The sequence below is a fragment of the Arthrobacter sp. P4_H3 genome, assembly GCF_056400885.1.
In genome coordinates this window covers 1-114698 of record NZ_JBFUKK010000010.1, presented here as the reverse complement: position 1 = coordinate 114698, position 114698 = coordinate 1, and the positions used below count along the sequence as shown (strand labels likewise).

Annotated in this window: 102 protein-coding genes, 7 tRNA genes, 3 pseudogenes and 1 riboswitch (1 of these 113 running past the window's edge); of the genes and pseudogenes, 65 read left to right on the top strand and 47 right to left on the bottom strand. The window is 64.3% G+C overall.

Annotated features, from left to right (window positions below; genetic code table 11):
• A protein-coding gene (locus tag AC1DRE_RS14970; protein WP_476985333.1) for a DUF3159 domain-containing protein crosses the window boundary here: on the top strand, positions 1–143 show its final stretch. It extends 649 nt beyond the left edge of the window; 143 of the gene's 792 nt are visible here — the last part of the coding sequence; the start codon falls outside the window, past its left edge; it ends in the stop codon at positions 141–143.
• On the opposite strand, the gene AC1DRE_RS14965 is transcribed toward AC1DRE_RS14970, so the two are convergent.
• Positions 140–907: a potassium channel family protein gene (locus AC1DRE_RS14965; protein WP_476985332.1), complete on the bottom strand. Its 768-nt coding sequence runs from the start codon at positions 905–907 to the stop codon at positions 140–142. The genes AC1DRE_RS14970 and AC1DRE_RS14965 overlap by 4 nt on opposite strands.
• Entirely contained in the window at positions 908–1579 is a 672-nt protein-coding gene (locus AC1DRE_RS14960; protein WP_104174975.1) for a potassium channel family protein, read from the bottom strand. It lies immediately after the preceding gene.
• 156 nt (positions 1580–1735) lie between these two features.
• Here AC1DRE_RS14960 and AC1DRE_RS14955 point away from each other — a divergent pair, with 156 nt between their 5' ends.
• The 12 genes from AC1DRE_RS14955 to AC1DRE_RS14900 all read left to right on the top strand — a co-directional run bounded on the left by AC1DRE_RS14955 (position 1736) and on the right by AC1DRE_RS14900 (position 16969).
• Positions 1736–3712 (top strand): APC family permease, encoded by a 1977-nt coding sequence (locus tag AC1DRE_RS14955; RefSeq protein ID WP_476985331.1) that lies wholly within the window; start codon positions 1736–1738, stop codon positions 3710–3712.
• The gene (locus AC1DRE_RS14950) at positions 3709–5094 is read left to right on the top strand and encodes a class I SAM-dependent RNA methyltransferase (protein WP_476985330.1); all 1386 of its coding nucleotides are present in this window, start codon (positions 3709–3711) and stop codon (positions 5092–5094) included. Before AC1DRE_RS14955 ends, AC1DRE_RS14950 begins: the two co-directional genes overlap by 4 nt.
• Before the next feature lie 154 nt (positions 5095–5248).
• On the top strand, positions 5249–8059 hold the full coding sequence (gene acnA / locus AC1DRE_RS14945) for an aconitate hydratase AcnA (RefSeq protein WP_476985329.1): 2811 nt from the start codon (positions 5249–5251) through the stop codon (positions 8057–8059).
• Positions 8060–8208: 149 nt separating this feature from the next.
• Complete coding sequence (gene dxs, locus AC1DRE_RS14940; protein WP_476985328.1) at positions 8209–10182, top strand: 1-deoxy-D-xylulose-5-phosphate synthase; 1974 nt, start codon at positions 8209–8211, stop codon at positions 10180–10182.
• Positions 10179–10739 carry a DUF402 domain-containing protein gene (locus tag AC1DRE_RS14935; RefSeq protein WP_476985327.1) on the top strand — a complete coding sequence of 187 codons (561 nt, stop codon included), beginning with the start codon at positions 10179–10181 and terminating at the stop codon, positions 10737–10739. The genes dxs and AC1DRE_RS14935 overlap by 4 nt, the downstream gene beginning before the upstream one ends.
• Complete coding sequence (locus AC1DRE_RS14930) at positions 10736–11296, top strand: hypothetical protein (protein ID WP_476985326.1); 561 nt, start codon at positions 10736–10738, stop codon at positions 11294–11296. The genes AC1DRE_RS14935 and AC1DRE_RS14930 overlap by 4 nt, the downstream gene beginning before the upstream one ends.
• A 34-nt stretch (positions 11297–11330) precedes the next feature.
• The gene (locus AC1DRE_RS14925) at positions 11331–11549 is read left to right on the top strand and encodes a helix-hairpin-helix domain-containing protein (RefSeq protein ID WP_104174943.1); all 219 of its coding nucleotides are present in this window, start codon (positions 11331–11333) and stop codon (positions 11547–11549) included.
• A gap of 76 nt (positions 11550–11625) precedes the next feature.
• Positions 11626–12603 carry an aldo/keto reductase gene (locus AC1DRE_RS14920; protein ID WP_476985325.1) on the top strand — a complete coding sequence of 326 codons (978 nt, stop codon included), beginning with the start codon at positions 11626–11628 and terminating at the stop codon, positions 12601–12603.
• Positions 12603–13634 (top strand): nucleoside hydrolase, encoded by a 1032-nt coding sequence (locus AC1DRE_RS14915; RefSeq protein WP_476985324.1) that lies wholly within the window; start codon positions 12603–12605, stop codon positions 13632–13634. Before AC1DRE_RS14920 ends, AC1DRE_RS14915 begins: the two co-directional genes overlap by 1 nt.
• Before the next feature lie 143 nt (positions 13635–13777).
• A complete protein-coding gene (locus AC1DRE_RS14910; protein WP_476985323.1) occupies positions 13778–14599 on the top strand; it encodes an ECF transporter S component in 822 nt (273 codons plus the stop codon).
• Between the two features lie 4 nt (positions 14600–14603).
• Positions 14604–15407 (top strand): energy-coupling factor transporter transmembrane component T, encoded by an 804-nt coding sequence (locus AC1DRE_RS14905; RefSeq protein WP_476985322.1) that lies wholly within the window; start codon positions 14604–14606, stop codon positions 15405–15407.
• Positions 15404–16969, top strand: coding sequence for an ABC transporter ATP-binding protein (locus tag AC1DRE_RS14900; protein WP_476985321.1), 1566 nt, complete (start codon positions 15404–15406; stop codon positions 16967–16969). The genes AC1DRE_RS14905 and AC1DRE_RS14900 overlap by 4 nt, the downstream gene beginning before the upstream one ends.
• 95 nt (positions 16970–17064) lie before the next feature.
• Here AC1DRE_RS14900 and AC1DRE_RS14895 read toward each other — a convergent pair whose 3' ends face one another.
• From AC1DRE_RS14895 to AC1DRE_RS14855, 9 genes are all read right to left on the bottom strand, one after another.
• Positions 17065–19236: a 3-hydroxyacyl-CoA dehydrogenase NAD-binding domain-containing protein gene (locus tag AC1DRE_RS14895; protein WP_476985320.1), complete on the bottom strand. Its 2172-nt coding sequence runs from the start codon at positions 19234–19236 to the stop codon at positions 17065–17067.
• Positions 19233–20498, bottom strand: coding sequence for a thiolase family protein (locus tag AC1DRE_RS14890; RefSeq protein WP_476985370.1), 1266 nt, complete (start codon positions 20496–20498; stop codon positions 19233–19235). The genes AC1DRE_RS14895 and AC1DRE_RS14890 overlap by 4 nt, the downstream gene beginning before the upstream one ends.
• A gap of 271 nt (positions 20499–20769) precedes the next feature.
• The gene (locus AC1DRE_RS14885) at positions 20770–22101 is read right to left on the bottom strand and encodes an HRDC domain-containing protein (protein ID WP_476985319.1); all 1332 of its coding nucleotides are present in this window, start codon (positions 22099–22101) and stop codon (positions 20770–20772) included.
• Positions 22102–22158: 57 nt separating this feature from the next.
• Entirely contained in the window at positions 22159–22809 is a 651-nt protein-coding gene (locus AC1DRE_RS14880; RefSeq protein ID WP_476985318.1) for a DUF3000 domain-containing protein, read from the bottom strand.
• A 61-nt stretch (positions 22810–22870) separates the two neighbouring features.
• Positions 22871–23959: a threonine aldolase family protein gene (locus AC1DRE_RS14875; protein ID WP_476985369.1), complete on the bottom strand. Its 1089-nt coding sequence runs from the start codon at positions 23957–23959 to the stop codon at positions 22871–22873.
• A 37-nt stretch (positions 23960–23996) separates the two neighbouring features.
• Complete coding sequence (locus AC1DRE_RS14870) at positions 23997–24722, bottom strand: SDR family oxidoreductase (RefSeq protein WP_476985317.1); 726 nt, start codon at positions 24720–24722, stop codon at positions 23997–23999.
• The gene (locus AC1DRE_RS14865) at positions 24719–26134 is read right to left on the bottom strand and encodes a DUF6421 family protein (protein ID WP_476985316.1); all 1416 of its coding nucleotides are present in this window, start codon (positions 26132–26134) and stop codon (positions 24719–24721) included. The genes AC1DRE_RS14870 and AC1DRE_RS14865 overlap by 4 nt, the downstream gene beginning before the upstream one ends.
• A gap of 231 nt (positions 26135–26365) precedes the next feature.
• Positions 26366–26854, bottom strand: a complete 489-nt coding sequence (msrB, locus tag AC1DRE_RS14860) for a peptide-methionine (R)-S-oxide reductase MsrB (RefSeq protein ID WP_476985315.1) — start codon at positions 26852–26854, stop codon at positions 26366–26368.
• A 14-nt stretch (positions 26855–26868) separates the two neighbouring features.
• A complete protein-coding gene (locus AC1DRE_RS14855) occupies positions 26869–27360 on the bottom strand; it encodes a hypothetical protein (RefSeq protein WP_104174929.1) in 492 nt (163 codons plus the stop codon).
• A 163-nt stretch (positions 27361–27523) separates the two neighbouring features.
• On the opposite strand from AC1DRE_RS14855, the gene AC1DRE_RS14850 reads away from it, so the two are divergent.
• The gene (locus AC1DRE_RS14850) at positions 27524–28807 is read left to right on the top strand and encodes an alpha/beta hydrolase family protein (protein WP_476985368.1); all 1284 of its coding nucleotides are present in this window, start codon (positions 27524–27526) and stop codon (positions 28805–28807) included.
• Here AC1DRE_RS14850 and ybaK read toward each other — a convergent pair.
• Genes ybaK through AC1DRE_RS14835 form a run of 3 tightly spaced genes read right to left on the bottom strand, consistent with a single transcriptional unit; the run spans position 28791 to position 30706 of the window.
• Positions 28791–29303 carry a Cys-tRNA(Pro) deacylase gene (ybaK, locus tag AC1DRE_RS14845; RefSeq protein ID WP_476985314.1) on the bottom strand — a complete coding sequence of 171 codons (513 nt, stop codon included), beginning with the start codon at positions 29301–29303 and terminating at the stop codon, positions 28791–28793. The genes AC1DRE_RS14850 and ybaK overlap by 17 nt on opposite strands.
• A 19-nt stretch (positions 29304–29322) precedes the next feature.
• On the bottom strand, positions 29323–29784 hold the full coding sequence (locus AC1DRE_RS14840; protein WP_476985313.1) for a SufE family protein: 462 nt from the start codon (positions 29782–29784) through the stop codon (positions 29323–29325).
• 10 nt (positions 29785–29794) lie between these two features.
• Positions 29795–30706, bottom strand: a complete 912-nt coding sequence (locus tag AC1DRE_RS14835; RefSeq protein WP_476985312.1) for a sulfurtransferase — start codon at positions 30704–30706, stop codon at positions 29795–29797.
• 219 nt (positions 30707–30925) lie between these two features.
• Between AC1DRE_RS14835 and zapE the strand changes: the two genes are divergently transcribed.
• Positions 30926–31963 carry a cell division protein ZapE gene (gene zapE, locus AC1DRE_RS14830; RefSeq protein WP_476985311.1) on the top strand — a complete coding sequence of 346 codons (1038 nt, stop codon included), beginning with the start codon at positions 30926–30928 and terminating at the stop codon, positions 31961–31963.
• 117 nt (positions 31964–32080) lie between these two features.
• Here the strand turns inward: zapE and AC1DRE_RS14825 are convergent, their stop codons facing one another.
• The 6 genes from AC1DRE_RS14825 to AC1DRE_RS14800 all read right to left on the bottom strand — a co-directional run bounded on the left by AC1DRE_RS14825 (position 32081) and on the right by AC1DRE_RS14800 (position 33118).
• Positions 32081–32347 carry an antitoxin gene (locus AC1DRE_RS14825; RefSeq protein ID WP_104174924.1) on the bottom strand — a complete coding sequence of 89 codons (267 nt, stop codon included), beginning with the start codon at positions 32345–32347 and terminating at the stop codon, positions 32081–32083.
• A gap of 195 nt (positions 32348–32542) precedes the next feature.
• Positions 32543–32617, bottom strand: a tRNA-Val gene (locus AC1DRE_RS14820).
• Between the two features lie 65 nt (positions 32618–32682).
• Positions 32683–32755: transfer RNA gene (locus AC1DRE_RS14815), tRNA-Gly, on the bottom strand.
• Positions 32756–32812: 57 nt separating this feature from the next.
• Positions 32813–32887, bottom strand: a tRNA-Val gene (locus AC1DRE_RS14810).
• Positions 32888–32928: 41 nt separating this feature from the next.
• Positions 32929–32999: transfer RNA gene (locus tag AC1DRE_RS14805), tRNA-Cys, on the bottom strand.
• A 46-nt stretch (positions 33000–33045) separates the two neighbouring features.
• Positions 33046–33118: transfer RNA gene (locus AC1DRE_RS14800), tRNA-Gly, on the bottom strand.
• A gap of 284 nt (positions 33119–33402) precedes the next feature.
• On the opposite strand from AC1DRE_RS14800, the gene AC1DRE_RS14795 reads away from it, so the two are divergent.
• From AC1DRE_RS14795 to hisF, 14 genes are all read left to right on the top strand, one after another.
• Positions 33403–33477: transfer RNA gene (locus AC1DRE_RS14795), tRNA-Val, on the top strand.
• A 116-nt stretch (positions 33478–33593) separates the two neighbouring features.
• The gene (locus AC1DRE_RS14790) at positions 33594–34475 is read left to right on the top strand and encodes a PD-(D/E)XK nuclease family protein (RefSeq protein WP_476985310.1); all 882 of its coding nucleotides are present in this window, start codon (positions 33594–33596) and stop codon (positions 34473–34475) included.
• Between the two features lie 55 nt (positions 34476–34530).
• A complete protein-coding gene (gene def, locus AC1DRE_RS14785) occupies positions 34531–35118 on the top strand; it encodes a peptide deformylase (RefSeq protein WP_476985309.1) in 588 nt (195 codons plus the stop codon).
• Positions 35115–36035 carry a methionyl-tRNA formyltransferase gene (gene fmt, locus AC1DRE_RS14780; RefSeq protein ID WP_476985308.1) on the top strand — a complete coding sequence of 307 codons (921 nt, stop codon included), beginning with the start codon at positions 35115–35117 and terminating at the stop codon, positions 36033–36035. Before def ends, fmt begins: the two co-directional genes overlap by 4 nt.
• Positions 36032–37624, top strand: coding sequence for an RsmB/NOP family class I SAM-dependent RNA methyltransferase (locus tag AC1DRE_RS14775; protein WP_476985307.1), 1593 nt, complete (start codon positions 36032–36034; stop codon positions 37622–37624). The genes fmt and AC1DRE_RS14775 overlap by 4 nt, the downstream gene beginning before the upstream one ends.
• Positions 37625–37653: 29 nt before the next feature.
• Positions 37654–38346 carry a ribulose-phosphate 3-epimerase gene (gene rpe / locus AC1DRE_RS14770; protein ID WP_104174919.1) on the top strand — a complete coding sequence of 231 codons (693 nt, stop codon included), beginning with the start codon at positions 37654–37656 and terminating at the stop codon, positions 38344–38346.
• Between the two features lie 58 nt (positions 38347–38404).
• Positions 38405–38559: riboswitch (FMN riboswitch) on the top strand.
• A gap of 116 nt (positions 38560–38675) precedes the next feature.
• On the top strand, positions 38676–39824 hold the full coding sequence (ribD, locus tag AC1DRE_RS14765; RefSeq protein ID WP_476985367.1) for a bifunctional diaminohydroxyphosphoribosylaminopyrimidine deaminase/5-amino-6-(5-phosphoribosylamino)uracil reductase RibD: 1149 nt from the start codon (positions 38676–38678) through the stop codon (positions 39822–39824).
• On the top strand, positions 39824–40492 hold the full coding sequence (locus tag AC1DRE_RS14760) for a riboflavin synthase (protein WP_476985306.1): 669 nt from the start codon (positions 39824–39826) through the stop codon (positions 40490–40492). Before ribD ends, AC1DRE_RS14760 begins: the two co-directional genes overlap by 1 nt.
• On the top strand, positions 40489–41199 hold the full coding sequence (ribB, locus tag AC1DRE_RS14755) for a 3,4-dihydroxy-2-butanone-4-phosphate synthase (protein ID WP_476985305.1): 711 nt from the start codon (positions 40489–40491) through the stop codon (positions 41197–41199). The genes AC1DRE_RS14760 and ribB overlap by 4 nt, the downstream gene beginning before the upstream one ends.
• Complete coding sequence (gene ribA / locus AC1DRE_RS14750; protein WP_476985304.1) at positions 41196–41909, top strand: GTP cyclohydrolase II; 714 nt, start codon at positions 41196–41198, stop codon at positions 41907–41909. The genes ribB and ribA overlap by 4 nt, the downstream gene beginning before the upstream one ends.
• A 60-nt stretch (positions 41910–41969) precedes the next feature.
• Entirely contained in the window at positions 41970–42455 is a 486-nt protein-coding gene (gene ribH, locus AC1DRE_RS14745) for a 6,7-dimethyl-8-ribityllumazine synthase (RefSeq protein WP_476985303.1), read from the top strand.
• A gap of 114 nt (positions 42456–42569) precedes the next feature.
• The gene (locus AC1DRE_RS14740; protein ID WP_028270786.1) at positions 42570–42833 is read left to right on the top strand and encodes a phosphoribosyl-ATP diphosphatase; all 264 of its coding nucleotides are present in this window, start codon (positions 42570–42572) and stop codon (positions 42831–42833) included.
• 59 nt (positions 42834–42892) lie between these two features.
• Entirely contained in the window at positions 42893–43750 is an 858-nt protein-coding gene (gene hisG / locus AC1DRE_RS14735) for an ATP phosphoribosyltransferase (protein WP_476985302.1), read from the top strand.
• A 57-nt stretch (positions 43751–43807) separates the two neighbouring features.
• Positions 43808–44584: an imidazole glycerol phosphate synthase subunit HisF gene (gene hisF / locus AC1DRE_RS14730; protein WP_476985301.1), complete on the top strand. Its 777-nt coding sequence runs from the start codon at positions 43808–43810 to the stop codon at positions 44582–44584.
• 95 nt (positions 44585–44679) lie between these two features.
• Here hisF and AC1DRE_RS14725 read toward each other — a convergent pair whose 3' ends face one another.
• Positions 44680–45324 (bottom strand): TIGR03085 family metal-binding protein, encoded by a 645-nt coding sequence (locus AC1DRE_RS14725; protein WP_476985300.1) that lies wholly within the window; start codon positions 45322–45324, stop codon positions 44680–44682.
• Between the two features lie 100 nt (positions 45325–45424).
• On the opposite strand from AC1DRE_RS14725, the gene hisI reads away from it, so the two are divergent.
• The 11 genes from hisI to pyk all read left to right on the top strand — a co-directional run bounded on the left by hisI (position 45425) and on the right by pyk (position 60764).
• A complete protein-coding gene (gene hisI / locus AC1DRE_RS14720; protein WP_476985299.1) occupies positions 45425–45898 on the top strand; it encodes a phosphoribosyl-AMP cyclohydrolase in 474 nt (157 codons plus the stop codon).
• An 86-nt stretch (positions 45899–45984) separates the two neighbouring features.
• Positions 45985–47592, top strand: a complete 1608-nt coding sequence (locus AC1DRE_RS14715) for an anthranilate synthase component I (protein ID WP_476985298.1) — start codon at positions 45985–45987, stop codon at positions 47590–47592.
• Positions 47592–48251, top strand: a complete 660-nt coding sequence (locus tag AC1DRE_RS14710; RefSeq protein ID WP_476985297.1) for a Trp biosynthesis-associated membrane protein — start codon at positions 47592–47594, stop codon at positions 48249–48251. Before AC1DRE_RS14715 ends, AC1DRE_RS14710 begins: the two co-directional genes overlap by 1 nt.
• An 88-nt stretch (positions 48252–48339) precedes the next feature.
• Positions 48340–48627 (top strand): HGxxPAAW family protein, encoded by a 288-nt coding sequence (locus AC1DRE_RS14705; protein WP_104174908.1) that lies wholly within the window; start codon positions 48340–48342, stop codon positions 48625–48627.
• Between the two features lie 2 nt (positions 48628–48629).
• Positions 48630–49448: an indole-3-glycerol phosphate synthase TrpC gene (gene trpC, locus AC1DRE_RS14700; RefSeq protein ID WP_476985296.1), complete on the top strand. Its 819-nt coding sequence runs from the start codon at positions 48630–48632 to the stop codon at positions 49446–49448.
• 84 nt (positions 49449–49532) lie between these two features.
• Complete coding sequence (trpB, locus tag AC1DRE_RS14695; protein WP_476985295.1) at positions 49533–50864, top strand: tryptophan synthase subunit beta; 1332 nt, start codon at positions 49533–49535, stop codon at positions 50862–50864.
• Complete coding sequence (gene trpA, locus AC1DRE_RS14690) at positions 50861–51679, top strand: tryptophan synthase subunit alpha (RefSeq protein WP_181038921.1); 819 nt, start codon at positions 50861–50863, stop codon at positions 51677–51679. The genes trpB and trpA overlap by 4 nt, the downstream gene beginning before the upstream one ends.
• Positions 51680–51682: 3 nt before the next feature.
• Positions 51683–52870, top strand: a complete 1188-nt coding sequence (lgt, locus tag AC1DRE_RS14685; RefSeq protein WP_476985294.1) for a prolipoprotein diacylglyceryl transferase — start codon at positions 51683–51685, stop codon at positions 52868–52870.
• 263 nt (positions 52871–53133) lie between these two features.
• On the top strand, positions 53134–57750 hold the full coding sequence (gene gltB, locus AC1DRE_RS14680; protein WP_476985293.1) for a glutamate synthase large subunit: 4617 nt from the start codon (positions 53134–53136) through the stop codon (positions 57748–57750).
• Positions 57743–59200 (top strand): glutamate synthase subunit beta, encoded by a 1458-nt coding sequence (locus tag AC1DRE_RS14675; protein ID WP_476985292.1) that lies wholly within the window; start codon positions 57743–57745, stop codon positions 59198–59200. Before gltB ends, AC1DRE_RS14675 begins: the two co-directional genes overlap by 8 nt.
• Before the next feature lie 73 nt (positions 59201–59273).
• Positions 59274–60764, top strand: a complete 1491-nt coding sequence (pyk, locus tag AC1DRE_RS14670) for a pyruvate kinase (RefSeq protein WP_476985291.1) — start codon at positions 59274–59276, stop codon at positions 60762–60764.
• A 130-nt stretch (positions 60765–60894) separates the two neighbouring features.
• On the opposite strand, the gene AC1DRE_RS14665 is transcribed toward pyk, so the two are convergent.
• Positions 60895–61500 (bottom strand): ANTAR domain-containing response regulator, encoded by a 606-nt coding sequence (locus AC1DRE_RS14665; protein ID WP_104174901.1) that lies wholly within the window; start codon positions 61498–61500, stop codon positions 60895–60897.
• Between the two features lie 207 nt (positions 61501–61707).
• Between AC1DRE_RS14665 and AC1DRE_RS14660 the strand changes: the two genes are divergently transcribed.
• Both AC1DRE_RS14660 and AC1DRE_RS14655 read left to right on the top strand, forming a co-directional pair.
• Positions 61708–61789: transfer RNA gene (locus AC1DRE_RS14660), tRNA-Leu, on the top strand.
• An 88-nt stretch (positions 61790–61877) separates the two neighbouring features.
• A complete protein-coding gene (locus AC1DRE_RS14655; protein WP_230116644.1) occupies positions 61878–63008 on the top strand; it encodes a tyrosine-type recombinase/integrase in 1131 nt (376 codons plus the stop codon).
• 33 nt (positions 63009–63041) lie between these two features.
• On the opposite strand, the gene AC1DRE_RS14650 is transcribed toward AC1DRE_RS14655, so the two are convergent.
• Both AC1DRE_RS14650 and AC1DRE_RS14645 read right to left on the bottom strand, forming a co-directional pair.
• Positions 63042–63287, bottom strand: a complete 246-nt coding sequence (locus AC1DRE_RS14650) for a hypothetical protein (RefSeq protein WP_476985290.1) — start codon at positions 63285–63287, stop codon at positions 63042–63044.
• 56 nt (positions 63288–63343) lie between these two features.
• On the bottom strand, positions 63344–63619 hold the full coding sequence (locus tag AC1DRE_RS14645; RefSeq protein WP_476985289.1) for a winged helix-turn-helix domain-containing protein: 276 nt from the start codon (positions 63617–63619) through the stop codon (positions 63344–63346).
• Positions 63620–63847: 228 nt separating this feature from the next.
• Between AC1DRE_RS14645 and AC1DRE_RS14640 the strand changes: the two genes are divergently transcribed.
• The gene (locus AC1DRE_RS14640) at positions 63848–64351 is read left to right on the top strand and encodes a hypothetical protein (protein ID WP_476985288.1); all 504 of its coding nucleotides are present in this window, start codon (positions 63848–63850) and stop codon (positions 64349–64351) included.
• On the opposite strand, the gene AC1DRE_RS14635 is transcribed toward AC1DRE_RS14640, so the two are convergent.
• Complete coding sequence (locus tag AC1DRE_RS14635; protein ID WP_476985287.1) at positions 64305–64628, bottom strand: ArsR/SmtB family transcription factor; 324 nt, start codon at positions 64626–64628, stop codon at positions 64305–64307. The two genes, AC1DRE_RS14640 and AC1DRE_RS14635, sit on opposite strands and share 47 nt — an antisense overlap.
• A 311-nt stretch (positions 64629–64939) precedes the next feature.
• On the opposite strand from AC1DRE_RS14635, the gene AC1DRE_RS14630 reads away from it, so the two are divergent.
• Entirely contained in the window at positions 64940–65722 is a 783-nt protein-coding gene (locus AC1DRE_RS14630; protein WP_476985286.1) for an RNA polymerase sigma factor, read from the top strand.
• A 777-nt stretch (positions 65723–66499) separates the two neighbouring features.
• On the top strand, positions 66500–67615 hold the full coding sequence (locus tag AC1DRE_RS14625) for a C40 family peptidase (protein WP_476985285.1): 1116 nt from the start codon (positions 66500–66502) through the stop codon (positions 67613–67615).
• Between the two features lie 564 nt (positions 67616–68179).
• Here AC1DRE_RS14625 and AC1DRE_RS14620 read toward each other — a convergent pair.
• Entirely contained in the window at positions 68180–69640 is a 1461-nt protein-coding gene (locus AC1DRE_RS14620) for an ATP-dependent nuclease (RefSeq protein ID WP_476985284.1), read from the bottom strand.
• 540 nt (positions 69641–70180) lie between these two features.
• Here AC1DRE_RS14620 and AC1DRE_RS14615 point away from each other — a divergent pair.
• The 8 genes from AC1DRE_RS14615 (at position 70181) to AC1DRE_RS14580 (ending at position 78951) form a co-directional block, all read left to right on the top strand.
• The gene (locus AC1DRE_RS14615) at positions 70181–70468 is read left to right on the top strand and encodes a hypothetical protein (protein WP_476985283.1); all 288 of its coding nucleotides are present in this window, start codon (positions 70181–70183) and stop codon (positions 70466–70468) included.
• Positions 70469–70480: 12 nt separating this feature from the next.
• Positions 70481–71872 (top strand): type IV secretion system protein, encoded by a 1392-nt coding sequence (locus tag AC1DRE_RS14610; RefSeq protein WP_476985282.1) that lies wholly within the window; start codon positions 70481–70483, stop codon positions 71870–71872.
• Positions 71865–73355 (top strand): SCO6880 family protein, encoded by a 1491-nt coding sequence (locus tag AC1DRE_RS14605; RefSeq protein WP_476985281.1) that lies wholly within the window; start codon positions 71865–71867, stop codon positions 73353–73355. The genes AC1DRE_RS14610 and AC1DRE_RS14605 overlap by 8 nt, the downstream gene beginning before the upstream one ends.
• Entirely contained in the window at positions 73352–74812 is a 1461-nt protein-coding gene (locus AC1DRE_RS14600; protein WP_476985280.1) for an ATP-binding protein, read from the top strand. The genes AC1DRE_RS14605 and AC1DRE_RS14600 overlap by 4 nt, the downstream gene beginning before the upstream one ends.
• A gap of 9 nt (positions 74813–74821) precedes the next feature.
• The gene (locus AC1DRE_RS14595; protein WP_476985279.1) at positions 74822–76633 is read left to right on the top strand and encodes a type IV secretory system conjugative DNA transfer family protein; all 1812 of its coding nucleotides are present in this window, start codon (positions 74822–74824) and stop codon (positions 76631–76633) included.
• Positions 76620–77129, top strand: a complete 510-nt coding sequence (locus tag AC1DRE_RS14590) for a hypothetical protein (RefSeq protein ID WP_476985278.1) — start codon at positions 76620–76622, stop codon at positions 77127–77129. Before AC1DRE_RS14595 ends, AC1DRE_RS14590 begins: the two co-directional genes overlap by 14 nt.
• Before the next feature lie 27 nt (positions 77130–77156).
• Positions 77157–78377, top strand: a complete 1221-nt coding sequence (locus AC1DRE_RS14585; RefSeq protein ID WP_476985277.1) for an ArdC-like ssDNA-binding domain-containing protein — start codon at positions 77157–77159, stop codon at positions 78375–78377.
• A gap of 61 nt (positions 78378–78438) precedes the next feature.
• Entirely contained in the window at positions 78439–78951 is a 513-nt protein-coding gene (locus AC1DRE_RS14580; protein ID WP_476985276.1) for a single-stranded DNA-binding protein, read from the top strand.
• A gap of 126 nt (positions 78952–79077) precedes the next feature.
• On the opposite strand, the gene AC1DRE_RS14575 is transcribed toward AC1DRE_RS14580, so the two are convergent.
• Positions 79078–79248, bottom strand: coding sequence for a hypothetical protein (locus AC1DRE_RS14575; protein ID WP_476985275.1), 171 nt, complete (start codon positions 79246–79248; stop codon positions 79078–79080).
• A 297-nt stretch (positions 79249–79545) separates the two neighbouring features.
• Between AC1DRE_RS14575 and AC1DRE_RS14570 the strand changes: the two genes are divergently transcribed.
• From AC1DRE_RS14570 to AC1DRE_RS14560, 3 genes are all read left to right on the top strand, one after another.
• Complete coding sequence (locus AC1DRE_RS14570; protein WP_476985274.1) at positions 79546–80976, top strand: hypothetical protein; 1431 nt, start codon at positions 79546–79548, stop codon at positions 80974–80976.
• Between the two features lie 421 nt (positions 80977–81397).
• Positions 81398–83485, top strand: a complete 2088-nt coding sequence (locus AC1DRE_RS14565; RefSeq protein ID WP_476985273.1) for a GNAT family N-acetyltransferase — start codon at positions 81398–81400, stop codon at positions 83483–83485.
• Positions 83482–83940, top strand: coding sequence for an ASCH domain-containing protein (locus AC1DRE_RS14560; protein WP_476985272.1), 459 nt, complete (start codon positions 83482–83484; stop codon positions 83938–83940). The genes AC1DRE_RS14565 and AC1DRE_RS14560 overlap by 4 nt, the downstream gene beginning before the upstream one ends.
• Positions 83941–84007: 67 nt before the next feature.
• On the opposite strand, the gene AC1DRE_RS14555 is transcribed toward AC1DRE_RS14560, so the two are convergent.
• The 3 genes and pseudogenes from AC1DRE_RS14555 to AC1DRE_RS14545 all read right to left on the bottom strand — a co-directional run.
• Complete coding sequence (locus AC1DRE_RS14555) at positions 84008–84394, bottom strand: hypothetical protein (RefSeq protein WP_476985271.1); 387 nt, start codon at positions 84392–84394, stop codon at positions 84008–84010.
• Entirely contained in the window at positions 84394–84717 is a 324-nt protein-coding gene (locus AC1DRE_RS14550; RefSeq protein ID WP_476985270.1) for a hypothetical protein, read from the bottom strand. Before AC1DRE_RS14550 ends, AC1DRE_RS14555 begins: the two co-directional genes overlap by 1 nt.
• Positions 84714–84935, bottom strand: a pseudogene (locus tag AC1DRE_RS14545) (DUF4113 domain-containing protein); the annotation flags it as partial. The pseudogene AC1DRE_RS14545 and the gene AC1DRE_RS14550, both read right to left, overlap by 4 nt.
• A gap of 70 nt (positions 84936–85005) precedes the next feature.
• On the opposite strand from AC1DRE_RS14545, the pseudogene AC1DRE_RS14540 reads away from it, so the two are divergent.
• Positions 85006–85068 (top strand): annotated as a pseudogene (locus AC1DRE_RS14540) (three-helix bundle dimerization domain-containing protein); the annotation flags it as partial.
• Positions 85069–85353: 285 nt separating this feature from the next.
• Here AC1DRE_RS14540 and AC1DRE_RS14535 read toward each other — a convergent pair.
• From AC1DRE_RS14535 to mobF, 4 genes are all read right to left on the bottom strand, one after another.
• Positions 85354–86091 carry a hypothetical protein gene (locus AC1DRE_RS14535; protein ID WP_476985269.1) on the bottom strand — a complete coding sequence of 246 codons (738 nt, stop codon included), beginning with the start codon at positions 86089–86091 and terminating at the stop codon, positions 85354–85356.
• A gap of 970 nt (positions 86092–87061) precedes the next feature.
• A complete protein-coding gene (locus AC1DRE_RS14530) occupies positions 87062–88054 on the bottom strand; it encodes a hypothetical protein (RefSeq protein WP_476985268.1) in 993 nt (330 codons plus the stop codon).
• Positions 88055–88487: 433 nt separating this feature from the next.
• Positions 88488–89012, bottom strand: a complete 525-nt coding sequence (locus AC1DRE_RS14525) for a hypothetical protein (RefSeq protein ID WP_476985267.1) — start codon at positions 89010–89012, stop codon at positions 88488–88490.
• A gap of 19 nt (positions 89013–89031) precedes the next feature.
• On the bottom strand, positions 89032–92604 hold the full coding sequence (gene mobF / locus AC1DRE_RS14520; protein WP_476985266.1) for a MobF family relaxase: 3573 nt from the start codon (positions 92602–92604) through the stop codon (positions 89032–89034).
• Positions 92605–92675: 71 nt separating this feature from the next.
• Here mobF and AC1DRE_RS14515 point away from each other — a divergent pair, with 71 nt between their 5' ends.
• The 5 genes from AC1DRE_RS14515 to AC1DRE_RS14495 all read left to right on the top strand — a co-directional run bounded on the left by AC1DRE_RS14515 (position 92676) and on the right by AC1DRE_RS14495 (position 96562).
• Positions 92676–93011, top strand: a complete 336-nt coding sequence (locus AC1DRE_RS14515; protein WP_476985265.1) for a hypothetical protein — start codon at positions 92676–92678, stop codon at positions 93009–93011.
• 414 nt (positions 93012–93425) lie between these two features.
• Positions 93426–93914, top strand: coding sequence for a hypothetical protein (locus tag AC1DRE_RS14510; protein ID WP_476985264.1), 489 nt, complete (start codon positions 93426–93428; stop codon positions 93912–93914).
• On the top strand, positions 93911–94939 hold the full coding sequence (locus AC1DRE_RS14505; RefSeq protein ID WP_476985263.1) for a hypothetical protein: 1029 nt from the start codon (positions 93911–93913) through the stop codon (positions 94937–94939). Before AC1DRE_RS14510 ends, AC1DRE_RS14505 begins: the two co-directional genes overlap by 4 nt.
• Positions 94936–95385, top strand: coding sequence for a hypothetical protein (locus AC1DRE_RS14500; RefSeq protein ID WP_476985262.1), 450 nt, complete (start codon positions 94936–94938; stop codon positions 95383–95385). The genes AC1DRE_RS14505 and AC1DRE_RS14500 overlap by 4 nt, the downstream gene beginning before the upstream one ends.
• Positions 95378–96562, top strand: a complete 1185-nt coding sequence (locus AC1DRE_RS14495) for an alpha/beta hydrolase (protein ID WP_476985261.1) — start codon at positions 95378–95380, stop codon at positions 96560–96562. Before AC1DRE_RS14500 ends, AC1DRE_RS14495 begins: the two co-directional genes overlap by 8 nt.
• Positions 96563–96570: 8 nt before the next feature.
• On the opposite strand, the gene AC1DRE_RS14490 is transcribed toward AC1DRE_RS14495, so the two are convergent.
• The 9 genes from AC1DRE_RS14490 to AC1DRE_RS14450 all read right to left on the bottom strand — a co-directional run bounded on the left by AC1DRE_RS14490 (position 96571) and on the right by AC1DRE_RS14450 (position 105895).
• Positions 96571–97602, bottom strand: a complete 1032-nt coding sequence (locus tag AC1DRE_RS14490; RefSeq protein WP_476985260.1) for a DUF4192 domain-containing protein — start codon at positions 97600–97602, stop codon at positions 96571–96573.
• Between the two features lie 1151 nt (positions 97603–98753).
• Positions 98754–98975, bottom strand: a complete 222-nt coding sequence (locus tag AC1DRE_RS14485; RefSeq protein WP_476985259.1) for a hypothetical protein — start codon at positions 98973–98975, stop codon at positions 98754–98756.
• 71 nt (positions 98976–99046) lie between these two features.
• Positions 99047–99580 (bottom strand): zinc-binding dehydrogenase, encoded by a 534-nt coding sequence (locus AC1DRE_RS14480; protein WP_476985258.1) that lies wholly within the window; start codon positions 99578–99580, stop codon positions 99047–99049.
• Positions 99581–99929: 349 nt separating this feature from the next.
• A complete protein-coding gene (locus AC1DRE_RS14475; protein WP_476985257.1) occupies positions 99930–100784 on the bottom strand; it encodes a helix-turn-helix transcriptional regulator in 855 nt (284 codons plus the stop codon).
• A gap of 145 nt (positions 100785–100929) precedes the next feature.
• Positions 100930–101673 carry an SDR family oxidoreductase gene (locus tag AC1DRE_RS14470; protein WP_476985256.1) on the bottom strand — a complete coding sequence of 248 codons (744 nt, stop codon included), beginning with the start codon at positions 101671–101673 and terminating at the stop codon, positions 100930–100932.
• 224 nt (positions 101674–101897) lie between these two features.
• A complete protein-coding gene (locus AC1DRE_RS14465; RefSeq protein ID WP_476985366.1) occupies positions 101898–102275 on the bottom strand; it encodes an SDR family oxidoreductase in 378 nt (125 codons plus the stop codon).
• A 131-nt stretch (positions 102276–102406) separates the two neighbouring features.
• The gene (locus tag AC1DRE_RS14460) at positions 102407–102658 is read right to left on the bottom strand and encodes a recombinase family protein (protein WP_476985255.1); all 252 of its coding nucleotides are present in this window, start codon (positions 102656–102658) and stop codon (positions 102407–102409) included.
• A gap of 189 nt (positions 102659–102847) precedes the next feature.
• Positions 102848–103756: an SMP-30/gluconolactonase/LRE family protein gene (locus AC1DRE_RS14455; RefSeq protein ID WP_476985254.1), complete on the bottom strand. Its 909-nt coding sequence runs from the start codon at positions 103754–103756 to the stop codon at positions 102848–102850.
• A gap of 756 nt (positions 103757–104512) precedes the next feature.
• Positions 104513–105895, bottom strand: coding sequence for an MFS transporter (locus AC1DRE_RS14450; protein ID WP_476985253.1), 1383 nt, complete (start codon positions 105893–105895; stop codon positions 104513–104515).
• 100 nt (positions 105896–105995) lie between these two features.
• Here AC1DRE_RS14450 and AC1DRE_RS14445 point away from each other — a divergent pair, with 100 nt between their 5' ends.
• Positions 105996–106208: a hypothetical protein gene (locus AC1DRE_RS14445; RefSeq protein ID WP_476985252.1), complete on the top strand. Its 213-nt coding sequence runs from the start codon at positions 105996–105998 to the stop codon at positions 106206–106208.
• A gap of 264 nt (positions 106209–106472) precedes the next feature.
• Positions 106473–106598, top strand: a complete 126-nt coding sequence (locus tag AC1DRE_RS14440) for a helix-turn-helix domain-containing protein (protein ID WP_476985365.1) — start codon at positions 106473–106475, stop codon at positions 106596–106598.
• A gap of 298 nt (positions 106599–106896) precedes the next feature.
• Here the strand turns inward: AC1DRE_RS14440 and AC1DRE_RS14435 are convergent, their stop codons facing one another.
• Complete coding sequence (locus AC1DRE_RS14435) at positions 106897–108867, bottom strand: MFS transporter (protein WP_476985251.1); 1971 nt, start codon at positions 108865–108867, stop codon at positions 106897–106899.
• An 808-nt stretch (positions 108868–109675) separates the two neighbouring features.
• Here AC1DRE_RS14435 and AC1DRE_RS14430 point away from each other — a divergent pair.
• Positions 109676–110440, top strand: coding sequence for an SDR family NAD(P)-dependent oxidoreductase (locus AC1DRE_RS14430; protein ID WP_476985250.1), 765 nt, complete (start codon positions 109676–109678; stop codon positions 110438–110440).
• A gap of 841 nt (positions 110441–111281) precedes the next feature.
• On the opposite strand, the gene AC1DRE_RS14425 is transcribed toward AC1DRE_RS14430, so the two are convergent.
• From AC1DRE_RS14425 to AC1DRE_RS14415, 3 genes and pseudogenes are all read right to left on the bottom strand, one after another.
• The gene (locus tag AC1DRE_RS14425) at positions 111282–112520 is read right to left on the bottom strand and encodes an IS256 family transposase (RefSeq protein WP_476985364.1); all 1239 of its coding nucleotides are present in this window, start codon (positions 112518–112520) and stop codon (positions 111282–111284) included.
• Positions 112521–112663: 143 nt separating this feature from the next.
• Positions 112664–114310 (bottom strand): malate synthase A, encoded by a 1647-nt coding sequence (gene aceB, locus AC1DRE_RS14420; protein WP_476985249.1) that lies wholly within the window; start codon positions 114308–114310, stop codon positions 112664–112666.
• A gap of 85 nt (positions 114311–114395) precedes the next feature.
• Positions 114396–114698: pseudogene (locus tag AC1DRE_RS14415) on the bottom strand (isocitrate lyase); the annotation flags it as partial.

Below are 114698 nucleotides of genomic sequence, written 5' to 3'. Positions count from 1 at the left end.
CCACCACGCGGCTCATCATGGGTGCCCCGCTGTACATCCTGGGCATCTGGGTTGCATGGCTCATCACCAAGCCCGTGGCGCCGGCGCCGCCGTCAGCGCAGCCGGGTGATCCTTCGCAGCCGGGTTCGCCGCCACAGCACTAGCCGTCGAAGCCGTCCTCCTCCGGAGCCTGCTGCTCCGGCCGTTCGGCGGCATCCGGATGCCCGTCGTCTGATCCGTGCTGCCGGTCCGGTTCGTGGTCCTGCTGCTGGTCGGGGGACAGCAGCGCCCGGAGGCCGTCTTCGGCGGCGATGGTGGTGACGAAAAACAGTTCGTCGCCGCCGTCGATCACGTCGTCCCGGCTGGGCGTGATGGGCGCCTGGTCACGGAGGATCGCCACGAGCGTGGAGTCTTCGGGCCAGTCGATGCCTCCCACGGTGAGCCCGATGACATGCGAGTCGTGGGGCACCGTGAACTCCACCAGGGACGAAACCCCCGTCTGCAGGGTGAGCAGCCGGACGAGGTCCCCGATTTCCACCGCTTCCTCAACCAGGGCGGTCATGAGCTGCGGGGTGTTGACCGCGACGTCGACACCCCACGAATCGTTGAACATCCAGTCGTTCTTCGGGTTGTTGACGCGCCCGACAGTACGGCCGACGCCGAACTCGGTCTTCGCCAGCAGCGACACCACAAGGTTGACCTTGTCGTCTCCCGTAGCGGAAACCACCACTTCGGCGTCTTCGAGCTTGGCATCCTGGAGCGTGCTCAGCTCGCAGGCATCCCCGACCAGCCAGTGTGCGCCCCGGAGCCCGCTGCGCCCGATGACTTCCGGTTTCAGGTCGATCAGCAGGATCTCGTGCTTGTGGGCGAGGAGCTCACGGGCGATCGAGGAACCGACGCTGCCTGCCCCGACGATGACGACTTTCACTTACTGCTCCTTGGGGGGTTCTTTGGCAAGAATGTGGCCGACTTCGGCGCTTCGGTCCACGCGCAGCATGGCGTGGACCGTGTCGCCCTCCTGGTAGGACGTCCCGGCCCCGGGCAGCATGCCTTCGCCGAACCGGGTCAGGTAGGCAACCCGGATTCCGGCCACCTTTTCGATTTCGGCCACGGCGTGGCCAACCCAGGACGGGTCGAGGTCGATTTCGGCGAGGACCAGGCGACCGGAAGGCTCCCGGAAGTCTCCAGCGAGGTGCTGTTCGGGGAGTATCCGGCGCAGCACCTGGTCAGCGCTCCACCGCACCGCCGCCACCGTCGGAATGCCCAGCCGCTGGTAGATCTCGGCGCGGCCGGGGTCGTAGATCCGGGCCACGACGTGGGGGACATGGAAAGTTTCGCGGGCAACCCGGGTGGCCAGGATATTGGAGTTGTCACCGCTGGAGACTGCGGCGAAGGCATAAGCCTCGCTCACGCCCGCCTGCTTCAGGGTTTCCCGGTCGAACCCGACCCCGGTCACCTTCCGGCCGGAAAAACCCGTCCGGAGCCTGCGGAAGGCACGGTCGTCCTGGTCGATGATGGCCACCGAGTGGCCCGCATCCTCGAGGGTGTGCGCCAGTGTTGCTCCCACGCGCCCACAACCCATGATCACGAAGTGCGCCACCCGTGCCTCCTCAGTCATTTTTCCTGTTGCTCCGTAAGACTCTACCGGCCCGCCGGGTCGCGCTGCCCAGCGTCCGGCAGATCCCGCCCGGCCGCCGCGGAGGCACCGTGCGGAGGCCGTCATGACATCGCGTCCGAATCAGACTAGCTTTGTGGAGTGCTGACAATATTGAATGCCGTGAAGCGGGTTCTCGTGGGGCGGCCATTCCGGAACGACCGCCTGGCCCATACCTTGCTGCCAAAGCGGATCGCGCTTCCCATTTTCGCCTCTGATGCCCTGTCCTCGGTGGCCTACGCGCCCGACGAAATCCTCCTGACATTGGCCTTGGCAGGTGTCAGTGCGGTGGCGTTCTCGCCGTGGGTGGGGCTCGCGGTCATGGTCGTGCTGTTGACCGTCGTCGCGTCCTACCGGCAGAATGTCCACGCCTACCCCTCCGGCGGCGGCGATTACGAGATTGCCAATGAAAACCTGGGCAAGTTTGCCGGGCTCACGGTCGCGTCCGCGCTGCTGGTCGACTACGTCCTGACGGTTGCCGTGTCGATGTCCTCGGCCGCGGCCTACCTGACCACCGCCGTGCCATCGCTGCACGGCCAGCAGGCCCTCATTGCGACTATCGGCGTCGTGATCCTGGCCCTGGTGAACCTCCGCGGCATCCGGGAGGCCGGCAGCGTGTTCGCCGTCCCCACATACATCTTCATGGCCTCCATTCTCGGCATGACTGCCGTCGGGATCTTCCAGGCCCTCACCGGCCAGCTGGGCCGGGCACCGTCGGCGGACTTCACGATCGTTCCGGCCGCCGGCTTCGACGAAGGGCTGGTGGGTCTGGCCGGAGCGTTCCTGTTGCTGCGGGCGTTCTCCTCGGGGGCCGCGGCGCTGACGGGCGTCGAAGCCATCAGCAACGGCGTGCCGAACTTCCAGAAGCCCAAGAGCAAGAACGCCGCCACGACGCTGCTTCTGCTTGGCGTCATCGCCGCGTCCATGCTTGCCGGCATCATTTACCTGGCCAACGCCACCAAGGTGCACATCGTGCTGGATCCGGCCAAGGAGTTCCTGCTGAACGGGCAGCCGCTCCCCGAGGGCTATATCCAGAATCCGGCGATCAGCCAGATCGCCCAGACCATCTTTGGAGAAGGATCCGTCCTCTTCTACGTCGTGGTGGCCGCCACCGGCGTCATCCTGGTGTTCGCGTCCAACACGGCGTTCAACGGGTTCCCGGTCCTGGGCTCGATCCTGGCCCAGGACGGCTACCTGCCGCGCCAGCTGCGGACCCGCGGGGACCGGCTGGCCTTCAGCAACGGTGTCCTGGCCCTGGCCGCCGGCGCCCTGGTGCTCATCCTGTCGTTCGATGCCGACGTCACCAAACTCATCCAGCTGTACATTGTGGGCGTCTTCATCTCGTTCACGATGAGCCAGCTCGGCATGATCCGGCATTGGGGCCGGGAGCTGAAGCTCGCCCGGGATCCTGCCGTCAAGCTGCGCATGCTCAAGTCCCGCATCATCAACACGATCGGCTTCGGCATGACGGGGCTGGTGTTGGTGATTGTGCTGGTCACCAAATTCGAACAGGGGGCCTGGATCGCGCTGCTGGCGATGTTCGTGCTCTTCCTGATCATGTGGAGCATCCGCGCGCACTACGACAACGTAGCCAAGGAACTCGCCGTGGATGAGGATTCCTCGCCCCGCGCCCTGCCGTCCCGGGTGCATGCCGTGCTGCTGGTTTCCCACGTCCGCAAGCCTGTCCTGCGGGCGCTGGCCTACGCCCGCGCGTCGCGGCCGTCGAGGCTCGACGCCATCACGGTGGACATCAACTCCGAGGAAACCGCCCACACCCTTGCCGACTGGGAAAAACTGGAGATTCCGGTGCCGCTCACCATTCTCGCCAGCCCGTACCGGGAAACCGTGACGCCGATCATGGAGTATGTGAAGAACATGCGGCGGGATTCGCCCCGCGACCTCATCGTCGTCTACATCCCCGAATACGTCGTGGGTAAGTGGTGGGAACAACTGGTCCACAACCAGACCGCCCTGCGTATCAAGACCCGTCTCCATTTCGAGCCGGGAGTCATGGTGGCCAGTGTGCCCTGGCAGCTGAAATCCTCCGAAGAAGCAAAGAAAATGCAGGATATCCAATGAGCTCCGAGACCCAGACCCGCACACATGCCGAACTCGTGGTGGATATCGGGCCCATAGCCCATGGGGGGCACTGCGTTGCCCGCCACGAGGGCCGCGTGGTGTTCGTCCGCCACGCCATCCCGGGCGAAAAAGCACGGATCCGGCTGACCGATGCCGGCGAGGGATCCAAATTCTGGCGTGCCGACGTCGTGGAAGTGCTCGAGGCTTCGCCCGAGCGGGTACCGCATTTCTGGCACCTGGCGGACTCCTTGCGGTCGTGGGCCCACGGCCACGCGCCCGTGGGCGGTGCGGAGCTGGGCCACGTGTCCCTCGAGCACCAACGGGGCCTCAAGGCTGCCGTCCTGGCCGAACAGCTGAAGCGGCTGGCCGGCGTCGAACACCCCGAGGTGTGGGCGGACCCCGCCGGGCGCGGGAACATCGTTGAACCGGTGGGTGAAGCTGCGGCCGCCGGCACGGCGGATGCACCCGGCCTGGGCTGGCGTACCAGGGCAAGTTTTGCCGTGACGCCCGGCGGCAAGCTGGGCATGCACGCCCACCGTTCCGACCAGGTCATTCCCGTCCGCGAGATGCCGCTGGCTGTGGCCGGCATCAACGCCCTCCGGCTCTGGGACATCGACCTCCAGGGCATTGACCGCGTGGAAGTCGCTGCTCCCGCCAACGGATCGCGCCCGCTGGTGCTGCTGGCTCCGGCCGCAGGCACGCGCGCAAAGCGACTCAGCGCCATCCTGGCCCAGCTGCCCGCCGACGTTTCGGTGGCCAGCTTCGACCCTGCCAAGGGCGAGGCGCTCCAGCTGCGCGGGCGCACCTGGGTGCAGGAGTCGGCGGCGGGCCACGAGTACCGGGTCACAGGGGAGGGCTTCTGGCAGATCCACCGGGACGCACCGGACACGCTCGTCGGCGCGGTCAGGGACTTCCTTCACGACGGCGGCTACCTGGAACCGGGCGCGGTGGTGGCGGACCTGTACGCAGGCGCCGGGCTGTTCACGGCCGCGCTGGCCGACGCCGTGGGCGTCACCGGTTCCGTGCTGTCCGTCGAGGGCGCCCCCGGCACCAGCCGGGATGCCCGGAAGAACCTGCACGGCGCACCGCAGGTGGAGATTGTGCAGGGACGGGTGGAACGCGTGCTGCGCCAAACGCCCCGCAACTTCGACGCCCTGGTGCTCGACCCGCCAAGGGCGGGCGCGGGCAAGGCAGTGGTCAGCCAGCTGATGGCGGCAGGTCCCCGGGCCATCGCCTACGTGTCCTGCGACCCGGCGTCCTTTGCCCGGGACCTGGGGTACTTCCAGCAGGGCGGCTGGGCGCTTGCCGGGCTGCGGGCGTTCGACCTGTATCCGCACACCCATCACATGGAGACAGTGGCGTTGCTGACGCCCCGCCCCTGATGTGACTAGGATGGGCGTAGTAGTCCCACGTCGCGCGCCGGATTCCCGGCTGACCCCATGCTCTTTTGTATGACCTTGCACTAATTAGGATGGCCTAACTAGCAAGCGGTCAACCGCGCGACAAAGATGAAACTGTTGCGAGAGGAGTCCTGCGATGAGCATTGTGGACAGCTTCGGTTCAAAAGGCAAACTTAATGTAGCCGGTACCGAATACGAAATTTTCCGGTTGAACTCCGTTGAAGGTGCAGAAAACCTTCCGTTCAGCCTCAAGGTATTGCTTGAAAACCTGTTGAGGACCGAGGACGGCGCGAACATCACGGCCGATCACGTCCGAGCACTGGCCGGCTGGGATCCCAACGCCCAGCCCGACACTGAAATCCAGTTCACGCCGGCGCGCGTGATCATGCAGGACTTCACTGGCGTGCCCTGTGTTGTCGACCTCGCCACCATGCGTGAGGCCGTCAAGGAGCTCGGCGGTGACCCCAAGCGGGTGAACCCGCTGGCACCCGCCGAGATGGTGATCGACCACTCGGTGCAGATCGACGCATTCGGTAACTCCGGCGCACTGGAGCGCAACATGGAGATCGAATACCAGCGAAATGGTGAGCGCTACCAGTTCCTGCGCTGGGGCCAGACTGCGTTTGACGACTTCAAGGTCGTCCCGCCGGGAACCGGCATTGTGCACCAGGTCAACATCGAGTACCTGGCACGCACGGTCATGACCCGCGAAATTGGTGGCGTCCTGCGTGCCTACCCGGACACCTGCGTCGGCACCGACTCGCACACCACCATGGTCAACGGCCTGGGCGTGCTGGGCTGGGGCGTTGGCGGCATCGAGGCCGAGGCCGCAATGCTGGGCCAGCCCGTTTCCATGCTGATCCCGCGCGTCGTGGGCTTCAAGCTGACCGGTTCCATCCCGGCCGGCGCCACCGCCACCGACGTCGTCCTCACCATCACCGAGCAGCTGCGCAAGCACGGTGTTGTGGGCAAGTTCGTGGAGTTCTACGGCGAAGGTGTGGCGGCAGTGCCGCTGGCCAACCGCGCCACCATCGGCAACATGAGCCCGGAGTTCGGCTCCACGGCCGCCATGTTCCCGATCGACGACGTCACCATCGAGTACCTGCGCCTCACCGGCCGCTCCGAGCAGAACGTTGCACTCGTGGAGGCCTACGCGAAGGAACAGGGCCTCTGGCACGATCCTTCGCACGAGATCAAGTTCTCCGAGTACCTCGAGCTGGACCTCTCCACGGTTGTTCCCTCCATCTCCGGCCCGAAGCGTCCCCAGGACCGCATCGAGCTCACGGATGCCAAGGAGCAGTTCCGCAAGGACATCCACAACTACGTGAGCATCGAAGACGGCAGCGTCGACGAGTCCCTGGAAGAATCCTTCCCGGCCTCCGATCCGCCCTCGTTCACCCACGCTGATTCCCACACCACGGAAACCGCACGCGTGGTCTCCGCAGCGAACGGTGCCCATGGACGTCCGTCCACCCCGGTGCACGTTGTCACCGAAGACGGCCGCGAGTTCGAGCTGGACCACGGAGCGGTGTCCATCGCCTCGATCACGTCGTGCACCAACACGTCCAACCCGTCCGTGATGCTCGCCGCAGCACTGCTGGCGCGCAACGCCGTGGACAAGGGCCTGACCTCGAAGCCGTGGGTCAAGACCTCCGTGGCTCCCGGTTCCAAGGTAGTCACCGACTACTACGAGAAGTCCGGCCTCACCCCATACCTGGAGAAGCTCGGCTTCTACATCGTGGGCTATGGCTGCGCCACCTGCATCGGCAACTCGGGTCCGCTCGACGCCGAAATCTCCGAGGCCATCCAGGCCAACGACCTTTCCGTCACTGCCGTGCTGTCCGGTAACCGCAACTTCGAAGGCCGGATCAACCCGGACGTGAAGATGAACTACCTGGCCTCCCCGCCGCTGGTCATCGCCTACGCCCTGGCCGGTTCCATGGACTTCGACTTCGACACCGATTCACTCGGACAGGACGAAGCGGGCAACGAGGTCTTCCTGAAGGACATCTGGCCGAACCCGGTCGAGGTCCAGCAGGTCATCGATTCCTCTATTGACAAGGAAATGTTCGCCCGCGGCTACGAGGGCGTCTTCGACGGAGACGACCGCTGGAAGGCCCTCGACACCCCGGCCGGCGACACCTTCGCCTGGGACGAGAAGTCCACGTATGTCCGGAAACCCCCGTACTTCGAGGGCATGAAGGCCGAGCCGGAGCCCGTCACGGACATCTCCGGTGCCCGCGTGCTGCTCAAGCTCGGCGATTCCGTCACCACGGACCACATCTCCCCGGCGGGTTCCTTCAAGTCGGACACCCCGGCCGGCCAGTACCTTCTGGCCAACGGTGTGGAGCGCAAGGACTTCAACTCCTATGGTTCACGCCGTGGCAACCACGAAGTCATGATCCGCGGCACGTTCGCGAACATCCGCATCAAGAACCAGCTGCTGGACGGCGTCGAAGGCGGTTTCACCCGCGACTTCACGCAGGCAGACGGCCCCCAGGCCTATGTCTACGACGCCGCCCAGAACTACCAGGCAGCCGGCACCCCGCTGGTGGTCCTGGCAGGCAAGGAGTACGGCTCCGGTTCGTCCCGTGACTGGGCTGCCAAGGGCACCGCGCTCCTGGGCGTCAAGGCTGTCGTGGCCGAAAGCTACGAGCGCATCCACCGCTCCAACCTGATCGGCATGGGCGTCCTGCCGCTGCAGTTCCCGGCCGGCGAATCAGCTGCCACCCTGGGCCTGACCGGTACGGAAACCTTCGCAGTAGAGGGCGTCACCGCCCTGAACGAAGGCACCACGCCGAAGACGCTCAAGGTCACCGCCACGGCTGAAGACGGCTCCGCCAAGTCCTTCGATGCGGTCCTCCGCATCGATACCCCGGGCGAGGCCGACTACTACCGTAACGGCGGCATCCTGCAGTACGTGCTGCGCCAGATCTCCGCTAACTAGCGGCAGCGGGCAACACCGGCGCCATCAAAAGCCCCGGCCTGTCTCTGACAGGCCGGGGCTTTTTGCGTTGCGCCGCCCGGGTCCTGCGCCCGTCCAGCCTTCAAGGCGTTAGAGTTAAAAGGCATGTCTACCACCCGAAGGAGGCCCCGTTGGGAATTTTGGACACCATCCGGAATCCGCAGGACCTGAGCAAGTTGACCGAAGAACAGCTGTCCCAGCTGGCTACGGAGGTCAGGAGTTTCCTGATCGGCAACGTGTCGCAGACGGGTGGCCACCTCGGACCGAACCTCGGCGTCGTGGAACTGACCATCGCCGTACACCGTATTTTTGACTCCCCCCGCGACAGCATCGTCTTTGATACCGGACACCAGTCGTATGTCCACAAACTCCTGACCGGACGCCAGGACTTCAGCACCCTCCGCCAGGAAGGCGGAATGTCCGGTTACCCGGACCGGGCCGAGTCCGAGCACGACATCGTGGAAAGCTCCCACGCGTCCTCCTCGCTGTCCTGGGCCGACGGCATCTCCCGCGCCCGGCAGCTGACCGGCGACGGCGACCGCTATGTGATTGCCGTGGTGGGCGACGGCGCCCTGACCGGCGGCATGGCCTGGGAAGCGATCAACAACATCGCCGCGGACAAGCGCCGGCGCGTGGTCATCGTGGTCAATGACAACGGCCGGTCCTATGCACCCACCGTCGGCGGCTTTGCAGACTACCTCGCATCACTGCGTCCCACCATCGATTCCTTCCGCGCAGCCCCGGCCTACGAGGGAACCCTCGACTGGTGGAAGCGGAAGCTGCAAAACGGTGGACCGGTGGGCCAGTTCACCTACCGCAGCCTGCATGCCATGAAGAAGGGCATCAAGGACTGGTGGGCCCCTCAGGGCATGTTCGAGGACCTTGGCATGAAGTACATCGGCCCCGTCGACGGCCACAACCTCCAAGCCATGGAGCACGCGCTCTCCACTGCCAGGAATTACGCCGGTCCGGTCATCGTGCACGCGATGACCGAAAAGGGCCACGGTTACGCGCCCGCGCGCGCCCACGAGGCTGACCAGTTCCACGCCGTGGGCATCATCGATCCCGAAACCGGCGTGCCCACCGAAGCCGGCGGGGCCCAGTCCTGGACGTCGGTCTTCGCCGACGAGATCGCAGCCATCGCCGATGAGCGCAAGGACATCGTGGGCATCACCGGTGCCATGCTCATTCCGGTGGGCCTGCACAAATTTGCGGCACGGCACCCGGAACGCGTCTTCGACGTCGGCATTGCCGAGCAGCACGCGCTGACCTCCGCCGCCGGTATGGCCTTCGGCGGGCTCCACCCTGTGGTTGCCGTCTACGCCACCTTCCTGAACCGCGCCTTCGACCAATTGCTGATGGACGTTGCGCTGCACCGGGCCGGCGTCACCATCGTGTTGGACCGTGCCGGCGTCACAGGACCGGACGGCGCCAGCCACCACGGCATGTGGGACATGGCCATGGTGCAGATCGTTCCGGGCCTCCACCTGGCCGCGCCCCGCGACGCCACACGGCTCCGTGAAGAACTCCGCGAAGCCGTGGCCATCAGGGACGCCCCCAGCGTTGTCCGGTATTCCAAGGGAAACGTGGGCGCCGAAGTGGAAGCCCTCGAGCGCCTCAGCGACGGCGTGGATGTGTTGGCCCGGCGTCCTGCAGGCTCCAGCGAAAACGACGTGCTGATCGTGAGCGTGGGCGCCATGTCCGAACTCGCCCTGGACGTCTCCAACCGCCTCGGTGCCCAGGGGATCAGCTCCACCGTGGTGGACCCGCGCTGGCTGCTGCCGGTCCGGAAATCCATCATCGCGCTGGCTGCCCGCCACCGCTTGGTCATCTGCATCGAAGACGGCGTCCGTGCCGGCGGCGTGGGATCACGCATCCGCCAGGAAATGCGCGCCGCCGGTGTGGACACCGCCCTGAACGAAGTGGGGCTGCCGGTGGAGTTCCTGGACCACGGCACCCGGACCCAGGTGCTGGAACGCGTCGGTTTGACGGCACGCCAGATCACGCACGACGTCGTCGCCCAGGTCCTGGGGACCAAGGTGCCATTCGCGCGTCCCCTGCCGGGCCAGGAGCATCCGACTACGGGCAGCCTGCCGAAACTGTGATCCCGCACGAGGCCACACCTCCCGAGAGCCTCAAACCGGGAGACCTGGTGGTGGCGCGGAACCGCAAATGGAACGGCGGCGCCCACTGGGTGGTCCCGGGCAACTATCTCGGTCAAGACGAGCACGGCTGGTGGATCTTCCAGCCCAAGGGTTCGTTCATCTCACGGCCCGGTGCCGCCTTCCACGCCAGTTCCGATGCCGTGCTGCTCGTTCCCCGCACCGGCGACTATGTGGCCACGTTTTACGACGACACCTACCCCGGGGACTTCCGCGTGTACGTGGACCTCGCCGTCGGTCACGGCTGGAACGGCATCAGGCCCGGGACATTCGAGTTCCATGTGGTCGACATGGACCTCGACGTGATCCGGTCCGTAACCCGGGGCGTGTACATCGACGACGAAGACGAATTCGCCGAACACCAGGTGAGCATGGAGTATCCGCCGGACATCGTGGACCGCATGCTCCAGGAGACAGAACAGCTTTATCAGGCCGTCAAGGCACAGCACGCACCGTTCGACGGCACAGACGCCGAGTGGTTCAGGAGAGGACGGGCATGAGCGGAATTATCAGGGTCTACAAACGCGACGACGAAGGGGTTCTCCAGTTCCGGGAAGCCTGGTTCGATGAGGACTACAGCCAGTTCGTGATGAATCACGGCGTGGTGGGGCACCAGAGCAAGACGGACGAAACGGATGTTGCCGATGCCGCAGCGGCGGAAGGCCTCATGGACGCCTTCGCCGTGCAGTGCGCAGAGGACGGCTACGCCGAGATCGCCGAGGAAGACCAGTTCTGGGTGGTTGCCCAGTACGCGTTGAAAACCAAGGACGGCACGGACCGCGACCGCTACCTCGAGGAAAAGGCGAAGGACGCGCTCATCAGCCACCTCGCCTGGCGCGGCCTCGGCACCGTGGAGCGGTCAGAGTTTGGCGACGCCAAACTCAACATCTTCTGCCTGTGCCCGGACGTCAACAAAGCCGTCAACGCCATCAAGGTGTGCATCCGGGGCGAGGACCTGGACTTCACGAAGCTCAGCATCGGGGCGGCGCCGTTCGGCGATCCGGAGGCGTTTAAGCTCAAGCACTCGCCGAAACCGGCTTCGGGCTTTACCCTCTAAGAGGGGGCAACCGACTTTCTGGGAGGCATCCGTAATGACGCGTAAATCCGTTCAACCAGGCCATACCCCGATTCCCCACGGAATCGGCGCGCCTGCCCGCCGGGCCATGGCCCACGCCGGACTGGAAACCCTGGAACAGGTGGTCCAGTTCGGTAAGCGGGAACTTTCGAAGTTGCACGGAATGGGCGTCAAAACCATGGCCCAGCTTGAGGATGCCATGGACGAGCACGGACTCGAGTTCCCGGCCGCCTGACCGGGAGCCGTACCCCTCCCGCTGCCGGCAACCGGCAGCGTCCGGTCTGTCCGTGCGGCCGTTATAGGCTGATTTCATGACTGAACACCGCCGCCTTGGAAATTCCGGATTGACCGTCTCTGTTGTGGGCCTTGGCTGCAACAACCTTGGCCGGGCCAATACGGTGACGGAGTCGCAGGAGGGGACCGACGCCGTCGTCCATGCCGCCCTGGACGCGGGTATTACCCTCTTTGACGTCGCGGACACCTACGGCCGCGAGCCCGGACTGAGCGAAACAATGCTGGGCAGGGCCCTCGCCGGCAGGCGGGAGGACGCCGTCGTTGCCACGAAATTCGGCATGGACATGCGCGGAGCCAACGGCAACGACTTCGGTGCCCGCGGCTCCCGCCGCTACATCGTCAAAGCGGCAGAGGCGTCGCTGCGCCGGCTGGGGACGGACTGGATCGATCTCTACCAGTTCCACACCCCGGACCCGCTGACGCCCATCGACGAGACCCTGGCCGCCCTGGACGACCTCGTCACGAGCGGCAAGGTCCGCTACATCGGGCACTCCAACCGGGCCGGGTGGCAGATCGCCGAGGCCGAATTCGTGGCCCGCGCCCGCGGCGGTTCCCGCTTCATTTCGACGCAGAACCACTACAACCTGCTGGACCGGCGCGCCGAGCTGGAAATCACTCCGGCCGCGGAGGCCTACGGCCTGGGCGTGCTGCCCTACTTCCCGCTGGCCAACGGCCTGCTGACCGGCAAGTACGCGCCGGGCAAGGCACCGGAAGGCTCCCGGCTCAGCCATACCCGCACCAACCTTGTCCACGACGCCGACTGGGACCAGCTGGAGAAGTTCAGTGCGTTCGCCGCAGAGCGCAACCTCAGCGAGATCCAGGTGGCGTTTTCCTGGCTGGCGGCACAGCCGTCCGTGAGCAGCGTGATCGCCGGTGCCACGAGGCCGGAGCAGGTCCGCGAGAACGCCGCTGCTGTGGCCTGGGTGCCCACTGCCGACGAACGTGCCCAGTTGGATGAGATCTTCCCCCGCACGCCCAAGGTTGCGCTCTTCTGATGCAATCGGTCCTGATGGACGTCGACACCGGGATCGACGACGCACTGGCCCTGGTTTACCTGCTGTCCCGCCCCGACGTCCGGTTGCAGGCCATCACCTGCACCGCCGGAAATGTTGGCGCACGGCAGGTGGCACTGAACAACCTGGCCCTGCTTGAGCTGTGCGGCAAACCGGGGGTCGAGGTGGCCATCGGCGCAGAGGTGCCGCTGGAGATCCCGCTGGTCACCACGGAGGAAACCCACGGCCCGCAGGGGATCGGCTACGCGGAACTTCCGCCGCCGGCCGGCGCGATCTCAACGCGGCATGCCGTGGACGTGTGGGTTGACGAGGTGCGGAAGCACCCCGGCGAAATCACCGGCCTGATCACAGGCCCGCTGACCAACTTCGCCCTCGCCCTGCGCCGGGAACCGGACCTGCCGCGCCTGCTCAAGGGCCTCGTCATCATGGGCGGCAGCTTCTATTACCAGGGCAACACCACGCCGACGGCGGAATGGAACGTCTCCGTCGACCCGCATGCCGCGAAGGAGGTGTTTGCAGCCTACCGGGGCCTCCCCGAAGACAAACTGCCCGTGGTGTGCGCGCTGGAGACCACCGAGCTGATCGAGATGCGGCCCGAACACCTGCAGAGACTGGGGGAGGCCGCGGGCACCGACCAGCCGGAACTCGTCCTCCCCGACCAGCCGGAGGGCCTCCGCAGCCGGTCCGGCAACCCCCTGGTGGCCTGCCTGTCCGATGCCATCCGCTTCTACATGGAGTTCCACCGCCTCTATGACCAGGGCTTCGTGGCACACATGCACGACGCCTTCGCCGCCTGTGTGGCCGTGGGGCGGACGGCAACCACCACGGAGCTGGCGACGGTGGACGTCGAAACCCGGTCACCGCTCCTGATGGGCACCACCGTGGCCGACTACCGGGGATTGTGGGGGCTGCCGCCGAACGCCCGGATCGTGACGTCCAACAACCCGCAGCAGTGCTTTGACGAGCTCATCGGTTCGGTGGGCGCATTGGCCCGGCGGCTCGGCTCCGGATAGGCCCCGACGGGCCCGCGAAGCAGGAAGTGCCCGCGCACGGCGGCCGCTAAGATGGTAGCTGCGCCGAGGTGACATAGGCGCACGTTTGCCGATCCCGGTACCGGTGTACCCGCGGAGCGCAGCCCACAGCCAAAGGAACAACCATGTCACAGCAGTCCCTGATCCTGCCCGCGCCCGGACAGCGGGCGGTCCGCATCCGTCGCCTGCTTGAGGTGCTCGGCGCGGTGTCCATTGCGGCCACCTTCATCTTCCTTGTCCTGACGCAGCCCGCGGACATCACCAACGGGCTGGCCAGCGGGTCCACGCTGGTGGCCCTGGGCGGGTTCCTGCTGGGGGCAATCCTCCTGATCATCGGAGTGCTGCCAACCCTTCCCACGTCCACCCTGGTGCTGATTCCGGTGGCACTGGTCCTCAACATCGCCCTGGGACAAATCATGGGGTCCACCGGTCTGCCCTTCTACTTCGATGCGATCGGCACGGTGCTCATCGCCGTCCTGGCCGGCCCGGCCGCGGGCGCCGCAACGGGCGCCCTCAGCAGCATCGTCTGGTCCTTCATCAACCCCACCGTGCTGCCCTTCGCCGCCGGGGCGGCGCTCATCGGCTTCCTGGCGGGGCTGGCCGCCCGCCACGGACTTTTCCGCCGCTTCTATCTGGCCCCGGTGGCCGGTTTCGTGACGGGTATCGTGGCCGGCGTCGTCTCCGCGCCCATCGCGGCCTTCGTCTTCGGCGGCACGTCCGGCGCCGGGACCGGCGCGATTGTCGGTGCCTTTCGGGCCATGGGCGACACGCTCCTTGCAGCGATCACCAAGCAGGCGCTGATTTCCGATCCTATGGACAAGGCCATTGTGTTCACCGTCGTCGCGCTGCTGGTGTACGCGCTGCCGCGGAGGACCACGCTGCAGTTCGCCTTTGTGCGGCGGTTCAACGTCCTCGCAGGCAAGAAGCAGGAAACGCCGGGCGCCTGATTCCGTGCCGGCACGCCTGAACCCCCTCACCGCCTTGGCGGCGGCAGCAGCCACCGCGGCGATCACGACGGCGGCGTCCAGCTGGGCCGTGTCCGTCGCCGTGATCCTTGGGTGCGTGGTGCTGGCGCTGCGTGCCGGAGTGGGCGGCCGCCTGGCGCCGGCCGCGGCCGTGATCCTGGCACCGTTCTGGCTGTCCCTGTTGATCATGCACGGGCTGTTCTTTCCCGAAGGCCGGACGGTGCTGGCGGAATGGGGCGCGGCGCGCGTGACGACGGAAGGGCTTGGCTTCGCGCTGGACATGGGCACCCGGACGGCAGCGTACGTTGTGGTGTTCCTGCTCTTTTCGTTCACCGTCCGTGTACCCGATCTGGTGGCGGTGATGTCAGCACGCCGCCTGCCGCCGCAGTTCGGCTACGTGCTGGCATCCACCCTCACACTGGCGCCGGCCATCTCCGGGCGGCTGGCCCGCATCCGGCAGGCCCAGGAATCACGGGGACTGGTAGTCCGGGGCGGACCGCTGTCCAGGCTGGCGGCAGCCCGGCTGCAAATGGTGCCGCTGGTCCTTTCGCTCATCCAGGAGGCCGGCGACCGGGCCCAGGCCCTTGATTCCCGCGGCTTCAACGGCGCTGCGGCCCGGACCAGCTACCGGGACGTGCCGGACACCGCCGCCCAGCGGGCCTTCCGCGCCGTCGTCCTGCTGCTGGCCCTCGCCGCGGTGGCGCTGCGGATCTCCGGACAGTGGCCTGACATGCAGTGGCCCAGCCTGCAGTGGACCGGGATGCAGGGGACCGGGGGAGTGCCCGGATGAGGCCGCCATTGCTGCGGGCGCGGATTTCGGACTTCAGCTACCACGGGGAGGACGCGTCCGTCCTGCGGGACCTGGCGGTTGACGCAGTGCCGGGCACGCTTACTGCCGTGCTCGGCGGCTCCGGCAGCGGCAAGTCCACCCTCGGCAGGCTGCTGGCCGGCTGGCTGTCCGGCGGACACTCCGGCCGGTTCCGGGGCAGCCTCCAGCTGGGCACCACGGCAGGCTCTGTGGAAGGGGACAGCGCTCCTATCGTCTTTCACGGCGGCCCGGACGATCCACGCATTAATCCTTCCCTGTGGTCCGAACACGTGGGCTACGTTCCGCAGGATGCGGCCGCCCTGTTGTCCACGGTGGGGTCCACCGTCGCCGAGGAGCTGGCGTTCGGCCTCGAGAACCGCGGCATGGACCGGCGCCTGATGCACGAGGCCGTTATGCACGCCGCCGACGCAGCGGGACTGGCCGCCTTGCTGGAACGCGATCCCGCCACCCTCTCCGGCGGCGAACTGCGGCGCCTGGCGGTGGCGTGTGCCGCCATTACGCGCCCCGGTGTGCTGGTGCTGGATGAACCGCTCGGTTCGCTGGATGAAGCCGGCGCGGCGTCGGTCCGCTCACTGGTCCGCAGTTTGACCGGCTCCGGAACGGCCGTGATCGTCCTGGGCCAGTCCGTGGATGAGCTGGCCCTCGAAGCAACCCAATGGCTGGTGCTCGACGGCGGGACGGTCACCGCCCGCGGCATGCCCGGCGAGCTTGCGGGCAGCCCCTGGCTGCTGCAATCCGGCGTCGTGATGCCCGCCCGGACGGGCGGTGGATTCACCCCTGTCCGCCGGGCTGCTGACCCGCCCACGGCCGCCCACCGTCGTCGGACTGAACATGATCACTGTGCAGGGACCGCTACCCCTCCCGTTCTGGAGCTGGAGGGCATCGCTTTCGGTTTCCCCGGCGGACGGCGCGGAAAAGGTCCCGGTATCCTGGCCGACCTGAGCCTGGCCGTACGGGCGGGACAGATCGTGGCTGTGACGGGCCCGAACGGAGCCGGGAAGTCCACGCTGCTGCGGCATTTCAACGGCCTGCATCGTCCCGACCGGGGGTCCGTCCGGATCGGGGGCGCGGACATCGCCGGCATTCCCACCGGAAAAGTGGCGGACCGGGTGGGCCTGCTCTTCCAGCACCCGCGCGACCAGCTGTTCGAGCGGACGGTCCTGCGCGAAGTGCTCTTCGGCCTGGACCGGAGGTACGGGCCGGAAGCGCCCACCAAGGCGCTGGTGGCGCTGGCCGCCGTCGGACTCGGGGACCAGCTGGAGATCCATCCGCATGAACTTCCCGCGTCCCGGCAGCGGCTCCTGGCCCTCGCCACGGTCCTGGCCCGGGAACCGACGCTCCTCGCGCTGGACGAACCCACCGTGGGGCTCGACCGGCACGGCCTCGAACGCCTCGACCAGGTCATCGGCGCGGCCGCGCTGCGGGGCGCTGCCGTCGTCATCGTGACGCACGAGCTCGCCTACGCCCGGGCCACCGCCCACCGCATCCTGGAGCTGAGGGACGGGACGCTGCGGGAAGAATGATGCCGGTGCGGTGGCCCGCGGGACAGCACAACGGCGCCGCCGCCCGCACCGGAGACAGTGCGGGCGGCGGCGCCGGTTGGTTGGGTGGTGTCCTGCTAGGCCGCCACCGCCGCGGAGGCGACGCCCGGTGCCAGGAACCGCTTGCCGTTGACGCGTTCCGAGGCGCCCACGCGGTCCAGGTACGGGGTGATGCCGCCCAGGAACATCGGCCAGCCGGCGCCGAGGATCATGCACAGATCGATGTCCTCCGGCCCGGCCACCACGCCCTCGTCCAGCATGAGCCCGATCTCTTCGGCCAGCGCGTCCTGCGTGCGGCGAAGGACCTCCTCGCCCGTGGACGGGGACGTGCCGAAGGAGAGCAGCGCCAGTGTTTCGGCCGGAATGAACGGCTTGCCGTCCGGGCCCGTCTCCGGCGCCCACAGGGACTTGACGCCGTTGTCGATCAGCTTCTGCAGGTTCTGTGAGACCGTGAACCGGTCCCCGAACGCGGCGTGCAGGGATTCCTGGACGTGCTGCGCCACCGGCAGGCCCACCATCGCACCCAGCGTGAACGGCGTCATGGGCAGGCCCATGGGCCGCAGCGCGTTGTCCGCGACCTCGGCCGGAGTTCCCTCATCGAACGCGGCCGTCACTTCGCCCATGAGCCGTAGCAGGAGGCGGTTGACCACAAACGCGGCGGCGTCCTTGACCAAAACGGCGGACTTCTTGAGTCCTTTGGCGAGCTCAAACGCGGTGGCCAGTACGGCGTCGTCAGTCTTGGGCGCGCGGACGATCTCCAGCAGCGGCATCAGAGCCACCGGGTTGAAGAAGTGGAATCCGACCAGCCGTTCGGGGTGGACAAGGTCCGCCGCCATGGCCGTCACTGAAAGCGACGACGTGTTGGTGGCCAGGATGCACTCGGGCGAGACGATCGCCTCAACCTCGGCGAACACCTGCTTCTTGACGTTCAGCTCTTCAAACACCGCCTCGATGACGAAGTCGGCGTCGGCAAACGCCTCCTTGGAAACCGAACCGGTCACCAGGGCCCTGGTGCGGTTGGCGGCATCGGGGCTGATGCGCTTTTTTGCCAGCAGCTTGTCCACTTCCGCGTGGACGTAGCCCACACCCTTGTCCACGCGGGCCTGGTCGATGTCCGTCATGACCACCGGCACCTTGAGTTGCCGGGCGAACAGCAGGGCCAGCTGGCCCGCCATCAGGCCTGCACCGACCACCCCCACTTTGGTCACGGGGCGGGCCAGCTTGCGGTCCGGAGCGCCGGCTGGACGCTTGGTGCGCTTCTGCACAAGGTCCAGGAACGCGTAAACGGTGGAGCGGAACTCATCGGTCTGCATGAGGCCGGCCAGCGTTTCGCATTCCAGCGCCGCCGAGTCAGCCTGGCTCATGATCCTGTTGGCCGCTAGGATGTCCAGCACCTTGGCCGGAGCGGGGGAGGCATTGGACGTCTTGGACTCCACAAAGGCCCGCCCGGCGGCCACGGCGCCTGACCAGCGGCCGGCAACCGCCGCGTCGGAGGGGTCGACGGCGTTGGGCCGCTCCGGTACGACGTCGCCCGAGATGACCCCGGCGGCCCAGGCGAGGGACTGCTCCACGAAGTCGGCGGGTTCAAACATGGCGTCGGCCATTCCCAGGCCGAAGGCCTGCGGGCCGGTGAGCGTGCGGTTGTTGCTGAGCGGATTTTCGATCATCACCTTGACGGCGTTCTCCGGCCCGATCAGCCGGGGCAGGATGTAGACGCCGCCCCAGCCGGGCACCAGGCCGATGAAGGCTTCAGGAAGGGCCAGCGCGCCTGCGCCGGTCGACACCGTGCGGTAGGTGGACTGCAGGGCGATCTCGAGGCCGCCGCCGAGGGCGACGCCGTTGATGAATGCGAAGCTGGGAACACCGAGGTTGGCCAGGGTGGCGTAGACGTCGTGGCCGAGTTGCGCCATCCAGAGACCGTGGTCCCGGTTGTTGAGGGATTTCACGGCGGACAGATCCGCGCCGGCCACCAGGAAGTACGGCTTGCCGGTGACGCCGACGCCCACGATTTCGCCGCGGGCTGCACGGTCCTTGAGGCCTTCGAGGACGGTGCCCAGCTCCACGAGGGTGTTGGGACCGAGCGTGGTGGGCTTGGAGTGGTCCAGGCCGTTGTCCAGGGTGATCAGGGCGAAGGTTCCGGCGCTGGGCTTCCCGCCTGCGGCGGGCAGCTGGATGTCCTGGACGTAGGAATGGGTGACGGTCTCGTCGGGGAAGAGATCGGCAAGCTTGCGGAAATCTGCGGCGCTCATGCTGCGGCTCCTTCGGTTTCTGTGGTGGCAGGTTCTGTGGTGGCAGTTTCGGCGGTGGAATTGTCCGCCGGGAACACGGCCCCGCTGTAGCCTGTGTATTCCGAGTGACGCGGGTTTTCCCAGATGACGGTGGCGCCCATGCCCAGGCCGATGCACATGGTGGTCATGCCGTAACGGACCGAGGGGTCCTCTTCGAACTGGCGTGCCAGCTGGTTCATCAGCCGCACTCCGGACGAGGCCAGCGGATGCCCCACAGCGATCGCCCCGCCGTAGCGGTTGACGCGGGGATCGTCGTCGGAAATGCCGAAGTGGTCCAGGAAGCTCAGCACCTGGACGGCGAACGCCTCGTTGATTTCGAAGAGCCCGATGTCCCCGATGCCGAGGCCGGCGTTCCTGAGCGCCTTTTCCGTGGCGGGGACCGGCCCGATGCCCATGACTTCGGGCTCGACGCCGGCAAAGGCATAGCTGACCAGGCGCATCTTCACCGGCAGGCCAAGCTCGGCTGCAGCGTCGGCGGAGGCGAGCAGGGCCGCCGTCGCGCCGTCGTTCAGTCCGGCGGCGTTGCCGGCGGTGACCCGGCCGTGGGGCCGGAAGGGGGTACGCAGCGCGGCGAGGTCCTCGAGGGAGGTTCCCGGCCGGGGCGGTTCGTCCACGGTGTTGACCGTCCAGCCCTGGCCAGGTTTCATGGTGGCCACCGGCGCCAGGTCCGGCTGGATCTGGCCCTTTCCGTAGGCCGCTGCCAGCTTGTCCTGCGAGGCTGCGGCGTAGGCGTCGGTGCGGTCCTTGGTGATGGCCGGAAAGCGGTCGTGCAGGTTTTCGGCGGTATTGCCCATGTTGAGTGCTGCGGGATCCACCAAACGCTCGGACATGAACCGCGGGTTGGGATCTGCGCCCTCGCCCATCGGGTGGTTGCCCATGTGTTCCACTCCGCCGGCGATGACGACGTCGTAGGCCCCGAAGGCGATGCCGCTGGCGGTGGTTGTCACCGCGGTCATTGCGCCGGCGCACATCCGGTCCACGGCGAATCCCGGGACGGTACGGGGGAGCCCTGCCAGCAGCGCCGCCGTGCGGCCGATGGTGAGGCCCTGGTCGCCGGTCTGGGTGGTGGCGGCAATTGCCACTTCATCGACGCGGTCGGCGGGAAGGGAAGGATTGCGGCGCATCAGTTCGCGGATGCACTTGACCACCAGGTCATCGGCGCGGGTTCCGGCGTAGATGCCCTTCTCACCCGCACGGCCGAAGGGCGTGCGGACACCGTCCACGAAGACGACGTCGCGGACGGTGCGGGTGTTTCCGCTGCTCTGGGTTCCGCTGTTTGTTCCGCTGCTGTGGTTTCCGCTTCCGCGTGCTTGGCTCACGTGATACTCCTCATCGAGACATTGATGCCGGACGCACGCCAGTGGCAGCAGCGGTCCGGGCGACATTGATCCCAATGTTACTCGCGAGTAACTTAGCTGGCAAGGGCCCCTGCGGCCGTCCTGTCCCGCCCTTGACACTCATGCGATGAGGGCGAGCTGGCCTGACGCCCCGCGGCTAACTCCCGGCGGCGGGAGCGGCCTTGGGTTCCTTCGGAGGCAGGGGCTGCGGATTGAGGAACGCCGAGGTGATCAGGGGCGCCGTCAGGTCGATCTGCCACGGGCGGGCACCGAGTTCACTGAGCTCTTCGGCGATTGCTTCCTCGCTGAGCTCCACGGGCGGACGCCAGGCCACGCGCCGCAGGAAGTCGGGCGTGAGCAGGTTCTCGACGGGAAGGTTCAGCTCATCGGCCTTGTCCTGGAGCAGCGGCCTGGCAGTCGACAGCCGTTCGGCAGCTGCCGGGTCCCGGTCGGCCCAGACGCGCGGTGGTGGCGGCGCATTCGTGGGCAGATGCAGCGGCGGCAGTTCCTCCGTGGTCCGGGCGGTGGCAATGCACCGCAGCCACCGGGGTGCCTCCCGCTGCGCGGCCCGGCCGTGGAAACCCTTGGTCCCCAGCAGCTGCGGCACCGTGGCGGGCATGGCCTTGGCGGCGGCCACAAGCGAAGAGTCCGGGATGAGCCGGCCCGGGGCAACGTCGCGCTTGCGGGCCAGTGAATCGCGTTCCGTCCACAGTTCGCGGACCGCGGCGAGCTGGCGGCGGTCACGGATCTGGTGCAGCCCTGACGTCTTGCGCCAGGGATCCACCCGGGGAGGCGCAAGCCCGGCCGCGAGGATGGCCGCGAACTCCTGTTCGGCGTATTCAAGCTTTCCGTCGGCCTGGAGCAGCTCGATGAGCTCCTCACGCAGTTCCGTGAGGACTTCGACGTCCAGGGCCGCATACCGCAGCCAGGGCTCGGGCAGCGGGCGCGTGGACCAGTCGGCAGCGGAATGTTCCTTCGCGAGTCCGAAGCCGAGCAGCTGCTCGATGACGGCCGCGAGGCCTACCCGCGGCAGCCCGGCCAGCCGGGCAGCCAGCTCTGTATCGAACAGTTTGTGCGGCCACATGCCCAGCTCGGAAAGGCACGGAAGGTCCTGGCTCGCTGCGTGCAGGATCCATTCCACGCCGTCCAGGGCATCGTTGATGATCTGCAGGTCCCCGAAGGGTTCCGGATCGATGAGCCAGGTTCCCGAGCCTTCGCGCCGGATCTGGACCAGGAAGGCCCGCTGTCCGTAGCGGAAGCCGGAGGCACGTTCCGCGTCGACGCCGGCCGGACCTGTCCCGGCGGCGATGGCGGCTGCGCAGCGTTCCAGGCCGGCAGGGGTTTCAATTACGAGCGGCACTCCGTCGCGGGGGGCATCGAGGTCGATGACCTCGGGGACCAGGCTGTCGAAGCCTTCCACCGTGATGTGGGGAGTAATGTCAGCAGCCGGGACGCCGGCTGTGGTGTGTTCCGGATTTTGAGGGGTCATGATGCCTTCAGTTTACCGACATCGCGCTGAAGGGCGTCCCGCCGTGGCCAGCCATGGTCAGTTGCGCCTCCTGCGGGGCAGGGCGGTCACGCCCTCCGGCAGCGGGGGCAGTCCGGCGAAGGTGCAGACCATGTCCGACCACGCTTCCAGGTGGGACCGGATATCCGGTCCGGCGGGCGTCCAGGAAGCCCGCAATTCGATGTCGATCGAACCGGGCCGGTCCGAGAGGGTGCCGAAGCTCTCGGACAGGACCCTGGTGGCCGTCCCGCCCGCCGCCCGGTAGGGTGCCCGGTGGTTCTCCAGCGCTTCGACGAGCCAGGTCCACGCCACCGAGCCGAGCATCTCGTCGTTTCCCATTTCCGGCTCCAGCTGGGCGCGGATGTAGGTCACGATCCGGAACTCCCCGTCCCACACCGCTGATCCGTCAGGGTCGTAGAGCAGGATGAAGCGGCCGGTGGCGAGTTCTTCGTTGTCATCGTCAACGGTGCCGGCGGCGCGGACGAGCGCCGCGGACACCGGCCCGTGCACTGCTGCCGGTGCCGGGTGCGGGACAGGCCCGATGACCTCAGCGCCAAGGGCCACCGCAAAAGGTGCCAGCCTTGAGGGCGCGGGGATCTCGTCCAGGTGCAGCTCACTGCGGCATCGTGCTTTTCGAAGGGATCCCAGTGCGGTAAGGAACTCCGCGGGAACCTGGTCGAGTGCGTTCACATTCGCAGGTTACGCAAGATGTGGCGCCGATCCCGGCAGGCTCGCCGCCCCGGACGCCCGCTCAACCGGCCGCCAGCTCCCGTTTGATGGCGGCGACGAACGAATCCACGTCCTCTTCGCTCGTGTCGAACGAGCACATCCAGCGCACTTCCCGGGCGGCTTCGTTCCAGTCATAGAAGCGGAAGGATTCCCGCAACCGGTCCGCAACGCCCTCGGGCAGGATGGCGAACACTCCGTTGGATTCCGTCTTCTGGGTGGGCTCCACGCCGTCGATCGCGTCCACGGCAGCGCGCAGCCGGGCAGCCATCGCGTTGGCGTGCCTGGCTGACCGCAGCCACAGGTCGCCCTCGAGCAGCGCGATGAACTGGGCGGACATGAACCTCATTTTGGAGGCCAGCTGCATGTTCATCTTGCGCAGGTACACCAGGCCGTGGGCGGCCTCCGGGTTCAGTGCCACCACCACCTCGCCGAACAGCAGCCCGTTCTTGGTGCCGCCGAAGGAGAGGATGTCCACACCGGCGTCGCGCGTGAACGCCCGCAGCGGCACGTCGAGGTGGGCTGCTGCGTTCGCCAGCCGGGCGCCGTCCATGTGGAGCTTCATGCCCTTGGCATGGACGTGGTCGGCGATCGCGCGGACCTCTTCGGGTGTGTAGCAGGTGCCAAGCTCGGTGGTCTGGGTGATGGATACGGCCAGGGGCTGGGCGCGGTGTTCGTCGCCCCACCCCCAGGCTTCCCTGTCGATCAGCTCCGGAGTGAGCTTGCCGTCAGCGGTGGGGACCTGGAGCAGCTTGATGCCGCCGATCCGCTCGGGCGCTCCGTTCTCGTCCATGTTGATGTGCGCCGTCGATGCGCAGATCACCGCGCCCCAGCGGGGGAGCAGGGACTGGAGGGAGAGCACGTTGGCTCCGGTTCCGTTGAAGACCGGGAAGCATTCGATGCCTGCGCCGAAGTGCCCTTCCATCAGAACCTGCAGCCGGGCGGTGTAGTCGTCTTCGCCGTAGGAGACCTGGTGCCCCTCGTTTGCTGCTGCCAGTGCCGCCAGGACTTCGGGGTGGACGCCTGAGTAGTTGTCGGAGGCGAAGCCCCGGACGGCGGGGTCGTGGAGCCGTGCCGCGGTGGCGGCAGGGGCAGTTTCAACTGTGGTTGTCATCGCTTTGGTCACGCTTTCAGTCTAGGGATGTCCGCGGTCAACGGCTAAGGAGCAGCCGCTGGCCGTTCAGTTCCGCCGCGGGGGCGGTGAAGAGTCCGACGGCGGCGGCGGCCAGATCCGCAACGTCGGTATAGCCGGGGAAGCTGCGGCCGGGGGACTTGGCGCGCATCCCGGGGTCCACGAGGCCTCTGACGACAAAGATGACCGCGGCGCTGTGCTGTTCGCCGCTGCTGCTGCGCGTTTCCGTGCTGAAGCCCTCGGCCACCGCCAGGGTCCAGGCTTCGGCGGCGGCCTTGGCCGCAACGTAGCTGGCGCCGGCCGCCGTCGGGGTGGCTACTGCCGTGGAGGTAACCATGGCAAAACGGCCGGTGTCGGAGGCCGCGAGGTCGTCGTAGAACACCCGCGTCACATTCCTCAGGGTGGTGATGGCGCCGCGTTCCAGGAAGTCCCAGTCCTCGTCAGTCTGGTCCGTGATGCCGCTGGCGCCGCGCCAGCCGCCCACAAGGTGTATGACGCCGTCGACCCTTCCGGCACTGCCGGAAATCGTGGCGTGCAGTGCCCTGACATTCGCCAGGCTGGCGAGGTCGCAGGTCAGCGGAACGACGCCGTCACCTGCTTCCGCAGCGGCGGCCCCGATCCGGGGGCCGTCCGAACCGACAGTGAAGACCGTATGGCCGGCTCCGCGCAATGCGCGTGCCGTGGCGATCCCGGACGGTCCGCTGCCGCCGGTGACCACAACGTTCAATGGGCGTCCGGCACTCATCCGGCGTTCAGTGCCCGGGTGGAGCCGCCGTCGTTCGTCGCTGTTCCGGTGTCCGACGTCCCGGTGATGCCGGCCGTGGATTCGATGACCGGGCGCATCTTCTTTTCGAGTGCCTCGTAGAACATGGACAGCGGGAATTCGTCGTCGAGCACCTGGTCCGTGAGGCCGCGTGGTGGTCCGTCCAGCGGGAGGGCAGCGGGCCCCTTGGCCCAGACGGAGGCCGGGTGGGGTGTGACTGTACCGGAAATCAGCTCATAGGCCGCGAGCCAGTGGGCCGCCTTGGGACGGTCGATCGAGCGCCAGTACAGCTCCTCGATCCGGGCGCCGAGCTCAACCACCACGTCCGCAGCCTCATCCCAGTCGATGCTGAGCTTGCTGTCGGTCCAGTGCAGGACACGGTGCTGGTGCATCCAGGCGAACAGCAGCTGTCCGCCGAGGCCGTCATAGTTGCGGACCCGGCTGCCGGTGATGGCGAAGCGGAAGATCCGGTCGAAGATGACGGCGTACTGGACCAGCTTGGCGTGCCGGCGTGCTTCCGGATCGGCGTCTTCGTCCTTTTCGATCTTCACGGATTCGCGGAAGGCTGTCAGGTCGCAGCGGAGTTCCTCCAGGGAGTACAGGAAAAAGGGCATGCGCTGCTTGATCATGAAGGGATCGAACGGCAGGTCGCCGCGCATGTGCGTGCGGTCGTGGATGAGGTCCCACATCACGAAGGTTTCCTGGGTGAGCTTCTGGTTTTCGAGGAGTTCCGCGGCTTCGGCCGGCAGTTCCAGGCGGGTGATGTCGGCGGCCGCCCGGAGGACCCGGCGGAAGCGGGCCGCCTCCCGGTCCGCGAAGATGGCGCCCCAGGTGAAGGTGGGCGTTTCCCGGACCGCGACGGTTTCCGGGAACAGCACGGCCGAGTTGGTGTTGTAGCCCGGGGTGAAGTCCAGGAACCGGATCGGAACGAACAGCTTATTGGAGTAGTCGCCCTCCTCGAGGCCGGCTATGAACTCCGGCCAGATGACCTCGATGAGGACGGCCTCGACAAGGCGGCTGCTGCTGCCGTTCTGCGTGTACATGGGGAAAACCACCAGGTGCCGCAGCCCGTTGACCCGGTGCTGCTGCGGCTGGAAGGCGAGCAGCGAATCCAGGAAATCCGGCACGCCGAAGCCGCGGGCGGCCCACCGGCCGAAGTCGCGGACGAGGAGTTCAAGGTAGCGGGCGTCGTGCGGGAACTCGGGGGCAAGCGCCTCCACCGCTGCGGTGATGGTGCCGACGTGTCCGGCGGCGGCCGCATGGTCAGCGGCGTCGGGCACCGAACCGTCCTGGGTCTGGAGAGCCTGCAGGGCGGTGGCGGCGGCCTTGAGCCGTACCCACTCCGGGTGGTTTTCGGTGAGCAGGCCGGGTGCGGTGAGAGCGGTCGTAGTCATGGTCGGCGATCGCCTTTCTGGTTGCTTGGAGCTTCTACGGCGAGCGTAGCAAGCAAACAGTTCTTCTAATGCAAAATATGCCTGAGCATAAGTAAGTCTTGGGCAAGTGGCTCAGCAAGCCTGCCCCAGCTATAGCGGTGGGCGTGGCTGCCTGTCCCGGCGCTCGCTTGATGGGAGCCCGGCGGTGGCCCGCTGCGTAACTGGCCACCGCGGGCGCCGGGGCGGAACGGACTACTTGGCGGAGTCGTCCGCCGTAACCAGCTTCAGCGAGACGGAGTTGATGCAGAAGCGCTGGTCTGTGGGGGTGCCGTAACCCTCGCCCTCGAACACGTGGCCCAGATGGGAATCGCAGTTGGCGCAGCGGACCTCCACCCGGTCCATGCCCATGGTGCGGTCATGGATGTAGCGGACGGTGCCGTCTGCAAGCGGGGCCCAGAATGACGGCCAGCCACAGTGGGAATCGAACTTTTCATTGCTGGTGAACAGTTCCGCACCGCAGGCGCGGCAGTTGTAGACACCCGCCGTGTGGGTATCCCAGTACTCGCCCGTGTAGGGACGCTCGGTCCCGGCCTGGCGGAGCACCCGGTACTCCTCCGGAGTCAGCTCCCGGCGCCATTCCTCGTCAGATTTTTCAACCGGCGGAGTGGTGTTTTCGGTTCCGGGTGCGGCGCCGGGGGACGGGATGGGCGCGACTTTTGGCCTGTTGCTAAAGATGCTCATAGCTTCAATAACGCTCAGGAGTCCCCGATAAATCCCGAACCTGCGTACAGGTGCAGCACGGGCAGTCCCAGCTGGTCCTGGGCCTTGTTGGCCCAGTCGGTGTGGAACGTGTCCGCGATGGCGTGCGGGCGGGTAATAACGACAGCCTGGCCTGCCCCGAGTTCCTTGACCTTGGCCACCAGGCCCTGGACGGCGCCACCGTCCACTACTTCGCCGGTAACTCCGCTGCCGATCCCGGCCAGCGCGTTGAGCGACACCGCCAGGGTCTCGGCGGCGGCGGCCCGTTCCGACGCAGGGTCCGGGGAATGCGAGGTCAGCTCCCGGAAGGCCTTCGCGACGTCCAACAGGGACAGGTTTTCGAGGAAGTCGACCAGGAGGTGCCGTTCGGTGTTGGCCGGCACCAGCACGACCAGGGGCGCGTCACCCCCGTCCACCAGTCGTTCGATGTTCACGCGGTCGTCCGCACCCAGCGGCTCTTCTGTCAGAATGACGATTGGATCGCTCATGTCCTCAGCCTAGTCCCGGCCTGACCATCCCGCACGGATTTCGTCCGGGAGGGCCCGCAGCAGTAAGAATGGATCCATGGCATCCATTCCGGGGCTGCGCCCGGCCACCATAGCGAATCCGCCCCTGGCAACGGGCAAGGTCCCCTCCACCCCTGAAGCCGGCATGTCCTCGAGCGCCAAGTGGGCCCTGGGTGGCGTCATCGCAGGAGGTGCCGCCGCTGGCCTGCTGGGCGCCGGATCCTCGGCGCTCGCACTCTACTTTGCCCGGCGGGTCATCACTCCGGTGCGGGTCCGGGACGAGAACCAGGAAGTACTGGCTGTCATCCGTGCCGCGGGAGGCCTCCAGGTCATCCTTGCCGCGACAGACGACGCCACCGTGCAGGGCGTCTACGGGCTGTTCTTCGACGGCGGCCGCGGCCACGCACGGATCGGCAGGATCATTTCGTATTCACCTGCGGAACGCACGGTCCTGCGCGAAGTCGAAGCGGTGTATGCCGGCGACCTCACCACCGCCCGCCGCGGCTACTGGAGCGGCGCCGCCTACCCGGATGCGGCTTCCATCGGACTGTCGGCCGAGGATGTACAGATCGACGTTGAAGGCGGGATCGCCCCGGCCTGGCTGGTGCGAGGGGCTCCGTCATCGGACATCTGGGCCATCATGGTCCACGGCCGCGGCGCCAGCCGGCAGGAATGCCTGCGCGCCCTGCGGCCGGCTCAGGAGCTCGGCATGACAAGCCTGGTGATCTCCTACCGCAACGACGGCCTGGCGCCGTCGGCCCCTGACGGGCGCTACGGCCTGGGCTCCACCGAATGGCGCGACGTCGAGGCAGCGATCAGCTTCGCCGTCGCCAACGGCGCAAAGGAAGTAGTGCTGTTTGGGTGGTCCATGGGAGGCGCGATCTGTTTGCAGACGGCCGACCTCTCCCGGCACCACCAGCGGATCCGGGCCATGGTGCTGGACGCACCGGTGGTGGACTGGGTCAATGTCCTGGCGCACCATGCGCAGCTGAACCGAATCCCGTCCGCGGTGGGACGCTACGGGCAGCTGATGATGAGCCACCCGCTGGGCCGCCGCCTGACCGGGCTGGCGGCGCCGGTGGACCTGAAGTCGATGGACTGGATCTCCCGGGCCGTGGAACTCAGGACCCCCACGCTGATCCTGCACAGCGTCGACGACGAATACGTCCCCTACGGACCGTCAGCAACCATTGCGGAGAAAAACCCGGAGATGGTCACCTTCGAGACCTTCCGGGACGCCCGGCACACCAAGGAATGGAACGTCGATCCGGAGCGCTGGGAAGGCCTGGTCACCGCGTGGCTGCGGCGGCAGCTGGCCCCGCGGGCCAATCCGGGTTCCCGCTCCCGGGAGCGCGATGACGCCGGACCGCGCCACGCACCGGACGCCCCGGGGACAACCGCCGGCCCTGCCGCTAACGGTCCGGAGTAACTTTCGGCCCGGTCCCGATGCGGGCCGTAACTGCACCGGTGAGCCGCACGAGGTGGTCCGGACCCAGTTCGATGTCCAGGCCGCGCCGGCCGCCGGAGACCAGGATGCTGTCCTGGCCCAGGGCGCTCTCATCCAGGACTGTGGGGGAAGGCTGGCGCTGGCCCAGCGGGGAAATTCCGCCCAGCACATAGCCGGTCCTGCGCTGGGCCGTGGCCGGATCCGCCATGGCGGCCTTCTTGCCGCCGAGCGCAGCGGCAATGGCTTTCAGGTCAAGGTTTCCATTGACCGGGACGATCCCCACCGCGAGCCTGCCGTCGACCTCCACCATGAGCGTCTTGAAGACCTTGGCCGGATCCACGCCCAGGACCTCGGCGGCCTCCATGCCGTAGCTGGTGGCCGAGGGGTCGTGGGCGTACGGATGCAGTACAAAAGGAACGCCGGCTGCAGCGAGTGCTGCTGTAGCCGGCGTTCCTTGGGAAACCTGTTTGCGCGCCATGGGGTGCCTGGGCCGCGGCTCAGGCTTTCAGCGCGGCGGAGGCAGCGACCTTGCGCTTGATCCGGCCCAGCATGGCCGTCATTCCCCGCATGCGCAGGGGAGTGATGGCACGCGTGAGCCCCAGTAGTTCGGGCATGTCGTCCGGCACCGCCAGGATCTCGGAGGCCGTCAGGCCGTCGAGTCCCTCATGCAGGACACCGGCGAAGCCGCGGGTGGTGGGGGCTTCCGGCGGCGCCTTGAAGAACAGCCGAAAGTTTTCCGGAGAACCAGCATCCGGCCGTTCCGTCTCAATGGTCAGGAACAGGGGCGACTGGCACTCCACGACCTGCTCCAGCAGTTCCGGATGGTCCTTCAACCGGTCCGGAAGCTCAGGGAGCCCCTGCGAGAACTCCAGCAGCAATTGCAGCCGCTCGGGTTCGGTAAGGGCCTGGAAGTCGTCAACTATTTCCGCCAGTGCGGCGGGAAGGGCTTGGTTACTCATCGAGTCCAGTTTACGCCGGTACCGTGCCGCGCTCGGTGCCCTTGGCGATCGGCACGCGGACGGCGTTGCCCCACTCGGTCCACGAGCCGTCATAGTTACGCACGGTGTCGAAGCCCAGCAGGTACTTCAGGGCGAACCAGGTGTGGCTGGAACGCTCGCCGATGCGGCAGTACGCCACAACGTCGTCGCCCGCCGTGAGGCCGGCTTCGCCGAGGTAGAGGGCTTCGAGTTCGCCCCGGTTACGGTACGTTCCGTCGCCGGCCGCCGCGCGGGCCCAGGGAATCGAGGCCGCCGTGGGGATGTGGCCGCCGCGCAGGGCGCCTTCCTCGGGGTAGGCAGGCATGTGGGTGCGCTGGCCGGTGTACTCCTCGGGGGAGCGGACGTCGATCAGCGGCTTGCCGAAGTGCGCCAGCACGTCTTCCTTGAAAGCGCGGATCGGGGCATCGTTACGCTCCACCTCGGGGTATTCGGCGGGGGAGGGAACAGTGACGTCCGTGGTCAGCTTGTGGCCTTCGGCGATCCACTTGTCCCGGCCGCCGTCGAGCAGGCGGACGTCCTCGTGGCCGAAGAGGGTGAAAACCCACAGGGCGTAGGCGGCCCACCAGTTGGACTTGTCGCCGTAGATGACCACGGTGGAGTCACGGGAGATGCCCTTGGCAGCCGCGAGGGCCGCAAACGCCTTGCCGTCAACATAGTCGCGGGTGACCTCGTCGTTCAGGTCGGTGTGCCAATCGATCTTGACGGCGCCCGGGATATGGCCGGTTTCGTAGAGCAGAACATCTTCATCGGACTCAACCACCACGAGTTTGCCGTCGGCGACGGCGCCGTTTTCAATGGCCTCTGCGAGCCATTCGGTGGACACAAGGCGTTCCGGGTTCGCGTACTCGGCGAACTTTTCATTCTGTTCAACGGGGTAGGACATAGGGATGGCCTTTCACTGAAACGGTCAGGGGACCCATGCCGCCGGGAGGCGTCGCTGCGGCCGGGCCAGTTCCAACACTAGCCACGGGCCGGAAGTATTGCGCCCCTGCGTTCACAGAGGGAAATATGGCATTCGTCACGTGGGCTGTCCGCCCTATGAAGCCGGCGCCGCATTGCCGGTATCCTTTCTGGGGACACGAGACCAGCAGAACGGACCACCTTGGTACAGATCGAACAGCTCTCCGCGCGGACACCGGCGGTTTCCGTGGATGAACTCCTCAAGGGTTTCTATCCCTCGCCGCGCTTCGGGGAGGTTTCCTTCGGCAGCTACCGGCCGGACCCCTCACAGCCCAGCCAGGCCGGAGCAGTGACCGCGCTGTCGTCCTTCGCGGAGGGCGTCGGAGCCAACGGCAGCTCCGGTCTGTTCAAGAAGCTGTTTGCGAAGAAGGACAATTCCCGCGCGGGCATCTACCTCGACGGCGGTTTTGGCGTGGGCAAGACCCACCTCCTGGCGTCCCTGTGGCACGCGTCCCCGGGTCCCAAGGCTTTCGGCACGTTCGTTGAATACACCAACCTCGTCGGCGCGCTCTCGTTCCGCAAGACGGTGGAAGCCCTCAGCCACTACAAGCTGGTGTGCATCGATGAGTTCGAGCTCGACGATCCTGGCGACACGGTCCTGATGTCCCGGCTGATGCGGGAACTGGCCGACGCCGGCGTCAAGCTCGCCGCGACCTCGAACACGCTTCCCGGGTCGCTCGGCGACGGACGGTTCGCCGCCGTCGACTTCCAGCGCGAGATCCAGGTGCTGGCGGACCAGTTCGACGTCGTCAGGATCGACGGCGAGGATTTCCGCCACCGCGGACTCCCGGCAGCGCCGGCTCCCCTGAAGAACGAAGACCTGACGCACCACATGCAGGCGGAGTTCCATGGAAAGACGGTGGCCCGGGACGACTTCAAGACCCTGATCAACCATCTTGCGGGTGTCCACCCCAGCCGGTACCGGCAGCTCCTGGCCGGAATCGAAGGCGTGGTGTGGCGTGACGTCGAAACCATTACCGAGCAGGCTGTTGCCCTGCGCTTTGTGGTGTTGGCGGACCGGCTCTACGACAAGGATGTCCCCATCCTTGCGAGCGGCGTCCCCTTTGACCAGCTCTTCACCGACGAGATGATGACCGGCGGCTACACCAAGAAGTACTACCGGGCGGTTTCCCGGCTGACGGCGCTGGCCCGCGAGGGGCAGAACCACGAACCGTCCTAGCTTTTGAACACGGCCGTTGAACACGGCGCTTGAACGCCGTGCCCAGGCACCGCTTTAAACGCCAAAGGTGCCGGCGCCGCCTCACGGCGGGACCGGCACCTCGCTGACGTTCCTGGGTTAGAGGCCCTGCTGCCGGGGTTCCCCGGCTACAGGTGGCTCTCCGGCGACGGGAGGTTCTTCGACAGGAGCCGTGTCCGGCTTCGGGTCGACCTTGTCCACGAGGCCGGTCGCGCCCTTCTGGACGGTATCGATCTTATCGGCGTACTTTCCGCCGGTCTTTGAGTCGATGAAATCACCGGCTTTGCCGATGCCGTCCTTGATGGCCTGTTCATTGCCACCAACCAGTCGCTGAGCCTTGCCCTTCAGATCGTCAAGAATACCCACGGGCACCTCCCTTCTGTCGCGGAGCCAGATCGCTCCTCCGCCTTCGATCCTAGCCCCGTACCCTGGACGTGCCAAGGGCAGGGCCAACGGCACGGCCAGCGGCAGGATTAGGGTCTGTCCAGGGTCTTGAGGCCCTATCAAGGGCCGGGTCGGCGGATTCGGGCAACAAAAAAGCAGCTCCGGGGAGCTGCTTTGTGGTGGGCGATACTGGGATCGAACCAGTGACCTCTTCCGTGTCAGGGAAGCGCGCTACCGCTGCGCCAATCGCCCGCGCCCGGAAGAATCCGGCGGGAACATCCGGCGTAGCCGGGGTGTTGCGACATTAAAGAAAAGAGAGCGGACGACGAGATTCGAACTCGCGACATCCACCTTGGCAAGGTGGTGCTCTACCAGCTGAGCTACGTCCGCACATGAAGCACGTACCGGTGCTACCGGCCGTTCAACAACAAGCAAGTTCCCTTGCTCTGGTGGGCGATACTGGGATCGAACCAGTGACCTCTTCCGTGTCAGGGAAGCGCGCTACCGCTGCGCCAATCGCCCAAATGTTCTCCGGGGTTAACCGGAAACCAAGGTTTTCACCGAGGTGGGTACGGGATTCGAACCCGTGTATACGGCTTTGCAGGCCGCTGCCTCGCCTCTCGGCCAACCCACCGTGTAAGCCAGATTCCTGGGAATCTTTGCCTTGACAGTGTCCTGCGAGCGGACGACGAGATTCGAACTCGCGACATCCACCTTGGCAAGGTGGTGCTCTACCAGCTGAGCTACGTCCGCATTATTGTCAGCATTTCCGTGCCGCATTCGGCATTTCCTCGCGTTCCAACGAGTAAGAACTCTATAGGAGGTTCAGGGAACTTACAAATCGGGAGCGCGCCGACGACGTGTGATGGCTCCGCTTCCTTGAAATCTAGCGGATTTTGCTAATTACAGGGGTGTCATTAGGCGGGGGCGCCCCACTGGTGCCACTCATGCTTAGGCGACGCAATCGGACGCTGCGCGGGCGTCGAACGGCCCGATTTCCAAATGCCGCCGGGGTGGGCTAGCATTCAATGGCATTGGGGCGATTGGCGCAGTGGTAGCGCGCTTCGTTCACACCGAAGAGGTCACTGGTTCGAACCCAGTATCGCCCACCAATGAATGGCCCGTTCCGCTGAATCAGCGGAACGGGCCATTTCGCTTTTTGGGTTGCCCGGTCCCTTCAGCACTTCACGCACGTATTCCTGTCAGCCCTTCATGAAAGAGTATTTGCATGACTGATCCACTCCTTGCCCACGCCACGGAATACGGCCGGATGTATGCACGCTCAACATCCGACGCATTCTCCGTTCCGTCCATTACGACGGTCATCGGCCAGCAGCCGCACGGCCTTGACGGCTGGTTCGGGTACATGGGGGCGAACAGCCTTGCCAACGATCCGGCGCTCCCCGCCATCCTGGGAAGTCCGGCCAAAGTCCGCCAGGCGGTCAGCCGGGCGGCCAAAGCCGCAGAAACCTACCGCGACGACGCCGCGAAGCGCGGGGACCGGGTTCACAACTACTGCGAACAGGTTGCGCTCAGGGCCCTCGGCCGGCCCCATCAAATGAAGGAAATGCGGGAGGCGCTGGCGGCCAACGGCGAGGAAGCCTTTGCTGCCCGCTTCGATGAGTGGTGGGAACTCTTCGGCGTGGAGCCCATCGCACCGGAAGTCACGGTCTGGAACAAAACGGTGGGCTACGCAGGCACCCTTGACCTTGTGGCAAAGATCAACGGCAGGACCTGCATCATCGACTACAAGACCAAAGGCACCACCCGGGACGGCGCCGTCAAGCCGCTGGACGACAAAGTGGTGATGCAGCTGGTGGCAGGGATGAAAGCCGAGGAAAGTCTGGTTGATCCCGTTGCGGGGGAGTGGGAGCCGTGGAAGCACGGTGATTCCCCGTTGCTGCTGGCGGTCGCCGTGGGCGAAACTGAGGTCCGGCCGATGCGGGCCAACCCGGATGTGCTCAAGCACCACTGGTGGAAGTTCTGCTCCCTCCGCCGGGTCTGGGAGATGTCTGCTGACACGGTCAGCGCCGGGACGGCACTGCTTCCGGTGGCGCCGCCGGCGCTGCCGGTAGCAGCGCCCGCGCTGCAGGCTGTGCCCGGAAGGTAGCGGGCCAACTAAACTGGACTGGATCCCGTAGCGCCCACCAAAGGACAGATTGCACATGGCCATTTTGAGTATCCGCATCATCGGCGACCCCGTGCTGCGCACAGTGGCCGATCCCGTGACGGAATTCGGGCCGGAACTCGCAAAACTGGTTGCCGACATGACGGAAACCATGGAGGACGTCGACGGCGCGGGCCTGGCCGCGCCGCAGGTCGGGGTGAGCAAGCGGGTTTTCACCTACCGCATCGGCGGCATGGAGGGCCACATCATCAACCCCGTGCTGGAGAACAGCGACGACTTCCAGCCCGATGAGGTGGAAGGCTGCCTGTCCATCCCGGGCCTTGGCTTTCCCGTCCGCCGCCGCCGGGCCACCCGCGTGACCGGCGTCGACCTGCACGGCAACCCCGTCTCCGTGGATGGCGAGGGCATGCTTGCCCGCTGCTTCCAGCATGAAACGGACCACCTCGACGGCATTCTCTTCACCGACAGGCTCGAAGGCGAAGACCGCAAGGCCGCGCTGCGCTCCATCCGCAATGCCAACTACGACGCCATCACCGAAAAGACGACGTCGAAGCGGGCGAAGACCGTGGGCTCCAGCTTCGGTGGCGGAAGCTTTGGCAGCGGCAGTTTCGGCGCCGGCGAGTGAGGGTACTCTTTGCCGGCACCCCGGCTGTCGCCGTACCGTCCCTCAACGCATTGCTACAGGCCGGCTTTGACGTCGTTGCCGTGCTGACCCGGCCGGATGCGCCGATTGGGCGCAAACGCGTGCTGACGCCGTCGCCCGTTGCCGCGCGCGCCGCCGAACTGGGTATTGAAGTGATCCACGCCGCCAAAGTGGATGCGGATGTCACGGCAAGGATCGCCGGAGTCGCGCCGGATGTCGCGGCGATCGTCGCGTACGGCGGCCTGATTCCGCGCGCGGCCCTGGACGTTCCACGGCACGGCTGGATCAACCTGCACTTCTCGCTGCTGCCCGCCTGGCGCGGTGCTGCGCCGGTGCAGCGCGCCGTCATGGCCGGCGATGACATCACCGGCGCTGTCACGTTCCTCCTCGAGGAAGGGCTGGACACCGGCCCCGTGTTCGGCACCCTCACCGAGGCGGTCCGCCCGGAGGACACCGCCGGTGATCTCCTGGAGCGCCTCTCGCATAGCGGCGCGGTCCTGCTGGCCCAGACTCTTTCTGCAATTGAGTCCGGGCGGGCTGCAGCCGTCCCCCAGACGGGGGACGTGTCCCTGGCGCCCAAACTGGGCATCGACGACGGCCGGATTGACTGGCACGAGCCTGCCCTCGCGATTGGGCGCAGGGCCCGCGGTGTCACGCCCGAACCCGGCGCATGGACCACGCTTGAAGGGCAGCGCGTCAAACTCGAACCGGTGGTGCTCCGCGCCGAGGGCCCGGAACTGAAGCCGGGGCAGGTGCTGCTGGACGGAAAGAGCGTGCTGGTAGGGACGGGGTCCCACCCTGTTGAGCTGACGCGGATACAGCCCTCGGGCAAGAAGATGATGGCCGCCGCTGATTGGGCGCGCGGACAAGCTGCACTGGAAGGCGTGGTATTCGAATGAGTGAGTCCGGAACGGGCGGCAGCAGCCGCGGCAGGGATCCCCGGCACGGGAAAACAGCCGGCGGAGGGCAGTCCGGCGGCAGCCGCCATGGCAGCCAGCGGGACGCCCAGGGCCGGGAGCGCAACCGCGGCCCGAAGCGGAACTTCACCGAGAACGCCCCCTCCCAGCGCACCCGCCGGGCTGATCCGGCCCGCCTGGTGGCTTTTGAAGTGCTGCGCGCCGTCGCCTCGGACGATGCCTACGCCAACCTCGTGTTGCCGGCCCGGATCCGCCACCACGGGCTGGACAAGCGGGACGCCGGGTTCGCCACGGAGCTGAGCTACGGGGCCCTGCGCGGCCAGGGAACGTATGACGCCGTCCTGGCCCGCTGCGTCGACCGCCCGCTGGACCAACTGGACCCCGCCATCCTGGACGCCCTGCGGATCGGCGCCCACCAGCTGCTGGCCATGCGCGTCCCCGCCCACGCTGCCCTGGACCAGACCGTGGGGCTGGCCCGCGCCGTCATTGGCGCCGGGCCCTCTGCGCTCATCAACGCGGTACTCCGCAAAGTCTCCGCCCACACCCTCGAGGAGTGGCTGGAGCTGCTCCTCAGCGACGAGACGGACGAGACCCGGATCGCCTCCATCCGCTACGCCCACCCGGAGTGGATTGTCCGCGCGTTGAGGCAGTCCCTCGTGGCACACGGCCGCTCCGTCACCGAAATCAACGAACTCCTCGAGGCGGACAACGCAGCCCCGGTGGTGAACCTCGTGGCGTTGCCCGGGCTGGGCAGCCTGGACGAGGCGCTGGAAGGCGGAGCAACCGCAGGCGAGCTCGTGGAAGGATCGGCGCTCTCCAGCGGCGGAGACCTGGGCCGGCTGGCGTCGGTGCGCGAAGGCAGCACCAGGGTCCAGGATGTGGGCTCGCAGCTGGTGGCCCGCGCCATGGCCGCCGTGGACCTGGCGGCCGTCGATGGGGAGCGTGCGCACCTGGCGGCCACTGGCCAGGCCGGCGAAAAATGGCTGGACCTCTGCGCTGGACCGGGCGGCAAGGCGGCGCTGCTGGGTGCCCTCGCCCGGGAGCAAGGCGCCACCCTGCTGGCCAATGAACCCGCACCACACCGTGCCAAGCTGGTGCGGCAGGCACTTTCCGCGGTTCCGCACGAGGTCTGGCATGTCCGGACCGGGGACGGCCGCGACGTAGGAACGGAAATGGCGGAGACTTTCGACCGCGTGCTGGTGGACGTCCCCTGTAGCGGGCTCGGTGCCCTGCGGCGTCGGCCCGAGTCGAGGTGGCGGCGGACCCCCAAGGACCTCGCGGACCTTGGCCCGCTCCAGCGCGAGCTGCTCAAGTCGGCGCTGGATGCCGTCCGGCCCGGCGGCGTGGTGGCCTACGTGACCTGCTCACCGCACCCCGCCGAGACAACCGCCGTCGTCACCGATGCGCTGCGCAAGCGCGATGACCTCGAACTGCTCGACGCCGGCGCCGCCCTGGACAAGGTGAGCCTGCCCGGCCACCTTGAAGCCGGGCATGAACTGACGGCCCAGCTGTGGCCCCACGTGCACCGGACCGACGCCATGTTCCTGGCCCTCATCCACAAGAAACCCTGATCCCTCCGCCCTTTGTGAAAGGAGCCGACATGGCTCAGTGCTGCATCAACCCCAGCATCCTCTCCGCCGACTTCGTCAACCTCGAGGCGGAGCTGCGCAGAATCAGCAACGCCGATGCCGTCCATGTCGACGTCATGGACAACCACTTTGTGCCGAACCTGACCCTCGGCCTGCCTGTGGTCCAGCGCATCCAGGCCGTCAGCCCGGTGCCGCTGGATGCGCACCTGATGATCGCCGACGCGGACCGCTGGGCACCGGCTTACGCCGATGCCGGCGTCGCCTCCGTGACGTTCCACGTCGAAGCCTCGATCGCGCCCATCAAACTGGCGCGTGAACTCCGGGCCCGCGGCGCGAAGGCCGGAATGGCACTGCGCCCCGGCACCCCGGTGGAGCCGTACCTGGACATGCTGTCCGAACTGGACCTGCTCCTGATCATGACCGTGGAACCGGGTTTCGGCGGCCAGTCATTCCTTGACCTCACTCTCCCCAAGATCAGGCGGGCCCGGGCAGCCATCGATGGGTCCGGCACCGGCGTGGCGCTGCAGGTGGACGGCGGCATCACCGAGGAGACGATCGTCCGGGCAGCCGAGGCGGGCGCCAACGTCTTCGTCGCCGGGTCCGCCGTGTACGGCGCGGACGACCCCGCAACGGCGATTGACCGACTCAGGGCCGCCGGCTCGCGCCCGGTTTCGGCCGGGGCGCATGCCGTCCCGGAATCATGACGGAGTCTGACGGGAATAGCAGGACCAGTCATTCAGTTGTGACAGAATAACAACACACATACGTGCTCCGGGGTCGGTGTAAGTCCGAACCGGCGGTGACAGTCCGCGACCCGCGAGCCGGCACAGCTCCTATCCAGGAGCTGTTCCGGCGGACGGTTGAACCGGTGAAATTCCGGTACCGACAGTTAAAGTCTGGATGAGAGAAGCACGTACAGCTGTTACTGCAGCGCCCTTCCGGCGGTGCGGTACTGCGCTGTCGTATACCCCCGGAGCCGACGCGGTTCTTGAGGGAAGGAACGACGAACGCTTTGACGCCGCAGACAACAGCCATGTTCAGCGCTGCCGAGATCGATGCCATGGAGGCCGCCCTCGACGCGGCCCTCCAGGGTCCCCGCGGGGCAAACCCGCTGGTGGGCGCCGTCGTCGTCGGATCCAACGGCCAGCGGCTGGTGACCGGATACCACCGCGGCGCCGGGACCGCCCACGCGGAGGCAGACGCCATTGCCCAAGCAGGCATGAAAGGCATCGACCTCGCGGGGTCCACCATGGTGGTCAGCCTGGAACCCTGCAACCATTGCGGGCGGACGGGGCCGTGTGCCCAGGCCATCATCGACGCCGGCATCGCGTCCGTGGTGTACGCCGTGGACGACCCCCACGATCCTGCCGCGGGCGGAGCCGCAACGTTGCGGGCCGCCGGCGTCGACGTCCGTTCCGGGCTGTCCGCCCGGGCCGCCTTCGAGCTGAACCGCCGGTGGTTTGAGGCCGTCATCGCCAAGCGCCCCTTCGTCACCCTCCACATCGCCCAGACGCTGGACAGCCGCATCGCGGCAGCGGACGGCACCAGCCAGTGGATCTCCAGCCCGGAATCCCTCGCTGACAACCACGGACTCCGCAGCCGGGTTGATGCCATCCTGGTGGGCACCCAAACACTCCTGGTGGACAATCCCCGGCTCACCGCCCGGGACGCCTCGGGCGAGACGGCCGGGAGCCAGCCGCTGCGGGCGGTCATGGGGCTCCGCGGAATTCCCGACGACGCCGCCATCCACGGGGACGACGGCCGCGTGCTGCACCTGCCCACCCGCGACCCGAACGAGGCCCTGGAGCAGCTCTTCTCCGCCGGCGTCCGGCACGTCATGGTGGAAGGCGGTTCCCGGATCCTGAGCGCCTTCCTCGCCGCAGGACTCGTGGACGAACTGATCGTCTACCTGGCACCCACCTTGCTCGGATCCGGTACGGCAGCGCTCGGTGACCTCGGCATCACCACCCTGGCGGAGGCCCAGTGCTGGGAATGGGATGCGGCGTCCGGGGGAGCCGTGCAGACCCTCGGCCGGGACCTGAGGCTGCACCTTTTCCCGGGGCATCCCGAACCTGCCGGGCTGGCAGTCGATGCCGGCACCGAACTTTTCCCATCCGAAATCCACCCACCCGAACCCTTACCGCACCGCACCGGCGCGGGCACCGCCACAGGAGGCCACTGATGTTTACCGGAATTATTGCCGAACAGGGCAAGGTCCTGTCCGTTCAACGCAACGGCGACGTCAGCGCCACTGTGCGCCTGCATGCGCCCGGCAGCACCGAGGGACTGGCACTTGGCGGCTCCGTGGCCGTCAACGGAGTGTGCCTGACCGCCACCGCCATTGACGGCAAGGACTTCAGCGTCGACGTCATGGGCGAGACCCTGGTGCGGAGCACCATCGGAGAGCTCGACGCCGGCGACACCGTCAACCTGGAACGCTGCGTTCCTGCCGGCGGACGCCTGGACGGACACGTTGTCCAGGGACACGTGGACGGGGTCGGCGAACTCCTCGAACGCGAGGGCCTGGGCAATTGGGACCGGCTGCGGTTCGGCGTGCCTGTACGGCTGGCACGCTACATCGCCGAAAAGGGCTCCATCGCCGTCGACGGCGTCTCCCTCACCGTCACGGCCGTCAGCGACGCCTCGGAACCGGCCCCGTGGTTCGAGGTGGGCCTCATCCCCACCACCCTCGCCGAAACCGGGCTGGGGGCGAAGAGCCTCGGCGGCAGGGTCAACCTTGAAGTTGATGTGCTCGCCAAGTACACCGAGCGCCTGCTCGCCTTCGCCGGCGGCGCTGCCACCGGCGCTGGAACAGGCAACGTGGCTGCAGGATCGGGGGATTCAAAATGAGCCAGGTCAAGCACACCCCCGAACTGCGCACCGGAGAACTGGGCGCGAGGACCGGGCTGGACCCGATCGAAGTCGCCGTGCGTGCGATGGCTGCGGGCCGTCCGGTCCTGGTAGTGGACAACGAGGACCGTGAAAACGAAGGCGACATCATTTTTGCCGCACAGCATGCCACCCCCGCCCTGATGGGCTGGACCGTCCGGTACAGCTCCGGGGTGATCTGCGTACCGCTCGACGGCGCCCGCGCCGACGCCCTGCTGCTGCCGCCCATGGTCGAGGTCAATGAGGACTCCAAGGGCACTGCCTACACGGTGTCCTGCGATGCCGCCGTCGGCGTCAGCACGGGAATCTCCGCAACGGACCGGGCGCTCACGGCACGGGTGCTGGCGGACCCCGGGAGCAGTCCGGGATCAATCACCCGTCCCGGGCATGTTTTTCCGCTGCGCGCCGTTAACGGTGGAGTGCGTGAACGTCCTGGCCATACCGAGGCGGCCGTGGATCTGTGCCGGCTTGCCGGACTGGAACCGGTGGGCGTGATCGCGGAGGTTGTGTACGACGATGGAGAAATGATGCGCCTGGACGGACTTCGCGGCTTCGCAGCAGAACATGGTTGCCCCCTGATCTCGATCGAGGATCTGGTGGCATACCTGGAAGCAGCGCAGACCACCGGACAGGCAGCGGTCCCGGCAGGGAGTGAGGAGATACGATGACGACTTCAGAGGCACGAAACGAGGTCAGGGCCGAGCGCGGGACCCACCCGGTGAGCGGGGGGCCCATCGTCCAGCTGCCCAGCGAGTTCGGGGAATTCGTGGCACAGGCCTGGACAGACCTGGTGACCGGCGCGGAGCACCTCGCGATCAGCTCCCCCCTCCCGCCCGTCGACGGAAAGGCGCCGCTTGTGCGGCTGCACTCGGAGTGCCTGACCGGAGACGTCTTCGGCTCCTACCGCTGCGACTGCGGTGAACAGCTGGCGTACGCGCTCGAAAAGATCAATGAAGAGGGCGGGACCCTGCTGTACCTGCGGGGCCAGGAAGGCCGCGGCATTGGCCTGGCCAACAAGATCAAGGCCTACGCGCTGCAGGAGGCCGGCTTCGACACCGTGGAAGCCAACGAGCACCTGGGCCTGCCTGTTGACGCGCGGCGATACAACGCCGCCGCGCAGATCCTGGCTGAGATGGGCCTCCACGATGTGCGGTTGCTGAGCAACAACCCGGACAAGCAGAACCGCCTGGCGGATGCCGGCGTCAACGTGGTGGAAATGGTCCCCACGGAGGTTCCGTCGCGCGAGCAGAACATCCGTTACCTGCAGACCAAGAAGGACCGGATGGACCATCGGCTGGTCCTCGACACCCAGACGGCGGAGCCGGTGACGGCGCTGCCGGCGGCCGGCCAGGGCCCGTTCCAGCACGAGCAAGACTGACCCGAACACGACTGACCCCAACACGTCTGACCAGATACAGAAACGAACCAGGAGACTTTAATGAGTGGACACGGCGCACCGGAGATTGACCTCACCGCCCTCGACCCGGCGGAGACGTCGCAGCTGAAGCTGGCCATCGTGGCCGCCAGCTGGCACACCCAGATCATGGACGGACTACTGGACGGCGCGCTCCGCGCCGCGAAGGACGCCGGCATCAATGAACCCACTGTCCTGCGGGTGCCGGGCAGCTTCGAGCTCCCCGTGGCCGCCGCCCGGCTTGCCAAGCACTTCGACGCCGTCGTGGCGCTCGGCGTCGTGATCCGCGGCGGCACGCCGCACTTCGAATACGTCTGCGAGGCAGCCACGATGGGCCTGACCGACGTCAGCGTCAACACCGGCGTACCCGTTGGCTTCGGCGTGCTCACATGCGATACCGAACAGCAGGGCCTGGACCGTGCGGGCCTTCCCGGCTCCTCCGAGGACAAGGGCCACGAAGCCGTCACCGCTGCGCTGGCCACCGCCGTTACCCTCAAGCAGTACCGGTAGGCGTTCCGCCTTGCTTGCTCCGGTGCCGCGTTTGTTGTGCATTGCCTCACATCGGCGCCGTCATGGAACGGCCCGACAGGCGGGGTCTGGCCCGGAGCAAGTAGGCTGGAGGGCGTGAAGAATTTCGAGACGCTGTTCGCAGAACTGAGTGAGAAGGCAGCCACCCGTCCGGCAGGCTCCCGCACCGTCGCAGAATTGGAGTCCGGAGTCCACGGCATCGGCAAGAAGGTCGTGGAGGAAGCCGCCGAAGTCTGGATGGCAGCCGAGTACGAATCCGACGAGGCCGCAGCCGAGGAAATCTCCCAGCTCCTGTACCACCTGCAGGTTCTGATGCTCGCCAAAGGCCTGACCTTGGAAGACGTCTACAAGCATCTGTAGCCATGCTGAGCGTGGCCGATTGCCTGTAACCAAGACTTCCTAACCCAGAAAGACCCCTCATGCTGCGAGTTGCCGTCCCCAACAAGGGATCCCTGTCCGAAGCGGCTTCGGCCATGCTGTCCGAAGCCGGATACCGCCAGCGCCGCGATACCCGCGAACTGGTCATGGTGGACCCGGACAACGACATTGAATTCTTCTTCCTCCGCCCGCGGGACATTGCTGTCTACGTCGGCCGGGGCACCCTCGACGTCGGCATCACCGGCCGCGACCTGCTGCTCGACGCCGAGGTGGAAGCCGAAGAGCTGCTGCCGCTGGGCTTTGCCGCCTCAACGTTCCGCTTCGCCGGCCCGGTGGGCGATTTCAGCGCAGCTGACCAGCTGGAAGGCAAACGCCTGGCCACCAGCTACGACGGCCTCCTGCGCGGCTACCTCGCCGAGCGCGGCATCAACGCCAAAGTGGTCCGCCTGGACGGCGCCGTTGAATCATCGGTGCGCCTCGGCGTCGCCGACGCGATTGCCGACGTCGTCGAAACCGGCAACACGCTCAAGGCTGCCGGGATGGAGATCTTCGGCGAACCGATCCTCAAATCGGAAGCAGTGCTGATCCGCCGCACCGGCCAAGGCACGGCGAACGGCACGGCCAAGGAGATCGAGGTGCTGATCCGGCGCCTGCAGGGCGTGCTGGTGGCCCGGCAGTATGTCCTGATGGACTACGACATCCGCAAGGAACTCGTGGAGCAGGCCGCGGCACTGACGCCCGGCCTGGAATCGCCCACTGTCTCGCCGCTGCGCGATTCGGAATGGGTTGCCGTCCGGTCCATGGTTCCCAAGAAGGAAACCAACCGGATCATGGATGAGCTCTATGACCTGGGCGCCCGCGCCATCCTGGTCAGCAGCATCCACGCCTGCCGGATCTGATCCGGGCCCGTCCAACGGCCCTCACCGAATCCCTCCAGCGAATCCTCAGGAGTAATCATGGCTGTAGCAGTGCGCGTCATTCCGTGCCTGGACGTTGACGCCGGCCGCGTGGTCAAGGGCATCAATTTCGAGGGCCTCCGGGACGCCGGGGACCCCGTTGAGCTGGCGCACCGCTACGACAACGGCGGAGCCGACGAACTGACGTTCCTGGACGTGACCGCGTCATCGGGCAACCGCGAGACCACCTTCGACGTGGTCCGCCGCACCGCCGAGGAAGTCTTCATTCCGCTGACTGTTGGCGGCGGTGTCCGCGGCGTCGCCGAAGTGGACAAGCTCCTGCGCTTCGGGGCGGACAAGGCCTCCATCAACACGGCTGCCGTCGCCCGGCCTGACGTCATTGACGAAATAACCAGGCACTTCGGCTCGCAGGTGCTGGTGCTCTCGGTGGACGCCCGGCGCACCCGCCCCGGATCCGAGCCGACGGCGTCGGGTTTTGAAGTGACCACGCACGGCGGCCGGCAGGGGACCGGCATTGACGCCATCGCGTGGGCACGTGAGGCCGCGGAGCGCGGCGTCGGCGAAATCCTGCTCAACTCCATCGATGCGGACGGCACCAAGGACGGCTTCGACATCGAACTCATCCGCCTGGTCCGCGGTGCAGTCAGGGTGCCCATCATCGCATCCGGCGGCGCGGGCAAGCCCGAACACTTTCCGCCTGCTGTCGCGGCCGGGGCGGACGCCGTCCTGGCGGCGTCGATTTTCCACTTCGGACCCGACGACATGATTTCGCAGGTCAAGACCGCCATCCGTGCGGCGGGCTTCGAAGTCCGTTAGCCAACAGCCTTAACAACAACGCGGGGCCACGTGCGCCGTCATCCTTTGACCGGATGGCGCAACGTGGCCCCGCGTTTCCCGTTAAGCGGGGTTGGTCAGAGGCCGACTTCGGCCGACTGCAGCAGCGCGACGGCGTCCGGCTGGCCCTCGAAGGTGACCAGCGCGTGGCGGGTGCGCCCGTGGGCGTGCATCAGCAGTTCGCCGGGTTCGCCGACAATGGCCACCGACACGGGGGCGCGCTTGGCGACGTGGCGCGGACCGGACGGACGCACCAGCACGATGCCCAGGTCCACTCCGCGGTACAGGATGGCGGCGCGCTTGACGAGTTCGTCCCACAGCGCGTCTGAGTATTCCTCGTCCAGCGCCCGCGGTGCCCAGCGGTCCACGGCACGGCGGACGTCCTCGGTGTGTACGAAGTACTCAATGAGGTTGGAGCTTTCGGCCAGGGCTTTGATCCGCAACGGCGACAGCGCCGGAGGGCCGCCGCGGAAGGTGTTGACCAGGCGGGCGTAGTCCTCGGAGGTCTTGACCTTGGCGGCCAGCTTCGCGGTGGCCTCGTCGGAGGCCTTGGCCAGGCTCTTGATGATTAGGCCAAGCCCGACGCCGGCCTTGCGTTCGCGCAGGTAAAGGTGCGCGGCGAGGTCACGCGTAAGCCAGCCCCGGCAGAGCGTGGGCGAGTCAGGACCGGCCGCTAACAGGGTTTCGGCCAGGACTTCTCGGGACGGATCGACGAAATGCATCACTTGTGAAACTAGCACGAGAGGCGGCGAGTTGCGCAGTGGGAGCGTTGCGAATTTCGAGCTGATCGTCACACTGCAGTGAGGCACTAGACTTGATCTGATGTCTGAGCAGCCCGCCCCCGCCCCAGTACCTTCTGCAGTGCCCGTTTCGGCACCCGAAACTGCACGCGCTGCTGCGCCGGCTGCTGCACACAACGGCAGCGTTCTCCCTGCCGACGTGGCTGCCGCCCTGAAGCGCGACGGTGCCGGCCTGGTGGCCGCCATCGTCCAGCAGTTCGACACCAACGAGGTCCTTATGCTGGGCTGGATGGACGACGAGGCGCTGCGGCGCACCATGACCACCGGGCGCGTGACGTTCTACTCCCGCTCCCGCCAGGAGTACTGGCGCAAGGGCGATACGTCCGGCCACGTGCAATGGGTCAAGTCGGTGGCATTGGACTGCGACGGCGACGCCCTGCTGGTCCGCGTCGACCAGGTTGGCGCAGCCTGCCACACGGGCACGCGGACCTGCTTCGACGGCCGTGGGCTGTCCGTTGTTGCCGGCGAAGCCAGCGTCACCGGAAACGCCAGCTAGGACTTTCCAGGCCGGGAGCGGCGCAGTCGCGGGCTCCCACCCACAAGATTCAGGCACCACTTACGAAGAGGCGGACAACCATAGCCATGCAGGACCTTGGAATCATCAGCCCGGGCCTCGAAGAATTCCGGGAACTCGCCAGCCACAGCCGCGTCATCCCCGTCCGGCTCAAGGTACTGGCCGACGCGGAGACGCCCATCGGGCTCTACCGGAAGCTGGCGAACGGCCAGCCCGGCACCTTCCTGATGGAATCCGCCGCCGTGGGCGGGGCCTGGTCCCGCTATTCCTTTATCGGCGCCAAATCCCGCGCCACCCTGACCACCAAGGACGGCCAGGCGCACTGGCTGGGCCAGCCGCCGGCCGGCGTACCCGTCGACGGCAACCCTGTGGATGCCATCAGGGACACTGTGGAGGCCCTGCGCACTGACCGCTTCGACGGGCTGCCGCCGTTCACCTCCGGCCTGGTCGGCTTCCTCGGCTGGGAAACCGTGCGGCACTGGGAAAAGCTCACCAGCCCGCCCGAAGACGACCTGCAGCTGCCGGAACTGGCCCTGAACCTGGTCACCGACATGGCAGTGCACGACAACATGGACGGCACGGTCCTGCTGATTGCCAATGCCATCAACTTCGACAACAGCTCCGAGCGCGTGGATGAGGCCTGGCATGACGCCGTGGCCCGGGTCAAGGCACTCCTGGCCAAGGTCAGCACGCCCGTGGAACAGCCGATTTCGGTCCTGGAACCCGCCGCCCTGGACTTTGCCTCCAGCGTGCAGGAGCGCTGGAACGAACCCGACTACCTCGCTGCGCTGGACCGCGGCAAGGAAGCGATCGTTGACGGCGAAGTGTTCCAGGTGGTCATCTCACGCCGCTTCGAGATGGAATGCGGGGCCGATCCGCTGGATGTTTACCGGGTCCTGCGGAACACCAACCCCAGCCCGTACATGTACATCTTCAGCCTGGAGGACGCCGCCGGCCGGGAGTACTCCATCGTGGGTTCTTCCCCGGAGGCCCTCGTGACGGTCACGGGCGAGGAAGTCATTACCCACCCCATCGCCGGTTCCCGTCCCCGGGGCAAGACCGTGGAGGCGGACAAGGTGTTCGCCGAGGAGCTCCTGGCCGATCAGAAGGAACGCGCCGAACACCTCATGCTGGTGGACCTGTCCCGCAACGACCTCTCCAAGGTGTGCGTTGCCGGCACGGTGGATGTCACGCAGTTCATGGAAGTGGAGCGGTTCAGCCACATCATGCACCTGGTCTCCACGGTGGTGGGCAAGCTCGCCCCCGCCGCCAAGGCCTACGACGTCCTGAAGGCCACGTTCCCCGCCGGCACGCTCTCCGGAGCCCCCAAGCCCCGCGCGCTCCGGCTCCTGGACGAGCTGGAACCGCACCGCCGCGGCATCTACGGCGGGGTGGTGGGCTACCTGGACTTCGCCGGCGACATGGACATGGCCATCGCCATCCGCTCAGCGCTGCTCCGTGAAGGCCGGGCCTACGTCCAGGCCGGCGGCGGCATCGTGGCCGACTCGGTCAACCCGACGGAAGCCCTGGAAACCGTCAACAAGGCTGCCGCGCCGCTGCGCGCCGTGCACACTGCCGGATCCCTGCACAACATCACCGCCGAGTCCGTTCCGGAGCCGGGACCGACAGCCGGCGGAGACGCCGGCGGCACACCAAGCCAAAGCGCGGACCGTTGATGGGTGTCCGGGAAGACGGTACCCAGGATGGCGCCGTGCAGGAAGACGGGGCCAGCCAACCGGCCGCCAAGCGAACCGGTGCCCCGGTGTGGGCGCGGAAGTCCTCGCTGGTGCTGATCATTGCGGCCATGGCCCTCGCGGCCTTCGGCAGCACTACCCAGACCTGGCTGACCGTCCACCTTGACCCGGCCCAGCTGGGCCAGGCGGTCAACAGCCAGGACGGCCTCCAGGTGCAGGGCAGTAAGGCCGCCACCACTGTCACCGCGCTGGCCCTGGTGGCGCTGGCGGGCGGCCTGGCCGCCTCGATCGCCGGCCGAATTGCCCGCTGGATCATCACCGCGATCATCGTCCTGGCCTCGGCCGGCATCGTCACCGCTGCCGTCACGGTAATGGTGGACCCGCTGGCTGCGGCCCAGGGCTCCATCGCGGCAGCCACCGGGATCACCGGGAGCAGCGTGCAGGTGAGCGTTTCCGCCTTTCCCGCACTCGCCGTCGTCACCGGAATCCTGCTGGGGCTGGGTGCCCTGCTGATCATCCCGGCGGGACGCTACTGGAAGACCCGGACCAAGTATGACGCCGCAGCGGCCGGCGCAGCCGAGGGGCCGGCGGACGAGATCGACAGCTGGGACAGGCTGTCCCGGGGCGACGATCCCACGTAGGCCGGGGCCGCCGATGTCCCCGGCCGATGTCCAAGGTAGCGCCAAAAAATGGCAGAATGTAAGCAGTATTCATCCTGAGGAGATTTCCATGAGCAAAGCCACTGTTTCCGCATCCAAATCCGCTGCTGCGGAAAACGTCAACACCGGCGTCGACCACAGCGCAGACCTCGGCCACGGCAACAGCCCGGCAGCCTGGACGTGCGTGATCGTTATGCTGATCGGCGCACTCATCGCGTCCATCGCCTTTGTCATCGCCAGCACGCCCATCTTCATTGCCGGCGCAGCCGTGATGGTCATCGGCCTGCTTGCCGGCTGGATCATGCGCAAGGCCGGCTATGGCGTGGACGGCAGCAAGCTGAAGAACTCCGGCCACTAGCAGTGACTGTCCTCGACGACATCAATGCCGGCGCCCGGGAAGACCTGGAGGCCCGCCGGCGCCTGGTGTCCCTCGCCGAGCTGAAGGAACGCGCCGCAGCGGCCGCCCCGGCGCGGGACGCATGGGCTGCCCTCGGCGGAGATTCCTCGCCACGGAACCGGCTGAAGGTCATCGCCGAAATCAAGCGGCGCAGCCCGTCCAAGGGCGACCTTGCGAGCATCGCCGATCCGGCCGACCTGGCTGTCCAGTACGCCGACGGCGGAGCTTCCGTCATCAGCGTGCTCACCGAACAGCGCCGCTTCAACGGGTCCCTCGCCGACTTCGACGCCGTCCGCAAGGCGGTGGATGTTCCGCTCCTGCGCAAGGACTTCACCGTTGACGAATACCAGATCTGGGAAGCCCGCGCCCACGGCGCCGACGTGATCCTGCTGATCGTGGCGTCACTGAGCGACGCGGAGCTGCGCGACTTCAGCCAGCTCACCCGTGAACTGGGCATGAACGCCCTGGTGGAGACGCACACGGCCGGGGAGATTGAGCGTGCCGTCGCTGCGGAGGCACGGATCATCGGCGTCAACGTGCGCAACCTCAAGACGCTCGACGTCGACCGTTCCGTTTTCGCCTCCCTCGCCGGCAGCATCCCCCCGGAAGCCGTCATCGTTGCCGAGTCCGGAGTCCGCGGCGCGGACGATGTCCGGCACTACGCCGCGAACGGCGCCAACGCCGTGCTGGTGGGTGAAGCGCTCGTGAGCGACGCGACACCGCGCGAGCGGATTGCCGAATTTACAGCTGCCGGGGCGGAAGCCATCGCAGCAAGGGTCTGACGACCGGGGCTCCCGCCCGCAGGAAGCTGCGGCCGGGCGCCACCCGATATTTCTTAAGAACAGTGGAACAGGATGGTGAGACCGATGGTCGACGCGCCAACAACCGGCTCTGACGAGGGCACCGCGGACGCATTTCTTCAAGGAGACCGGTCCCTGCGCCACGCGCCAGGTCCCTATTTCGGCTCCTACGGCGGGCGCTGGATGCCCGAATCCCTCATCGCGGCGCTGGACGAGCTGGAGGACACGTTCGAAAAGGCGAAGGCCGACCCGGACTTCGTCGCCCAGATCGCGGACCTGAACAAGAACTACTCCGGGCGCCCGTCCCTGCTCACCGAGGCCAAGCGCTTCGCCGAGCACGCCGGGGGAGTCCGCATCTTCCTCAAGCGCGAGGACCTCAACCACACGGGGTCGCACAAGATCAACAACGTCATCGGCCAGGCCCTGCTCGCCAAGCGCATGGGCAAAACCCGCGTGATTGCCGAGACCGGCGCCGGCCAGCACGGCGTGGCCAGTGCCACCGCCGCGGCCCTGCTGGGCCTCGAGTGCGTGGTGTACATGGGCGCAGAGGACTGCCGCCGCCAGGCGCTGAACGTGGCCCGCATGGAACTCCTGGGTGCCACTGTCATTCCCGTGACCAGCGGCTCGCAGACCCTCAAGGATGCCATCAACGAGGCACTCCGCGACTGGGTGGCAAACGTCGGCCACACCCACTACCTCCTCGGCACCGCTGCCGGAGCCCATCCGTTCCCGGCCATGGTGAGGTACTTCCACGAGGTCATCGGCGAGGAAGCCCGCGCCCAGATCCTGGAACAGACCGGCCGGCTGCCCGACGCCGTCTGTGCCTGCATCGGCGGCGGCTCCAACGCCATCGGCATCTTCCACGGCTTCCTGGACGATCCCTCCGTTAGGATCTACGGCTTCGAAGCCGGCGGCGACGGTGTGGACACCGGACGCCACGCCGCCACCATCACGCTGGGCAAGCCGGGTGTGCTCCACGGCGCACGCTCCTACCTGATGCAGGACGACGATGGCCAGACCATCGAGTCGCACTCCATCTCGGCCGGGCTGGACTACCCGGGCGTCGGCCCGGAACACTCCTACCTCGCGGACATCGGCCGCGTCAGCTATGAGCCCATCACGGATTCGGAGGCAATGGACGCCTTCCGGCTGCTTTGCCGCACCGAGGGCATCATCCCCGCCATCGAGTCCGCCCACGCACTTGCCGGCGCCATCAAGGTGGGCCAGCGCCTCGCGGCCGAGGCCGCCAGCGCGGGCGAAGCCGCCGCCGACAAGATCGTGATCGTGAACCTTTCCGGCCGCGGCGACAAGGACGTGGCCACGGCCGCTGAATGGTTCGACCTGCTGGACAAGGATTCTGTTGAGGCCGAGATCGGCAAAGAGGGGGAGCAGCTGTGACCGGCGTTCAGGACATCACCAGCACCAGCAAATCGGCAGCCGCCATCGACAAGGCACGCGCTGAAGGACGGGCAGCCCTCATCGGCTACCTGCCCGCCGGCTACCCCGACGTGGAGCAGACCATCGCCGCCGGCATCGCGCTGGCAGAGAACGGCGCCGACCTGATCGAGATCGGGATCCCGTACTCCGACCCCGTCATGGACGGGGTGGTCATCCAGGCCGCCACCACCGAGGCCCTCGCCAAGGGATTCCACGTCCGCCAGGTCTTCGACGTCGTCCGCGGCATCACCAGCAAGACCGACGCCGCAGTATTGGTGATGACCTACTGGAACCCCGTCATCCGGATGGGCGTGGATGAATTCTCCCGCCTCCTGGCCGAGGCCGGGGGAGCCGGACTCATCACCCCTGACCTGATTCCCGACGAAGCCGCCGAGTGGATGGCCGCCTCGGACAAGTACGGACTGGACCGCGTCTTCCTCGTGGCCCCGTCCTCCTCGCCGGAACGGATGAAGCGCACGGTGGATGCCAGCCGCGGTTTCGTCTACGCCGTGTCCATCATGGGCGTCACCGGTGCCCGCGAATCCGTCAGCAGCGCTGCCCAAGGCGTCGTGGCTGCCGCCCACGCGGCAGGAGCGGAACGCGTCTGTGTGGGGCTCGGCGTCTCCAACGCCGGCCAGGTCCGCGAAATCGCGGCCTACGCCGACGGCGTGATCGTGGGGACGGCGCTCGTCGCCGCCATCCGCGACGGCGGCGTGGAGGCTGTCGCAGCCCTCACCAAAGACCTCAGCGCCGGCCTGACCAGGGAAGAAGCCTAAACAATGCAGACTGTCCTCCACGCGGCGGCCATGCTCCCCGCCAGTATTCCGAGTCCGGACTGGTCCGGGTTCGACATTCCGCTGCCGTGGGGGTCACTGCGGATCCACGCGTACGCGCTGTGCATCCTGACCGGAATCGTCGTCGGCCTCTGGCTGGCGTCGGTCCGCTGGAACAAGCGCGGCACGCCGGAAGGCAGCCTGTGGGACATCGCCATCTGGGCGATCCCGTTCGGCATCGTCGGCGGCCGCCTCTACCACGTGTTCTCGTCACCGGACGCTTACTTCGGCCCCGGCTTCGACGGCACGGGTGACCTTTCGCTGATCCCGCAGATCCAGCGCGGGGGATTGGGAATCTGGGGTGCTGTCCTCCTCGGCGCCGTGGGCGCCTGGATCGGCTGCCGCCGTGCCGGGGTCAAGCTCACAGCGTTCCTGGACGCTGCCGCTCCGGGGCTGCTGCTGGCCCAGGCCGTCGGCCGCTGGGGAAACTACTTCAACCAGGAACTCTTCGGCGGACCCACCACTCTTCCCTGGGGCCTGCAGATCGACGCCGACAACGCGAACTTCCCGGCCGGAATGCCGGCCGACACGCTGTTCCACCCGACGTTCCTCTATGAATCCCTGTGGAACATCGCGGGCGTGGTGATCCTGCTGGCCCTGGACCGGAAGTTCAACTTCCGCCGCGGACGGCTGTTCTGGATCTACGCCATGTACTACACGCTGGGCCGGGTCTGGATCGAAGCCATGCGGATCGACGATGCAGAGCAGATCAACCTGTTCGGCATCACCACTCGACTGAACGTCTGGACCAGCATCGTGGTGTTCCTGGCGGCCCTGATCGTGTTCGTGGTGCTGGGCCTCCGCAAGCGCGATGAGCCGGATACGCCGTACCTAGCCGGTCACATTCCGGCGGAGAAGGACGGCGAAACTGAGTCCGGGAACCGTGAGGACGCCGAATTGGAAGCCGTTCCGGCGCACGGCAAAAGCATCCGGCATTCGGACAAGAGTGTCTCAGATAGTGAGTCCCGTGGTAATCTCCCAGATAACCAAAGCGGTCCGGGGCACACTTCCGCCCCAACTGAAGCGGTGACGGATTCATCTGTCGGCACCAAGCCCGTCAAGGGCTCGCCGGCAGCAGGAGACCCCGATCACCAGGACTCCGGATCCGCGCCGGGCACTGACGGCACCAAGTAGTCAGTTCCGGCAACCGGGCCGCAGAGCTACCGCTCGCAGCGCCCGTTCCCACAGCGTCGTGGCACCAGGGCCCCGTACCCGTCAGCACAGAGCTGCCGACGGGTCAAGCCCGGGTCAGGGGCCTGCGTAACTGTTAGTTGAGCAGGCCGGGCTGACCTACAATTTCCAGTAACTAACACTTTGTTGTGCCCGTCACACCGGCATCGCGAGTGGGGCCAACGTTGTCCCTTCCATACGCACGATCAGGAGGAAGGACGTCTCCCATGACCCAAACTCTTCACAGCCCCAGTTGGTCCGAGCCGAACCAGCCGGCTGCCGCCATGTCACCGTTCAAACGGTTCGCGGCGCTGCCGGAGGCCGCAGGACTGTACAACCCGGAGCAGGAGAAGGACGCCTGCGGCCTCGCCATCATCGCAACACTCCGTGGTGAGCCCGGCTATGACATCGTCGACGCCGCCCTGACCGCCCTGCGCAACCTGGAGCACCGCGGTGCTGTGGGCGCCGACGAAGGAACGGGCGACGGCGCCGGGCTGCTGATGCAGATCCCGGACGAGTTCTTCCGTGCCGTCACCGAATTCGAGCTTCCGGCGCCCGGACAGTACGTCGCCGGTACGGCCTTCCTTCCGGCCGAGCAGCGCGAAGCCGATGCCGCCAAAGCGGGCATCGAAGGCCTCGCAGCCGATGAGGGCCTGACCGTCCTCGGCTGGCGTGAAGTCCCGATCGTGGCCGACCTCGTCGGTGCCATGGCCCGGGCCTGCATGCCGTACTTCTCCCAGCCGTTCTTTGCCTCCAGCACCGGGGAAGTGCTGGAGCGCAACGAACTCGACTCACGGGCATGGCGCATCCGCAAGCGCGCCCAGAACAAGTTCGGCGTGTACTTCCCGTCGCTGTCCTCCCGGACCATCGTCTATAAGGGCATGCTGACCACCGCGCAGCTGGAGCCCTTCTACCCTGATCTCTCGGACAAGCGCTTCAAGACCAAGCTCGCGATTGTCCACTCGCGATTCTCCACCAACACCTTCCCGTCCTGGCCGCTCGCGCAGCCGTTCCGGACCATCGCCCACAACGGTGAAATCAACACCGTCAAGGGCAACCGGAACTGGATGCGTGCCCGCCAGTCACAGCTGGCCAACCCGCTGCTGGGGGATTCCCCCGAGGAGCTGTACCCCATCTGCACCCCGGGTGCCTCCGACTCTGCGTCGTTCGACGAAGTGGCCGAGCTGCTCTGGCTGTCCGGCCGGCCCATCACGCACTCGATCATGATGATGATCCCCGAGGCCTGGGAAAACCACGCCACGATGGATCCGGCCCGCAAGGCCTTCTACGAATACCACTCCCTGCTGATGGAACCGTGGGACGGCCCGGCCGCCGTGTCCTTCACCGACGGCAGCCTGGTGGGCGCAACCCTTGACCGCAACGGGCTGCGCCCGGGACGGTACTGGATCACCGAGGACGGGCTGGTGGTCTTCGCGTCCGAGGTGGGCGTCATCGACGTCGAACCCTCCAAGGTGGTCAAAAAGGGCCGCGTCTCCCCGGGCAAGATGTTCCTGGTGGACACCGAAGCCGGCCGGATCATCGACGACGAAGAGGTCAAGGCCGAAGTCGCCGCCGCCAACCCGTGGGCGGAGTGGGTCAAGGACAACCTGATCGACCTCGACGAGCTGCCGGAACGCGAGCACGTGGTGCACACCGCCGCGTCCGTGAACATCCGCCAGCGGACCTTCGGCTACACCACCGAGGAACTGAAGATCCTGCTGGGCCCGATGGCCCGCACCGGTGCCGAGCCCCTCGGCGCCATGGGGTCCGATACTCCGGTGGCCGTGCTGTCCAAGCGTCCCCGCCTGCTCTTCGACTACTTCGTGCAGTCCTTCGCGCAGGTCACCAACCCGCCGCTGGACGCCATCCGCGAAGAGCTGGTCACATCCCTGATGTGTGCCATCGGCCCGAACGGCAACCTGCTGGACACCAAGCAGGTCCGGCAGCCGCAGGTTTCGCTGCCGTTCCCGGTGATCAACAACGACCAGCTTGCCAAGATCGCCAACATCGAAAGTCCGGACGGCGACAGGATCGCCATGAAGGTCCGCGGCCTGTACCGCCCCGAAGGCGGCGAAAACGCGCTGCGTGCCCGCCTGACCGAAATCTGCGAGCAGGTTTCCGGTGCCATCAACCGCGGCGTGCAGTACGTGGTGCTCTCGGACCGCGACTCGAACGCCCAGTGGGCGCCCATCCCGTCGTTGCTGCTGGTCAGCGCCGTGCACCACCACCTGCTGCGCAGCGCCAACCGGACCAAGACCGCCCTCGTGGTCGAGGCCGGCGACGTCCGCGAGACGCACCACGTGGCCGTCCTGATCGGCTACGGCGCATCCGCCGTCAACCCGTACCTGGCCATGGAATCCGTGGAACAGCTCATCAGCAGCGGCGACGTTGTTGGCGTGACTGCCCAGGACGGCGTCTACAACCTGATCAAGGGCCTCGGCAAGGGCGTCCTGAAGATCATGTCCAAGATGGGCATCTCCACGGTTGCCTCCTACACCGGTGCACAGACGTTTGAAGCCCTTGGCCTCGGCCAGGAGCTGGTGGACGAATTCTTCGCCGGAACCCACTCCCAGCTCGGCGGCGTCGGACTCGACGTCATCGCCGCTGAAGTGTCCGCCCGGCACCAGATGGCCTACCCCGAAGGCGGCATCGAGCAGCCGCACCGCCCGCTGCTCGGCGGCGGCGAGTACCAGTGGCGCCGTGACGGCGAACCCCACCTGTTCAACCCGGAGACGGTCTTCCGGCTGCAGCACGCCACGCGTGAACGCCGCTACGACATCTTCAAGTCCTACACCCGGGGCGTGGACGACCAGTCCGAGAACCTCATGACCCTCCGCGGGCTGCTGAAGTTCAAGACCGATGCGCGTCCCGCGGTGCCGCTTGAGGAAGTGGAGCCCGTCTCCAGCATCGTGAAGCGCTTCTCCACCGGCGCCATGAGCTACGGATCCATCTCCAAGGAAGCCCACGAAACCCTGGCGATCGCCATGAACCGGCTGGGCGGCAAGTCCAATACCGGTGAAGGCGGCGAGGACGTGGACCGCCTGCTGGATCCCGAGCGCCGCTCGGCTGTCAAGCAGATCGCCTCGGGCCGCTTCGGCGTCACGAGCCTGTACCTGACCAACGCCGACGACATCCAGATCAAGATGGCGCAGGGCGCCAAGCCCGGCGAAGGCGGCCAGCTGATGGCGCAGAAGGTGTACCCCTGGGTTGCCCGGACGCGCCACTCGACCCCCGGCGTCGGACTCATCTCCCCGCCCCCGCACCACGACATCTACTCGATCGAAGACCTCGCCCAGCTCATTTATGACGCGAAGCGTGCCAATCCTTCGGCCCGGGTGCACGTCAAGCTCGTTTCCGAGGTGGGAATCGGCACGGTTGCCGCCGGTGTCACCAAGGCGAAGGCCGACGTCGTACTGGTTTCAGGTCACGACGGCGGTACCGGCGCCTCGCCGCTGAACTCGCTCAAGCACGCCGGTGTTCCGTGGGAGCTGGGTCTCGCAGAGACCCAGCAGACCCTGATGCTCAACGGCCTGCGCGACCGCGTGGTGGTGCAGGTGGACGGCCAGCTCAAGACCGGACGTGACGTGGTTATTGCCGCGCTGCTCGGCGGCGAGGAATTCGGCTTCGCCACGGCACCGCTGGTGGTGGAAGGCTGCATCATGATGCGCGTCTGCCACCTGGACACCTGCCCCGTGGGCGTCGCGACGCAGAACCCCGAACTGCGCGCCCGCTTCAGCGGCAAGCCGGAGTTCGTGGTCAACTTCTTCGAGTTCCTGGCCGAGGAAGTCCGCGAAATCCTGTCGGAGCTCGGTTTCCGCAGCATCGAAGAGGCCATCGGCCACGCCGAAATGCTGGACACCCGTGAGGCGATCAACCACTGGAAGGCCGAAGGGCTGGACCTGGACCCGATCCTGCACGGACTCGAGTTCGACGACGACGCCCCGCTGCGCAACCTGACCGGCCAGAACCACGAGCTGGACAAGCACTTCGACCAGCGGCTCATCACCATGGCCGCCGAGGCGCTGACCGACCGCAGCCCGGTGAAGATTGCCGTGGACGTCATCAACACGGACCGCTCCGTCGGCACCATGCTGGGCCACGTTGTCACCAAGACGTTCGGCACTGACGTGCTGGCCACGGACACGATCGACATCACGCTGACCGGCACCGCAGGCCAGTCGCTGGGCGCCTTCCTGCCCGCCGGCATCACCCTGCGCATGTACGGCGACTCCAACGACTACGTGGGCAAGGGCCTCTCCGGCGGCCGCATCATCGTCCGCCCGGACCGGACCAACGTGTTCCAGGCCGAGAGCAACGTGATCGCCGGCAACGTGATCGGTTACGGCGCCACCAGCGGCGAGATGTTCCTGCGCGGCCAGGTGGGCGAACGCTTCCTGGTCCGCAACTCCGGCGCCACGGCGGTTGTCGAAGGCATCGGCGACCATGGCTGTGAATACATGACCGGTGGCCAGACCCTGATCATCGGCCGCACGGGCCGCAACTTCGGCGCGGGCATGTCCGGCGGAACGGCCTATGTGCTGGACCTGCGGACCACCCGCGTGAACAAGCAGGCGCTGGAGTCCGGCGAACTGCAGCTCCGCGAACTGGATGCCGAAGACCGCGACATCGTGCACGGCCTGCTGGTCAAGCACGTCGAGGAAACCGAATCGCAGCTCGCGGCACGGCTGCTCGAGAACTTCGACGACACCGCTGCCCGCATTACCAAAGTCCTGCCGCGCGACTACGCGGCCGTATTGCAAACCCGTCTTGACGCCATCGAAGAGGGCCTGGACCCCGATGGCGAAGAAGTATGGTCTCGAATCCTGGAGGTGACCGGTGGCTGATCCACGCGGATTTCTGAAAGTACGTCAGCGTGAAACCCAGCCGCGCCGTCCCGTTCCCGTCCGCATCATGGACTGGAAGGAAGTGTACGAGGCCCAGGAAAAAGGTGTCCTGAAAAGTCAGGCCGGCCGCTGCATGGACTGCGGCGTGCCGTTCTGCCACCAGGGCTGCCCGCTGGGCAACCTGATTCCCGAGTGGAACGACCTCGTGTGGCGGGACAAGGGCGAGGAAGCGATTGAGCGGCTGCATGCCACCAACAACTTCCCGGAATTCACCGGCCGGCTGTGCCCGGCTCCGTGTGAGGCCTCCTGCGTGCTGGGGATCAACCAGCCCGCGGTGACCATCAAGCAGGTTGAGGTCTCCATCATCGATGAAGCCTTCGACAACGGCTGGGTCAACCCGCTGCCGCCGACCCGCCTGACCGGCAAGACCGTGGCAGTGGTGGGCTCGGGACCCGCGGGCCTGGCCGTTGCCCAGCAGCTGACCCGGGTGGGCCACACCGTCGCTGTTTACGAACGCGACGACAAGATCGGCGGGCTCCTGCGGTACGGCATCCCCGACTTCAAGATGGAAAAGGAGCAGGTGGACCGCCGTCTCGAGCAGATGAAGGCCGAAGGCACCCGCTTCCGGACCGGAGTCGCCGTCGGCACCGACGTGACCTGGGAGCAGCTGCGCCGCCGTTACGACGCCGTGGTTGTTGCCACCGGCTCAACCGTGCCGCGCGACCTGCCCATCCCGGGCCGCGGGCTTGAAGGCGTCCACTACGCCATGGATTACCTCGTTCCGGCAAACCGCGTAGTAGCGGGGGAGCAGGTGGAGAACCAGATCCACGCCAAGGGCAAGCACGTGGTGATCCTGGGCGGCGGCGACACCGGGGCCGACTGCCTCGGGACCGCCCACCGCCACGGCGCCGCCTCCGTGACCACTCTCGCGATCGGCAAGCAGCCGTCCGTGGAGCGCACTCCGAACCAGCCCTGGCCCACGTTCCCCACCCTCTTCGAGGTTGCGAGTGCGCACGAAGAAGGCGGCGAGCGTACGTACCTTGCCTCCACCGTGGAGTTCGTTGGCGAAAACGGCAGGCTCACCGGCGTGAAGGTTGCCGAGACTGAATTCGTGGACGGCAAGCGGCTCCCCAAGGCCGGCACCGAGCGGATCATTCCCGCAGACCTCGTCTTCCTGTCCCTGGGCTTCACCGGTGCGGAGCCTGCCGGGATCACCGAGCAGGTCCACGCCGAATTCGACGGCCGCGGCAACGTGGCGCGCGACGGCTACTACATGACCAACACCGAGGGTGTGTTCGTTGCCGGTGACGCCGGCCGCGGGCAGTCGCTCATTGTGTGGGCCATCGCCGAAGGCCGCGCCTGCGCGGCGGCTGTTGACAAGTTCCTGATGGGAACAACGATCCTGCCTGCCCCGGTTGCCCCAACCGACCGGGCGATCGCCGTTCTCTAGTCACAAACGGGGGACCACGGAAGTTCACCTGCGGTACAACTCCAAACCAGAAACACACCAATAGGGTAGGTATATGAGACGCGCTAAGATCGTGGCAACATTCGGACCGGCCATTTCCAGCTTCGAGAACACCCTCGCAGTTATTGAAGCCGGCGTCGATGTTGCCCGCATGAACATGAGCCACGGAGACTACTCCGTGCATGACGGCACTTACGAGAACGTCCGTAAGGCCTCGAAGCAGCTGGGCAAGCCCGTTGCCATCATGGCCGACCTCCAGGGCCCCAAGATCCGTCTTGGCCGCTTTGTCGACGGCCCGCACGAACTGTTCGTCGGCGACATCTTCACCATCACCACCGAAGATGTGCCGGGCACCAAGGAGATCTGCTCCACCACGCTCAAGAGCCTTACCGACGACGTCAATGTCGGCGATGCGCTGCTGATCGACGACGGCAAGGTGGCGTTGCGCGCCATCGAGGTCGACGACGTCAAGGTGGTCGCCCAGGTGACCGTCGGTGGCATGGTCTCCAACAACAAGGGCATCAACCTGCCCGGCGTTGCCGTCAACGTTCCCGCCCTGAGCGAAAAGGACGAGGACGATCTCCGTTGGGCCATGCGCCGCGGCGTGGACATGGTTGCCCTCTCCTTCGTCCGGGACGCCTCGGACATCAAGCGCGTCCACGAAATCATGGACGAAGAAGGCAGCCGCGTGCCGGTGATCGCCAAGATCGAAAAGCCGCAGGCCGTGGAGCAGCTGCACGAGATCATCGACGCCTTCGACGCCATCATGGTGGCCCGTGGCGACCTTGGTGTGGAGCTTCCCCTCGAAGAGGTTCCGATCGTCCAGAAGCGCGCCATCGAACTGGCCCGCCGCTGGGCCAAGCCGGTCATCGTCGCCACCCAGGTGCTCGAGTCCATGATCGACAACCCGCGCCCCACCCGCGCTGAGGCCTCCGACTGCGCCAACGCGGTGCTCGACGGCGCCGACGCAGTTATGCTGTCCGGCGAGACGAGCGTGGGCAAGTACCCGATCGAAACCGTCAAGGTCATGGCCCGGATCATCGAGTCCACCGAAGTCCACGGCCTTGAGCGCGTTCCTCCGCTGGGCACCAAGCCCAAGACCCGCGGCGGCGCCATCACCCGCGCCGCCGTCGAAATCGCCGACCAGCTGGACGCGAAGTACATCTGTGCGTTCACGCAGTCCGGTGACTCCGCGCGCCGGCTCTCGCGCCTGCGCCCGATCAAGCCGGTCTTCGCCTTCACCCCGGTGGAGCACGTCTGGAACCAGCTCGCGCTGACCTGGGGCATTCAGCCGGTCCTGGTCCCCATGGTGGACCACACGGATGAAATGACCGCACAGGTGGACCGCAGCCTGCTGGAACTGAACCTGGTGGAAGACGGTGACCTGGTGGTCATCGCCGCCGGTTCCCCTCCCGGAAGGGCCGGTTCGACGAACTCCCTGAAGGTCCACAAGGTTGGGGACCTGGCCGACACCACGTTCGTGGGCGAGGTGGCCAGCAACAAGGAAAAGCTCGGACCGTGGCCGGAAAAGAAGAAGAAGGCCTAGTCTTCTAGACAAAAGGAAGGATCCCCGCCAGTTGGCGGGGATCCTTCCTTTTTGTCTCTGCTACCGGCCGGCGGGCCGGACTGCCGACGCGGCAGGCCGCCGTCGTGCGGTGCCTGCCGGGCCGGTGTGGTTAGTTGACCTGGTTGATGATGGTTTCGGCGACCTCGCGCATGCTGAGGCGGCGGTCCATGGAGGTCTTCTGGATCCAGCGGAAGGCCTCGGGCTCGGTGAGGCCCATCTTGGTGGTCAGCAGGCTCTTGGCGCGCTCCACGAGCTTGCGCGTGGCGAACTGCTCCTGCAGGTCCGAGACCTCGTTTTCGAGGGCCTTGATTTCTTCGTGGCGCGAGAGTGCGATCTCCAGGGCGGGGATCAGGTCGGCGGGGGTGAAGGGCTTGACGACGTAGGCCATGGCGCCGGCGTCACGGGCACGCTCCACGAGTTCCTTCTGGCTGAACGCCGTCAGGAGCACGACGGGGGCGATGCGCGCCTTGACGATCTTTTCAGCGGCAGTGATGCCGTCCATGACGGGCATCTTGACGTCCATCAGGACGAGGTCGGGCTTGAGTTCCTCGGCGAGCTGGACGGCCTTCTCGCCGTTGTCCGCTTCGCCGATGACGTCATAGCCTTCGCCCCGCAGGATTTCGATGATGTCCAGGCGGATAAGGGTTTCGTCCTCGGCGACAATCACGCGGCGGGCCGGCTGGGTGTTGGGGTTTGACTCCGTCTGTTCTGACACGGGAACTCCTTGAAAGGTACGGCGGGAACTAGTCCATCTTAGTTGTGCCCGCTGTTGTACTTGGAACTGCTTGGGTTCGTTGCGGCGGCACTGGCGCGATTCTGGAATTCAGCCTATCTGCATGTAGAGTAATTTCGCGCACTGGAGACGATCGCGTTGCTCACAACGGAGCTGTGAGCTTAAGATTGTTACTTCGGTGTAATCCGCGCCCGAGTGGCGGAATTGGCAGACGCGCCGCACTCAAAATGCGGTATCGAAAGGTGTGTGGGTTCGAGTCCCACCTCGGGCACAGTGTTTCCGCAGGTCAGCGGGGTTTAGACCCCGAGAGTGTGCACAAAAGCTCGTTTTTTGTGCACACGAAGCCTAGAATTTTGGGCATGGCCAGCGTTTGGGAACGAAAAAAATCGGATGGATCGACGTCCTTTACGGTCCGCTGGCGGAATCCCGAGACGCGAAAACAAGAGGGGATCACCCTCGCTACGTCGGCTGAAGCCCAGACGCTGAAGCGCCTCCTCGACGCGAACAATCAGTCCTTCGAAATCGCCCAGCATGCGATGGTCAAGAACCAGACCAAATCACCGACTGTGGCTGCGGTGATCCAGGAGCACATCGACCTGTTGGTGCGCCCGTCCGTCGGGACGGTCCACACGTACCAAACGATGTTGAAGCTGCACATCGCGGACGTCATCGGCCACATTCCCGTGGACAAGCTGGACTACCGGCACCTGACCTACTGGATCAAGACCATGCAGAAGAAGGGCAGGTCTCCGAAGACCATCAAGAACAACCATGGCCTGATCTTCGCGGCCATGGAGACGGCCGTCATGCTGCGCTACCGGAAAGACAATCCTTGCCGGCACGTTCAGCTCCCATCGGGTGAAAAGGCTGAGGATGAGGCACGGTTCCTAACGCACGCTGAATTCGGCATGATCCTTGAGGGCATGGGGGAGCGGTACAGGGCTTTCACTGAGTTCCTGGTCATGACCGGAACCCGCTTTGGCGAGGCAACGGCCGTGACCGTGGCAGACGTGGACCTGATGTCCAAGCCTGCCACCATGAGGATCAATAAGGCGTGGAAACGTGGCGCTGACTCCGAGTACTACATCGGTGCGACCAAGACGGGTGCCGGCAAGAGGACGGTTTCCTTGAACCCGCATTTGGTGGAGGTGCTCATTCCGCTGGTGGCCAGCCGGCCTGGTTCGGATCTTTTGTTTACGACGCCTAAGGGTGAGCGGATCATTCACAAGCTGTATTGGCATCACTATTGGGTTCCGGCGGTCAAAGCGGCGCAGGCCCGTGGGCTGACCAAGTCGCCGCGGATTCACGATCTGCGCCACACCCACGCGTCCTGGTTGATCCAGGACGGCGTTTCTCTGTTCACTATCTCCAGGCGCCTGGGGCATGCGTCCACTCGGACAACGGAGCAGGTGTACGGCCACTTGATGCCACAAGCCCTTCAAGATGCCGCGGATGCCGTTGAGCGGTCTGCCGTTGTCTGGCGTGGCTAGCTCCGGCACTCGCCCAAACGGTGCTCGCCCAAACTATGAGTAATTCTGGCGTGCCTGCGCCCGGGTTCCGATCATTCGGACGGAGGTCGGCGATGTACTCGTTGACCGGACTTCGCGCAGCTGGGCAATCTCTTTCAAGTGGACAGACGTAAAGACGATCTTTCCTTTGCCCCAGACGGAATGCGGGAACTCTCCCTTTGCGGCCCCTTCGCGGAGCCATGCCTCTGAGCACTTGAGGACCGAGGCAGCCTCGGCCGGCTCGAAGAATTCGAGTTTCATGCTTCTTCGATCCTTTCGTGATTTCGCTGCGGCAGTGCTCCGTGCTGAGTCCTGCCCTAGTTCATCGGAGCTGGGCCATCCGGCTGCATGACCGCGTTGCCGAAAGTCGCTGCAAAGTCATCGGTCTGGCGCTGCACTCGCTCCGGAGAAGCCGTGAACTGGCTCGAGGCGCGCTGCACGAGGCCTGCGTTACCAAGGAAGTTGAGCTGCCGACGGATGGTCGACGGCGAGGCCTGCAGCCCGGCTCCGATTTCGCTGCACGTTGATGGACCGTTCTTGAGTAAGAAGCGGACAATTTGGCTTCGCGTTCGGTTCATCAGGATGTTCGACATGGAGACCGGAACCTAGGGAATGAAGGGAGCGTGTTGCTGTAGACGGGTCTACAGCAGCAGATTACCCCTGCTGAGGTCATGATGGAAGGGCTTGTTTTTGCCCATGAATCTTCTAAGACGCCGGGACCCTGATTGCCGACGCGCATGACTCGCGGAATACTGGGCGGTAGGGCGGGGACAGTACGTGACTGGACTGCCGGTGTTGAAGTGGCTGATCAAGGGGCGGTTATGCGGATTGACGAGACAGGGCACGGTGCGGGGCTGTCGCCTCAGGCCCAGCTCGCCCGTCGTTTGAATCTGCTGCTCGACGTTGTAGTTGCAGAGCGCGGGAACCCGGTGACGTTCAGGGAAGTGCAAGCAGACCTTGCCCGGAGGGGCATCAAATTGTCCCGCGCGCGCTGGTTCTACATGAAAGAAGGGACTGGCCGCCTGGTCAGCGATCCGGTTTTGCTGGCTGGCCTCTGTGACATCTTCAAGGTAGACCCGTCCTATCTGACTGGCGATGATGCAGCCTTGCCCCAACGCATTGATTCCCAGCTTGAGTTCGTCAAGTCCCTGCGTGCGGCCCGTGTGAAGACCTTCGCCGCCCGAACCCTTGGGGACGTATCACCGGAGACCTTGCAGGCCATATCTGAATATCTCAACAAGGATATTGGGCGCCACCCGGGCGGGGAGAAGGCGGCGGCTAGCCCTCCAGAAGATATTCATGATGAGCCGCCAGCAGTTCCTTGATCCTTGCCGGGTTGGCTGAATAGCGCGGCGATCGGCCGTGGCGACGGCCTGGTTCGACATCGACTACGATGGCGCCGGACTCCTCCAATGCCAGCAGGTGCTTGGCCACACTAGGTTCGCCGGCGCTGACTGATGCTGCAATGTCCCCACGGGAGGCCGGCCCGTGCGCCGAAAGGTAGCGAAGGATCTCATTCCGTGAACGGTTGCCAAAGGTCGCGACGGCGGCCTCGACTTCGGCTGACCAGGCGTCGTCGTGAGGCTGGGTAATCCTTGGCATGGAACCATTCTCATCTACAGGTCGAATAAAAGTAAGACCCGTCGTCTTGACGATACTTTAAGTATCCTTGAGAATAGTTTGCATAGCCTTATTGCATTCGTGGTCGGCCGTGGTTTAGCGGCCATTCTCGAGGTGTCGGACGTGCCGTCACCGGTCCTATTGGAAGCGTTTAGTCGAAGCGGTGAAGACCCGTGCGAGTCGAAGCCAAAGCAAATCAGGCCCAACATGACGAACCAAGTGCAGTTACCGTTGATGTTTCCTTGCGCAGGCCGCCAGCGCCGACAGTGCTGGCAGTCCCGGTGGATCAGATCATGGTCGCCGTTGACGGTGTGCGCCGATATGTCGTTTCGCATCTGTCCCGGATCGGCAGGGCCTGCGACGTGGACGACGTTATGCAAGACATCCGGGTAGCGGTGTGGGACGGAGTGAGTCGAGGACACTATCGCCAACTACCGGGAGTCCCTTTCGGGGCCTGGGTCCAGGGAGTGTGCGCCAACGTGTGCGCCGCACACATCCGCAGAGAGCTGAGCCATCAGACGTTGCCGTTGCTGATTGAAGCCGGGGATCCGGACGGATCGGCGTCGCTCGATGCTCTGGCGATGCTGGTTATCGGCGGCGTGGATCGAAGTGCTGAGAAAATCATCGATCAGGAATGGGCACGAAAAATCATCGAACTGACCCGGGCAAACGTGCCGGGCGGAGTATGGGTACTTGCCGTTGACAGTCTGACTGGGCCACGCCAGTACGGTCCGCCTTCGCCACAGGACCGCCGCCGATGGCATGCGGCGACGGTAGTGCGCCATACGGCGAGGACTGTTCAAAACGCACTGGAGGTTGACCCGAAAGAAATGCGCCATATCGGGGACGTTTGCCAGCGTGCGGCAGAATGCCTGCCCACGCCGGTGCTCCGTCAAACTGCGGCAACCATTGTTCGACCCGACTTGCGAGGGCCGGACCGCGCCAGGGCTTTGGCGGCGTTGGCCGCTGAGCTTGGAGTCACGGAGCGCTATGTGGCCGTGCAGATTGGATTCGCCCGGCGGCTGTATCAAACGTCATGGCGGATTCTCCAGGGTGGAAGGCGACCTGCCCGCTAAGTCATGTCCTCACCCGATCATTTTGCAATGAACCGGCGAGGAGGCTGGAATGTCGTTGACCCGGAGAATTGCATTGCCTGGCTCGAGCAGCCAACGGCGATGGTTGTTCCTAACGTTCGTGATCTTGGGTGTCGCGTTCGTGCTGTTCGCGCTGACACAGCCCACCCCGGTGCCCGCACCTGAGCCGGGCCCAGCGACGTCGACGGCGCCGACTCGCCAGAGTTCGACGGCTGTCCCCGCTGGGCCGCAGTCAGAAGCGCTGACGACGGCTCCCCCCGCTGTCGACGGACCCGACAGGTATGGCCCGCCTCGCACGACTGACTTCCGCAAGCTGGCTTCGGCGGCGGCGACAGCGATTTACACATGGGACACTCGGGATGCGTCGTACTCCGAGGTGTACTCCGGCCTCCGCAACTGGTGGCATGTGCTCCCTGACGGATCCAATCCGCTGGCCGTGTTTGTCCGGGAGTTCGAGTCGACTGGGATCAATGCCGGAACCTATCAGTATCTGGCTGGGCAACAGGCGTACCGTTCGGCAACTGCGGAATCCATGATGTGTGACAGCGAGCTTGCCAAGGTGCGAGAGCGACCGGCGCCTTGGGCAGGTCTCCACGTGTGCACGGTCTCTCTTCGCGTCTTGGATCAGTCAATGTCCACCCGCAACACGTATTCGGCCCCGGTCAGCGTCATGGTCAACTGTCCGCCGGCCGCCAGTGCCCCGGCGGATCATTGCATCTTGGTCGGCTTTTATGCAGCGCCGAACAGGATCGTCTACTGATGCCCACTCCGTTGAGGCTGGCTGTCCTGGTGAGGCGCCGGACCATTCTGCGGGCCTCGGTTGCGGCGGCCATGGCAGTGATCCTGGCGGGTGCCTTTGGGCTTTGCGCGACCGTTGCCGCGCTCGGTGCCAACGCGACGAGCACCGGCTCGATCTGCTCTTCGGAAGGGTTGAGTGGTCAGCGAGGCGCCGACGCGGGTGGTGCCTTGGACATCGGAAATAGCAACCAGGCGCCGGTCAACCTGACGGCCCGGCAATTGAGCCTCGCGGGGGACTACATTTCAGTCGGCAAGCAGTTGGGCGTGCCGCGAGATGGGCAGATCATCGCAATCATGATGGCTCTGCAGGAATCCAGCCTCAGAGTGCTGGCCAACGTGAACGTCCCCGGATCTCTCAACTATCCGCATGACGGTACCGGAAGCGATCACGATTCTCTTGGCACGGCCCAACAACGTCCAGCTGCTGGATGGGGGAGTGTCGGAGAGCTGATGGATCCCATCTATAACGTGCGGGCTTTCTATGGGGGAGCGTCTGGTCCCAACCAGGGGAGCCCTCGCGGGCTTCTGGACATCCCCGGATGGCAATCCATGAGCAAAGGCCAGGCTGCCCAGGCTGTTCAGGTGTCGGCCTTTCCCGAGCTGTACGCGCGATGGGAGCCGGAAGCATCGGCCATCGTTGATGCCCTCGACGGCGGGACGACGCCTTCTCCTTGCGTCGATACGCCGACCGGCTCAGCGCCGACAACAGCATCGGCGGATCTGAGCCAGATCCGCAAGGAAATCCTTCGCTTTACCCAAACCGGCGTCGGTGGGTCCTACGTGTGGGGCGGGACGGCCTTCAAAGCGTGGGACTGCTCCGGCTTCGTCCAGTGGATCTATCGGCAAGCCGGAATCAACCTCCCAAGGGTGGAGCAATGGAGGGTTGGGGTGCGGACGAACAACCCGCAGCCAGGGGACCTAGTCGTCCAGAACGCACAGGGACAAAATAACTGGGGTCATGTTGGCATCTACGCCGGCGACGGGATGATGTACAGCGCGCTCAACCCCTCTGTGGGGACGCTGCTGCATCCGATCGCCTGGAATTCAGATACGGCCTATTTCGATCTAGTGACCTGATAATTGGTCCGGAGCATCGTGTGCAGCACTCGGGCCCGCGTGAGCGGTCTCCAAGGACTACTACAGTCCGCTCTCACCCTTCCACTCTTCCGGTGTCACCCGCTTGATGCTCGATGAGTGTGCCCAGCCAAGGTGGTACTTTCCTGAAGAGTCCAGCCATTCAATCAAGCCGTAGGTGTGCGTCCATCCCACAGCTTTGCCGTAGATCCCTCTCACGTAGACCAGAGGGCGGCCGTACTTTGGGAATTCTCGGATTGGAGCTGGGTCATCAATCGGTCGGCTCTCTTCGGCTTGGATCCGGGCAAACATGCGCTCGGAGTCGTCGGGAGTACCACGCTTGATCACCGTAAAAGTATAGAACATATGTTCGAATACTTCCCATGCCCACAATCTGGGCGACAGAAACCACCTACGGGCTCACCCAATGAAAATCGCACTCCGCATGTGGATTGAGGCGAGTCTAGGCTTTGCTGTCATGACCGTTCAAGGCGTTCCAGGCACCTCAGGCACGAGAAGACAGGCATCCATCGTGCAGCCCATCTTGCTCTGCTCCGATCTCCGGAGTTATGACTCCCCGAGTAGCTTCTCGACAACGGCCCTGGCGCTATCTGAACTTCGATGCACCCCTTTTTCTAGAGCAGCGGTTACCCACGCTGATCCGTGCTCACCAATTGACCGGTCAAAACCTTCCATTTCGCCCGTTCGAACGACATGGACTCTCAGCCTATCGAGGCTCTCTAGGAGCCTCAGCCCGGCGCTGTACGTAGCCCCTGACGGTGCTCCGGCGATACCCTGGCGCTTCAACTCGCCCCATAGCGACTGAGACTGCACGGGCTGGACGAACGAGATGAAGTCTGCCTCTAGCCTGCTCGTCCAGACTCCTCCGAGGGACTCAACGATGCCTCGGATGGTCGCTTTCTCCCGTAGAGCATCGAAGTCTACGAAAGCGTGGGTTTCGACGTCGAGACGCTGAAGTGCTTTTCCCAATGCGGCTATGCGATGTTTACCTCCGCTCGGGACAAGCAGGGTGTCGTCGGCCTGCGCTCTGCGGTTGGTCGCTGAAGCGAGCTCGTCAAGGACCGCCCCGTAGAAGCGACAGTCCGCGTCGGATTCACATATGGCAACCCGCCGGTGAAAAAGCCCTTGAAGGAGATTGGAGTAGCGGAGTACGGGATCCTCCCAAGCGGATGAAACTTCACCCGGCGGCAGTTCGTGCAGTCTGTTGACCTCTCCATCTCGGACCACCCTCACAAACCTAGTGGAAGCCTTGCCCCCGGAGGCGAGACCAAGAACGAAGTCACGGTTGTGGGTTGAAACGATTAGCTGAATGTCACGGCGACCGGCTTGATCCGACAGCCAGCGGCCGAGGGCCCGAGCCTGCCCGGGGTGAAGAAAGGATTCTGGCTCATCAACGAGGATAATTTGCGACTTGCCCGCAACAACGGCCAACGCAAGCCCAAGGAAGCTCTTAACACCATCACCCTGGACCTCCAATGGAGGCAGGGCGGCCACTGCGTCCGCGTATTCTTGAGTGGGGTGGCTAATGGGGGGCACTGGGATCTCCACGCGCCCCATGCGCAGCCTTACATCAAGATTCGCCCGATCGAGAGTTAGATGTTGCTCGAATGTTTGGTAGGCCAGGTTTGAAATCTCTTCCTCTAAGTCCCCATCTCGATAAAGGCGTTGCATGGGTGAACCAACCGGTTGTCCTACGCCAAAGTGCCCCAATCCCGAGCTCGCAAAGTGAACCAATGACCCGGCTGTCCAGTGCTGAAGGAAGAAGGGGGAAGTACCACCGAGCCCTCGCTCATCTGCATGAAATATCGCCTGAAAGTCGGCCACTGTCATCTGGCCGCCCCCGCTGTGGAAGCCACCCTGAAGGGGCGAATACCGGACGTGAGCCCCGGACATCACTTGCTGCTGAGGTTCCGGTGCAGCGGTCGACTTCAAAAAACCCTCAACCTCCGCATGGGTTGCCCCTGCCGGTTTGTCCAGCTCCAGTTCGTTTATGACGACTGTGTTCATATGAGGCCCCTGCACTAGGGCAGCGATGTCCCGCAACGTCTGGGATTTACCTGCATTGTTTCCGCCGACCAAGCATGTCACTCCGGCCGTTGAGAGTTCGACATGGTCGCCTGCGTTGGACGTTATACCCGTGATGCGTGTTCGAAGATTCACCCGGCAAGCATAGGGGAGACTTCGCAGGTGATGCAGTTTGTCGGCCGCCGGGGGAGGTCCAGCGGAATATTCATGCGTAAAAAGGCTGGAATGGCCAGGGCCAGCGCCTCGGCTGTTTGGTAGACCCTTACCGGGCCGAAACTGGACTCGCAAACCCCGAAGCCTCTTCGGAAACCGCTCGAAAGCTGCGGGCTGGTCATTCCCCGCTCGGCCGAAACTGCGTCCCGATCGGCGGGGGCGTAGCCAGATCACGCAGCGAATCCGTGCACACGCTGCACAGGTCTGTATCAGGGCATGCAGAAGGTCATGTCGCCCCACTCCGCTACCTCCATGAAGTCGTGAGCCCAAACCCCTCATTCCCCTGGAAGACGACAGATGGAGCGCGCGATGTTTCTGGCAGCAGTGGATCCTGGCATCACCCCAAACACGAACTTCCCCTTTCTCGAATCGCTCAAGCAGATCGGCGGAGGCGTCCTGGTCGGAGCCTTCATTGTGATCGCGATAGTGGCGATCGTCGGAGCCGCGATGCTCCTGGCAGGCAAGCTCAGCCAGTCATCGAGGCTCGCCTCGGGCGGAGGCATGATCCTGCTGTGGACTGGACCGGTGGCCGCGATACTTGGAGGGATCAATGGCTACATCCTGTGGTCCCAGTCGGCGTTCAATCTCGGATTTTAGGTCCAGTCAGTCATGCCAGTTCAGTGCGACCTGGACGGATGGTGGCCGCCCGGTTGCGGTCTGGTCTCGCAAGCGAACGAAGGTGTCCAAGGTTCCATCACGTCGTTCTTCGCGAACATTCTCCAGAGCACCGCTTCCTGGATCTGGTCCTTCATCACTGGTGCGTTTAGTGTCTCTGACGTCGATGATTCTCAATGGACGGCCGTCGAAGGACTGACGAGTTGGTGGGTTGTCATTATGATGACGCCGCTGGTCGTCGCCATGATCCTCCAACTGCTGTCCGGCTTGATCAGCCAACAGCCCCGCCGGTTGGTGCGCGCCCTAGTTGGAGGTGCCGCAGCCATTCCCCTGGTGGCCGGTGCCGTTTACCTTGTCCGCCAGCTAACCAAAGTGGGCGATTCCGCAGCCACGGCACTGCTTGAATCCATGGGGACGGATCCCTACCTGGTGTTCATGCGGCTCTTTGGCTTCGAACGGGCCCCGGCGGACTCCGGCCGGGAATGGAACGTCGTGTCGTTGGCTCCGGGAACTACCGGCGGCGCGGCCGGGGCGGTCGTAGTCACGGTGATGGCCGTGATCGTCGTGTGGATCCTGGCGTTCATCCTGATGTGTTCAATGATCTTTCGGTCCTTCGCGCTCATCGTGCTCGCCGCCGTCGCTCCGGTCGCTCTCATGCTGATGCCATGGGAGAAGACGAAAACCTGGGCCCGTCGGTGGTGCGAGATCGTCGTTGCCTTGCTGCTCGCCAAACCGCTTGCCGCAACGGTGCTGGCCGTGGCTATTAGGCTCTTTGCCGAGTCGAAGTCATTCGCCGGGCTGGCCGCTGGTGTCGTGGGTATGGCTTTGGCCTGCGGTGCGCCTCTGATGGCATTGCGGCTCGTGAGTTTCGCCGGAGGCGAGCTGGCCGCGGCTGCGCAAACTGCCGGTGGTGGACACGTCCTGACTCGAACCTCCAGCTTCACCGCCCGGCAGATCAGCCGGCAGACCGGTGGCCGATTCACTCTGGCAGGGGTGGCTGGCCGTTCGTCGATGACCCGCCCGATCCAGTCGAGTCGTCACCAATTTCCCACCCGCACGCTGCCGACCGGTGCCCCTCTTCCGGGAAGGCCAACGGGTGCAACGCCGTCATCCACGCCAGCTGGCAACGCTGGTGCGTTGATGCTCGACGCCGGCACCTCGGCCGCCAGCCCGGCCTCGCCACCGGGAAGCAGTGCACAGCCGCACCCGGTCCCGGGCGCATCGGCATCGGGAAGCAGACGTCGGGGCCAGACCCCCAGCGAGCCCCCAAGGCCGTCGTCGTCGAGGCTACCGAAAGACCCGCCGCCGAGCACCCCGACGGCAAAGCCTCCCATCCACCAGCCACGAGTCATTCAGCCCCCAACGGACGGTGATTTCCATGTCTGAAACGTCACGCACCCTCGAGGCAGTCAAATTCCCCCGCTACGAGCGCCGCGGCTTGTTCATGGGACTGAAGTGGTACCAATTGCTGTTGCTGGCGACCGGTGTCGTCGTGGCGAGTCTGGCGTCGGCATCTCAGGGACCCATCGGCTTGTTCGCGTCGGGACCGTTGTGGCTGGTGCTATTGCTCCTCGGCTTGCTGCAGCATTCACGGATTCCGTACCCGGTCTGGGCCAGCCATGCCGCCCTGTTCTTCTACCGATCGATGGCCCGCCAAACGCGGTTCCTAACCAGGCCCGAACGAGCAGTCCTGGCCGGACGGTTGGCACTTCCGGGAGGACTGGGGAACCTGGAATTGCGTAGGACCTCGCGAGGGGAGTGTTTCATCGTGGACGCCCGCGGCCGGGAGGCGATAGCAGTACTTCGTTGCAGCACCCGGTCCTTCGCGCTGTTAGACAGCGACGACAAAGCATGGGCGGTGCAGGCCTGGTCCCGCGTACAGGCGGGCATGGCCCAGCGAACAGGTCTCGCGAGAATCGCCGTGCAGGACTTTACGGTTCCGTTTCCGTCCACCGCCCTGCGGGACTTCTACGAAATCGCGTCCCCACGGCCGGCAGGCGACGCAAGCGAACTCACTTGGGGTCAGCGCGCGTACGAGGATCTGATTTCGGCGGCCGGATCCACGATGAGCCACGATCTCCTGATCGCACTTGTGGTGGATACGGCCAAGGCCCGACGCCGGATCAGAGAGTCAGGCGGGGGACTGGCCGGACTCGAACAGGTCCTTCGTCTGGAGGTCGAGGCCATGACCACCGCGCTGGGGACCCACAGCGTCAAGGTGGAGGAATGGCTGCCGGAGGACGGGATCCTCGGCGTCGTTCGGGGCGCCTTCGATCCTGCCGCCGTGGCACGCGGGGCAGGGCAGCCGACCAACAAGAAATCGCAACCGCAAGACTCCGCGTCGCCAAACCCGCACGCGGGGCCCATGGCCGTGGAAGAGCACTGGACATACGTACGAACGGATTCAGGATTTCATCAAACGTTCTGGATCGCTGAGTGGCCACGCCAGAAGGTATTTCCGGGTTTCCTCCATCCGCTGATTTATGTGGGCGACTTCCGGCACACGGTGACGGAGGTGATTCGGGCAGTGCCCACAACCGAGGCGCTGCGGGACATCCGTTCCGCCCAGGAGGCCCATGAAACCAGGCGCCGCATCAATACCCGCTTCGACAGGCCGCTGACCCGCGAGCAACGGGCTGAGGAAGAAGAGGTCGCCCAGCGCGAGGAGGAGATCGTTGCCGGACACGGAGACGTAAGGCCCGCTGCCTACGTGACCGTTACTGCAGGGACCCTGGAGGACCTTGCCCGGCACCGGCAGGAACTGGAATCGGCCGCCGCGGGAGCCTTCGTCGAGTTGCGCGTACTTGCCGGGCAGCAATGGGCAGCATTCGTCGCCGGCGCACTCCCGTTCGGTAGGGGGCTGCGATGACGCGGACAAACCAGTCGGTTGAATACGTGCCGTCGGGCGGGAACCGCAAGGAGCGGAAGGAACGACGGGGGCGGGCGGCTGCCGCTGACAGCCAACCGTGGGCGGCCGCTCTAGACCGGGCTGGCGAGATGTTCGGCACCCGGCTGGAGACCGCCGAGCACGGCGGAGACTGGGGGAGCCGGGAGCCCGCCTCGCTACGTGGCCCGCACCGCCTGCGGCCGGCACCACACCGCGCGTCCACCCTGACCTTCGCCGCGGCGTATCCATTCATCACAGAATCGGGGCTCGGCCACGAAGGCACATATATCGGCACAGACGTCTTCGGCTCGGGAGCGTTCTCTTACGATCCGTGGATTCTCTATGACAAGGGCGTCATCAGCGGACCCTCGATCGTTGTCATCGGCACCGTGGGGACCGGGAAATCCATGTGCGGAAAGTCCCTGGTGGCCAGGTCCATAACGCTGGGGCGGAAGGCCGCCGTCGCCTCCGATCCCAAAGGTGAATGGGTCGCCGTCGCCAATGCCGTTGGCGGCAAGGTCATTTCCGTGGGCCCCGGCCGCGCTGCCCGCGTAAATCCACTCGACGCGGGGCCACGGTCCAGCGCCTTGAGTGAGGCGCAGTGGCAGGCCGTGGTGCGCCAGCGCCGTCGCTATCTGTTGGTGGCACTGGTTTCCCTTATGCGGCAGGGCATGCCCCTCCGTCCGGTGGAGCACACTGCCCTGGACATGGCCCTAATGGAGACGGTAGCCGAGAACTCGAATCCGACGCTGCCGATGGTTCTGGACCATTTGTTGAACCCGTCGAAGGAAACGATCGGGCTGGTGGGCAAGGAAGGGGGACTGGCGGTCAGCCACTCCCTGAGGCGGACGGTCTCCGGTGACCTGGAAGGCATGTTTGACGCCCCGTCCACGGTCGCTTTCGACGCCGATGCGCCGATGATGGTGATGGACACTTCTGCGCTGATCGGCGCCACGGAGCAAGCGTTGTCCCTTGCCGCCGCGTGCGGTGCCACTTGGCTGGAGGCAGCCGTCACCAATCCCGACGGCGGCAAACGGCTGGTGGTTTACGACGAAGGCTGGCGCATGCTGGCCGACCCGTACATGCTCGCCAAAATGAGCGAGCAGTGGCGGTTGGCCCGCACCTATGGCATCGCGAATCTGCTCATCATGCATAAAGTCGCCGACCTCAACGAAATCGGAGACAGCTCCAGCGGGCACCGGCAAAAGGCACTCGGCCTGCTGACCGAGGCTGACACAAGGATCATCTACCGGCAAAAGCACGACGCCATGCGACTGACTAAAGAAGCCCTGGGCCTGTCGGAGGCCGAATGCGAGCACGTAGAGAACCTCCCCAAAGGCGTTGGTCTCTGGAAAGTCGGGAACCGTTCCTTTATCGTGGCGAACCGGGTCACGACCGATGAGCTTGAAGTTTTCGGCACCGACGACCGGATGATCTGAATGCCACAGATGAGTTCGCGGCGAGGCACCGACAGCCCGTTGGTTTCGGCCGGGCTTATCGCCGTGGCCGGGTATGTCGGTCTGAGTTTCCTGGTCCAGGGGGCGGCTAACGTCGTGATGGTCTGGCGCTGCGGCGGCAGTCTGCCGTCGCCGTTCAACCCGGCCGCCGCCGTCGGACTTTTCATCGGCCGGATCGAATGGATCGTCCGCGTGCCGCAGGGATGCGACGTCGGGACCCGCAGTATCTGGTGGATCGTTGGCCCGGTCCTCTTTGTGGCAGCTGCGCTCGCCGTCGGGTCAGTTTTGGCCTGGCGAAGGTGGAAGCAATCGGGCGCCTGGCTGCGCCAGGACATCCTGAGCCGCGAGGGCATCGCGCGCCGTACCGAGATCCTCCAGGATTTCGGTGCAAGGGCGGTCCTGAGACGCGGCAAGTTCACGCGGCCGGGCCTCGCCAAACCGCGGATCCAGGACGTGGCCTGGACATTGGGTCGTTCCCGCGGAGTCACGATCCACGTATCCACGGAGGAATCGATGGTTATCCAGGGTGCTCCGCGATCCGGTAAGGGCCTCTACGTGGTCATCAATGCCATCCTCGACGCGCCGGGCGCTGTGGTCACGACGTCCACCCGCGCCGACAACTTGGTAGTGACCATGAATGCCCGCGCTACACGCGGCAGGCCGGTCACGGTGTTCGACCCACAAGGCATGTCCGGACTGCCCTCGACGCTTCGCTGGTCTCCCGTTCGTGGCTGCGAGGACCCGGATATCGCCACGCGCCGCGCTCTCGTTATCACTGCGGACACGGAGATGAAGGGAGAGAACGCTGCATGGCAAAAGCGCTCGCTGATCATCCTGCAGTGCCTCCTTCATGCTGCGGCTTTGTCCGGCGAGGGCGTGCGTGCGTTTCGGCGCTGGTCTTCGAGCCCGGTCTTGGCACGTGAGGCGTTGGAGGTCCTGAGCCAACCGGCGGCAGCGCTGGGATGGCAGGCCGATCTGATGGGCATACTCGAGGATGACCCTCGGAACACGTCCAACTCCTGGATTGGTGTCTCGGCTGCTGTCGCACCGCTGTCGTCACCGAAAGTGCTCGCCGCCCTGGACCCCCGGGATGAGTCTGAAGAATTTGACCCCAAGAGGTTCATCCGGGACTGCGGGACCCTGTATCTGATCGGCACCCGCGCGGGAGCTGCTGCGGCAGGGCCGTATCTTTCGGCTCTGATTGACGACATCGACAACGCCGCGCGCGAAATGGCGTTTGTCTCGCCGGGCGGAAGGCTGGATCCGCCGTTGTCCCTCGTCCTGGACGAGATTGCCAATCTGGCCCCATGGCCGGGCTTGCCCATCGCCCTCTCTGACGGAGGCGGCATCGGCATCTCCACTCTCGTGGTGCTGCAATCTCTGTCCCAGGCACGTACTGGTTGGTCCATCGATGAGGCAGCCACTATTTGGGACTCGGCCATCATCAAGGTGATCTTCGGCGGAGGCTCCGACGAACGTGACCTGCGCTCGCTGGCTGGGCTGCTGGGGGAGCGGAGCCTGACCCTGAACACCCGTTCCTGGTCTGCGCAGGGTCGGCAGGACGGCGAACAGATCCGGGAGAGCCCGGTCCTGCCGCTTCATGAGATCAGGCGCTTGCCCGCAGGCACAGCCCTCATGCTGGGACGTCGAACCCGGCCCATCCTTTTGGACCTGCGTGAATGGCACAAACGAAAAGACGCTGCCGAGCTCGGTCGGTCAAAGCTCGAGCTTGAACGGACCTTGGCTGATGGGCACCGTCTGAAACAGGCAGCCACTGAGGAGCCGGTTGATGGCCAGCCATGACGAGGTGGAGCGCTTTGAGATCCCTTCAGCCGGAGCGGACGATGACGAGCTGACGGCGGAGCTCTTCCGCTCTGCATTCCGGCCACCGGGGCGTGCATCCGGCGTGACCTACCGTTGGCGGGAAATGACAGCTGAGCAGGCCGGAAGCGTGTGGCGTTCTTTGGCAGCCTGGGTCCGATGGCTTGTTGCCACGTACCAACTGACGACGTCGGTGGTCCCGGACTGCTGGTGGCGTCATTCCGAGATCGTGGCCGAGCTCTATGCTCTGCAGCGGGCGGAGCTGGCCTCGTACGCGAGCGACGATCCCGGTTTCGGGCCGCTTGCATTTCACGAACGACTGCCACACGCCGTCGAGCGTCTCCGGATCCACACCCGGACGGCCGGGTGTGTCGGCCTGCAGGCACACAAGGAGTCCGCAGTGAGAACCCTCCGGCTCGACGCGCCTGGCTTCGTTGAGTGGCAGGCGGATTCACACCAGGGCGGGGACGATTTCTGACGTCATGCTGTTGGCCTCTCTGAGGACATGAACAAGTATCCGCAGGATGCTCCCGGCGGGATCCTAAGAAGCATGGAGGCGGCTGTCGTGGCCCCTGAACCTAAAGACGTATCGAGCGCCGTGCCGGCAGATGCAGCGACGGGCGGAAGTGCGGGCGATTCCCGCATGACGCCTGAGGAGCGTATCTCTGCCTTGACGGAGGGCCTCCACAGAATTCTGGAAAAGGCGGTTGAATCTCCGTCGCAGTGGCAAGTGCTGTTGGATGCGTCGGCAACGCTATGGCGTTACTCCGGCGGCAATGTTGCCCTACTCATGATGCAGATGGCCCAGCGAGGGACCGAACAGCCCACGCTGGTGGCAGGGTACAAGGAATGGGCCCGCCACGGCCGTACGGTGACGCGGGGTGAACACGCGCTCTGGGTGATCGCACCTCGCACAGCCCGAGTCCAGCAAGTCACGCTTCCTGACGGTACTCGGCAGCGCATCCCTGCGGGTGAGCATGTGCCCCATGGTGCCGTCGACGATGGAAAGAAGACGGTCATCACAGGCTGGCGCGGTCAGGCAGTCTTCGACGTCTCACAAACGCAGGGCACACCGCTGCTCGTTCCGCGCGGCGGTGCCGAGTCTGTGTTGGACGTAGCTGAGCTGTTGGGATCTCTGACCACGGTGGCGGGCAGCCATGGCTTCAATGTCGATGTGACAGACGCCCAGTATGGGCTGACGAGCGGCTTTACGGATTTCACCCACCGCCGGGTTCAGGTCGGCGCCTGGCTCAGCCCAGAAGATCGTGCAGCTGTCCTGGCACACGAACTTGGGCATGTGCTGCTTCATGGCCCCGACGATGCGGTCGGCAGGCTGTATGGCAGCAGCGCAGATCATCGCGGACTTGCTGAGGTGGAAGCCGAATCCGTGGCTTACACGGTGCTGAAGGCCCACGGGATCGACCGCGGACCTCAATCCGCGACCTATCTCGCCGGATGGGCTGACGCCGTCATTGACGCGGAGAAAGACGCGATGGCTCACGACGCCGGCAGTAGGCTCCCAGCGTCCCGTGCGGATATTGCGAAGTCAGTACTAGGACGGGTCACTGCTGCTAGCAAGGGAATTCTCGAAATCACACACCCGCCGGGATTCGGCGGCAAGATCAGCGCTGTCGACGCGGACCCACGGTTGAGGCCGGCAGCGTCCTACGCGGGACTGGAACAAGCTTTGCGGTCGGTTGACGGACCAGTAATGGCCGGGCCGTGAGCACGACTGGCAACAATTTGTCCGGCGGGAGACTCCCGCCGGCTTTGGAAAGGACAGAAGCATGGGCACTAAAATACCGATCAGCATCGTCGGCAACCTGGTTGCCGATCCCGAGCTCAGCGTCGGCGAAAGCGGAGTGGCTCACGCCAAGCTCCGCGTCGCCGTCAACCAGCGAATCCAGGGCGCGGACGGCACTTGGCAGGACGGAGAGCCCGTCTTCCACAATGTCTCTGCATTCCGTGCGCTGGCCGAGAACTCGGCGAGTTCACTGCGAAAGGGCGACCCGGTCACCGTGGCGGGCGAGCTGGAATTCCGCTCGTACGAGAAGGACGGCGAACGCCGTGAAGCCCGACGCATCGTCGCCGACACCATTGGACCGGATCTCCGTTTCGGGACCGCGGTGTACCAGCGCATGTCGCATGGGACAGTGGCAGCGCCGGATGCTGGAGTGCGTGCGGACCTTGACGCGCCCGTCGCGGCAGAGGCGGCTACGCCGGCGTACAACGTCAGTTCGAAAAGTCCGGTGGTGGTGCCCCCTTTCGGGGCGACGGCGGGGAATGAAATGAGTTTCTAAGTGCTGTAGGGGCCGTCCGCATTTCGGAGGTGAGGCGTTGCCGAAGCGGGTTGGTGAGCAAACCAACCCGCTTCTCCGCGTAACGAGCGCCGGAGCGCCTTGGCAGCTCGTTTGAGAAAGTACGCGCTAGAAGTAATTGGAAGCCCGGGCAGTACGTGCACTCACCGATGAGAAGACACTGACGAGCTGCCGCATCACCGGGCCAGTGTCTTCCACGAGTTCGGCTAGCCGGCGCCGGACCTGTTCCGTGGGCAGGGTGAACCCGGCCCTGATGGACTCCCAGACGTGGTCGGGCACGGGTCTGCCAATGATGGGGGAGGGCATCAGCTGCCGTCGTCGGTGGACTCAAGCAGCCACTGCGTGGAGAGGGGCTGACGGTGCAGTGTGAAGGTCCTCAGCGGGGAGTCGGAGCCGGGGATCGGGGTTCTCTGCCTCCCGCGGAAGTTTGACCTGGCCACTGGCGGACGCCATTGGGAGGCATATTGGGCATGTAGGAGGAGGTGGAAGCGACGTTGTCCCGATCAAAGGTTCCAAGGGACGCCCGATTGCGTGAGTAAATTGCAAAACCGCCGAGGCTCAAGAACGATGGGCGGTATGACGACGGAAAGTTCACAAGCGCCACTGGAGCCGCTGCCGGAATGGGTGTCTAAGGTTCGTGCAATCGGCATCGACACGAACGCCGTTGGCAAAGGCGGTTACAACGGCGCTCAGTTGAAGGAGCTCGCGCGGCAGGCGAAGCAGCACGGGGGTTTGGAACTCTGGATTGCAGAGCCCGTTATGTGGGAATGGGCCGAACACCTGCATGAAGTCCGAACAAAGTTCAACGCTCAGCGCAAGAGCCTGAAGGATGCGGGGATCGAAATCGGGCCCCAGCCTTCTGAGATCGAGGACGCGCTGGACTTTGTTGAAACGGCGATTGCAAGGCTCGGTGATCACGTCAAGGTGATTTCGATCCAGCCAGTCGCCCACAAAGCCTTGAAGGATCAGGTCCTTGTCCGAGCCCCGGGTGAACGTGTTTATAAGAATGGAACCACCGGAGCGACAGCCAACGGCAAACGATTGAAGACGGGAGCCGCGGATAGTGCGATCTATCGTGCTTACCACTACCAAGCCAATGGCGATGGTGACAGCTACGTAATCCTCTCTGCCGATAGCGATGTTCCCCGGGCCCACAAAGCCTGGGGCCTTCAGGTGCGGATTTTTAAGGAGCGTGATCGCCTGAACGACGAGATTTTCCGGATGATCCAGGCTCCCGGGGAACTTGTGGGAGAGTGCGTCGCTTTCTTGCGTAAGAACTTGGACCAGATCGACCTGACATCTTTCGAGGCCCGGACAAATCTCGGCGGATGGACCTCTGAAGAACGGATCGCGTCCTTTGCAGCAATCGGGAGCAAGTTACTCGCAGGCTTGTCTCGTCTAAAGCTGGACAAGAAATCGCAACTCGTTACGGCTGAAGCCTGTGTTGTCACCAACGTGCTGGCATCCGAATTTACCTACGACCTGTATGGGGAGGGGCTCCAGTTACCCGGCAACCAAAGTAGGAATTATCCGGATGCCGCCCTGTACGTGGACGTAACTTTCTCGGTGGAAAAGGGCTCGGCAACAAGTGTGAGCACGGGTGCCGTGCGATTTGCTTCGGTCAATGAGACGGAGGAAGAAACTGGTGATGACGACGGACCGTTGCCGATCCTGGAAAACATAACAAATGTCCCTGGACTGGCTGAATTCGAGTGGGCCGAAGGCTTCTGGGAAGACACGGAGGTCACAGTGGATGTCGATGGTGATGTGCTTCATCTCGACTTCACCGGGAGTGCCGCCGACGACTGGACACTCACAGCCACATATCGTGACGAGCAAGTTGAAATATCCGGTGCTCAGCAACACGACGGCCAAGACTTCGGAGACGGCATCAGCTTTCCAGGGACGGTTCGGTTGTATACGGATTCGACGATGGTGCCTTATCACCCAAGTCTGGCTATCAATGCCCTTTTATTAAACACGCCCAGGCCCAGCATCAGGACTTGAATAGAACACGGCTGATTGCACCGCAGTAGCTATGAGAGGCGGTCGTTCCCGCCCGGGCCAGCAGTGCGGTCATGGCAACGGCTTGGTGGAAGCACCTTACCAGTGCTGCTCGAAGGGTGGCGCAATGCCCCCGGGTGGAACTCAGCTTGCGGGCTCGCTCATACGTCACTGGAACGCTGGAATTTGTGAACGGTCGGAGGCAGGTTGCGATGTGCGCCGGGTTTCCTGGCTGGGCCGCGCCGAAGGTTAACAACGCATTATCGCAGCGGGCGACTCGTAATATGAACACTAACGGCATTAGGGTTCCTGACTCGGGAAATCCCATGGAGCCGAAAAATGCGTTACGCATCGCCATCAATTCGGGGCGTGCACTAAGCAAGAAAGTCACGCGAATGCATGGTTTCTACGTTGAAGTTCAGCAGTGAGCGGGTTCTCGCCGAGGATCCAGTCGCAGTATTCGGTCCGGGCCTGCACAGCCGGCGAATTTGAGGACGTTGTAGCACTTGGAGATAAGTACAAGGCTTCTTTGGGCCTCATGCGCTACGAGGCCTACCGGGAGTACCTTCAAGCCGGAACTGTTTTCGGGGCATATCTCAATGACGTGCTGTGCGCTTATGCCCTCTTTGCCTTGCCTCGGCGCGAAATCCGCTTGGCTCACCTCGTTGTCGACGAGGAACACAGAGGGAACGGCCTCGCAGCATTACTGGTGGCGGCCATCCGAAAGAAACACTCCGATCTGCAAGGGATCGTCGTCCGGTGTCGTCCGGACTGGGACGCGAACACTATGTGGTCACATTTGGGGTTCGTTCCAACCGCATCGGTTAAAGGGAGGGCGGCCAGCGGATCCGAGCTAACATCTTGGCGCTTGAATTTCGGCCATGATGACCTATTTTCGGCCCAAATCGAAGATTCGACTGCCCTGAAAGTCGTCCTCGACACGAACATCATCCTGGACCTTAGGCTTCAAAGGGCCGGCGGGGAAGAAAGCCAAGTTTTAGAGGCTCCCTGGCTCTCAGGCGAAGTGCTTTTCTGCACGACCAACGGAGTTCACAACGAAGCTAACCAGGTGCCGAACCAGGGTGATAGGAAACGGATCCTTTCCACCGTCGGCAACTATGCGAACCTGTCCCGGATCGACCATGAAGCTCTGGTGAGGGCGAAATACGACGAGTGGATCGCCGGAATTCCATCTTCCGACATGGCGCAGGACCCCAGTCTCAAAAAGGACTGCAGGCTCGTCGCGGAGGCTGCCATAGCCGGGGCTGATGTCTTTGTCACCAGGGACTTGAGGGCAGCACGCATCTTTGATCCGCTGGCTGCCTCCTTGGGCACTCGAGTGCTGTCTCCAACTGAGCTGGTTGTGCACGTGGACGAGCTGCAACGCTCGGTTTTCTACGCCCCTGTTCAAATCCAACAAACGTTCGTGAGTATATCCGAGGCTGGAGCCGGATCGGTAGATGCACTGGACGAGCTGCTCAACACCGCTGCAGGAGAAAAGCGTTCAGCGTTTCGGCGCCGAATATCCGAAAGCGTACGGACGGACGAGGACCCAACTCGACGGCGAAGAGTGATCTATGTTGGGGATTCCGGTCAGCCGGCTGCAGTCTTGGCCACCAGAAGTCATGAGTCATCGGGAACCCTGGAGGTGTCGATGTTCCGGGTCGCTCGAGGAACAATGACGCAAGCTTTGGCGCTTCAGCTCCTCTACCTCCTTCGCTCGGAGGCCCGAGAAATGAAGCTCCCTCACGTCCAGATCACCGACCCCGCCATCGGGCCGGATCCGCGAGTAGAAGAGTCGTTCAAGAGGGACGGTCTTTGGCGAACGCCCAATGGCTGGTCGATGCTTGCGATTGAATCTTGTGGGCCCTGGAACGAACTTCAGCGGACAGCGTTGGCTGCCGCAACCAGGGCACAGGTCGGCTCCGTCCCCTTTATCGAGATGCTTAAGACGGACGTGACAAGTAACCCCCAAGCCGCTGCTGAGGTGGAGCGACTGTTATGGCCGGCAAAGGTGGCAGACGGCGCTTTGCCTACTTACATAGTTCCGATCCGACCTCACGCGGCAAGCCAACTCCTTGGTCATGATCTGACGTTGTTTGACCGCCCCACTGACCTTGGCCTGAGTAGGCGCCACGTATACTACAAATCCAGAAACTACGTTCCGAAGGCTCCGGGCCGGATCCTTTGGTATGTGAGCTCGGACAAGCTCATCCTGGGCTCTTCCCGGTTGGTCAGCACACGTGTAGGGACGCCCTCCAACCTCTTTGCAAGGTACAAGCCCTACGGGGTGTGGAATATTCAAGACGTGCAAAGGTCCGCTGACGCCCAGGGCCTTGCAGCAGCATTGATATTTGCTGACACCGAAATCTTCGAAAGGCCGATCAGCTATCGTCGAGCGCTAGATATGGCGGCGAGGGCGGGGATCCCCCTAGGAACCCTTCCGGGCGCCCGGCCTGTGCCAGCTGCGCTATTTGATCAGATGTATAGAGAAGGAACCAACCCGATATGACGCAGCAGCAGTTGGCTAAGACGGCCTCCCATGGCGCCGTTCTGATCTCGATTCGATCCACGTTCGTTGAGGCCATATTTGCAGGGAAGAAGACGGTAGAACTTCGTAGGCATGCCCCCAAAGTAGCTGAAGGAACTCCTATTGTTGTCTACTCATCCGGCCGAGACATGGCCGTTCGAGGCCATGCGGTGATCGGAGAGATCTTGACCGCAGATCCCGACAGCTTATGGGAGCTCGTCGGTACAGAGACAGGCCTATCGAGGGCCGAATACGACCTCTACTTTGCGGGAGCTGAGTGGGCCTACGCAATCCCGCTGGAGTGCATCTCAGAGGGTGCCCGACAGGTTTCCCTGGCTGATCTGAGAGCCGAACATGGGCTGGAGCCGCCGCAGAGCTGGCGTTACCTCGGCTTGGATTCCTTTGAACGGCTTCGAAAGGCTGTATCCGCTGCATAGCTGGGTTGGTCTGACCCGAATGTAAACCATTGAGCCCCGCACCGTAGCCTGCTCAACGGGTGGACACCTATCCCCGGCTGAAGTTTTCAAGGGCACGAAGCAAAGTTGAGGGTCTGCTGTCCAGGAGGTCAACGGGGCGGCATCCATGAAGGGCGCCGAAGGGTGTGATCACCCAGACGGAGAAGTAGTTGTGCGGGATTTTCAGCGCCATGGCTCGCTGAAAAAGCTTCACCACCGTCGGATGGAGCTGGCCGCCCGGGAGGAACTGGAAGCCCGGGCAATAGGTGTCTTCGCGGACGAGGACCCGGACAAGCTGCCGCATCACCGGGTCAGGTTCTTCCATGAGTTCGGCGAGCCGCCGCCGGACCTGCTCCAGGGTGGGCAGGGTGAACTCGGCCCTGATGGACTCCCAGACCTGGTCGGACACGGGCCTGCCGATGATAACGGAGGGCATCAGCTGCCGTCGTCGATGGAATCCAGCAGCCACTGCGTGGCGAGGGGCTGGCGGCGCAGCGTAAACGTCCTCAGCGGTGAGTCGGCGCCGGGGACCCGAGCCTGAATGCGCCAGAATTCGACGCTCACCAGGTCGCCGCTGCCCTTGGCTGCAGTGCGCCGGGTATCCCACCAGGAGTCCCGTCCGAACCAGTGCTGGGAATCTGTGTCAGGGTCCACCAGCCAGATCCGTCCGTCGTGACGGATGGCCAAGGGGTTTCCTGAGAGGTCGAGCCGGACCTGGACGTCGTAGGTCTGTGTGGGGGCTTCGTGGGTGATGGTCATGAGTTCGTTCTTTCGTGCTGCTGACGTACCGGTGCGGTCGTGCTGGTGGGGTTAGGCGGCTTTGACGAGGGGAGTTCGTCCCAGTGGGTGGTGTAGCGGGGGGAGAGCATGTCCCGTTTCATGGTCCAGTCCGGTCCGCCGCGGATGCCTGCGTGGCCGAGGCCGATGGAGCCGCGCCCGTAGCGGCGGGTGACGTCTTCCATGAGGGTCCCGAGTCCCAGTGGCAGACACCGCTGAAGCCGGGGTTGTTCTTCGCCCACTTGTTGGCCAGCTTCGCCAACGACTTGACCGATTCGGAATTATGTGCCGGTCTTGGTTGAACGAGCCGCCAAGGACCGCCTTAGACGCTGATTGGCGCTTCCACGCGCCCGCTTCACCTGACTCCGTTTGTCCACAGCTTTCTAGGTGGATCAGTCCTGAGATAGGCGCGTTGTCTTGCGCTGAGTCGATTACTCACAAGGGATCAGGATGGTCGTTTACCGGGGGTCCGGAGCCGCTTGGCGAGGTAGTTCTGGGAAACTCCGGCCTTCGCGGCGAGCACTTTCCCTGACAGCCTTTGTCGGCCCATATGGGCTTTGATTGCCTCGCCCCAAGCCCTGGATTGCAGCCCGGCAGGTCCTTTGGATCCGGAGGGATTTACTTCGCCTCCAGCGTGGCCAGGCGCTCACCGACGCGACTGCCGGCGCGGTGGGCCTTCGGGCAGCGGGCCAGCCACCTCTTCAGCACCGCGATCTCTTCGTCCTTCTGGGAAAGCTTGCGGTGGATGATGGCCGCCTGCTCCGTGTACCCCGGCGCGGGCGCTCCACGTCCGGCGTCATCTTCGGCGCCTTCGATGGCTCTATAGCAGAGGACGAGGGCTTCTTCGAGCCGGCCTTCGCGTTTGAGCTGCTTGATCGGCTCAATGAGTTCAAGGTAGTGGACGCCATCGACCATGCCCCGCTTGAACTGGGCCGCACGCTGCCCGCCGCCCTGCAGCGCCTCCCGAACCATCGCTGATTTTTCCGTATGGGAGCTGTTGATCCGTTCCCCGGACGTCAGCGCCGGCGGGTTCTCCCGGGTGTGGGCCCACTCCGGATCCCCGTCACCCAGCCAGACGTACGCCTTGGCCAACAGCTTCGTTTCGCGAAGGACGTGCAGCTGGTAGCTGACCGATTCGCTGGCGCCCGCAGGCAGCGTGAGCTCCTTGGCGGCATATGACGGAAGGGAGCCGACCTTTTCACCGTCCACCAGGAGTGCCACGGCTTGCGGATCGACAGGATTCTCCGGCTCCCGCTGCAGCTGGGCCTGGCCCTCGTAGTAGCCGCGCTCACCGAGGCCTTTCCTGTCGGCCAGGGCGGCCACGGCATCCTTGGCAAAGGTCGTTGTGCCGGCCACTTCCAGGCAGGAGCTGAATTGCAGGGAGACCCGGATCGAGGGTGCCGGATGGTCGGGGGCTTGATCCTGTGGGGCATCAAGAACCGGCGCCGCGGCCGGACCCCCTTGCAGTGCCTGTCGCAGCCAGCTTCCGAACCCCACAGCGCCCCCTACGGTCTCGGGCGGTTCTGATCCGCCGAGGCTGACTCTACCAACCGGAGGACAAGTGCCGCGGACCCTCGCCTGTCTACCGACAGGGCGTGGGGTATCAAGGAACGCGGATCGAGGCGATCATCTCTTCCACGTCCCGGTGTTCCGCAGATCCCATCCAGGTCTTCGCCTCATCGACTGTCGCGAAGTAAGTTCGGCCCTGGAATATTCTTCTTGTTGACCAGCGCGTACTCGTCCCTGGCGACCCGCTGACTGTACTTGCTGGCTCGAAGGGTCTCTCCAAAGTGTTTCACCGGGACAGCCATCCTTGACATTGGTCGTCTCCTCGATGTTGGGTCCTGCCAGTAATCGTAGGGGGCGATTCGCACCTCGACGGTCACGAACGTAGTATGGCCGGCGAGGTTGCCTTCGGAGTGTTGTGCTGGACAGTGCAGTGCTGGAAAGAGGGGCAGCCTCTTCTGTTGGGGCAAGACAGCGAAACCGACGTGAGAACGAAGAGGATCATGATGACCGATGACGGCTTGAACGGGATCCTTCCTGCCGTGAAATACCGAGTGCCGGCCAGACACCCACGGCAACGTCGCCGTGTTCGTCCTGCCCGCGCAGTTCGTCAGCTACATGAAGCAGGCCAGTGTCCGCTCAAGCTCGGCACTCCGCGACGCCGACCTGAATGAGATCGGCAAGGTCACCCGCCTCGAAGTAATCCAGGACGTCACCACGATTCATTTTGAGCTCGCCCCGGGCCGCTCCGTCCCAGGCGTGCAGCTGCAGGCCAGCTTCAAGATCACAGCCTGCCCTTCGGCGCGTTCGAGTACCCCGCCTACTGAGCGGGTTCCGCCGCGGCCAGCTGACTTTCGGCTTCCGCTCTTGCCAGGCAGAGACTGTAGTAGGCCATGACGTCGCGAACCAGCCGCTTCGCCTCTTCGCACGCTGCCTCAGGGCTTGTGGCCAGAGCGTATGAGGTGGCAAGCGAAGCCTCGGGCCATAAGGGCCCCCGCTTCTTCCGTGCCTCGGATGCGCTCTCGGCGACCTGAGAGTACTCCACCAGCCGGTCCATGATTTTTTCTTCCAGTCCCTGGCGATGGGCAGTCGCGTTCTTCCGATTCAGGATGGTCCCGCCTCCGTCCAGGCCGGAGAGTTCGTCGGCGGCAGCCCAGATGATCTGGTTCCCGATCAGCCCGTAGAGGCCTTTCGGGGGGACACCAATCTCCGGCATGTTGGCTCTGAGCCAGGCCAGAAACACGTGCCCGACAAAATGCTCGTGTTCCTCGGCGAGGTCCTCAGGTGACATGCTGTGCCATTCGTCGACCCTGATGTATTTGTGCAGCAGTACCCGCGGATAGCGCGTCCACAGCCTGAGGAGATGGTTGAAGATCGAGTAGTCAGCCGGGCGGGTTTGAACACTGCCCATGGTTATCTCTTTGACATCGTCGGCGAACTCGTGGACCTGGAGTATCTGCTGGAGCATCTTGGGCGATGCATATCTGGGCGACTCCTTATCGATGAAGAAGAAGAATGTAGGGGTACCGACTTTGGACCCGGCGAGCCAGGCCCGGAGCGAGCCGACCTTTACCTGTGCAGCAGTTCCTGACTGCGAGTTCTTCACCTGGAGATGGGCAGTCAGGCCGGACATCTTCCACGAGCCAGGCAGCTTATCGGGGTCCAGGACGTCCGTCGTGGTGTGGACGTGCGCGTCCCATCCGTAGTCGGACTGCGAGAGGGAGTTGACCGCGTGCCCCATCCTCACGAAGTCCCTGATGACATCAAGCTCCCCCAGGTCGCCGCTGACATTTTGTTTGGCCCTGCTTGGCATGACGCTTCCCCTCTGTTGAGCAACAGGCCCCAGAATATCCAGAGACGGTCTCACTTTCCTTCTGACCGGTTTAGGTGTTACCCGGGCAACACCTCTCAGCATGGACTCGAAAGGCTTAATCTGGTTTCATTCGTAACCAGATCAGAGGGCGGCGTCTCCCAGCTGCGTTGGTGGGCGAACTGATACCGGGGCCAATCTCCAACATAGACGGCAAGTACAATCCGCGCTTGAAGTACACGTCATGATTGCACTATCCATGATGGCGACACCAAAGTCTGCACTCACCCGCTGCCGGCCGCTCTCACATATCCTGACCCATGAATCCAGTGCGTTTGGCTAGCCGGGACCCCCAGCCCTTAGCCTTAGCCGGAGCACGAGGAGAATCCAGACGGCTTAAGCCGTTGCCCGACCCGAGGGTGGAACTCGTCCGTGATCAAGCCTCGGGGCCGGGCGCCCAGGCCAGGGAATCTGAAGCCCGGATGTAATAAGTTGCCGGCCAGGGTGCCCCAGGCCTGACTTGTGCCGGATCCGGTGAGACAAGCAGAACCGATCCAGGCCAGATCGGTTCCGGCAGAGCTTCGATCCATGCGGGCTGAACGTGGTCGAAGCGGTTCCATTTGATGGTGATCCACGACCCTGTGGGCTCGAGGGCGTCAACGCTCAGTACTGTGAGATCTGCCGTCGTGCCACTGCTTCGCTTCATGTCGTTGAAGTGATTCCACTTTTCGTTTGCGCCAGCCATCCATGAACGTCGCCGGCGGGCTCGGGTCAACCAGACCGCCCCGGCGACTGCGGCCGCGAGGAGTGTAATGGCCGCGGTGAGTAGCAGGAACAAGTTATCCGGCCAATCGGCGGCCGCGGCTCCGACGAGATATGCGACGCACGCAGCGATTGCCACGCTGCTCAGAATCAAAGCAGGTGTCGCAAGCTTCGGCTTCAGGACTGGGTTCGCATCCATGGATTACCTTCCGACCAGTTTAGAGTTGCCAGCCGACATTGATAAGGCGGTCTACCCAAGTCGTCGGGTCATCAGTCCACCTCGGAGAGTCCACAAGGCTCGGGGAGGAGACGCCTGCTTCCTCAACGAGTCGATCGATAGTTACTCGCTGCTCCCTTTGCTCCCACTCGTAAGCCGCAGGTATTGGCCCCAGAGGAAGGGGCGAATCGTGTATGCCCCACCGGTCCCTATAAATGGCAATTCGGCGAAGCAAACTGGTGGCCTGTACTTGAGCGACCAAGGGCCCCAATGCCTCAAGGAGGTTCCGTTTCCAGTCGGCGTCACCCACCATCGCGGCCATGGTGACGTGGTCCATCCTCTGCCGCATCCGCTCCCGTACCTGAGTGATCATGTTGGCAAGGTCGGGACGAACGGTGCGGAGTTCCTCGGTCAAGGTATCAATGCCTGCGGCGGGCATCGTGGTCAGGAACTGCCGGAGCCGGGAATGCACCACTGCCGCCGCATCTCGAGCCAACGCGCTTGTATCCAGTGCGGTAGCAACAACACGCTGTGTGCTCGGTCGGCTGACTCCAACTGATCTGCGCCACGAAGCGACAGCGGCGCCCCACGAGGGAGATCGCTGAAGCTCGGAGACACTGCCCGGTGAATGCGCGTCCAGGAAGTCCCTCAAATCCTCAGCCGCTGCCAGTTGTGCGAGGTAGTCGTACTCAGCACCGAGGTGCTCCAAGCTGTCCGCTTTCGACTGCTCGGCATCGCGGACTTCGTGAGCCGTCCGTTCGGCGCCTTCGGCAGCAAGGACCTCGCCCAGGATCTGCCGCCACGAGGGCTGCATAGTGGGATCCATAGGCTCATCATCCAAGGGATCATTCTCGCTAACGTACGCGTGGTTGCCTGCGCGTCCCCGCGTCATGCTGACGTACAACAGCTCACGGGTCAGCCTGCCTTGTGTCACCACGGTGTGGCCCGTGTCCACGGTGATGCCCTGCGAGCGGTGGGCCGTCGTCGCATATCCCAGCTCAACTGAAGCCTCGACGTAGTCGCGGCTCAAGTTAATCGTTGCTCCGGTATCCCTGCGAATCGCGCTCAGCGAGCCGTCTCGCCGGCCCGTACGGACGACGTCGAGCATGGTTCCGTTGCGGATGAAGTCACCGCGGCTATCGGTAATGGCCCGGTCATTCTGGCGGGCAATGACAGTGTCGCCAGTACCCGCATGAAGTCCGTCGCTGAGCGGAACCGAGTTTTCCGCATCCACGGCGCCCTGGACCACACGATCGGCCTGGGCGCGCTGGTTGAGCATGCCAACCGTGTCATTGTCCGCGGCGATGAGAATGGATGACTTGCCAGAGAGTATGTCGGCCTGCCATCTGCGGTACGCCTGGTCGACCATGTCGAGGTGCACCCCGTGTTGAATGCGCCCGTGGCTGTGGTAGTCAGCAATGGCACCGAAGTCCCCGGCACGGAGCTTCAGCGAGGCGTCCTGCTCCCAGGCCTCCTTGAACCGCCAAATCGTGCTGAGCCGCACTGTTTTGCCTTGCCGGTCCAGCCAGCCGAGGACACCGCCGGCGTCGATGGCGTCCAATTGCCCTGGGTCTCCCACCAGGAGCACCTTGGCCCCGGCATCCCGGGCCTGCTGTACCAGTGCAGAGAGCTGCAGGGTGGACACCATGGAGGCCTCATCGATGACGACCAGCTGGTTGGGATGAAAACGCCACCTGTCCTGTTCGGCAGCAAGCCGGGTGGCTTTCTGGGCGAGGAGTGTCGCCTGCGGGCCTCTGTTAGCCACGTGATTCGCCAGCTGCTCCTCAGTGTCGAAGAACTGCGCAGCCCGGTTGCCGGCGCCCTGACCGACAGATTCGTAGAGCCACTTCGCGACATTCTCCGTGGTCAGGGCAAGCTCCCGCCCAAGGACCTCGGCGCTCGCAGCCGCGGGCGCCAAACCGACCACGGTACCGGCGCCAAAAGCAGCTTCCCAGGCTGCCTTGACCGCGCCGAGGGTGGTCGTCTTGCCGGTTCCGGCAGGACCGACGACGGCGTCGAGCCGGTTGCCGCTGAGCAGGACGTTGGCTGCTGCCGCCCGTTGGTCGGAGTGCAGATCGAGCTGGCCACGGTGTTTGTAGCTAGCCAGTGATTCCATGGCGACGGCCGCGCTCACCGCCGGGCCGCCGTCGTCGTTCCTTGCTCCCAGGACGACGTCCTCGTTGGCGAGGGTGGCGGCGTCCGTGTAGAGACGGGTGCCGTGGAAATCGAAGATGCTGTGGTCTGCGAAGCGGAGATCGGCCTGGGCGTTCGCAGGGAGGGTGTACCGGTACGCATTCAGTGGGACGGACTGGGCTTCGGCGGCGCTGGCTACGATGTCGATCAGAGTGTGACGGTCCGCCGGTGAGTGGCAGCGGATTTCGGCGCACACACGTTCGGCTTCCGCCAGGAGGTTCCATCGATTCCAGGTGGCGCGCTTCGTGGCGACGCGCTCGCGGGTCAGGGAGCCCACCGCGTCCACCCAGCCTGGCGTGAAGTCGCAGGTGCGGAAGGGCGCTGTCCGGGAGCGCCTAATGGTGTTGGCGAGAACGTCTCGGGGCTCGAAGCCCTTGGCGGCCGCCCGCGCGCACCACTGGGCGGAGAGCTGGCGCAGAGGGATGGCTGTTTCCGGCTTGGCGGTTCGGGTGGAAAGTGTTGCCTGCTGGCGGAGCTTGATGGTGGTTGTCGCGGTTGGGGGAGTGCCGTGACTGGCGGTCCATTCGGCGACGAGCCGGTCGGTTTCGAGATCGATCAGACGCGAGCGGTTGGAGAATTCGCGGATTAGCGCATCGTCGACGCCGGTCAGCTGCTGGCTGGGGTTGTGCGTGTTCGCAGCCGGCACGCGGACGTCAGTGTCGGTGCCGAGGTTCCGGTGGAGGGCGTCGAAGAGGAGACCGTTGTAGTGCTCGCTTGCAGCTACCGCAGCCTTGTACAAAGTCCGTGAGTCGAGCGTGACCCATGCGCCGTCAGTGATGCGCTGGATGCGGTTGGCTATGACCATGTGCGTATGGAGCTGTGGATCCCCGGCTCGCGACTCCCAGTGGTCGAAGGCGGCAGCGATAGCTCCACGTGTGCCGAGGTGGGCGACACCGTTGCGGCCGGCCCTCGTGTGGATGACGTAAGTTTCGAGCCACTCAAGGGTGGCGTTGACCGCCTGGTGGTGGGTCTCGAGGATTTGGTCTTGGAGTTTGCGGGGGCTCAGCGCCCAGAGGACGGAGACGGATTTGGGGACGCTGAAAGTCAGGTCAAAACCGACGACGGCGTGCCGCGTCTCTGTGCGGCCCTGACTGTTTTGCACGATGGTGGGTTGGCCGTGGGGGCGGCCCAGAGTTGCGCCGGAGTCCGGGTGGGTGGCGTGATCGAAGATTGCCTTGGCGTCCGATTCCGTGACGACGTCTCCGGCGGTCCGGTTGATGCCTAGCACGCCGGACCCGAGCCAGTGGCCCTGCGGTGTTCCGGCTTTCATGTAGTACGTGGTCGCGTCGGCGGGGGTGATTGTCAGATCGTCCATCATGGTGGTCTTAAAGAGGTACTTCAGGCCCGACTGGGCGGAGAGCCGGGCGATGGACATGGTCATTGGCTTTGGGCTTCTGGGTTCCGTTTGGTGGCCGTCCAGCCTCGGCGTCGGAAAAGCGCCTTGGTGCTGCTGTGGAGCTCGAAGCCGGTGGCCTGAGTCAGGGCAAGCAGCCTGCCGCCGAGGTGGACCAGGTCGTGGGAATCGGTCTGCTGGATATTTTGGAGTCGTGCCAGGTCGGCACGGAGATTCCTGATGACGTCACGCTGCTCGGTGTTCTCGGCTTCGAGTCGGTCGATGTCTACAGCTTGAGCCCGGAGTTGGTTGCGGAGGGGTTCTTGGTGTTGCACGCAGCCAGCGAGAGCGGCAGCCAGCTTGGTCCTCGACTTGCAGTGGGCGACGACCGGGCCGGACTCGGCAACGGTATCCCGGAGTTGAACGGTCGTGGCGGGATTCGGGCCCGACGCTGACGCTAGGAGTCGCCGTCGTCGATCGCGTTGTCTGTTGGCGCAGCGAGTAGAACAGAAGCGCTGCGACGTGCGCGACGGCGCGAAGCTCTCGCCACATTCCCCGCAAATGTTCCCGCTCACGTTGGTTCATCTTTGAGAGCTCTGCTAACGACATGACTTGCCGTGAGTCCGCGCTCACGGTGAATGCCTTGGATGCCAGAGGTGTGAGGTTCTTGGCCGCTAGCTGCCAACCGAGGCTTGAGTCGCCAGGGACAGCATGCCGGGAGTTGATGGGTTTTGATCGACTCTGGACATGTCCAGAGCATGGGCGTTCAATGGAACTGAGGCGATTCTTGACGGTCCTAGGAAGACGGGGCCGTTGGATCAAACGGCGACTGGGCGGCATATGCCGGCGGCCGCAGGATGGGGGTTCCGATGGACGGCACAGCTTCCGCCAAATATTCGCCGGCGCGATGCGCTGCAGAAGGCTTCCTCGCACTCAATCTTCCGAGCCGTCTTTCGTTGGAGCGGCTGATATCGATTGTGGCGAACCTCCGGCGTCGGCGGATTGAGGTCGATGTTTCCGAGTCCCTGAACGGAGGATCGGTCTGCGGGCTGTGGTTGTCCACGGACAGTACGGAGATAATCCTGCACGCGCCGACGCCGTCGGCACTACATAGGCAGCAGTTCATCCTCCACGAACTGGGTCACATGGTGCTCCGACACGATGAGCTGGTGGTGACCTCAAACTATGCGGAGACGTTGTTCCCCAACCTGTCCGGCGAGAAGGTGTCTCGGATCCTGGGACGAAGTGACTTCCTGGACCATATCGAGGCCGCTGCCGAAACCTTGGCGGATCTCTTTGCCGCTGCAATCCGGGACAGCAGCCTCGAGCCGCGGTCGTTTGAACGGATTTTCGGATGATTCAGGACATTTCAGCAGCCGTGATCTGGTGTCTGGCGTTGTGCCTCCTGCCCGATCTGAAGCGGCGCAAAGACCAGAGCATCCTGGTGGCGGCCGTAACCATCGCCACCGCACTCACGCTCAACGTTGACCGAATCTACCTCGCGGGGGACCAGCTACTCGGAAACCGCAATTTCCTGGACCTCATAGCCAATATCTTCATGGTTGTCGGTATCTACTTCCTGTCCCGTGCGATCCTGCGCGCCGCCGATGTCAGCGAGACGGTGGACATTCACAACAGAGCAGGGCTTTCGGTGCTCGGGCTCGTCGTCGTGGCCTTGGTTGTTAGCTTCAGCCTGGTTGACGCTCCGCGGACTTCCACTGCCTTCATGAGGGATTTTGGAAGCCAGTCGCCTGCGGCCGTGTACTCGAGTGTTCAGTTCCTCTACATCGGCGCGGTGGTGGCCATCACCGGCCTTACATGTTTCAGGTTCCGCGGCGAGATGGCAAAGCCGTACTTTCGCGTCGCCTTCATGTTCATCGGCCTCGGCTGCGCCCTGGCTGTGGTGTTGGTCCTTGCCGTGCTGGGGATGGACGTTCTTCATCTCATGGGGGAGCTCGAGGCAATGACTCGTCTCTCCTTCGTCTACGACGCGGCCGAAGTGGGAGCCATGGTCTTTCTCTGCATGGGTCTGGCCTTGCCGCCCGTCGCTCGTCGGCTAGAGCGTAAATCTGATGCCCGGGCAGCAGCTGTCCTTGTCGAGCGACTGGCTGGGCCTTGGGACCGAATCACGTCTGAGCGATCCGAGATCCGACTGGATTTGGCTCAAACTGCGATCGACCGCCATGATGCACCCAGGCGCCGGCTGCATCGGATGTTGGTGGAGATCCAGGACGCACTGTTCGTGGACCCGCACCTTGCCCAATTGCTGAGTCAAGATGATCTGGATGTACTCATAGAAGCGGAGCAGCATCTCGGAGCCCGGTTTGCAGGATCCGGACATCGACGACCAGGTTTGTCACGGAAAGGGGACGCGACTCCGTGACCGACAGCGACGACGGGATCCCCGAACAGCCGCAGGCGAAACTCGCGCGGAAACTGAATCTCCTCCTGGATCTTTTTGAGGCCCAGGGATCATCGCCCCTGACGTATCCACAGATAAGCAAGCACATGTCGGACCGCGGAACGCCCTTGTCTCGCTCCCGCTGGGCCTACATGCGTGCCGGCGACAGTTCCATGGCCACGGATCCGCAGCTTTTGAGGAACCTCGCCGAATTCTTCGGCGTTGACCCCAGGTACCTGTTGGACGACGACGGCGAGGTACCCGACTTGGTGGATGCACAGCTCGAACTATTGCGCACCCTGCGCGAAAACCGGGTGAGAAACTTCGCTGCAAGACAACTGCAGGGGATATCTCCGGAGACACTACTGCGCCTACGCAAGGCCATAGACGAACGCCTGACAGCTCCCGAGGACGACGCCGATGCGTAGGGCCGCTGCAGCTGTCGCCATCGGTTGTGGCATTGCCGGCGTCACCGCCTTCCTTGCAGCGGTCTACTTTGCCCGGCAGGTCGTGGTGCCCAAGACGATGCGGCGGGAAGATCTGCAAATCCGTCGTGTGTTCCGCGGCGCCGACGAAACGCTCATGGTCGAGTTGGCTGCATCGGCACGCACCACGGCGCTAGGCCGTTACAGCATCTGGTTTGCCAACGGCACAGGCCATGCCTGCATTGGAGAGATCGTGTCCGCTGACGATGCGGCGGGGACGGTAACCCGCCGCGTTGAACGGGTTGACTCCGGCGATCTCAGGACTGCCAAGGCCGGCATTTGGAGCGGATATGTCTATCCGACGCCGGGACCGTTGGGGCTCACGTACTCTGACGTTCAGATTCCGGTCGAGAACGGGTTGGCGCCCGCCTGGAAGTTCACACCGACGCAGGCGTCTGGGGATTCTTCCACTTGGGCCATCCATATCCATGGCCTGGGCGGATCGAAAGCCGGCGCACTCCGCGGCGTGCCTGTTGCGGATCGGCTGGGATACGCATCCCTGGTTGTTTCACTCCGGAACGACCGGGATGCGCCTGCATCGTCGGACGGCAGGTATCACCTGGGGCAGACCGAATGGCACGACGTTGAAGCAGCGGTGTCGTATGCCGTGGGGCAAGGTGCACGCCAGATAGTGCTTTTCGGCTGGTCCCTCGGTGCCTCGATCGCCCTTCAACTAGCGGCATCTTCGGAGTTTCGGGACCTCATCTCCCGGCTCGTTCTCAATGCCCCCGTCGTTGACTGGAGCAGCACGCTGGTGGCCAACGCCCGGTCCAGTGGGCTTCCTAGTTGGGTTGCCGGGCTTGGACTGCAGATGCTGGGTTCATCCAGAATGCGCTGGATCACGGGCTTGGACGCTCCCTTGAACTTTCCTACCCTGGACCTTTTGGCACGGGCGGATGAACTTAGTGTTCCCATCCTTGTTATCCACAATGAAGGGGACCGCTCGACACCCTTTGCCATTTCGCGCGAGTTCGTCAGCCGGCGCCCCGGGCTGGCAACGCTGCTCACTTTCCCTTCCGCGGAGCACACGCAGGAGTGGAATTCCGATCCGGACGGATGGGACGCGGCGGTGGAGAACTGGCTCCGGAACGTCCCGACGTCGTCGTCCGTATCCCTATAACTGTGGGCCTATGACGCTTCGAGGCCCCAGGGCCGGAAGGCCCGGTCCTTGTCCATGTTCCAGCCGGCCACCATTCCGGAGCCGATCATGAGGTCGCTGAGCCTGGCCAAACGGTAGGCGGGGTCTGCTTCGAGGGCGAGTTGGAGGAACTGGTGTGCTTTGCTGCCTCGACCTTCCCACCAGTTGACGAAAGCGATGGCGGTGAGGATGGGGGCCGAGTGTTTGGTGCTGCTGTGGGTGTACGCGTGGAGCAGCAGCTGTTGTGCCCATTCGACCCGGGACCACTGGGGCCCGCCGTGTGTTTGGGCCAGGAGAACCCGGTCCATCGGTTCGTCGATTCCCGGGATGTCGGCCATAAGCTGGTCGCGGATGGCGGGGACCTGGAAGTTGGCAATCAGATTGATGGTCTGGTGGTCGTTGGGGTAGGAGATCGCGTCCAGCATGCCGTCCCAGAGCGTTCTGGCTTGTTCGAGGGCCTCGCCCGCGTTCATCCTGTGGATTGCTTTCACGCGGTCGTCGACGGCGTCCGCGGTGCGGCCTTCTTTGGTCGAGGCCGGCAGGGTGATGTGGTTTGTCGGTGCGATGGTGCTGCCGCGGTAGACGAATTCGGCGTTGATCTGGCTGGACTGGGTCGCCTTCAGCGGCAGTGTCTGCCCGTCCTGGGGATCGCCGTCGTACGGGGATACAGTGTTGTCTCCGACGAGGAGCCCGTCACGGATGGACATTCCGCGTTCGGCCAGTGCGCAGGTCAGTGCTGCGATGGTTGCCGCGTGCGGCTTGGGCTGCCCGGGTTTTTGGGGCTCGGAGGTGTAGACGGCGAAGAGCACGCTCGCGGCGCTGGTGTCGTGGGCAAGGTAGTCGGCCACTGTGCGCGCGTAGCTGAGTCCGCCCTCGCGGGTGGGAAGGTCAACCCTGAGGGTTGCGCCGACGCGGTTGGCGTCCAAGGTGATGCACACGAGGCTCTCGTGCGGCCAGAACCCGAGGGTGTGCCCAACGAAACTGAGGACGTCGGCCGGGGTTTTGATGGTGAGCGGTTCCATGGTCCTTCTCCTTCAGCTACTGGCGGGCACCGGATGTGTCTGTCAGATTTTGTGCGTCGTTCTGATACACGGAGTCACCGCTGGGTGTGAGGGTCCGGAGTGCAACTTGGGGAACCGGGAGCGATGCAAAGTTTCGTGAGGAAATAAGCGACGGAGGAGCGCCGACCGAAACTTTGAATCGTGAGCGGCGCGGAGCGCCCTGGTTGCGTGGAGGACCCGCCCAGCGATGATTGGGATCAGAACGACAAACAGCGAAGTTGCTTCTGGTGGTTCATGGAGGTGGGGGAGTGGGGCGGCATGACGTCTTGGAAGCCGGTACTCAGTGAGCTCTGCCGTCATAGAGGTAGGTGCCTCGAGCGGGAGCTGAACCCGAACTTCTCCGATCCTGCGGGCGCTCCTCGAACCACATGAGCTCGGTTGCGGGACCAAGAGGAAGCGCGCGTGGGGTGGCTTCGCGATTGCAGTGGCGGAGTGACGCCATATGGGACTGTCCGCCTCAGGCTCGCTCAGGTGCTAACAACGGGGCCGAGCTGACAAGGCGCGAGCACATGCGCCTGCACAACTGGGGAAGGTGCGTCATGGCTGAAATCAATGCGGCGCTGGCCGGACTGACGGCGGAAGAACTCGAGGAGACGTCGCAACTGGGCGGAAGGGGCACCTGGGGCGGCAACTGATCGATGCGCTTGACCGCTCCGCGGGCGGTTCTGATGCCCGCAAAGACCTCAGCGACCGCATCTTCCAAACCCAGAGCCAAAAGGCTAAAGCAGGCTCCCAAAGGATAGGCCGCCGAAACGGCTGGCATGGACGCTTCTGCCACGGGTTTCCGGGGAATTTTGGAACGCCGATATTGAGCCATATGTCGCGCCGCCGTCTGGGGCACGTCAGGTTGCGATCTAAGAGTTTTCTCGACCCATCGTCAGAAAAGAAGAACCTAACCCTACTCTGACGGCCCTTGGCCACCTGCCTGACGTCAGGCTGGGGTGTGCTCCAGCCCAACTGTTGCTTGGTCCAGCTAATGCAGAGCTGTTCACCGTGAAAAGAGCTGGACGCTGATGCCGTGGTCGTCTCATGACCGGATCTTCAGATGCTGCCGGTTGGCGAATGACGGTTTCTCACGAACGTCGTAACACCAACCGGAACTGGTTGTAGGCCTACGGATAGATGACTAATTCGCTGATAGTCCCGTGGGGAACGTCGTGGGAGAGCTCCACAGTGAATGTTTTGTGGTCATGGCGTGTTACTAGGATGCCGTGGCCCGGGGTGGTTTGGGCTTCTCGGATCGCGTCTTCAACGGCTCGGTCGAGGTGCTTTTCGAGTTCGTTGCGGTGGCTGATCCTGACCTGCACCGCGGAGGGAATCCCTTGGTTGGTCATGGCGTTCTTTTCCTTGGCCTTGATATGACTCAGGGCAGGGTCCGGTATGTGTTGCTGTCATCGTTAGTTGGTTAGGGGGTCAGGACCAGTTTGCGGGGTGCGCCCTGCTGCTGAAGCTCCCACGCCCTTTGACAGTCGGCGAGCGGAAGGGTCATCATATCGACGGCCAAAGCTCCGGTCGCTGCCAGTCCCGTCAGCTGCAAGTAGGCCTCGCGCCGGACTTGTGCCGGCGGGTCCATGTGGGCGAATTCGAGGAGCTCCAGGCGGGCTACGCGGACGGTGCCGGCAGGCAGTTCAAGGGTTGCCCCTGCGGACTGGCCGATCTGGATGTGGCGGGCGCCACGGGCCGCTACGTGCATGGCAGCAAGGGCGGGTCCGCCCCAAACGGGATCATTAATGACGTCGAATCCGCTGTCACCGACTGTGCTGCGGAAGGCGGCCACAAGGTCGGTGTCCGGGCTGAATGTCACGGTGGCAGCGGCGCCGCATTCCCGGGACAGGGCGAGGCGGCCCGTGTCACGGTCGGCAGCTACCACCGTTGCCGCGCCGAGGGATTTGGCGAGTTGGACGGCGATGGAACCCAGTGCGCCGGTTGCACCGAGCACCAGCACATTCTGGCCCGGCTGCAGCCTGGACCGCCAGGTGAGGTCCAGCCAGGCGGCCAGTCCGGTGTCGACCGGACTTTGGACTGCTGGTGGCCAAGGTTTGGTAGGAGATACCTACTTCCTCGTTCAACACGTTTTTCCAAATTGTGCCTTCAGGTGTGGTGATCTCTTTGGATGTGCTGCATGGAATATGCATGATTTGTCCTTCTTGTATCGAGGTCGGTTCTTTGCATTGGCATCCCCTTTAGGTGTTTTCCGCGGCCGATGACGTTCAGCTCGGGGCTGCTACGACATTGGGGCTGACCGCCACTCCGTTGTGACGGAGTGGGGATCGATTGCCCGGCCTTGGTCAGTCTGTAGCGATGGGGAGTCCGAGGCCCTGGCGTCCGATGACTTTGAGGAGATCGAGTTTGCTGCGATTGTCTCCGCCTGCGCCCGGGTTGAGCAGGAGGAGGGTCTGGGATCGGTTTTCGGTGAAGAGCATCTGGGCATCGATGTCGATTCGTCCGAGCTCGGGGTGGATGAGGACTTTGCAGTCGTCATATCTGAGGGCAACTTCGTGAAAGTTCCATAGGCGGACGAACTCGGCGCTGAGGTTGGAGAGTTCGGCCGCGAGATGTTCGGCCCTTGCGGTGTCGCTGCCCGTGGTGGTGGCCATCCGTAGGCGGGCGACGAGGAACCTCCCGTGGATCTCGTGCGCCTCGGGAGGGTAGAGACGACGCTCGTTGGGGTCGGTGAACCAGCGGTAGAACCCGCTCCGGGCAAGACCGGTGAAGTTTGTCTCGTCTCCGATGAGCGCTACCGCGAGTGGGTTCATCGCCAGGGTGTCGTGGAGATCGTTCTGGACGAGGCACGGGATGTCGGCCAGGCCGTCGAGCACACTCATGAGCGCGGGGCTCACGTGTTCGGTGCGGTCAAAGCGGCCTGGCGCGTTGTGGCCGATGAGGGCGAATAAGTGGTCGCGCTCATCGAGGGTCAGACGGAGGGCCCGTGCCAGTGATGCTGCGATTTGCGTCGACGGTGTGGGAGCTCGCTGCTGCTCGAGTCGGGCGTAGTAGTCCGTTGACATGCTGGCCAGCTGAGCGACCTCCTCGCGGCGGAGCCCTGGGGCTCGTCTTCGCGGTCCTTCCGAGAGCCCTACGTCGCGTGGTCGCAGAAGTTCGCGACGGGATCGTAGAAACTCGGCGAGAAGGCGTTTATCCATGTATCCATCATGGGGCGGTCGCTGGAGCTTAGCCAGGGATCGGTTGTCCCCCGCTATTGATTGGGACCGCGTGTTCGAGAGCGATGTCGTCGAGCACGCGGGTCCCGTCTCATGCGGATCGGCCATGCAACGGCGGGCGGTTGGCTCAGAAGCTGCTGAACATGGTCAGGAGCTGCCCGTAGGAGCCGTCGGCGACGGCGCCCCGGATTCCTTTGGCGTTCTCTACGACCAGCTCCTGGGCGTCCGGGTTTTCTTGCCACAGAGAGAGGACCTGGTCGAGGAACTCGTCAAGCGGCATGGCATGTTCGGCGTCCTGCTGGCCCATCAGTTCGGTGCGGACTCCCGGCGGCACGATCTCGACGACCTGGATGCCGGTCTCGGCGAGTCGGATGCGCTGGCTTTCGGTGAAGGAGTGCAGGGCGGCCTTCGTCGCGCTGTAGGTGGGCGTTGTGGGGAAGGGCACGAAGGCGAGTGCCGAAGTGACGTTGACGATAGCCGCTCCCTCCTTGCCTGCGAGAAGGGGCGTGAAGGCGTAAGCCGTCCGGATTGGTCCGAGGAGGTTGGTCGAGATGTGCTGCTCTGCGAGACGGACATCGGATGGATCGAGGGGGTTCTCTTTGAGCTGGATCCCGGCGTTGTTCACGAGGATGTTCAGCTCAGGGTGAGTGTTCTCAAGGCTGGCCCGGGCCCGGGCGATGGAATCGGGGTCGGTGACGTCGAGTTCAATGGCAGCGATACCGGGGTGTTCTGCCGTGATCGTATCCAAAAGTCCCGTTCGACGTCCGGCGACGACTACGGTGTTGCCAGCCTCGTGCAAACGCAACGCAAGGCCCAGGCCGATGCCCGAGGTGCCGCCGGTAATGAGGATTGTGTTTCCGGTGATGTTCATGGGTGAAGCTCCTTCGTCGTAGCCGTCCCGTTTCGGACCGCTGATGCGACGGTAGCTGGATATTCACACCCGAGGGAGAGTCCAGTTATCCATGGATCAGCGATCCCCGGTCGGCGCTCGACGCGCCGGCAGGTAGTTTGCTCGAACAGATCCGCGGGTTCCAGCGACCGCGTTCTTTGTCAAGCTGGCACAGAGGCTCACCCCATGACGCGTGGGTCAATGCCTTATTTCTCCCGTCCCACAGTCGCCGGTGCTGAAGTTGATCGGAGAGGCTGGTGCGCGGCGTAACCGCCATCGATGATCAGCTCTTCCCCCTTGACAAACTTCGCTTCGTCCGAGGAGAGGTAAAGGATTCCGTAGGCAATATCGGAGGCATCTCCGATATGAGGAGGAAGTATCGAGTTGGCCGGGTCAGCGGCCTCTTCCTTCGTGGTGCCGTAGTTCTGGATCAGAGCCGTGTAGATAGGACCCGGTGGACCTACTTCACGCGAATACTGTCGCCCGCGAAGTAGTTCGCTGCGTGCTTCGTGAGCGCGCGGACGGCGCCTTTGGACGCCGCGGAGGCGGCCGCCGTCACCTCGTCTTCGGGAACTAAACGCCACGGAGCGGTCGCAGAACACCGCCACTGATCGATCAACTCCACAGGCAGAAGGACGGCGCCGGCAGGGCAGCGGTTCACTCCAGGTCGGTGTGTCGCAGGTACTGGCAAACCGTCTCCGTGCTGATCCCGTAATCACGAGTAAGAGCGGCTTTCCGAACACCGTTGCCGGCGCGCTGGACCAGCTCGGCCGCCCGCTCCGGCGTCAGGGTCTTCTTCCTGACCTTTGTAGGCGCCGCGCTGCTTAGCCAGGGCGATGCCTTGCCGCTGCCGGTTCCTGATGAGGGAGCGTTCGAACTCAGCGAAGGCGCCCATGACGGAGAGCATGAGAGTGACCGTGGGGGAGTCCTCGCCCGTGAAGACCAGACTTTCCTTATCGAAGTCCACACGCACCCCTTGCGAGCGAGCCAGTCCATGCTGTGCACCACCGCGGTGTCCCGATCGCTGTCCAGTCACCGGCGCCTCCAACCCTCATCCTGTCAGGTTGGGTTCTAACCCGTCCCAGAGGAGTCAAGACACATTGGGTCCCGTCAGTTTTGGGTGTGGTTCAGTATGACAGCGCCCCAGAAGGTCCCGTCAGTCCCGAATTCCTGCCACATCGACCTCGATGGCTTCGATGCGACCCGTAGCATCGAAGCCATTGACGAGTCGCTCTGGACTTGTATCCGAGATGAGCAGGTAAAGGGTCCGCATTTCCGGTCCACCGAGCACGGCATCAACAGCGAAAGCTCCGCCGTCGGGATATGCGACGGTGTCCGGCTCAATCCGGATGACGTCTGTGACCTCGCCGCCTTCACGGACACGCCGAAATTCTCCGATCCATGGAAAGGCAGCCCATACCGCGCCCTCACTGTCGATACCGATACCATCCACGGTCTCTGTGTCCGGTGAGCCGAACTCAGCGAACACACGCTGGTTCAGCAAAGTCCCGTCGTCCGCTACATCGAACGCGGTGAGTCGCGCACGTGGTGCCCGGAACGACTCTGCGACGACGAGGGTTCGCCCGTCACCGGAGATGGCGATGCCGTTGGGGAATATGAGATCCTGGCCGCCGGTGTCAATTCGCCCGTCGGGATGGCGGATGATCAAGCCCACACCGACGGGATCGCTTCCGAAGGGGTAGCCCTGCGGACCGATATATGCGCGACCCTCTCGGTCCACGGCCATGTCGTTGGGATGAAATGCGACCGGAGCGAGGTTGGCTAGTTCCTCCAACCCACCACTGTCCACACGCAGCAGCCGTCCATCCTCCATGGAAACTACCAAAGGTGCCCCGTCAGGGTCAAAGCCCAGACCTGACGGCCGTCCGGGCACATCAACGACATCCTCGGGCAGACCGCCAGGGGAAAGGCGACAGATCATACGCCGGCTCATGTCCGAAAACCACAGCGCTCCACGATGCCAGCGAGCAGCCTCGAGATATCCGAGATCACCCTGCGCCACGATACGGCGAGCGTCGGCGGGCAACACTCTTGGCGAATCCATATATTTCCTCCTTGATGAAACTGAACTGACGATGAAAATTGGAGTACAGGGCGCCGGCGGATTAAAACTATGTGAGCCAGGGGTGTCCAACGGTTGATGCTTTCTCGCCCCGCTCGCGGTAGCCACTCGCGATGAGCAAGCGCCGACGACTCAGCGAATCCTCTTCGAGCCCGTTGCTTCTAGTCCAGGCGATTCCAGGCGATGGAACAAACCGCGAGGACGGGTCGAAGTCTCGAACCGACAGGCGTGCTTGCCCGCCGCTCTGCGTGGCACGCAAGAACTGCTCCGTTCTCTGGATCCAGCGCGTGGGCCTCGGGCATGAACGGATCCGGCAGCCCAATGAAGCCGCCGAAGTACTCCTTCATAGCCCGCAACCACTGGTCCAACGCTTCGGCCGGGTCGTCTTGACGCTCGCAAGCCGCCTAGCGGGCACCAATTACTTCGAACTCGCAGCAGCACGGCCCGCGAGTAGCCCCTCTCGGCTCACCAGAGCAATCCGCACGCACCTTCGCGAACGCGGCATTAGGGCGGTCATCTCACAGCGATCCGATCAAATCGCTCATCGTAAACGGCGTGGATCAACGCACTCACCGATCGCGGAGGCGTCATTCTTCGAGCAATCATCATCTGGCGTAGTCGGCTCACCGGGACGTGACTTCTGATTGAGGGAGTACGCCCGCGACTTCACACTTGCCCATCGAGGGTAAGTGCTGGCGCGTCACAGGAAGCTCACTCAGTCTTACTCCCGAATGCCATTCAACGCTTCACTACCTCGTTGACGACCGCGAGCTCGTTGACGACCTCAAGCGACCGGTTTGTGGTTCGGATGCCGAAGACCAAGATGATCGTTCCGGCCACGAGGAACAGACACGCCAGGATGGTGTACAGCCACTGAAATCCCCATGCTGTGTATATCGCTGCAACTGAGATTCCCGAGAGAAAACCAGTGACTCGCGCTGCACCGTTGACTGCGCCGACGCCCACACCGCGAAGCGCCGTGGGGAAAACTTCGGGAATGTACGTGTAAAAGGACACGGTCATGCTGGTCCCGGCCATGCTCGCCACAAAAGCGGCGATGAGGCTCACCACGGGGTCACTGACGAATGCAAAGAGGAGCAACGCAGCCGCTGCGATCACGGAGGCAACGAAAAGGATCACCTTGCGCTCGACCTTATCGGCGAAGAAATAGATAATTACTGGGCCCACGAGCGTCGCCAGCGCGACAACACTTGCGAACTGCAAGGCCGCCGTTTGTGTCATCCCGCGAGAGGTGAGGATCGTCGGGATCCATGCTTGGAAGCTGACCAGGCAGAAGAGGTAGATGCCGAACGCTGTAGACATGACGATCAGGCGCTGGAGCACTTGCCCGCGAAATAGATCGCGTAGTTTCTGCCGTGTTTGAATCGGGGTCAGAGGCTGGGGTTCTGGCAACACCTGTCCTCGCTCTTGAGCAGCCTTCTCGAGGAACAACACCGTGCGAGTCGCTGCCTCATTGCGGCTGTGTGCCACCTGCCATCGCACAGTTTCGGGGACGAAGCGGAGCACGAGAAGAGCGACAAGGATGCCGACGCCGCCCAGGGCAAAAACCCATCGCCACGCGCTAGGCCCGGATGGAACGATCGTGAGAGCAGTAAATGCTGTGATCGGTACGCCGGCGAACCCGATGAACGTAAGCACCGTGAAGATGCGCCCACGCTTCGCGCTGGGGAACATCTCGCTCACCACGACCAGGAGCACGCCGACGGCTGCCTGCACTCCGATGCCTGTGATGACTCGGCAGGCCAGCAGCCACTCCCACGAGGGAGCCAACGCGGAACCCAGTGAGCCCAGCGAGAAGACGAAACATGCCGTTACCAGCACGGGTCGCCGCCCAAACCGGTCTGACAGACGTCCGCCAACCACAGCGCCGATGAACATGCCGATGAACACAGACGACGCCAGTACGCCGATCTCGCCTATTGTGAGGCCCCATTCGTTGCGGATCGCCGGGGCCAACGAAGCGAACACCACATTGTCGAAGACCTCAACAAGAAACACCAGTCCTAGGATCGATGTCCAAACGATGTGCCGTCTAGTTATAGGTAGTCGGTCCAGACGAGCGTCAAGCATCGGGCCTTCCTGCTCAAGCACATTAGTCATAGTTCTCCTCTGATGTTTCAAATATTGGAATACAGAATGGTCGCGATCGCTAAGTAGACTCCGTCACGCATTCGGTGGCGGACGTGCCCAGACCGGGACCGTGAAGCTCACGCTCGTGGACGACAGTCGAGATTATTACTCGGAGATGGCAGGCGGGCTGCCGTCAACCTGGCACGGTTTCAAACCGCGTGATTCCGGCGCCCGCTATGCCAATATGTACTGCGTCTATGATCTCGTTCAGACAGAGAGCGCCATGGATTTCGGCGAAAGTAATCCCACCGACCCGCACCACACCGAGCCCCATATCGACTGAATCAGCGGGCGGGGCGCCACATGGCTCCGTCAACTGAAGTCATGGTGAAGATGCCCAGCAGAACAAGTGCGTGAGGAGTGGTATGGCTGTTGTGGAGCTTGGGGAGTAGTCGTCATTGACCGTAATTCCTTAGGTGATGGCAGGCAGTTTGTCTGGAAGGCACTAGTTGTGTCTCCAGTCACAATTAGATGCGCTGGAGACTTTAACTTCCAATACCGTTTGAGCCGCCCCGGTATACCCTAGAGTTATGGGAGTGCTCCGCTTCTGGGGCATGGAGATACAACAGCTGAATTACTCTCCGCGACATATCGTCAAGGCTCGGTGACCCGGGCCGCGGAGGCGTTAAAGATTTCCCAGCCGGCGCTGACCCGGCAAATCCGTCAGTTCTAACGTGAAATCCGAACACCCTCATTGAACGGATTCCTACAGGCGTGACGCCTACCGCTGCGGAGTGGCACTCTACAGACAAGCACTGGAAATTCTTTGATTTTTCCCATAGGGCTGCTGAGGTGGCCATTCTCGTCCGCCTCGGGGGTGGAAACCGCCGAAGTGGGCTTGACTTCCGGACTTCCTGACACTTGGGTGAATACGCTCCTTCCCGGCAATGTCACGCACGGTGACGGCACGATACCGCATTCCCCGAAAAGGTGCGATGCGGATTGGAGGATCGCATCGCGGCTCGTGCCGCTTATGCTCCCACCGGCTCTTCAGAACTTTGCTCCACAGCTGGCACGGCGAAGTCCAGGCTGACCGAACGGTTGTCCACCGCAAGCTTCTGCGCCATTGCCTGCTCCGTCAGCGGATGGAGCACGGTCACGACGTAGCGGCCCGCAGGGGGCAGCGGAAAGGCATACACGCCATCGTCGTTCGTCTGCGTGGTGGCCACATAGCCGCCGCCGGCCTCGAGCAGGGTCACTACCGCTCCCGCAAGCGCGTTGCTGCCCGCGCTGGCTGCGCCACTGATCATCAGCCGGTTCCGAAGCTCGAAGTTATGCTCCAGGGTGCGGCCATCGAATTCGAAGACCTCGGCCATCGGCGCCCAACCGGCCGTGTTGGCCACCATGAGGTACTTCCCAGCGCCGGGCAGGGCCACGGAATAGTTTCCCTCGGCATTCACGCGGCTCCAGTCCACCGGGTCCCCGCCAATGTCAAGGACCGTAACTACGGCGGGGGTGAGGGGCCTCCTGTCGGCGGCCAGGACACGTCCTCGTACAACGAGCTCACCAGCAGGGACAACGGGGGCGGGTGGCTGCTGTTGTGCAGTAGCGCGTGGGATGAAGACCGCGGCCAACATGGACGCGGCCGAGGCAAGGGCTGCCATCCAGAACACGTCTTTGAATGCATCGAAGGCGGGGAAGCGCTCAGCTCCGATCGTCATGGTGACAGAGGTGAGAACGGCGGCAACCGCAGCGCTCGACGTTGAGGTGCCAATGGACCGCACCAGGCTGTTCAGCCCGTTCGCGGACGCAGTTTCAGTGATGGGCACCGCACCCATAATCAGGGTCGGCATTGAGGCGAACGCTATCGCCGTTCCCACACTCACCACCGTTGAACCGATGATCACCCAAGCGATGGAATCGTAGAAAAAGACGCGGCCCACATAGCCCACAATCATGACGACTGCCCCGGCCAGCAGCGCAGTCTTCCCGCCGAAGACCCGGATGATCCGCCCCGAAAGGGGTGCAAACAACACCATTGCGAGCCCGGACGGGACCATGCACAAGCCGGCGCTGATCACGCTCAACTCGAAACCGTAGCCGGTGGAGGCTGGCAGCTGCAGCTGCTGCGTGGTGAGGAGCATGTTGGCGAACATAGCGAAGCCGATAAGCAACGACGCCACGTTGGTCATCAGCACCGGGCGGCGCACCGAGGTCCTCAAGTCCACCATCGGCTGGCTGACCCTAAGTTCATAGGGCACCCATACGGAAAGAAGTATCACGGCAGCTGTGAACAGCAGGAGAACCTGCTCGGAACCCCAGCCCCAGGAACCGCCCTTGGATATGGCCAACAACAAGGCAGCCAAGGCTGCAGACAGCACCAACGCGCCAGCAAAGTCAAAGCGACCAGGCGTACGGATCCTGGACTCAGGGACTACCAGCACTACGGCAAAGAGCAGCAAAGTGCCTGCGGCAGCGGAGGCCCAGAATATCGATGCCCATCCCAGGCTCTCATACAGGACTCCAGCAAGGGGCAGGCCCATAGCCATGCCAATACCCATGGTTGCGCTCATCAACGCGACTGCCGAGCCCAGCTTCTCCTTAGGCAGTTCATCGCGCATGACGCTGATTCCCACGGGAATCAGAGCAGTGGCGAAGCCTTGAAGGGTCCGCCCGATGATCAGCCACACAAACGAACCGCCCAAAGCCGCCGAAACCGAACCTGCCACCATGATGGCCAGGCACACCACCATCATCTTGCGTTTGCCGTACATGTCCGCGCTGCGCGAGACGATCGGAGTCGCCACGGCGCTGGCGAGCAAGGTTGATGTGACGAGCCAAGACGCGTCGTCGGCACTGACTTCCAAGATTTCGGGGAATTCCGGGAGGAGCGGAACCACCAATGTTTGCATCAGCGCAACGACGGTGCCACTGAGGGCCAGTACTGCGGTGATAGCGGAGGCGGATGGGCGTTTCGGAGTAAAGGCGTTGGAGCGCGGCATCTGTCGCTTTCGGCTGGAGCAGGTTCTACCGTCGGAGGGTGAGGGATTGTTCACCTTATCGTTATCCAAAGTCGAGGACGTCGCCTCGGGAGACCCGAACTGGAGCACGCCAGTGCAGTACTGCGTGAGAAGGCCACGAACTGGGGCCTTCTCGTCACCAGGGTGGACTTCAAGTACACGGTCGCACTCAGCCCCAACATCCCGTTCGGCTTCACCCCAGCGCGCGCCCCACTTCGGCGAAGTAGTTGAAGCTCATCACCGGCGCTACGACCATGTAATACTGCGAAAGGGGCAGAGAACAACCGAGTTCTTCGGTGATCGACGGCGCCAGTTCGTGCTGGCGCTACTTTATCCCCGTAGCGATACGACTCAGGTACTCCGCTTGCTCCGAAGGGCCCTCGTCGAAGGACCCTTCGGAGCGCGGCGACTGCATCGTCACTGTCTTTCCGCGACGCAGAAGCGACACGTCCAGTCTGCTCTTTCGAACGCGGGGAGATCACATCAGAGGGATCGGTCGGGCTTGGCGGCGCGCCGAGCCCCGCCAATGAAGAAAGAGTCCTGCTTACCGTAGGCATCAGTAGCCCTTCGTGATCCAGCAACCAAGGCATCCTTTTTCTTGAGCATTCCCATGACTCTCCTGTGAGTTTCTTCTCATGATCCGCCTCACGCCCACGACCACAGAAGACGTTCGTAAACAGAACAAACGGGCTTTAACCCTTCACTATTGGAATCGTAGTCAAAAACGGTGCAAGAATGCAAGGGTAGGTGAAGACGACTCCAAGAGGGGTCCGGGAGATGAGGGGTAATTGTGGTGTATGAGCTTGAAGGAACGGTTGCACTCATTACAGGCGCTAGCAGCGGGATCGGGGCAGCAACGGCCCGACGCCTTGCGAGGGAGGGCGCACAGGTGGCGCTGGTGGCCAGACGGGCTGAACGTCTTGAGCAGGTGGCACAAATTATTCGGGGTGAGGGTGGCAAGGCGCAGGCAATTACTGCTGACATAACATCCCGGGCTGGCGCAGAGTCTGCTATCGAGCAGGCCGTGGGCAAGTACGGACGGCTGGATATCGTCGTCAATAATGCCGGGGCAATGCTTGTCGGCCCGTTCGCGGAAGCACCGGAGGGTGAATGGGAGCGAATGATCGACGTGAATGTGCTTGGTCTCCTCTATGTCTCGAGGGCCGCTTTGCCGCATTTGATCAAGGCTGCGGCAGAGGAACCGCGACGCACCTCGGATTTAGTCAACATCAGCTCCTCGGCCGGCAGGGTCGCCCGTGCAGACGCCGCTGTATACAACTTGACTAAGTTCGGCGTGAATGGTTTCAGCGAGGCACTACGCCAGGAAATGCAGCCCCAGCGGGTACGGGTCAGCGTTATCGAACCCGGCAATGTTGACACAGAGCTTGCCTCGCACACCCGGGAGGGCTTGCGCACAGGAGTGCAGGCGCAAATATCTTCCATCGAAAGGCTTGTACCCGAGGATATTGCTGATGCCATCGCTTACGTGGTCACCAGCAAACGTCGAGTCGCGGTCAATGAAGTCTTCGTGCGTGCCGCGGACCAAAGCTGGTAGGCGCACATCGCCACGGTAATGCTGTACGAACGCCACGTACTCAGACTAATCGGCTTCTCACGGAAACGGAGTCCGACCAGGTAGTCATCTAAATCCACCGGGCGCCTTTGATACGGAAGGCCCAACGCCTGCGTCTGAATGCAGTTATCGCCGTAGCGGTTGGTTGAACTGCGGAAACGCCGGATTCCAGATAGAGCACGCTGTCCGGGAGATGCTATTGCTTGCGTTCAGACAGTTGTGGCGCTGCGATGCACCACCACCATCCAGCGTTTATAAACCTGCCAACAGATGTCTGCGACTCGAAGGGTGCAGCAACTCCAGTGCAGTAATAGTGTCCTGCATTTGCGACGGGAGCAGTAAACCATCTGTCATCAAGCCCCACGATACGCCGTTGAAATATGCGACGATCCTCGGGTCGTTGACGTGTGAATACCAGCCTGGTCTCCTACCTGCCACCCGATCAGAGCACAGCCTCCACATATCATGTTCGTTTCCCCGCCGTCCCCTCTTATACCCGCGATGTCTGAGACGCGATCGCCATCACCTGGCGACCACAAGGACTTGCGAGATAAGGAATTGCCTAAAGCCTTTACCCATCATGGCTTCTGCTGACGACGCGTTCCCGCCGGCCTCCGAGCTTCTGCACAAAACAAGGGCTGTGATCCCACCCTGCGGCCAATTAAGGAATCATTAGCACCGCCACTCCGCGTACCGCTATGGAACGGTACGCGGAGCTATGACGACGCCTCTTACCCGGGAACTGTAAGCAGTAGGCATCACCTATCGCAGTCAGCCCAGCACCCGGGGAGTGTCCGTTTAACGGTGGATCCACGGTTGGCATTTAGTTGATTCTTCCGTCGAAGCTGATGGCGAAGGCATTCAGAGCCGGCTTCCACCGTGAGGCCCATCGTGCCCTGCCTTTGCCGGTCGGGTCCAGTGCCCGGGTCGCCAGATAAAGGCATTTCAGGGCCGCCTGCTCGGTGGGGAAATGGCCCCTGGCCCTGACCGCGCGCCGGTAACGGGCGTTGAGGGATTCGATCGCGTTCGTGCTGCAGATGACCCGCCGGATTTCCACCTCGTAGTCCAGGAACGGCACGAACTCGCTCCAGGCGTTCTCCCACAGCCGGGTGATCGCCGGGTACTGCCGGCCCCATTTGGTCGAGAACTCCACGAACCGTTCCTTGGCCGCGGCCTCGGACGGTGCCGTGTAGACCGGGCGCAGATCCCGCGACATCTCGTCCCAGTACTGGCGGGCGGCATAACGGAAGGTGTTGCGGATCAGGTGCACGATGCAGGTCTGGACCACGGCCAGTTCCCACACGGTGTTGATGGCCTCGGGCAGGCCCTTGAGCCCGTCGCAGACCGTGATGCAGACGTCCTCGACGCCCCGGTTCTTGATTTCGGTCAGCACCGAGAGCCAGAACTTCGCGCCCTCGCCGCCGTCCCCGGCCCACAGCCCGAGGATGTCCCGTTCACCGTTGACACTGACACCGATTGCGACATAGACCGGCCGGTTCGTGACCTGCCCGTCGCGGACCTTGACGTGGATCGCGTCAATGAACACCACCGGGTAGACCCGGTCCAGCGGCCGGTTCTGCCACTCGGTCATCTCGCCGATGACTTTCTCGGTGATCCTCGAGATCGTGTCTTTGGAGACCCTTGCGCCGAACACGTCGGCGAAGTGGGCTGCGATTTCTCCGGTCGTGAGGCCCTTCGCGCTCAGCGACAACACGATCTCATCCACGCCGGTCAGCCGCCGCTGCCGCTTCTTCACGGTTTGCGGGTCGAACGTCGAGCCGGTGTCCCGCGGCACGTCGATCTCCACCGGCCCGATCTCGGTCAGCACGGTCTTCGTGCGAGTGCCGTTGCGGGAGTTCCCGCTCCCGCGCCCGGACACGTCGTGCCTTTCGTATCCGAGGTGTTCGTCCATTTCCGCTTCCAGAGCGGTCTCCAGGACGTTCTTCGTCAGCCGGTTCAACAGCCCGTCCGGGCCGACGAGCTCGATGCCCTGCTCTCTGGCCTGGGCCAGGAGCTGCTGTGCTAACTCTTGCTGATCCACTTCAGTCGCCATGGGATCCATGGTTCCGCTCATGATCAGTCCTCCCCGCCAGGCACCGCCCGGCGTGTCAGGCCAACCCCGGATCCACCGTTATTCAGACACTCCCAGCACCCGACTTTCGGGATTCCTGTTGCGATGGGATTGCTGGACTGGCCGACGTTTGACTAAGCCTGTGAAAGCGCATCCCGCCCGTTGGGAGCTTTGGTGAGGTAGCGGGCGTAGGCGGGGAGGGTGAGGAAGGACGGGAAGTCGTGGCCGAGGGTGACTTCTTCGAAGATGTCGCGGGCGTCTTCGAAGAGATCCCCCGGGTTGCGTTCAAGCCGGGCGAACTCCTCGTCCAGCAGCTCTTCGATCCAGTGGTTGGTGATGATTTCGCCGTGGTCGGTGATGGCCCGGGCGTAGATCCACTGCCAGAGCTGGGCGCGGGAGATTTCGGCGGTGGCGGCGTCTTCCATGAGGTTGTGGATGGCGACGGCGCCGTTGCCGCGGAGCCAGGATTCGATGTAGCGGATCCCGACTTCGATGTTGTTCCGGATGCCCTGCTCGGTGATGGTGCCCTGGGTGGCGGCCACGTTGATCAGGGCGCGGTCGTCCGGGGTGACGTCCTCGCGGGTGCGGTCCAGCTGGTTGGGCTTGGTGCCCAGGATGGAGTCGAATACCTCGCGGCAGACCGGCACGAGGTCGGGGTGGGCCACCCAGGAGCCGTCGAAGCCGTCGTTGGCTTCGCGGGTTTTGTCGGCACGGACCTTTTCGAAGGCGTTGGCGTTGGCTGCCTCGTCCTTGCGGTTGGGGACGGCTGCGGCCATGCCGCCGATGGCCATGGCGCCGCGCTTGTGGCAGGCGCGGACGAGTTGTTCGGTGTAGGCGCGCATAAAGGGCTGGGTCATGGTGACCTGGCCGCGGTCCGGGAGGACGAAGCGGGGTCCGCGGGTGCGGAAGTTCTTGATGAGGGAGAAGATGTAGTCCCAGCGGCCGGCGTTCAGGCCGGAGGCGTGGTCGCGGAGTTCGTAGAGGATCTCTTCCATCTCGAAGGCTGCGGTGATGGTTTCGATCAGGACGGTGGCGCGGATGGTGCCCTGCGGGATGCCGAGCAGGTCCTGGGCGAGGATGAAGATGTCGTTCCAGAGCCGGGCCTCGAGGTGGTTTTCGATCTTGGGCAGGTAGAAGTACGGGCCTTTGCCCTGGGCGAGCAGGCGGCGGGCGTTGTGGAAGAAGTACAGGCCGAAGTCCACGATGCCGCCGGCGATCGGCGTCGCGTTGATGAGCATGTGCTTTTCGGGCAGGTGCCAGCCGCGGGGGCGGACCACGATGGTGGGCAGTTCGCCGGCCGGGCGGAGTTTGTAGTCCTTGCCCTCGGGGGAGGTGAAATCGATCCGGCGTTCCAGGGCGTCGGTGAGGTTCAGCTGGCCCTGGATGACGTTCCGCCATGACGGTGTGGAGGAGTCTTCCATGTCCGCGAGCCACACTTTGGCGCCGGAGTTCAGGGCGTTGATGGTCATCTTTTTGTCCACCGGGCCGGTGATCTCCACGCGGCGGTCCTCTAGTCCGGGTGCCGGGGGAGCGACCCGCCAGGACGGATCGTTGCGGATGTGCTCGGTCTCCCGCAGGAACCGGGGGTCCTGCCCGCCGGCAATGTCGGCACGCCTGGCCCGGCGTGCCTGCAGCAGTTCCTCCCGGCGCTCGGCCGTGGCCCGGTGCAGCTTGGCAACGAACTCGAGCGCGTCCGGAGTCAGCACCTCGTCCTGCCGGCAAATCGGCTGGGCCGTCAAAGAAATGCCATGGGTGGCCAAAATGTCAGTAATGCTGTTCATCGGACTTCTCCTGCTGCAGGGTACAGCTGAAGAGCAATCAGGTGACGCGGAAGAGTAACCTGCAGCTGTTCAGCCGGATGAGTTTTTAGTGGAACTGGCCCTCTTCGGTCGATCCGACCAGTGCGAGGGTGGATGCGTTCGGGTTGAGCGCAGTTGCGATGTCGTCGAAGTAGCCGGTGCCGACTTCGCGCTGGTGCTTGGTCGCGGTGTAGCCGCGGGACTCGGAGGCGAATTCCTTTTCCTGGAGCTCGACGTAGGCGCTCATGCCTTCACGGGCGTAACCGTGGGCGAGGTCGAACATCGAGTAGTTCAGGGCGTGGAAGCCGGCCAGGGTGATGAACTGGAACGTGAAGCCCATGGCGCCGAGTTCACGCTGGAACTTCGCGAT

What these genes read in the sequence shown, in the direction of transcription:
- AC1DRE_RS14950 (WP_476985330.1), top strand. Translation starts at nt 3,709, where the DNA reads ATGAGCTCCGAGACCCAGACCCGCACACATGCCGAACTCGTGGTGGAT.
- acnA (WP_476985329.1), top strand. Translation starts at nt 5,249, where the DNA reads ATGAGCATTGTGGACAGCTTCGGTTCAAAAGGCAAACTTAATGTAGCC.
- AC1DRE_RS14930 (WP_476985326.1), top strand. Translation starts at nt 10,736, where the DNA reads ATGAGCGGAATTATCAGGGTCTACAAACGCGACGACGAAGGGGTTCTC.
- AC1DRE_RS14925 (WP_104174943.1), top strand. Translation starts at nt 11,331, where the DNA reads ATGACGCGTAAATCCGTTCAACCAGGCCATACCCCGATTCCCCACGGA.
- AC1DRE_RS14920 (WP_476985325.1), top strand. Translation starts at nt 11,626, where the DNA reads ATGACTGAACACCGCCGCCTTGGAAATTCCGGATTGACCGTCTCTGTT.
- AC1DRE_RS14915 (WP_476985324.1), top strand. Translation starts at nt 12,603, where the DNA reads ATGCAATCGGTCCTGATGGACGTCGACACCGGGATCGACGACGCACTG.
- AC1DRE_RS14910 (WP_476985323.1), top strand. Translation starts at nt 13,778, where the DNA reads ATGTCACAGCAGTCCCTGATCCTGCCCGCGCCCGGACAGCGGGCGGTC.
- AC1DRE_RS14900 (WP_476985321.1), top strand. Translation starts at nt 15,404, where the DNA reads ATGAGGCCGCCATTGCTGCGGGCGCGGATTTCGGACTTCAGCTACCAC.
- AC1DRE_RS14895 (WP_476985320.1), bottom strand. Translation starts at nt 19,236, where the DNA reads ATGAGCGCCGCAGATTTCCGCAAGCTTGCCGATCTCTTCCCCGACGAG.
- AC1DRE_RS14885 (WP_476985319.1), bottom strand. Translation starts at nt 22,101, where the DNA reads ATGACCCCTCAAAATCCGGAACACACCACAGCCGGCGTCCCGGCTGCT.
- AC1DRE_RS14875 (WP_476985369.1), bottom strand. Translation starts at nt 23,959, where the DNA reads ATGACAACCACAGTTGAAACTGCCCCTGCCGCCACCGCGGCACGGCTC.
- AC1DRE_RS14870 (WP_476985317.1), bottom strand. Translation starts at nt 24,722, where the DNA reads ATGAGTGCCGGACGCCCATTGAACGTTGTGGTCACCGGCGGCAGCGGA.
- AC1DRE_RS14865 (WP_476985316.1), bottom strand. Translation starts at nt 26,134, where the DNA reads ATGACTACGACCGCTCTCACCGCACCCGGCCTGCTCACCGAAAACCAC.
- msrB (WP_476985315.1), bottom strand. Translation starts at nt 26,854, where the DNA reads ATGAGCATCTTTAGCAACAGGCCAAAAGTCGCGCCCATCCCGTCCCCC.
- AC1DRE_RS14855 (WP_104174929.1), bottom strand. Translation starts at nt 27,360, where the DNA reads ATGAGCGATCCAATCGTCATTCTGACAGAAGAGCCGCTGGGTGCGGAC.
- AC1DRE_RS14850 (WP_476985368.1), top strand. Translation starts at nt 27,524, where the DNA reads ATGTCCTCGAGCGCCAAGTGGGCCCTGGGTGGCGTCATCGCAGGAGGT.
- ybaK (WP_476985314.1), bottom strand. Translation starts at nt 29,303, where the DNA reads ATGGCGCGCAAACAGGTTTCCCAAGGAACGCCGGCTACAGCAGCACTC.
- AC1DRE_RS14840 (WP_476985313.1), bottom strand. Translation starts at nt 29,784, where the DNA reads ATGAGTAACCAAGCCCTTCCCGCCGCACTGGCGGAAATAGTTGACGAC.
- AC1DRE_RS14835 (WP_476985312.1), bottom strand. Translation starts at nt 30,706, where the DNA reads ATGTCCTACCCCGTTGAACAGAATGAAAAGTTCGCCGAGTACGCGAAC.
- AC1DRE_RS14790 (WP_476985310.1), top strand. Translation starts at nt 33,594, where the DNA reads ATGACTGATCCACTCCTTGCCCACGCCACGGAATACGGCCGGATGTAT.
- def (WP_476985309.1), top strand. Translation starts at nt 34,531, where the DNA reads ATGGCCATTTTGAGTATCCGCATCATCGGCGACCCCGTGCTGCGCACA.
- AC1DRE_RS14775 (WP_476985307.1), top strand. Translation starts at nt 36,032, where the DNA reads ATGAGTGAGTCCGGAACGGGCGGCAGCAGCCGCGGCAGGGATCCCCGG.
- rpe (WP_104174919.1), top strand. Translation starts at nt 37,654, where the DNA reads ATGGCTCAGTGCTGCATCAACCCCAGCATCCTCTCCGCCGACTTCGTC.
- ribD (WP_476985367.1), top strand. Translation starts at nt 38,676, where the DNA reads ATGTTCAGCGCTGCCGAGATCGATGCCATGGAGGCCGCCCTCGACGCG.
- AC1DRE_RS14760 (WP_476985306.1), top strand. Translation starts at nt 39,824, where the DNA reads ATGTTTACCGGAATTATTGCCGAACAGGGCAAGGTCCTGTCCGTTCAA.
- ribB (WP_476985305.1), top strand. Translation starts at nt 40,489, where the DNA reads ATGAGCCAGGTCAAGCACACCCCCGAACTGCGCACCGGAGAACTGGGC.
- ribA (WP_476985304.1), top strand. Translation starts at nt 41,196, where the DNA reads ATGACGACTTCAGAGGCACGAAACGAGGTCAGGGCCGAGCGCGGGACC.
- ribH (WP_476985303.1), top strand. Translation starts at nt 41,970, where the DNA reads ATGAGTGGACACGGCGCACCGGAGATTGACCTCACCGCCCTCGACCCG.
- hisG (WP_476985302.1), top strand. Translation starts at nt 42,893, where the DNA reads ATGCTGCGAGTTGCCGTCCCCAACAAGGGATCCCTGTCCGAAGCGGCT.
- hisF (WP_476985301.1), top strand. Translation starts at nt 43,808, where the DNA reads ATGGCTGTAGCAGTGCGCGTCATTCCGTGCCTGGACGTTGACGCCGGC.
- AC1DRE_RS14725 (WP_476985300.1), bottom strand. Translation starts at nt 45,324, where the DNA reads ATGCATTTCGTCGATCCGTCCCGAGAAGTCCTGGCCGAAACCCTGTTA.
- hisI (WP_476985299.1), top strand. Translation starts at nt 45,425, where the DNA reads ATGTCTGAGCAGCCCGCCCCCGCCCCAGTACCTTCTGCAGTGCCCGTT.
- AC1DRE_RS14715 (WP_476985298.1), top strand. Translation starts at nt 45,985, where the DNA reads ATGCAGGACCTTGGAATCATCAGCCCGGGCCTCGAAGAATTCCGGGAA.
- AC1DRE_RS14710 (WP_476985297.1), top strand. Translation starts at nt 47,592, where the DNA reads ATGGGTGTCCGGGAAGACGGTACCCAGGATGGCGCCGTGCAGGAAGAC.
- AC1DRE_RS14705 (WP_104174908.1), top strand. Translation starts at nt 48,340, where the DNA reads ATGAGCAAAGCCACTGTTTCCGCATCCAAATCCGCTGCTGCGGAAAAC.
- trpB (WP_476985295.1), top strand. Translation starts at nt 49,533, where the DNA reads ATGGTCGACGCGCCAACAACCGGCTCTGACGAGGGCACCGCGGACGCA.
- lgt (WP_476985294.1), top strand. Translation starts at nt 51,683, where the DNA reads ATGCAGACTGTCCTCCACGCGGCGGCCATGCTCCCCGCCAGTATTCCG.
- gltB (WP_476985293.1), top strand. Translation starts at nt 53,134, where the DNA reads ATGACCCAAACTCTTCACAGCCCCAGTTGGTCCGAGCCGAACCAGCCG.
- pyk (WP_476985291.1), top strand. Translation starts at nt 59,274, where the DNA reads ATGAGACGCGCTAAGATCGTGGCAACATTCGGACCGGCCATTTCCAGC.
- AC1DRE_RS14655 (WP_230116644.1), top strand. Translation starts at nt 61,878, where the DNA reads ATGGCCAGCGTTTGGGAACGAAAAAAATCGGATGGATCGACGTCCTTT.
- AC1DRE_RS14650 (WP_476985290.1), bottom strand. Translation starts at nt 63,287, where the DNA reads ATGAAACTCGAATTCTTCGAGCCGGCCGAGGCTGCCTCGGTCCTCAAG.
- AC1DRE_RS14645 (WP_476985289.1), bottom strand. Translation starts at nt 63,619, where the DNA reads ATGTCGAACATCCTGATGAACCGAACGCGAAGCCAAATTGTCCGCTTC.
- AC1DRE_RS14640 (WP_476985288.1), top strand. Translation starts at nt 63,848, where the DNA reads ATGCGGATTGACGAGACAGGGCACGGTGCGGGGCTGTCGCCTCAGGCC.
- AC1DRE_RS14635 (WP_476985287.1), bottom strand. Translation starts at nt 64,628, where the DNA reads ATGCCAAGGATTACCCAGCCTCACGACGACGCCTGGTCAGCCGAAGTC.
- AC1DRE_RS14630 (WP_476985286.1), top strand. Translation starts at nt 64,940, where the DNA reads ATGGTCGCCGTTGACGGTGTGCGCCGATATGTCGTTTCGCATCTGTCC.
- AC1DRE_RS14625 (WP_476985285.1), top strand. Translation starts at nt 66,500, where the DNA reads ATGCCCACTCCGTTGAGGCTGGCTGTCCTGGTGAGGCGCCGGACCATT.
- AC1DRE_RS14620 (WP_476985284.1), bottom strand. Translation starts at nt 69,640, where the DNA reads ATGAACACAGTCGTCATAAACGAACTGGAGCTGGACAAACCGGCAGGG.
- AC1DRE_RS14615 (WP_476985283.1), top strand. Translation starts at nt 70,181, where the DNA reads ATGTTTCTGGCAGCAGTGGATCCTGGCATCACCCCAAACACGAACTTC.
- AC1DRE_RS14610 (WP_476985282.1), top strand. Translation starts at nt 70,481, where the DNA reads ATGCCAGTTCAGTGCGACCTGGACGGATGGTGGCCGCCCGGTTGCGGT.
- AC1DRE_RS14605 (WP_476985281.1), top strand. Translation starts at nt 71,865, where the DNA reads ATGTCTGAAACGTCACGCACCCTCGAGGCAGTCAAATTCCCCCGCTAC.
- AC1DRE_RS14600 (WP_476985280.1), top strand. Translation starts at nt 73,352, where the DNA reads ATGACGCGGACAAACCAGTCGGTTGAATACGTGCCGTCGGGCGGGAAC.
- AC1DRE_RS14595 (WP_476985279.1), top strand. Translation starts at nt 74,822, where the DNA reads ATGAGTTCGCGGCGAGGCACCGACAGCCCGTTGGTTTCGGCCGGGCTT.
- AC1DRE_RS14590 (WP_476985278.1), top strand. Translation starts at nt 76,620, where the DNA reads ATGGCCAGCCATGACGAGGTGGAGCGCTTTGAGATCCCTTCAGCCGGA.
- AC1DRE_RS14585 (WP_476985277.1), top strand. Translation starts at nt 77,157, where the DNA reads ATGAACAAGTATCCGCAGGATGCTCCCGGCGGGATCCTAAGAAGCATG.
- AC1DRE_RS14580 (WP_476985276.1), top strand. Translation starts at nt 78,439, where the DNA reads ATGGGCACTAAAATACCGATCAGCATCGTCGGCAACCTGGTTGCCGAT.
- AC1DRE_RS14570 (WP_476985274.1), top strand. Translation starts at nt 79,546, where the DNA reads ATGACGACGGAAAGTTCACAAGCGCCACTGGAGCCGCTGCCGGAATGG.
- AC1DRE_RS14560 (WP_476985272.1), top strand. Translation starts at nt 83,482, where the DNA reads ATGACGCAGCAGCAGTTGGCTAAGACGGCCTCCCATGGCGCCGTTCTG.
- AC1DRE_RS14555 (WP_476985271.1), bottom strand. Translation starts at nt 84,394, where the DNA reads ATGCCCTCCGTTATCATCGGCAGGCCCGTGTCCGACCAGGTCTGGGAG.
- AC1DRE_RS14550 (WP_476985270.1), bottom strand. Translation starts at nt 84,717, where the DNA reads ATGACCATCACCCACGAAGCCCCCACACAGACCTACGACGTCCAGGTC.
- AC1DRE_RS14530 (WP_476985268.1), bottom strand. Translation starts at nt 88,054, where the DNA reads ATGCCAAGCAGGGCCAAACAAAATGTCAGCGGCGACCTGGGGGAGCTT.
- AC1DRE_RS14525 (WP_476985267.1), bottom strand. Translation starts at nt 89,012, where the DNA reads ATGGATGCGAACCCAGTCCTGAAGCCGAAGCTTGCGACACCTGCTTTG.
- mobF (WP_476985266.1), bottom strand. Translation starts at nt 92,604, where the DNA reads ATGACCATGTCCATCGCCCGGCTCTCCGCCCAGTCGGGCCTGAAGTAC.
- AC1DRE_RS14510 (WP_476985264.1), top strand. Translation starts at nt 93,426, where the DNA reads ATGGACGGCACAGCTTCCGCCAAATATTCGCCGGCGCGATGCGCTGCA.
- AC1DRE_RS14505 (WP_476985263.1), top strand. Translation starts at nt 93,911, where the DNA reads ATGATTCAGGACATTTCAGCAGCCGTGATCTGGTGTCTGGCGTTGTGC.
- AC1DRE_RS14495 (WP_476985261.1), top strand. Translation starts at nt 95,378, where the DNA reads ATGCGTAGGGCCGCTGCAGCTGTCGCCATCGGTTGTGGCATTGCCGGC.
- AC1DRE_RS14490 (WP_476985260.1), bottom strand. Translation starts at nt 97,602, where the DNA reads ATGGAACCGCTCACCATCAAAACCCCGGCCGACGTCCTCAGTTTCGTT.
- AC1DRE_RS14485 (WP_476985259.1), bottom strand. Translation starts at nt 98,975, where the DNA reads ATGACCAACCAAGGGATTCCCTCCGCGGTGCAGGTCAGGATCAGCCAC.
- AC1DRE_RS14475 (WP_476985257.1), bottom strand. Translation starts at nt 100,784, where the DNA reads ATGGATAAACGCCTTCTCGCCGAGTTTCTACGATCCCGTCGCGAACTT.
- AC1DRE_RS14470 (WP_476985256.1), bottom strand. Translation starts at nt 101,673, where the DNA reads ATGAACATCACCGGAAACACAATCCTCATTACCGGCGGCACCTCGGGC.
- AC1DRE_RS14455 (WP_476985254.1), bottom strand. Translation starts at nt 103,756, where the DNA reads ATGGATTCGCCAAGAGTGTTGCCCGCCGACGCTCGCCGTATCGTGGCG.
- AC1DRE_RS14450 (WP_476985253.1), bottom strand. Translation starts at nt 105,895, where the DNA reads ATGACTAATGTGCTTGAGCAGGAAGGCCCGATGCTTGACGCTCGTCTG.
- AC1DRE_RS14435 (WP_476985251.1), bottom strand. Translation starts at nt 108,867, where the DNA reads ATGCCGCGCTCCAACGCCTTTACTCCGAAACGCCCATCCGCCTCCGCT.
- AC1DRE_RS14425 (WP_476985364.1), bottom strand. Translation starts at nt 112,520, where the DNA reads ATGGATCCCATGGCGACTGAAGTGGATCAGCAAGAGTTAGCACAGCAG.
- aceB (WP_476985249.1), bottom strand. Translation starts at nt 114,310, where the DNA reads ATGAACAGCATTACTGACATTTTGGCCACCCATGGCATTTCTTTGACG.